The 115,343-nt window shown below is 62.4% G+C and carries 97 protein-coding genes and 1 riboswitch (2 of these 98 running past the window's edge); of the genes, 70 read left to right on the top strand and 27 right to left on the bottom strand.

Going from position 1 to position 115,343, the window contains the following annotated elements; genetic code table 11:
* The 16 genes from E4633_RS17875 to acnB form a co-directional block, all read left to right on the top strand.
* On the top strand, positions 1-868 hold the 3' portion of the coding sequence (locus E4633_RS17875) for a GspE/PulE family protein (protein ID WP_135872270.1). Its footprint begins 854 nt before the window's first position; only the last 868 of its 1,722 coding nucleotides appear in the window; the start codon falls outside the window, past its left edge; it ends in the stop codon at positions 866-868.
* 15 nt (positions 869-883) lie between these two features.
* Entirely contained in the window at positions 884-1,792 is a 909-nt protein-coding gene (gene pilM, locus E4633_RS17870) for a type IV pilus biogenesis protein PilM (RefSeq protein ID WP_246038209.1), read from the top strand.
* Position 1,793: 1 nt separating this feature from the next.
* Positions 1,794-2,360, top strand: coding sequence for a PilN domain-containing protein (locus tag E4633_RS17865; RefSeq protein WP_135872265.1), 567 nt, complete (start codon positions 1,794-1,796; stop codon positions 2,358-2,360).
* Complete coding sequence (gene pilO, locus E4633_RS17860) at positions 2,357-2,911, top strand: type 4a pilus biogenesis protein PilO (RefSeq protein WP_135872263.1); 555 nt, start codon at positions 2,357-2,359, stop codon at positions 2,909-2,911. The genes E4633_RS17865 and pilO overlap by 4 nt, the downstream gene beginning before the upstream one ends.
* Positions 2,908-3,543 carry a type II secretion system protein PulP gene (locus tag E4633_RS17855; RefSeq protein ID WP_135872261.1) on the top strand — a complete coding sequence of 212 codons (636 nt, stop codon included), beginning with the start codon at positions 2,908-2,910 and terminating at the stop codon, positions 3,541-3,543. The genes pilO and E4633_RS17855 overlap by 4 nt, the downstream gene beginning before the upstream one ends.
* Positions 3,544-3,565: 22 nt before the next feature.
* The gene (locus E4633_RS17850) at positions 3,566-6,127 is read left to right on the top strand and encodes a cohesin domain-containing protein (RefSeq protein WP_135872259.1); all 2,562 of its coding nucleotides are present in this window, start codon (positions 3,566-3,568) and stop codon (positions 6,125-6,127) included.
* Positions 6,128-6,145: 18 nt separating this feature from the next.
* Complete coding sequence (locus E4633_RS17845) at positions 6,146-6,637, top strand: type II secretion system protein (protein ID WP_135872258.1); 492 nt, start codon at positions 6,146-6,148, stop codon at positions 6,635-6,637.
* Positions 6,638-6,641: 4 nt separating this feature from the next.
* Positions 6,642-7,055, top strand: a complete 414-nt coding sequence (locus E4633_RS17840) for a prepilin-type N-terminal cleavage/methylation domain-containing protein (protein ID WP_135872256.1) — start codon at positions 6,642-6,644, stop codon at positions 7,053-7,055.
* Positions 7,056-7,073: 18 nt separating this feature from the next.
* The gene (gene ftsE, locus E4633_RS17835) at positions 7,074-7,745 is read left to right on the top strand and encodes a cell division ATP-binding protein FtsE (RefSeq protein ID WP_135872254.1); all 672 of its coding nucleotides are present in this window, start codon (positions 7,074-7,076) and stop codon (positions 7,743-7,745) included.
* Positions 7,732-8,679 (top strand): permease-like cell division protein FtsX, encoded by a 948-nt coding sequence (ftsX, locus tag E4633_RS17830; protein ID WP_135872252.1) that lies wholly within the window; start codon positions 7,732-7,734, stop codon positions 8,677-8,679. Before ftsE ends, ftsX begins: the two co-directional genes overlap by 14 nt.
* 1 nt (position 8,680) lies before the next feature.
* Entirely contained in the window at positions 8,681-9,877 is a 1,197-nt protein-coding gene (locus tag E4633_RS17825) for a murein hydrolase activator EnvC family protein (RefSeq protein ID WP_135872250.1), read from the top strand.
* Positions 9,878-9,913: 36 nt separating this feature from the next.
* The gene (locus E4633_RS17820; protein WP_135872248.1) at positions 9,914-11,248 is read left to right on the top strand and encodes a S41 family peptidase; all 1,335 of its coding nucleotides are present in this window, start codon (positions 9,914-9,916) and stop codon (positions 11,246-11,248) included.
* Positions 11,249-11,420: 172 nt separating this feature from the next.
* Positions 11,421-12,812, top strand: a complete 1,392-nt coding sequence (locus tag E4633_RS17815; RefSeq protein WP_135872247.1) for a cohesin domain-containing protein — start codon at positions 11,421-11,423, stop codon at positions 12,810-12,812.
* Between the two features lie 184 nt (positions 12,813-12,996).
* The gene (gene gabD, locus E4633_RS17810) at positions 12,997-14,454 is read left to right on the top strand and encodes an NADP-dependent succinate-semialdehyde dehydrogenase (RefSeq protein ID WP_135872245.1); all 1,458 of its coding nucleotides are present in this window, start codon (positions 12,997-12,999) and stop codon (positions 14,452-14,454) included.
* A gap of 43 nt (positions 14,455-14,497) precedes the next feature.
* Positions 14,498-15,250, top strand: a complete 753-nt coding sequence (fdhD, locus tag E4633_RS17805) for a formate dehydrogenase accessory sulfurtransferase FdhD (RefSeq protein WP_135872243.1) — start codon at positions 14,498-14,500, stop codon at positions 15,248-15,250.
* 220 nt (positions 15,251-15,470) lie between these two features.
* A complete protein-coding gene (gene acnB / locus E4633_RS17800) occupies positions 15,471-17,990 on the top strand; it encodes a bifunctional aconitate hydratase 2/2-methylisocitrate dehydratase (RefSeq protein ID WP_135872241.1) in 2,520 nt (839 codons plus the stop codon).
* A gap of 130 nt (positions 17,991-18,120) precedes the next feature.
* Here acnB and E4633_RS17795 read toward each other — a convergent pair whose 3' ends face one another.
* Positions 18,121-19,887, bottom strand: a complete 1,767-nt coding sequence (locus E4633_RS17795; RefSeq protein ID WP_135872239.1) for a M3 family oligoendopeptidase — start codon at positions 19,885-19,887, stop codon at positions 18,121-18,123.
* 247 nt (positions 19,888-20,134) lie between these two features.
* On the opposite strand from E4633_RS17795, the gene E4633_RS17790 reads away from it, so the two are divergent.
* Positions 20,135-20,554: a helix-turn-helix domain-containing protein gene (locus tag E4633_RS17790; RefSeq protein WP_246038206.1), complete on the top strand. Its 420-nt coding sequence runs from the start codon at positions 20,135-20,137 to the stop codon at positions 20,552-20,554.
* A 3-nt stretch (positions 20,555-20,557) separates the two neighbouring features.
* On the opposite strand, the gene yrfG is transcribed toward E4633_RS17790, so the two are convergent.
* Together yrfG and thrC are read right to left on the bottom strand one after the other, a co-directional pair.
* Entirely contained in the window at positions 20,558-21,253 is a 696-nt protein-coding gene (gene yrfG, locus E4633_RS17785; RefSeq protein ID WP_135872235.1) for a GMP/IMP nucleotidase, read from the bottom strand.
* A gap of 70 nt (positions 21,254-21,323) precedes the next feature.
* A complete protein-coding gene (gene thrC, locus E4633_RS17780; protein WP_135872234.1) occupies positions 21,324-22,700 on the bottom strand; it encodes a threonine synthase in 1,377 nt (458 codons plus the stop codon).
* Positions 22,701-23,106: 406 nt separating this feature from the next.
* On the opposite strand from thrC, the gene rimP reads away from it, so the two are divergent.
* The 20 genes from rimP (at position 23,107) to E4633_RS17680 (ending at position 44,121) form a co-directional block, all read left to right on the top strand.
* Positions 23,107-23,586, top strand: a complete 480-nt coding sequence (rimP, locus tag E4633_RS17775; protein ID WP_135872232.1) for a ribosome maturation factor RimP — start codon at positions 23,107-23,109, stop codon at positions 23,584-23,586.
* 40 nt (positions 23,587-23,626) lie between these two features.
* Positions 23,627-24,808 carry a transcription termination factor NusA gene (gene nusA, locus E4633_RS17770; RefSeq protein WP_135872230.1) on the top strand — a complete coding sequence of 394 codons (1,182 nt, stop codon included), beginning with the start codon at positions 23,627-23,629 and terminating at the stop codon, positions 24,806-24,808.
* A gap of 1 nt (position 24,809) precedes the next feature.
* Positions 24,810-25,403: a DUF448 domain-containing protein gene (locus E4633_RS17765; RefSeq protein ID WP_135872228.1), complete on the top strand. Its 594-nt coding sequence runs from the start codon at positions 24,810-24,812 to the stop codon at positions 25,401-25,403.
* A complete protein-coding gene (infB, locus tag E4633_RS17760) occupies positions 25,404-28,298 on the top strand; it encodes a translation initiation factor IF-2 (RefSeq protein WP_135872226.1) in 2,895 nt (964 codons plus the stop codon). It begins immediately after the preceding gene.
* 94 nt (positions 28,299-28,392) lie between these two features.
* Complete coding sequence (locus tag E4633_RS17755; RefSeq protein WP_135872224.1) at positions 28,393-28,752, top strand: ribosome-binding factor A; 360 nt, start codon at positions 28,393-28,395, stop codon at positions 28,750-28,752.
* Positions 28,733-29,701 carry a DHH family phosphoesterase gene (locus E4633_RS17750; RefSeq protein WP_135872222.1) on the top strand — a complete coding sequence of 323 codons (969 nt, stop codon included), beginning with the start codon at positions 28,733-28,735 and terminating at the stop codon, positions 29,699-29,701. Before E4633_RS17755 ends, E4633_RS17750 begins: the two co-directional genes overlap by 20 nt.
* A gap of 2 nt (positions 29,702-29,703) precedes the next feature.
* Positions 29,704-30,588, top strand: coding sequence for a tRNA pseudouridine(55) synthase TruB (truB, locus tag E4633_RS17745; protein WP_246038225.1), 885 nt, complete (start codon positions 29,704-29,706; stop codon positions 30,586-30,588).
* A gap of 139 nt (positions 30,589-30,727) precedes the next feature.
* Positions 30,728-30,994, top strand: a complete 267-nt coding sequence (gene rpsO / locus E4633_RS17740; RefSeq protein ID WP_129127510.1) for a 30S ribosomal protein S15 — start codon at positions 30,728-30,730, stop codon at positions 30,992-30,994.
* A gap of 180 nt (positions 30,995-31,174) precedes the next feature.
* Complete coding sequence (gene pnp / locus E4633_RS17735) at positions 31,175-33,265, top strand: polyribonucleotide nucleotidyltransferase (protein ID WP_135872218.1); 2,091 nt, start codon at positions 31,175-31,177, stop codon at positions 33,263-33,265.
* 53 nt (positions 33,266-33,318) lie between these two features.
* Entirely contained in the window at positions 33,319-34,575 is a 1,257-nt protein-coding gene (locus tag E4633_RS17730) for a M16 family metallopeptidase (protein WP_135872216.1), read from the top strand.
* Entirely contained in the window at positions 34,575-35,015 is a 441-nt protein-coding gene (dut, locus tag E4633_RS17725) for a dUTP diphosphatase (RefSeq protein WP_135872214.1), read from the top strand. The genes E4633_RS17730 and dut overlap by 1 nt, the downstream gene beginning before the upstream one ends.
* Positions 35,016-35,146: 131 nt before the next feature.
* A complete protein-coding gene (locus tag E4633_RS17720; protein ID WP_135872212.1) occupies positions 35,147-36,250 on the top strand; it encodes an aminopeptidase in 1,104 nt (367 codons plus the stop codon).
* A 2-nt stretch (positions 36,251-36,252) separates the two neighbouring features.
* Complete coding sequence (locus tag E4633_RS17715) at positions 36,253-36,861, top strand: L-threonylcarbamoyladenylate synthase (protein WP_135872210.1); 609 nt, start codon at positions 36,253-36,255, stop codon at positions 36,859-36,861.
* Between the two features lie 23 nt (positions 36,862-36,884).
* Positions 36,885-37,238 carry a hypothetical protein gene (locus tag E4633_RS17710; RefSeq protein ID WP_135872208.1) on the top strand — a complete coding sequence of 118 codons (354 nt, stop codon included), beginning with the start codon at positions 36,885-36,887 and terminating at the stop codon, positions 37,236-37,238.
* A gap of 112 nt (positions 37,239-37,350) precedes the next feature.
* Complete coding sequence (gene queD / locus E4633_RS17705; protein ID WP_135872206.1) at positions 37,351-37,719, top strand: 6-carboxytetrahydropterin synthase QueD; 369 nt, start codon at positions 37,351-37,353, stop codon at positions 37,717-37,719.
* Positions 37,712-38,464, top strand: a complete 753-nt coding sequence (locus E4633_RS17700) for a 7-carboxy-7-deazaguanine synthase QueE (RefSeq protein WP_135872204.1) — start codon at positions 37,712-37,714, stop codon at positions 38,462-38,464. Before queD ends, E4633_RS17700 begins: the two co-directional genes overlap by 8 nt.
* Before the next feature lie 145 nt (positions 38,465-38,609).
* Positions 38,610-39,527, top strand: a complete 918-nt coding sequence (locus E4633_RS17695; RefSeq protein WP_135872398.1) for an AAA family ATPase — start codon at positions 38,610-38,612, stop codon at positions 39,525-39,527.
* 113 nt (positions 39,528-39,640) lie between these two features.
* A complete protein-coding gene (locus E4633_RS17690) occupies positions 39,641-40,390 on the top strand; it encodes a DUF58 domain-containing protein (RefSeq protein ID WP_246038204.1) in 750 nt (249 codons plus the stop codon).
* Positions 40,377-42,263, top strand: coding sequence for a transglutaminase family protein (locus E4633_RS17685; RefSeq protein ID WP_135872200.1), 1,887 nt, complete (start codon positions 40,377-40,379; stop codon positions 42,261-42,263). The genes E4633_RS17690 and E4633_RS17685 overlap by 14 nt, the downstream gene beginning before the upstream one ends.
* A gap of 61 nt (positions 42,264-42,324) precedes the next feature.
* Entirely contained in the window at positions 42,325-44,121 is a 1,797-nt protein-coding gene (locus E4633_RS17680) for a tetratricopeptide repeat protein (RefSeq protein WP_135872198.1), read from the top strand.
* 4 nt (positions 44,122-44,125) lie between these two features.
* Here E4633_RS17680 and E4633_RS17675 read toward each other — a convergent pair whose 3' ends face one another.
* Positions 44,126-44,857: an energy transducer TonB gene (locus E4633_RS17675; RefSeq protein ID WP_135872196.1), complete on the bottom strand. Its 732-nt coding sequence runs from the start codon at positions 44,855-44,857 to the stop codon at positions 44,126-44,128.
* Positions 44,858-45,042: 185 nt separating this feature from the next.
* The gene (locus tag E4633_RS17670) at positions 45,043-47,292 is read right to left on the bottom strand and encodes an NADP-dependent malic enzyme (RefSeq protein ID WP_135872193.1); all 2,250 of its coding nucleotides are present in this window, start codon (positions 47,290-47,292) and stop codon (positions 45,043-45,045) included.
* Between the two features lie 289 nt (positions 47,293-47,581).
* Here E4633_RS17670 and E4633_RS17665 point away from each other — a divergent pair, with 289 nt between their 5' ends.
* The 3 genes from E4633_RS17665 to E4633_RS17655 all read left to right on the top strand — a co-directional run bounded on the left by E4633_RS17665 (position 47,582) and on the right by E4633_RS17655 (position 49,761).
* The gene (locus E4633_RS17665) at positions 47,582-48,058 is read left to right on the top strand and encodes an HIT family protein (RefSeq protein WP_135872191.1); all 477 of its coding nucleotides are present in this window, start codon (positions 47,582-47,584) and stop codon (positions 48,056-48,058) included.
* Positions 48,055-48,957, top strand: coding sequence for an ROK family protein (locus tag E4633_RS17660; protein WP_135872189.1), 903 nt, complete (start codon positions 48,055-48,057; stop codon positions 48,955-48,957). The genes E4633_RS17665 and E4633_RS17660 overlap by 4 nt, the downstream gene beginning before the upstream one ends.
* A gap of 105 nt (positions 48,958-49,062) precedes the next feature.
* Positions 49,063-49,761, top strand: a complete 699-nt coding sequence (locus E4633_RS17655; RefSeq protein ID WP_135872187.1) for a DsbC family protein — start codon at positions 49,063-49,065, stop codon at positions 49,759-49,761.
* Between the two features lies 1 nt (position 49,762).
* Here the strand turns inward: E4633_RS17655 and E4633_RS17650 are convergent, their stop codons facing one another.
* Both E4633_RS17650 and E4633_RS17645 read right to left on the bottom strand, forming a co-directional pair.
* Positions 49,763-51,004: an endonuclease Q family protein gene (locus tag E4633_RS17650; RefSeq protein ID WP_135872185.1), complete on the bottom strand. Its 1,242-nt coding sequence runs from the start codon at positions 51,002-51,004 to the stop codon at positions 49,763-49,765.
* A gap of 67 nt (positions 51,005-51,071) precedes the next feature.
* A complete protein-coding gene (locus tag E4633_RS17645) occupies positions 51,072-51,479 on the bottom strand; it encodes a MerR family transcriptional regulator (protein ID WP_135872182.1) in 408 nt (135 codons plus the stop codon).
* A gap of 176 nt (positions 51,480-51,655) precedes the next feature.
* Here E4633_RS17645 and E4633_RS17640 point away from each other — a divergent pair, with 176 nt between their 5' ends.
* The 7 genes from E4633_RS17640 (at position 51,656) to E4633_RS17610 (ending at position 56,855) form a co-directional block, all read left to right on the top strand.
* Positions 51,656-52,192, top strand: a complete 537-nt coding sequence (locus E4633_RS17640; protein WP_135872181.1) for a nitroreductase family protein — start codon at positions 51,656-51,658, stop codon at positions 52,190-52,192.
* A 7-nt stretch (positions 52,193-52,199) separates the two neighbouring features.
* On the top strand, positions 52,200-53,072 hold the full coding sequence (locus E4633_RS17635) for a pseudouridine synthase (protein WP_135872178.1): 873 nt from the start codon (positions 52,200-52,202) through the stop codon (positions 53,070-53,072).
* 47 nt (positions 53,073-53,119) lie between these two features.
* Positions 53,120-53,395 carry a hypothetical protein gene (locus E4633_RS17630; RefSeq protein ID WP_135872176.1) on the top strand — a complete coding sequence of 92 codons (276 nt, stop codon included), beginning with the start codon at positions 53,120-53,122 and terminating at the stop codon, positions 53,393-53,395.
* A gap of 348 nt (positions 53,396-53,743) precedes the next feature.
* Complete coding sequence (locus E4633_RS17625; RefSeq protein ID WP_135872174.1) at positions 53,744-54,664, top strand: diguanylate cyclase; 921 nt, start codon at positions 53,744-53,746, stop codon at positions 54,662-54,664.
* 93 nt (positions 54,665-54,757) lie between these two features.
* Positions 54,758-54,955, top strand: a complete 198-nt coding sequence (locus tag E4633_RS17620) for a hypothetical protein (protein WP_135872172.1) — start codon at positions 54,758-54,760, stop codon at positions 54,953-54,955.
* A gap of 199 nt (positions 54,956-55,154) precedes the next feature.
* A complete protein-coding gene (locus E4633_RS17615; protein WP_135872170.1) occupies positions 55,155-55,931 on the top strand; it encodes an electron transfer flavoprotein subunit beta/FixA family protein in 777 nt (258 codons plus the stop codon).
* A gap of 9 nt (positions 55,932-55,940) precedes the next feature.
* Entirely contained in the window at positions 55,941-56,855 is a 915-nt protein-coding gene (locus E4633_RS17610; protein ID WP_135872168.1) for an electron transfer flavoprotein subunit alpha/FixB family protein, read from the top strand.
* Positions 56,856-56,959: 104 nt separating this feature from the next.
* Here the strand turns inward: E4633_RS17610 and ligA are convergent, their stop codons facing one another.
* On the bottom strand, positions 56,960-58,966 hold the full coding sequence (gene ligA, locus E4633_RS17605) for an NAD-dependent DNA ligase LigA (protein WP_135872166.1): 2,007 nt from the start codon (positions 58,964-58,966) through the stop codon (positions 56,960-56,962).
* 726 nt (positions 58,967-59,692) lie between these two features.
* On the opposite strand from ligA, the gene E4633_RS17600 reads away from it, so the two are divergent.
* Positions 59,693-61,729 (top strand): ATP-dependent helicase, encoded by a 2,037-nt coding sequence (locus tag E4633_RS17600; RefSeq protein ID WP_135872164.1) that lies wholly within the window; start codon positions 59,693-59,695, stop codon positions 61,727-61,729.
* Between the two features lie 16 nt (positions 61,730-61,745).
* Here E4633_RS17600 and E4633_RS17595 read toward each other — a convergent pair whose 3' ends face one another.
* Entirely contained in the window at positions 61,746-62,375 is a 630-nt protein-coding gene (locus E4633_RS17595; protein ID WP_135872162.1) for a peroxiredoxin, read from the bottom strand.
* Positions 62,376-62,541: 166 nt separating this feature from the next.
* Here E4633_RS17595 and E4633_RS17590 point away from each other — a divergent pair, with 166 nt between their 5' ends.
* Positions 62,542-63,057: a peptidylprolyl isomerase gene (locus tag E4633_RS17590; RefSeq protein ID WP_135872160.1), complete on the top strand. Its 516-nt coding sequence runs from the start codon at positions 62,542-62,544 to the stop codon at positions 63,055-63,057.
* Positions 63,058-63,127: 70 nt separating this feature from the next.
* Here E4633_RS17590 and E4633_RS17585 read toward each other — a convergent pair whose 3' ends face one another.
* The gene (locus tag E4633_RS17585; RefSeq protein WP_135872158.1) at positions 63,128-63,637 is read right to left on the bottom strand and encodes a hypothetical protein; all 510 of its coding nucleotides are present in this window, start codon (positions 63,635-63,637) and stop codon (positions 63,128-63,130) included.
* A 264-nt stretch (positions 63,638-63,901) separates the two neighbouring features.
* Between E4633_RS17585 and metK the strand changes: the two genes are divergently transcribed.
* Positions 63,902-65,071, top strand: a complete 1,170-nt coding sequence (gene metK, locus E4633_RS17580) for a methionine adenosyltransferase (RefSeq protein ID WP_135872156.1) — start codon at positions 63,902-63,904, stop codon at positions 65,069-65,071.
* Between the two features lie 129 nt (positions 65,072-65,200).
* On the opposite strand, the gene E4633_RS17575 is transcribed toward metK, so the two are convergent.
* Both E4633_RS17575 and E4633_RS17570 read right to left on the bottom strand, forming a co-directional pair.
* On the bottom strand, positions 65,201-65,905 hold the full coding sequence (locus E4633_RS17575) for a response regulator transcription factor (protein ID WP_135872154.1): 705 nt from the start codon (positions 65,903-65,905) through the stop codon (positions 65,201-65,203).
* A 1-nt stretch (position 65,906) separates the two neighbouring features.
* Complete coding sequence (locus E4633_RS17570) at positions 65,907-66,866, bottom strand: sensor histidine kinase (RefSeq protein WP_135872152.1); 960 nt, start codon at positions 66,864-66,866, stop codon at positions 65,907-65,909.
* Positions 66,867-67,008: 142 nt separating this feature from the next.
* Here E4633_RS17570 and E4633_RS17565 point away from each other — a divergent pair, with 142 nt between their 5' ends.
* From E4633_RS17565 to ahcY, 3 genes are all read left to right on the top strand, one after another.
* Positions 67,009-68,100, top strand: coding sequence for an NAD(P)H-dependent flavin oxidoreductase (locus tag E4633_RS17565; RefSeq protein WP_135872150.1), 1,092 nt, complete (start codon positions 67,009-67,011; stop codon positions 68,098-68,100).
* A 399-nt stretch (positions 68,101-68,499) separates the two neighbouring features.
* A complete protein-coding gene (locus E4633_RS17560) occupies positions 68,500-69,417 on the top strand; it encodes an ArsR/SmtB family transcription factor (protein ID WP_135872148.1) in 918 nt (305 codons plus the stop codon).
* 51 nt (positions 69,418-69,468) lie between these two features.
* Positions 69,469-70,863, top strand: a complete 1,395-nt coding sequence (gene ahcY / locus E4633_RS17555; protein WP_135872146.1) for an adenosylhomocysteinase — start codon at positions 69,469-69,471, stop codon at positions 70,861-70,863.
* A gap of 425 nt (positions 70,864-71,288) precedes the next feature.
* Here ahcY and E4633_RS17550 read toward each other — a convergent pair whose 3' ends face one another.
* The 5 genes from E4633_RS17550 to E4633_RS17530 all read right to left on the bottom strand — a co-directional run bounded on the left by E4633_RS17550 (position 71,289) and on the right by E4633_RS17530 (position 76,993).
* Positions 71,289-72,530 (bottom strand): molybdopterin molybdotransferase MoeA, encoded by a 1,242-nt coding sequence (locus E4633_RS17550; protein ID WP_135872144.1) that lies wholly within the window; start codon positions 72,528-72,530, stop codon positions 71,289-71,291.
* A 112-nt stretch (positions 72,531-72,642) separates the two neighbouring features.
* Entirely contained in the window at positions 72,643-73,494 is an 852-nt protein-coding gene (locus tag E4633_RS17545) for a HesA/MoeB/ThiF family protein (RefSeq protein WP_135872142.1), read from the bottom strand.
* Between the two features lies 1 nt (position 73,495).
* Positions 73,496-73,720 carry a MoaD/ThiS family protein gene (locus E4633_RS17540; RefSeq protein WP_135872140.1) on the bottom strand — a complete coding sequence of 75 codons (225 nt, stop codon included), beginning with the start codon at positions 73,718-73,720 and terminating at the stop codon, positions 73,496-73,498.
* Between the two features lie 69 nt (positions 73,721-73,789).
* Positions 73,790-75,520, bottom strand: coding sequence for an aldehyde ferredoxin oxidoreductase family protein (locus tag E4633_RS17535; protein WP_135872138.1), 1,731 nt, complete (start codon positions 75,518-75,520; stop codon positions 73,790-73,792).
* Positions 75,521-75,561: 41 nt separating this feature from the next.
* A riboswitch (molybdenum cofactor riboswitch) is annotated at positions 75,562-75,683 on the bottom strand.
* A 146-nt stretch (positions 75,684-75,829) separates the two neighbouring features.
* Complete coding sequence (locus tag E4633_RS17530) at positions 75,830-76,993, bottom strand: iron-containing alcohol dehydrogenase (protein WP_135872136.1); 1,164 nt, start codon at positions 76,991-76,993, stop codon at positions 75,830-75,832.
* A gap of 489 nt (positions 76,994-77,482) precedes the next feature.
* Here E4633_RS17530 and moaA point away from each other — a divergent pair, with 489 nt between their 5' ends.
* From moaA to E4633_RS17495, 7 genes are all read left to right on the top strand, one after another.
* Entirely contained in the window at positions 77,483-78,463 is a 981-nt protein-coding gene (moaA, locus tag E4633_RS17525; protein WP_135872134.1) for a GTP 3',8-cyclase MoaA, read from the top strand.
* Positions 78,464-78,522: 59 nt separating this feature from the next.
* The gene (locus E4633_RS17520) at positions 78,523-78,954 is read left to right on the top strand and encodes an MOSC domain-containing protein (RefSeq protein WP_135872132.1); all 432 of its coding nucleotides are present in this window, start codon (positions 78,523-78,525) and stop codon (positions 78,952-78,954) included.
* Positions 78,955-78,997: 43 nt separating this feature from the next.
* Positions 78,998-79,177 (top strand): hypothetical protein, encoded by a 180-nt coding sequence (locus E4633_RS17515; RefSeq protein WP_135872130.1) that lies wholly within the window; start codon positions 78,998-79,000, stop codon positions 79,175-79,177.
* A 114-nt stretch (positions 79,178-79,291) separates the two neighbouring features.
* Entirely contained in the window at positions 79,292-80,104 is an 813-nt protein-coding gene (locus tag E4633_RS17510; RefSeq protein WP_135872128.1) for an electron transfer flavoprotein subunit beta/FixA family protein, read from the top strand.
* A gap of 79 nt (positions 80,105-80,183) precedes the next feature.
* Positions 80,184-81,533, top strand: coding sequence for an FAD-binding protein (locus E4633_RS17505; RefSeq protein WP_135872126.1), 1,350 nt, complete (start codon positions 80,184-80,186; stop codon positions 81,531-81,533).
* 441 nt (positions 81,534-81,974) lie between these two features.
* Positions 81,975-83,957 carry a (Fe-S)-binding protein gene (locus tag E4633_RS17500; protein WP_135872124.1) on the top strand — a complete coding sequence of 661 codons (1,983 nt, stop codon included), beginning with the start codon at positions 81,975-81,977 and terminating at the stop codon, positions 83,955-83,957.
* 176 nt (positions 83,958-84,133) lie between these two features.
* Positions 84,134-85,474, top strand: a complete 1,341-nt coding sequence (locus E4633_RS17495) for a radical SAM/SPASM family putative metalloenzyme maturase (RefSeq protein ID WP_135872122.1) — start codon at positions 84,134-84,136, stop codon at positions 85,472-85,474.
* Here the strand turns inward: E4633_RS17495 and E4633_RS17490 are convergent.
* The 5 genes from E4633_RS17490 to E4633_RS17470 form a co-directional block, all read right to left on the bottom strand.
* Positions 85,458-87,755 (bottom strand): hybrid sensor histidine kinase/response regulator, encoded by a 2,298-nt coding sequence (locus E4633_RS17490; protein ID WP_135872120.1) that lies wholly within the window; start codon positions 87,753-87,755, stop codon positions 85,458-85,460. The two genes, E4633_RS17495 and E4633_RS17490, sit on opposite strands and share 17 nt — an antisense overlap.
* A 73-nt stretch (positions 87,756-87,828) precedes the next feature.
* Positions 87,829-88,689, bottom strand: a complete 861-nt coding sequence (locus E4633_RS17485) for a substrate-binding domain-containing protein (protein ID WP_135872118.1) — start codon at positions 88,687-88,689, stop codon at positions 87,829-87,831.
* A gap of 124 nt (positions 88,690-88,813) precedes the next feature.
* On the bottom strand, positions 88,814-89,221 hold the full coding sequence (locus E4633_RS17480) for a hypothetical protein (RefSeq protein ID WP_135872396.1): 408 nt from the start codon (positions 89,219-89,221) through the stop codon (positions 88,814-88,816).
* A gap of 3 nt (positions 89,222-89,224) precedes the next feature.
* Positions 89,225-90,397 carry a vWA domain-containing protein gene (locus E4633_RS17475; RefSeq protein ID WP_135872116.1) on the bottom strand — a complete coding sequence of 391 codons (1,173 nt, stop codon included), beginning with the start codon at positions 90,395-90,397 and terminating at the stop codon, positions 89,225-89,227.
* Positions 90,398-90,400: 3 nt separating this feature from the next.
* Positions 90,401-91,462, bottom strand: coding sequence for a hypothetical protein (locus tag E4633_RS17470; RefSeq protein WP_135872114.1), 1,062 nt, complete (start codon positions 91,460-91,462; stop codon positions 90,401-90,403).
* Between the two features lie 164 nt (positions 91,463-91,626).
* Between E4633_RS17470 and E4633_RS17465 the strand changes: the two genes are divergently transcribed.
* A complete protein-coding gene (locus E4633_RS17465) occupies positions 91,627-91,968 on the top strand; it encodes a YtxH domain-containing protein (RefSeq protein WP_246038202.1) in 342 nt (113 codons plus the stop codon).
* A 35-nt stretch (positions 91,969-92,003) separates the two neighbouring features.
* A complete protein-coding gene (locus E4633_RS17460) occupies positions 92,004-92,195 on the top strand; it encodes a ferredoxin (protein ID WP_135872112.1) in 192 nt (63 codons plus the stop codon).
* Positions 92,196-92,662: 467 nt separating this feature from the next.
* Here the strand turns inward: E4633_RS17460 and E4633_RS17455 are convergent, their stop codons facing one another.
* The 4 genes from E4633_RS17455 to E4633_RS17440 all read right to left on the bottom strand — a co-directional run bounded on the left by E4633_RS17455 (position 92,663) and on the right by E4633_RS17440 (position 97,863).
* The gene (locus E4633_RS17455) at positions 92,663-93,508 is read right to left on the bottom strand and encodes a L,D-transpeptidase (protein WP_135872109.1); all 846 of its coding nucleotides are present in this window, start codon (positions 93,506-93,508) and stop codon (positions 92,663-92,665) included.
* Positions 93,509-93,604: 96 nt separating this feature from the next.
* Complete coding sequence (locus E4633_RS17450; RefSeq protein ID WP_135872107.1) at positions 93,605-94,777, bottom strand: cytochrome b/b6 domain-containing protein; 1,173 nt, start codon at positions 94,775-94,777, stop codon at positions 93,605-93,607.
* Positions 94,774-96,489, bottom strand: a complete 1,716-nt coding sequence (locus E4633_RS17445) for a nickel-dependent hydrogenase large subunit (RefSeq protein ID WP_135872105.1) — start codon at positions 96,487-96,489, stop codon at positions 94,774-94,776. Before E4633_RS17445 ends, E4633_RS17450 begins: the two co-directional genes overlap by 4 nt.
* A 192-nt stretch (positions 96,490-96,681) precedes the next feature.
* The gene (locus tag E4633_RS17440; RefSeq protein WP_135872104.1) at positions 96,682-97,863 is read right to left on the bottom strand and encodes a hydrogenase small subunit; all 1,182 of its coding nucleotides are present in this window, start codon (positions 97,861-97,863) and stop codon (positions 96,682-96,684) included.
* 290 nt (positions 97,864-98,153) lie between these two features.
* Between E4633_RS17440 and E4633_RS20440 the strand changes: the two genes are divergently transcribed.
* From E4633_RS20440 to E4633_RS17420, 5 genes are all read left to right on the top strand, one after another.
* Entirely contained in the window at positions 98,154-102,746 is a 4,593-nt protein-coding gene (locus E4633_RS20440; RefSeq protein WP_162605025.1) for a pilus assembly protein, read from the top strand.
* Between the two features lie 2 nt (positions 102,747-102,748).
* Positions 102,749-108,409 carry an MBG domain-containing protein gene (locus tag E4633_RS17435; RefSeq protein WP_162605024.1) on the top strand — a complete coding sequence of 1,887 codons (5,661 nt, stop codon included), beginning with the start codon at positions 102,749-102,751 and terminating at the stop codon, positions 108,407-108,409.
* 67 nt (positions 108,410-108,476) lie between these two features.
* Entirely contained in the window at positions 108,477-109,958 is a 1,482-nt protein-coding gene (locus tag E4633_RS17430) for a M15 family metallopeptidase (protein ID WP_135872101.1), read from the top strand.
* A gap of 345 nt (positions 109,959-110,303) precedes the next feature.
* The gene (locus E4633_RS17425) at positions 110,304-111,059 is read left to right on the top strand and encodes a substrate-binding domain-containing protein (RefSeq protein WP_135872099.1); all 756 of its coding nucleotides are present in this window, start codon (positions 110,304-110,306) and stop codon (positions 111,057-111,059) included.
* 37 nt (positions 111,060-111,096) lie between these two features.
* Entirely contained in the window at positions 111,097-113,583 is a 2,487-nt protein-coding gene (locus tag E4633_RS17420) for a methyl-accepting chemotaxis protein (protein WP_135872098.1), read from the top strand.
* A 103-nt stretch (positions 113,584-113,686) separates the two neighbouring features.
* On the opposite strand, the gene E4633_RS17415 is transcribed toward E4633_RS17420, so the two are convergent.
* Positions 113,687-113,971: a flagellar biosynthesis anti-sigma factor FlgM gene (locus tag E4633_RS17415; RefSeq protein WP_135872097.1), complete on the bottom strand. Its 285-nt coding sequence runs from the start codon at positions 113,969-113,971 to the stop codon at positions 113,687-113,689.
* A gap of 266 nt (positions 113,972-114,237) precedes the next feature.
* Between E4633_RS17415 and E4633_RS17410 the strand changes: the two genes are divergently transcribed.
* The 3 genes from E4633_RS17410 to E4633_RS17400 all read left to right on the top strand — a co-directional run.
* Positions 114,238-114,447, top strand: coding sequence for a hypothetical protein (locus tag E4633_RS17410; RefSeq protein WP_135872095.1), 210 nt, complete (start codon positions 114,238-114,240; stop codon positions 114,445-114,447).
* A 9-nt stretch (positions 114,448-114,456) separates the two neighbouring features.
* On the top strand, positions 114,457-114,825 hold the full coding sequence (locus tag E4633_RS17405) for a rhodanese-like domain-containing protein (RefSeq protein ID WP_135872094.1): 369 nt from the start codon (positions 114,457-114,459) through the stop codon (positions 114,823-114,825).
* Between the two features lie 241 nt (positions 114,826-115,066).
* Positions 115,067-115,343, top strand: partial view of an OmpA family protein gene (locus tag E4633_RS17400; RefSeq protein ID WP_135872092.1) — the 5' portion only. 1,130 nt of this gene lie beyond the right edge of the window; 277 of the gene's 1,407 nt are visible here — the first part of the coding sequence; the start codon lies at positions 115,067-115,069; the stop codon falls past the right edge of the window.

Raw genomic sequence — 115,343 nt, 5'->3', positions numbered from 1 at the left:
CATCCGTATCCTCGACAAGGAAAGCATCGCAAGCGACCTCCGGGGACTCACCCTCGAGACCCTCGGCATGGCCTCTCACGAGATCAAGCGCTTCAGAAAGATGATCAAAGAGCCCTACGGCATGGTACTCGTTACCGGCCCTACCGGCAGCGGCAAGACCACCACCCTCTACGGCGCGCTCACCGAGATCCATACCGGCCTCGAAAAGATCATCACCATCGAGGACCCGGTCGAGTATGTCCTCTCCGGCATCACGCAGATCCCGGTGAACGAGAAGAAGGGGCTCACCTTCGCCCGCGGCCTGCGCTCCGTTTTGCGCCACGACCCGGACAAGATCATGGTCGGCGAGATCCGCGACTCTGAAACGGCCCAGATCGCGGTGCAGTCCGCCCTCACCGGTCACCTCGTGTTCACCACGGTGCACGCGAACAACGTCTTCGACGTGATCGGCCGCTTCACCCACATGGGTATCGACCCCTACAACTTCGTCGCCTGTCTGAACTGCGTCATGGCGCAGCGCCTGGTGAGGAAGATCTGCCCGGCGTGCAAGAAAGCCGTGGCGCACAGCGACGAGGAACTGCGCGAGTCGGCCATCGATCCCGAGCGCACCCGCGGTCTCACCCTCTACGAGGCGCGTGGCTGCGACGAGTGCAACGGAACCGGATACCGGGGACGTTCCGCCATCGTGGAGCTGCTGGACTTAAACGACGAGATCCGTGAGCTGATCATCTCGAAGGCGCCGGCCGCCGCGCTGAAAAAGGCTGCCAAGGCAGCCGGGACCATGTTCCTGAGGGAATCCGCGGTGGCCAAGGTGCTGGCCGGGGAGACGACCCTCAAAGAGATCAACCGTGTCACCTTTGTGGAGTAGGTGCCTGATATGCTAATGTCCAGCAAAAGTCTCGGGCTTGAGCTCTCCCCTGCCGGGTTCAGCTTCGCTCTTGCGAGCGGCGGGAAACTCCCCCTCGTGGAGGCGGGGCTCTCTCTGCCGTTTGCGCCGGGGATGCTGACCCTGTCCCGCCGCGAGCCCAACATCACCGACGCCAAGGGGTTCGTGGCCCAGTTGAAAGAGGCCCACCTGCGCCTGCTCACCAGGGAGCGCGCCGTGAACGTCTCGCTCCCCGACGCCGTCGGCCGCGTGGTGCTCCTCGAACTTGAGGCGCGCTTCAGGAGCCGCGAGGAGGGGCTGGACGTGATCCGCTGGAAGCTCAAAAAGAGCCTCCCCTTCGACGTCGGCTCGGTGCAGCTTGACTACCAGATCCTGGAGGAAAAGGAGAACGGCGCGGTTTCTCTCCTGGTCTCCCTGATTTCGCGTGCGGTGGTGACCCAGTACGAGGAACTGCTTGTCGAAGCGGGGCTCGAGCCCAAGCTGATCGACTTCACCTCCTTCAACCTCTACCGCCTCTTCACCCCGCGTCTGGACCTCGCCGAAGACGGCGCCTTCGTCTCCTACTACCAGGGGACCATGACGGTGCTTATCTTCAACGGCGGCGTGCTGAACTTCTACCGCAGCAAGGACGCGGGGGGGGAAGTGCAGCACCTGTTCCGCGAGGTGAACAGCTCCTTCCTGGTTTACGGGGACCAGTTCCCCGGTCAGGCGGTCAGCGAGGTGTTCTGCATGGCGTCCCCGGGGGATGCCGAGTCCTTCCGCGCGCTCGTCGCGGAAGCGAGCAGCATGGAGCCGGTACTGCTCGACCTGGAGCGCACGGTGCGCCAGGGGGCGACCCTTGGACTGGATCGACCCGGAATGCACGCGCTGGCCGGCGCCCTCGGCGCCGCGCTTAGGAGCCTTTAACATGAGACTCACCATCAACCTCGCCACCAAGCGCTACGTCAACAAGCGCCAACTGAACGCGGTGCTGGCGGTCTGCTTGGCGGTCGTTGCGCTGCTGCTCGTTTACCTCGTGCGTGAGGTCGCAACGAACCAGGCGGAGATCAACAGGATCAAGGGACAGATGGCCACGGCGAGCCGCGGACCGGCGGGTGCTCCCCCCATACCGGCGGCGCAGATGAGCGAGCTCGATGCAAAAATCGCCTTCGCCAACACCTTGATCGATCGCAAGAGCGTGAACTGGGTGGGGCTTTTGGACAAGCTGGAGCAGGTGGTGCCTGCCGGCGTCATGGTCACCCAGGTCGACCCCTCCGCGCAAGCGGGAGAGGGGGAGAAGGAAAAGAAGGGGACGCAGGGCATCAAGGTCACCGGCATCGCCCTTAGCTTCGCAAACCTCCGCGCGCTCTTGGAGAACATGGAGCGGACCCCCGGCTTTTCCGACGTGCTTCTTTTGAACCAGGGCGAGTTGAAGGTGGGTACCTCACAGCGCGGGTACACCTTTTCCGTTTCCTGCAAGGTCAGCTACCGATGAACTTCCAGACGATACTCGACATGATAGCCGCACGGCGCAAGGCGTTCACCTTTTTGGCGTTTCTGCTGCTGATCGCCGTGGGGATCGAGGCTTACCTCGCCACCTACCAGAGGCCGGAGCTTGCCAAGCGTCAGCAGGAGTGGTTCGCCAGGCGCGACTCCCTTGCCCGTGGGGAGACCGAGGTCGACGCTACAAGGTACCAGCGCGGCATGCGCGACCTGGAGCAGTTCCGTAAGCTCCTCATACCCAAGCGCGATTTCGCGGCGGCTCTCGGCCGGATCTACGAAACCGCAAACCGCAACTCACTCTCCCTGCAAGGTATCACCTACAAACCGGGGCAATTGATCAAAGGGACGCAGGTGCTGCCGTACGTCGTCTCTTTCCAGGTGAGCGGGAAGTACGGTGCGGTCAAGAATTTCCTTGTCGACATGGCGCGCTTCCCGGAGATGGTGACCGTGGACACCATGACGATCGGGAACAATAAAGCGACTCAGGAAAAGGTCGACCTGAAGCTCCAGACTACGGTCTATCTGCTAACGGAGGGGGCATGAACCGCCAGAAACTCGCGCTTTTCCTTCTGCTGATAGCCCTGGTGGGTGCCGTGGCCTACGCTTTCCTCCGTTCTCCCAGACAACAAGAGGCCCCCGTCCTCAAAAACCGACCCGGGGTCAAGGCCACCACGATACGCAAGGAACCGGGGGCGCAGAAAACCGCGGCGGCACCTGCCGGGGGGGTCCATCTCGACCTGTTGCAAGGGAACAACGCCGTAGCAGGCGGTTACCGGCGCAACATCTTCGCCCCGCTTTTCAAGGAAGAGGAAAAGCCCGGGACGCTCAAACTCCCGCCGCCTCCGCCGCCGCCCAAGAAACTGCCACCGCCGCCTCCCCCGGCTGCCACGCCGGTGCCGCCGCCACCGCCGCCACCGCCGACCCAGGCGCAAATGGACGAGACGGAACTTGCGAAGATCGTCTTTCTCGGGTTCCTCAAGAAGGGTGGGGAACGTACCGTGTTTCTCTCCAAAGGTGGGGAAATCTTCGTGGTCAAGAAGGGGGGGCAGGTTGGCCCCAAATTCAGGGTCGCCGACCTTACCGATGACGCCATCACGATAAAGTCGGTCGATTCCGACCGGCAGATGGTGATACCGCTGGTAGAGAACAGGTCGCTCAGCACGCGCCGCAAGTAACCAGGCCTCAAGGAGCAACTGCATGCATAGACTAAGATCGATCTCAACCCTCATGCTTGTTACCGTGGCCCTCTCCGGCTGTGCCGCGGGACGCACCGCTTTCAGCAAGGCCGAGCAGCTTGAGCGCGAGGGGAACCTGGACGGCGCGCTGGTGAAGTACGCCGAGGTCGCTTCCGCACATCCCGACAACGGCGAGTACCGGGTCAAGCTCCTCAGCGTGACCGCTGCCGCAGCCAGGGTCCACTTCAAAAAAGCGGAGACCTTCTTCGAGAAGAGGAATTACGACGAGGCCGTGCGCGAGTTCCAGAGCGCCTTCGCCATGGACCCCGGTTACGTGGAGGCGAAGCTGCGCGCCGAGCAGGCGCTGAAGCTCAGGAATGCCCAGACTTATCTGCAGGAGGCGCTGGACTTCGAGAAGGAACACAAACTGCGCGACGCCATGATCTCCTTCAGGCACGTGCTGCAGTTCGACCCGGAGAACGGCCCGGCGAAGGAGGGGCTTGACCGCATCCTCCTCACCAAGAAAAGCAAGCTGGACGGGTTCGATCTGAACCTCAAGTCGACCAAGCCGATCACCCTGAAGTTCAAGGACGCAAAGCTCAAGGACATCTTCTCCATCCTGACCCAGCTCTCCGGGATCAACTTCGTCTTCGACGACGCGGTGAAAGACGTCAACATTTCGCTGCACTTGGAAAACGGGAGCTTCCAGCAGGCCATGGAGCTTTTGACCGGTTTGCAGAAGCTGGAAAAGAAGGTGCTGAACGAAAGCACCATCATCATCTACCCGAAGACCCCGGACAAACAGAAGCAGTACGAGGAGCTCTTCCTGCAGACCTTCTACCTGAACAAGCTTGACGCGAAAAAGGCGGTTAACCTCGTGCGCACCATGCTCCAGGTGAAAAAGATCTACGTGAACGAGGAGGCCAACGCCCTGGTGATCCGCGACACCCCGGAGGTGATCGAGGTGGCACGCAAGATCCTGGAGGCGAACGACGTCCCCGACGCCGAGGTGCTTCTCGAGGTTGAGGTGTTCGAGCTTTCCAAGAAGGACTCCGAGACCTTCGGCATGCTCCTTTCGCGCTACGGGACCTCGATGGGAGTCACCACCCCGAGCGGCAAGTTCTTCTCCGACACGTTGAGCACCACGGCGACCACTTCCGCCACCACCGGGACCACTACCACCGTCGCGGATACGAGCAGCCTGCTCAACCTGTTCCGGGTGAGCGGCTACAACGGCTACATCACCATCCCTAACGCCACCTTCAACTTCGGCAAGACCATGGCCAACGGCGAGACCCTGTCCAACCCGAAGATCAGGGTGAAGAACCGGGAGAAGGCGAAGTTCAACGTGGGGACCCGCGTGCCGATCACCACCACGTCCTCCACCTCCACCGGCACCAGCGTCAACGTCCAATACGTGGACGTCGGCGTCAAGGTGAACGCCGAGCCGACCATCCAGCTGAACAACGAGGTCGCCATCAAGCTGGGCCTGGAGGTCAGCTCGATCCTGCAGCGTGATACCGTCGGTACCGACCAGGCGACCACCGTGGTCACCATCGGTACGAGAAACCTCGACACGGTGCTGTCGTTGAAAGACGGGGAGACAAGCATCATCGGCGGTCTGATCCAGAAGAGCAAGACCGACAGCAAGGACAAGGTCTTCCTGCTGGGAGACATCCCGATTATCGGATCGCTCTTCTCCAATACCGACAAGTCGAACGACAAGAACGAACTGCTCCTGGCGATCACACCGCGCATCGTGCGTGGCGTATCGGTGCCGGACACCGATGTGGCGGCCTTCTGGTCCGGCCGCGAGGACGATCCTTCCACGAACAAGCCGTACCAGTCCTTCATCGAACCCGAGTTCGTGCCGCAGGACGCCGCGGCTCCGGCTCCGGCGGCCAAACCGGTCCCGGCGACGAAGCCTTCTCCTGTGCCGGCTGCGGCTTCCGCTCCTCCCGCGGTCCCGGCACCGGTTCCCGCCCAGGTCCCTTTCGATGAGCCGAACCCGGAGGACAACCCTGAGCTGCTCCAACCGGTGAACCTGGCTCCCGAAGCGCCTGCGGCTCCCGCTCCGGCTCCCGCGCCGGTCGCTCCCGCGGCTACCGCGGCAGCGGCGGCACCGGCGGCACCGGCGGCTCAAAAGACGCCCGCAGCCCCGGTAGCGGCCGCCCCGCTCGCCAAGGCGCTGCTCGCCTTCACGCTGCCTCCTTCGGTCAAGCTCAACGACCAGTTCACCGTGCAGGTGACCGTGGCGGATGTGCCGGGTCTTGAGAGAGCGGTGTTCGTCGTGAACTACGACCCGAAGGTGCTCGAGCCGGTTGCACAGTCGGAAGGCCCGCTGCTTGAGCAGACCGGGAAACCTGCTTCCTTCCAGTCCTACGCCGATAAAAAGAAAGGGGAGGTCTGGATTTCCGGCACGAAAGGGGAGGGGACTCCTGCCAACGGCGCTGTGGCCCTGCTGACCTTCAAGGCGATTGCGAAGGGGAGCACCGCTCTCTCCTTCTCCAACACGAGCTTCACCGGCAAGGCGGGAGCTGCGATCACCGTCACCCCGTTCAAGTCGGTAGTGGAGGTAAAGTAGCCCCTCGGGCTTTTCATCATGCGGAAAATCCTGGCAGACAATCGAGGGCTTAGCCTGATCGAGCTGGTGGTGACCATGGTCATCCTGACCATGCTCGCTTCGCTGATCCTCCCCTCGGCCCAGTTGGCCTCAAAGAGGACGAAGGAACTCGAGCTGAGGAGGAACCTGCGCGAGATCAGGACGGCCATCGACGAGTACAAGAAGAACTACGACAAGGTGCAGTCCGATCAAAAGACCGGGCAGGTGATCAACAAGAGCGGCTACCCCGCTACCCTGGAAGTGCTGGTCGAGGGGGACGACTTCGGCGGTCTCGTCAAGGAAAAGAAGAAGTTCCTGCGCCGGATACCGAAGGATCCCTTCTACCAGGCCCAGGAGGGGGATCCGGCCTGGGGGATGCGTTCCTACACCGACGAGCCCGACAGCAACACCTGGGGCAAGGAAGACGTCTTCGACGTGTACTCCCTGAGCCAAGGGGTCGCAATAGATGGCACGAAATACAAGGACTGGTGACCTCATGTTGAAGAGGATACTGAAGACAAAGCGTGGCTTCACGCTCATAGAGCTGATGATCGTGGTGACCATCATCGGCATCCTCGCGGCGATCGCGGCTCCCAACTACCAGTGGGGCATCATCAAGGCGCGCGAGGCGGTGCTCAGGGAGGACCTGTACACCATGCGGTCCACCATCGACCAGTACTACGCCGACCAGGGGAAATACCCGGAGTCGCTGCAGGAACTGGTCGACAACAAGAACAAGTACCTGAGGGAGGTCCCGAAGGATCCCTTCACCAGATCGAAAGAGACCTGGGTGGTGAGTGCACCCCCCGCGACGGAGACCACCGACGGCGCCGCGACGGGAGGCGTCTACGACGTGCACAGCGGGTCCACGCTTGTCGGCAGCGACGGCGTCCCGTACAACGAGTGGTAGCGAAGAGGCTTTCAGACGATGATACAGATGCACAACGTTTTCATGTCGTACCAGCCGGAATCGAGCGCGCTGGCCGATATCAACCTCAAAATCCCCAAAGGGGATTTTGTTTTTTTGACCGGGCAGTCCGGCGCCGGCAAGTCGACGCTCTTGAAGCTGGTCTACGCCGACCTCACCCCCACCCGGGGGCAGGTGCTCATCGACGGGGTCAACCTGACCAGGCTCTCGCGCTCGCAGATCCCAATGCTGCGCCGCTCCATAGGGGTGGTCTTCCAGGACTACAAGCTCCTTCCGAACCGCACCGTGCTTGAGAACGTGGCGATCACGCTCGAGGTGCTCGGGTGGGGCAAGCGCGACATCGGCAAGAAGGTGTTCCACATACTCAAGCGCATGGGGCTCGAGGACAAGGTGAACGCGACGCCGCTCAGGCTCTCCGGCGGCGAGCAGCAGCGCGTGGCGCTTGCGCGCGCCCTGGTGAACGACCCGAAGATCCTCGTTGCGGACGAGCCCACCGGTAACCTCGACGACGAGAACAAGGAAGCGATCCTCCAGATCTTCAAGGAGGCAAACAACCGTGGGACCACGGTGGTCGTGGCGACTCACGACCGTCGCGTCATCGAGAACTCCCATCGTACGGTGATCCGGCTGGACAAGGGGCGGATCGTGGAGGTGCCCGATGTCCAAGGCTAACAAGGGAGCTGTGCGCCCGAAGCTCGAACAGGAAGGCTTTTTCGGCAGACTTTCCTACTTCTCCAGCCGCGCGGTGGCGAACCTCAGGCAAAACGTCTTCGTAAGCGCGGTGACCGTCGGGACCATCGCCCTTGCGCTCCTCATCGCCTCGCTGTTTCTCCTGGTGTACGTGAACCTGGACGGGATGGCGCAGGGGTGGAGCGACAAGGTGCAGGTGACCGCCTACTTCGATCAGGAACCCGCGCCGCTTGCCGTGGCCGCGCTGAAGGGGAGGGTGCAGGCCATCCCGGGCACCGCGAAGGTGATCTTCGTGAGTCAGGCCGAAGCGGAAAAGCGGCTCAGAAGCCGCCTGAAGGGGCAGGAATCGCTCCTCGAGGGGATCACCCAGGAGGTGCTCCCTGCATCGCTTGAGATCCGCCTCGACCGGGACCACCGCGACAACGATGCGGTCGCCGCCTACGTCAGGAAACTGAAGCAGATCCAGGGGATCAGCGAGGTGCAGTACGGCGAGGAGTGGGTGCAGCGCTTCAACTCCTTCATGAACCTCTTCCGGCTCATGGGAGGGCTGCTCGGCGCCTTCTTGACCATCACCGTGCTCTTCATCGTCTCCAACACGATAAAGCTCACCATCTACGCGAGGAAGGACGAGCTGGAGCTTTTGGGCCTTGTGGGAGCGACCCGCTTCTTCATCAAGGCCCCCTTCCTGATCGAGGGGGTGCTGCAGGGGGCCGCCGGCGCGGTGATATCGCTTCTGGCGCTGCTTGCCTGCTACTACACGTTCCTGAAGAACGCCGGTGATTTTCTCGGCATTAACCCGGCCTCGGCCGGACTCTCCTTCCTCCCCGCTACGCACCTGGCCGGCATCGTCGCCGGCGGGGTCCTGCTCGGCTTTATAGGAAGCGCCACCTCGCTCAAAAGGTTCATCAACGTCTAGCATGCGCCAACTAACCGCCATAAACCTGCTCATGCTGGTTCTCGCTCTGCCGCTTTTAAGCTACGCCGGCGCGAAGGAGGACCTGCAGGACATCAAGAAGCAGATCAAGGAGAAGAACCGCCTCATCACGAAGACCCAGAAGGTGGAGACCAAGGTCTCGGGTGAGCTGGTGCAGATCCAGAAATCCCTCGCCGAGAAGCAGTCGACCCTCGTGGCGCTCGGGCGTGACCTGGCCGTGGTCGAGAAGGGGGTGGACCGCACCCTCCAGGACATCGAGAAGGAGCGTCAGGAGGCGGAGCGCAAGAAGGCCCAGATCAACCGCCGTGTCGCCGCCCTCTACAAGGGAGGGGACACCGGGAACCTGCGTGTCTTCTTCTCCTCGGAATCCTTTCCGCAGATGAGCGAAAACCTGCGCTACATGCGGAGCATCCTGCAAAACGACAAGAAGCTCTTCCAGCAGTACAACGACAACGTACAGCGGCTGAACAAGCTTAAACAGCAGCTGGAGCAGGATGCGGCGCGTAAGGAAGGGATCCGCCGCTCCATGGAAGCGAAAAAACGCGAGATAGAGCAGGAAAAGAGCCGCAAGGCGACCTACCTCGTCAAGGTGCGGCAGGACAAACAGGGGTATCTCACCTCGCTGAAGGAGCTGCAGGCCAATGCGGCGCGCCTGCAGAGCATGATCCGGAAGCTTGAAGCCAAAAGTAGAAAAGCGTATAGTGCCAAAGGTCGTTCCAAGGGTAGCGAGGGGAAACAGCCCGGGGTGACCGCCAAGGCGACGCCCGTCCCCGGTCGCGGTCTCGGGGCGCAGAAGGGGAAACTGTCATTGCCGGTACGAGGCAACATCGTGGACCGCTTCGGCAGGCACAAGCACCCCGACTTTGACTCATTCACGGTCAGCAACGGGATTTCCATCCAAGCCCCAGCCGGCAGTGCCATTCATGCGATCGATGACGGCGAGGTGATTTTCGCGAACTATTTCAAAGGGTATGGTAATATGATCATCGTCGATCATGGAGAGGGCTTCTTCAGTCTCTACGCACACGCCTCATCGATCGCGAAGAGAGTCGGCGCCAAGGTCACGAGAAACGAGGTACTTGCGAGTGTGGGTGATGTCGATTCGACGAAGGGACCCATGCTTTATTTCGAGATCCGCTACCAGGGAAAACCGGTTGACCCGTCCCCCTGGTTCAGATAAGCAGGGTATCGCAAGAGAAAAACTCAGGGAGGCAAAATGTTCAAGGGCAGCAAATTCAAGAAGACAACCCTGTTTGTCACTACCGTTGCATTGCTGACGCTGGTCATCGCGTTCGGCGTACAGCGCAGATGTGCCGCCCAAGGGGGCGGAAACGATTATCAGTCCATCGAACTGTTCACCGACGTCCTCGCCATCGTGAAGAAGAGCTACGTCGAGGAAGTAGACACCAAGAAGCTCGTCTACGGTGCCATCAACGGCATGCTGAGCTCGCTCGATCCGCACAGTTCCTTCATGCCTCCCGAGACGTACAAGGAGATGAAGATCGACACCAAGGGCGCCTTCGGCGGTCTGGGGATCGAGATCACCGTGAAGGAAGGCATCCTCACCGTCATCTCCCCGATCGAGGACACCCCCGCCTTCAAGGCCGGGATCAAGGCGGGCGACCAGATCCTCAAGATCGACGACAAGTACACGAAGGACCTGACGATAACCGACGCGGTGAAGAGGATGCGCGGCGTTAAGGGGACCAAGGTCACCCTCACAATCATGCGGGAAGGGTTCGACAAGACGAAAGAGTTCGTCCTCGAGCGCGACATCATCCAGGTGAAGAGCGTCAAGTACAAGGTGCTCGACGACGGTTACGGCTACGTGAGGATCTCTCAGTTCCAGGAGAAGACCGACGACGACCTCGAGAAGGCGCTGCAGGCGCTGCAGGCCGACAAGAAGGTGCTGAAGGGACTTGTGCTCGACCTGAGAAACGACCCCGGCGGGCTCCTGGACCAGGCGGTCCGTGTCTGCGAGCACTTCGTCCCGGAAGGGAAGCTCATCGTCTACACCGAGGGGCGCGAGAAGGATTCCCAGATGCGCTTCACCTCCAGGAAGAGCCACAAGCAGGGCGAGTACCCGATCGTGGTGCTGATCAACAGCGGCTCGGCCAGCGCTTCCGAGATCGTGGCGGGCTGCCTGCAGGACCACAAGCGTGCCGTCATCATGGGGACCCAGAGCTTCGGCAAGGGTAGCGTGCAGACCATAATCCCGCTCTCAGACAACTCGGGCTTGAGACTCACCACCGCGCGCTACTACACCCCGAGCGGCCGCTCCATCCAGGCCAAGGGGATCACCCCTGACATCGTCGCCGAGCGCATCGAGATCGCCTCCACCGGTGAGAAGCGCGAAGGGATGCACATCCGCGAGAAGGACCTCGAGAACCACTTCGAGAGCGACAAGAAGGACGCCCAGGACGAGAAGACGGCGAAGCCCGCTCCGTACAAGACCGACGAGATGATCAAGAGCGACTCGCAGGTGCTGCGTGCCCTCGACCTCTTGAAGGGGTGGGAGATCCTCAAGACCATGGGAAAACTCCCCTCCTAGAAGTAAGGAACATTCTGGAACCACAAAAAGAAGGGGTAGCATGGCGCCGCCCCTTCTTTTTTTTTGCCACAGCAAGGCGGTGTAACCGGTTCAGCCGTTTTCTTGACACCCGCCTCCGTGCTGCGTAAAGTAACCCGGGTGCGGCAGTCACCCAAAGCAGTCGAGGTCAGCCATGATGATACAGACTCTCTCGCGTGTGCTTCTTTTTCTTTCGCTCACCCTCCTTCCCGTTCCGGCTCTAGCTCTGCCCATCCTTTCCATCTCATCGCCCGGGGCTGACGGTGTCTTCGTGCTCTACGGCGCGCAGATGTCCGGTGTCGCCGGTCTCGACGTGACGGTAAGTTTCGACGCTGCGACACTCAGCAACCCTCGCGTGACCATGGGAAGCCTCGTTTCCGGGATGATGAGTGCGGCGAACGCGGGTACTCCGACCATCCGCATGGCCATCGTCGGTACCAAAGAGCTGAGCGGCAGTGGTGTCATCGCCACCATCGCATTCGATCGAACCGGGAGTTCTCCCGGAAGCATCACCCTGCTCACCGCGAGCCTCATCGATGCCGCGGGGAAGAAGGTCGCCATGGCCTCACCCATCGTCACCAATCCCCCACAGCCTTCGACGTCGGACAGTGCAAGCGGCGACGGCCAGACCGGGGGGAGCTCCGGGAATAGCGGTGGAAGCGGCGGAACAGGGACCGGAACCGGGACAGGAACCGGGACAGGAACCGGAACAGGAACCGGAACGGGGACAACCGGGACAGGAACCACCGGAGAAACGTCCGGTTCGGGTGTGGGCACGCCCAAAACGGGTGGATACGTCGGCGGTACGCTCACCATGCCGGGGCAGGATACGACAGGCCAAGAGGCCACAACGGGACCAATCACCTCTGGAGACGATTACTCCTCCGTGCAGGAGTCGCAGAGGCGGGTACGGACCAAGAAGGGACAGCCGGACAATGTTGAACCTCAGCTAGAGCCGCGCCCTTCGGACGAGCGCGGGGGGGCATCGACCGCCAACGGGAAGCCGGCCCAAGTCGCGGAGCCGGTCAAGATCGAAAGCGTGCTGGCCAAATTCAAGGACTTCAAAGGGGAACGCACTCCGGCCAACCTGACCGCGCTCTTCGCTCCGACGCAACAGGCGCAGTACACCCAGATTCCGGCGGTGGTGCTGGCGGACGGCAAGGCGACGGCCACGCTGCATGTTTATTTAAACGCGGGCGACGCGACCCCCAGGTTCAGCTTCGGCGACTGCAGCTACGTTTCCTACGGCCGTATCGAGAAAGGGTGGGAGATTCAGGCCCGCCCCGACCGCGACGCGGTGAGCGCAAGCGTCGCCGTGCTCTTTAACGGCCAGAGACAGGAATTCCCGCTGGCGGTGGCCCCTGCGGTCCGTCTTACCAAGAAAGGTCAGAAAAAGGTAACTGAAGCAGACTTCCTGCGCTTCCTGGCTGACCGCGGCACCGAGGCTGCCCCGCACTTCGACTTGAACAAGGACGGCAAACGAGACTACGTCGACGACTACATCTACACGGCGAACTACCTGGTGCAGACGGATCAAGTCAAATAGAAGCACAAGCAACAGTTGTTTTCTGTTTCAGCACTGACGACAGATGCCCTCCAGCCCATTAGCCGGAGGGCATCTGTCGTTGCAGGAGGCAAGCTGCCGGTGCGGAGGGGCTTTTCAGTTGCCGCACCGTCGACGATGTTGTATACAAAAACTGCTGCGATCATTTCACACATGGGAGGAACAGATGTTGAACCTAAAAGACGGCAGTCTTTTTCAGCAACTCTGCTTCATCAACGGTGCCTGGAGTGCGGCCGACAGCGGTGAGACCATCGACGTAACCAACCCGGCAACGGGAGAGAAGCTCGGCACCATACCGAAAATGGGAGCGGCCGAGACACGCCGCGCCATAGAAGCGGCGCAGGCCGCACTCCCCGCGTGGCGCGCGAGGACGGCTCAGGAGCGCTCCGTCATCATCAGGCGCTGGTCCGAGTTGATGCTGGAGCACCAGGAGGATCTGGCGGTACTCATGACCGCCGAGCAGGGCAAGCCGCTTGCCGAGGCCCGCGGCGAGACGGTCTACGCCGCCTCCTTCCTCGAGTGGTTCTCCGAAGAGGGGAAACGGATTTACGGCGATGTCATCCCATCGCACCAAAGCGACAAGCGCATCGTCGTCCTCAAGGAGCCGATCGGGGTCTGTGCCGCCATTACCCCCTGGAACTTCCCGTCCGCCATGATCACCCGCAAAGCCGGGCCTGCGCTTGCCGCCGGCTGCACCATGGTCGTGAAGCCGGCGACGGCGACACCTTACTCGGCTCTCGCTGTCGCCGAACTGGCACGGCGTGCGGGCGTGCCGGACGGTGTTTTTTCCGTCGTCACCGGTTCGGCGGCGGGGATCGGCGGCGAGATGACCGCGAACCCGCTGGTCAGGAAACTCACCTTCACCGGCTCGACCGAGATCGGGAAGAAGCTGATGGCCGAGTGCGCGGGGACGGTGAAAAAGGTCTCCATGGAACTGGGCGGCAACGCTCCCTTCATCGTCTTCGATGATGCCGATCTCGATGCCGCGGTGGAAGGTGCACTGATCTCCAAGTACCGCAACACCGGCCAGACCTGCGTCTGCACCAACCGCTTCCTTGTGCAGGACGGCATCTACGACCGGTTCTCCGAGAAACTCGCCGCCGCGGTTGCCGCGATGAAGGTGGGTGACGGCCTGAAGGGAGAAACCCAGCAGGGGCCGCTCATCGACATGGCTGCGGTGGAGAAGGTGGAGGAGCATATCGGCGACGCCCTCGCCAAGGGCGCGCGCGTGGTGACCGGCGGCAAACGTCACGCCCTGGGGGGCTCCTTCTTCGAACCGACCGTGCTAGCCGACGTCTCACCGGATATGCTGGTCGCGCGGGAAGAGACCTTCGGGCCGGTGGCCCCGCTGTTCCGGTTCAAGACCGAGGAGGAGGCGATCCGTGTTGCCAACGACACCGAGTTCGGCCTCGCCGCTTACTTATACAGCCGTGACATCGCGCGGGTGTGGCGGGTGGCGGAGGCGGTCGAGTACGGCATCGTCGGCATCAACACCGGCCTCATCTCCACCGCCGTGGCTCCCTTTGGCGGGGTGAAGGAGTCCGGAGTCGGTCGCGAAGGATCCAAGTACGGCATCGAGGACTTCCTCGAGGTCAAGTATCTCTGCATCGGCGGGATCAGGTAGGCGGCGCACACGACCCTGTCCGACGCAGGGAAGCAGGTAAACGATGACCGAGGTGCTCCAATACAACGACGGGAAGGTGCTGCGCGGCGCGATCGACGTCGTGCGGGAGTTCCCCCTGGTCCTCAGGGTGAATGACCGGGAACTGGTTACCCTGGTCGCTTCGCCGCACGACCTGCGCTTCCTGGTGGCGGGCTTTCTCTGGCTACAGGGGTTCGTCGCCTCGGCCGATGATTTTCTGGTCCTGAGCGTCTGCAACGACTACGGCATTGCCAACGTCCGCATCAAGGGAGAACTCCCCCATGAACTGAAGCCGGTGCTCACCTCGGGGTGCGGCACCGGTGTCACTTTTTCCCTGCCGCAGGGCAGGCAGACTCCAATCCCGCGCAGCGGTATCGCGGTCGGTGCCGTCTTCGAGCTGATGAGGCAGCTAGCCCAGACCTCGGACCGGTACAAAAGCCATGGCGGCCTCCACTCCGCCGCCATCGGGGACGTGGAAGGAAGGCTGCTTTTGCACGCCGAAGACCTCGGCAGGCACAACACCATCGACCGTCTGGCGGGGGAGGCCTTGCTTAAAGGGATTCCCCTCGAAGGCACCATCCTCGCCACCTCAGGCCGCGTCTCGACCGAGATGGCCGCGAAGGCGGCGCAGCTCGGTATCGCGGTCGTCGTATCCCGAACCTCGCCCACCGACATGGCGGTCCGTATCTGCGACGAAAGCGGCATTACGCTGATCGGCTACCTGCGCGGCGCCAAACTCACCGCATATACCCATTCCGAATATATTTTATTTTCTTAATACTTTCACTCCGCCCACCGTCAAACACCTCCGCTGATTCCAGATAAAACGCCATAGTAACAGCTCTTTTCACACGGACCTGCGCCATCTTACAGGCACTTTCAACAATTGACAAAGCAGGGTAAAAATTGTATACAGTATCCGTTCAAATGAAGTACCAGCTGAAAGAAGAGTTAACATAACTTCCGTAAATAGCTGCACATTATCTGGAGGAGGAATCATGATCGAAGCGTACCTGAAGCAAGAGGCAGAAAGAAAAGCACTCGGGATTCCTGCGAAACCGCTCGACCCTGAGCAGACCGCGGAACTTTGCAAACTGTTGGAAGCACCCCCGGCAGGCAAGGAGGAGTTCCTGCTCCACCTCCTGAAGGAAAGGGTCTCCCCGGGCGTCGACCCGGCAGCCGAAGTGAAGGCAGGCTTCCTCGCTGCCATCCTCACCGGCGCCAAGAAGTCCCCGCTGGTCTCCAAGAAGGACGCGGTTCAGATCCTGGGCACCATGCTGGGCGGCTACAACGTCTCCCCTCTGGTCGCAGCGCTGAAGGACGCGGAAGTTGCCGACGAGGCCGTTAAGGCGCTTTGCGGCACCACCCTCGTGTACGACGCCTTCGACGACGTTTTCGAGCTCTCCAAGAGCAACGCCGGCGCCAAGAAGGTCCTCGAGTCCTGGGCCGCCGCCGAGTGGTTCACCTCCAAGCCGGGCCTGCCGGAAGTTGTGAAGGTGAAGGTCTACAAGGTCGAAGGCGAGATCAACACCGACGACTTCTCCCCGGCGGGCGACGCCTGGAGCCGTCCTGACATCCCGCTGCACGCCCTCGCCATGGGCAAGACCCGCTTCGCCGACGGCAACGCCACCATCGCCAAGTTCAGGGCGGACGGGTTCCAGGTCGCTTTCGTTGGCGACGTCGTGGGTACCGGTTCCTCCCGTAAGTCCGCATGCAACAGCGTGCTGTGGCACATCGGCCAGGACATCCCGGCAGTCCCCAACAAGCGTCGCGATGGCATCATCATCGGCGGCGTCATCGCCCCGATCTTCTTCAACACCGCGCAAGATTCCGGCGCGTTCCCGATCAAGACCGACGTGACCAAGATGAAGACCGGCGACGTGATCGTGATCAACGCCAAGAAGGGCGAGGTCACCACCGAAGCCGGTGAGGTTCTCTCCACCTTCACCGTGGCCCCGAACACCCTGTTCGACGAGTTCCGCGCCGGCGGCCGTATCCCGCTGATCATCGGCCGCGCCCTCACCGACCGTGCCAGGAAAGCACTCGGCATGGCACCGACCGACGTCTTCACCCTCCCGGTCAACCCGGTTGCCAAGGCAGGCCAGGGCTACTCGCTGGCCCAGAAGATGGTCGGTAAGGCATGCGGCGTAGCCGGCGTCCTTCCGGGGACCGCTTGCGAGCCGAAGATGACCACCGTCGGTTCCCAGGACACCACCGGCCCGATGACCGCCGACGAGCTGAAAGAGCTCGCCTGCCTCAAGTTCCAGGCTCCGATGTTCATGCAGTCCTTCTGCCACACCGCGGCCTACCCGAAACCGGCCGACGTGAAGATGCACAAGACCCTGCCGCAGTTCATCATCGAGCGTGGCGGCGTGCCCCTGAAGCCGGGCGACGGCGTCATCCACTCGTGGCTCAACCGTCTCCTCGTTCCGGACACCGTCGGTACCGGCGGCGACTCCCACACCCGTTTCCCGATCGGGATTTCCTTCCCTGCAGGTTCCGGCCTGGTCGCCTTCGCAGGCGCCCTCGGCTTCATGCCGCTCGACATGCCTGAGTCCGTTCTCGTCCGCTTCAAGGGCAAGTTCAACCCCGGCATCACCCTGCGCGACGCGGTTAACGCGATCCCGTACTGGGCGATCAAGCAGGGCCTTCTCACCGTGCCCAAGAAGAACAAGGTCAACATCTTCAACGGCCGCATCCTCGAGATGGAAGGTCTTCCGGAGCTCTCCGTCGAGCAGGCCTTCGAGCTGACCGACGCCGCTGCCGAGCGTAGCGCCGCCGCCGGCTGCATCAAGCTCTCCGAGGAGTCGGTAGCTACCTACCTGCGCTCCAACGTGGCCCTCATGAAGCAGATGATCGCAGACGGCTACCAGGACGCGCAGACCCTGCAGAACAGGATCGACGCAGTCAACGAATGGCTGAAGGCTCCGAAGCTTCTCGAAGCAGACGCCAACGCCGAGTACGCAGCGGTAATCGAGATCGACCTCGCCGAGATCACCGAGCCGATCCTCGCCTGCCCGAACGATCCGGACGACGTGAAGCTCCTCTCCGACGTTGCCGGCACCCCGATCCAGGACGTGTTCCTCGGTTCCTGCATGACCAACATCGGTCACTTCCGCGCCGCAGGTGAAATCTGGAGGGGCCAGAAGTTCAACCCGAACGTCCGTACCTGGATCTGCCCGCCGACCCGCATGGATCAGGCGAAGCTCAAGGACGAGGCGTACTTCTCCGTCTACAGCGCGATGGGCGCACGCGTCGAGATCGCCGGCTGCTCGCTCTGCATGGGTAACCAGGCACGCGTGCCCGACGGGGTGAACATGTTCTCCACCTCGACCCGTAACTTCGACGACAGGATCGGCAACGGCGCCAAGGTGTTCCTCGGCTCCGCGGAGCTCGGTGCCGTCACCGTGAACATGGGCAAGCTCCCGACCCCGGCCGAGTACCTGGCCGTGTACAAGGAGAAGGTCGAGCCGAACAAGGCAACCGTGTACAAGTATCTCCAGTTCGACGAGATGTAGGAAGAGCTGGTAACAAGCAGCAAAAAGGCCCGCCGGGAAACCGGCGGGCCTTTCTATTTTTGTGGCGGCAGTCGGTCTGCCTGGGAGTCACCGCTAGTCCGACTGGTCCGACTGGCGGCGGAGCCCGACGCTACAGCAGCGCTTTCAGCTCAGCGATGAGGTCGCCTAGGAGGTCGTAGCCACCTTGCCAGAAGCTGGGGTCGCTGAAGACGATGCCTGCGGGGGCAAGTGTGTCACCTGGCGACTTGGAGCCGCCGTCGGCGAGTATCTCGCGGTAAACGGGTACGAAGCTCTCGCGCTCCTTCAGGTAGCGCTGGAACAGCGACAGCACCACCAGTTCGGCGCAGGTGTAGGAGTAGCAGTAGAAACGTGCGTGGATGAAGTGGGAGATGTAGCTCCAGCCATAGCGGTAAGGCTCGATCATCTCGACCGAATCGCCGTATAGCTTTGCATTCTCGCTCCACCAGAGGTCGCAGAGCTCGTTCGCGGTGAGAAGGCCGTCGTTACGCCTTAGGTGCATCTGCTCCTCGAACCTGGTGAGGACGTTCTGTCTGAAGGTGGTGGCGATGATGTCCTCGATCTTCGCGCACAGAAGGGACTTCTTCACCTCCACGTCGGTCTCACGCTCCAGCAACTGCCGGGTGAGGAGCATCTCGCCGAACACCGAGGCGGTCTCGGCAAGCGGCAGCGGCGGGTGGTAGTTGAGCATGGTCTGGCGCTGCGCGAGCAGGTAGTGGATGCCGTGCCCCACCTCGTGGGCGATGGTCGCCACGTCGCGCAGGTTCCCGGTGAAGTTCAAAAGCAGGTACGGCGGGAGCTCAGGTGTCATCCCCATGCAGAAGGCGCCGCCGCTCTTGCCGGGACGGGGCATGACGTCCACACGCCTGCCGGTGAAGAATGAGTCGGCAAGCTCAGCGAACTCTTCGGAGAAGCCGCGGTACGCCTCGACCGTCATGGTGCGCGCTTCCTCGAAGCTGTATTTGCGGTCGCTCTCGGTGAGGGGGGCGTAGACGTCGGTGTTTTTCAGCTTCGGCATGCCGAGCAGCCGCGCTTTCAAGCGGAAGTATTCCTGAGCCAGCGGGTAATTCTTCTCGGAGACCTGCATGAGGCTTTCGACCACCTCGTTGGGGATCTCATTGCCAAGGTTGGTCGGCTCCATCGGGTGCCGGTAGTTTCTGAGCTCCATCTCCTGGGAGTGGTCCAGCGCCACGTTGTTGAACACGGCGGAATAGAGGATGCCGTTCTCCTCGTGCTTCTTGAGGAAGGTGCCGAAGGCGCGCTCGCGCAGCCCTGCGTCCGGGTGGTGCAAAAGGGCGAGCAGTTCCTCGCCGGTCACCTCTTTGGTCTCCCCGTCCATCTCGAGGGTGTAGCGCAGCGAGGCGGAGACCTCGTCGAAGAGCCGGCAGAAGGCCTGCACACCGGTCAGGCTCTTTTGGGAAAGCAGACTCTCCTCCCGCTCGGAAAGGGTGTGCGCCTTGAACTTGCGCAGCACCTCGAGGAAGTGACGGTAGTCGTCGAGCAGACTGTCCTTGGCGAACTTTTGAAACGGCTCTTCCTCCATCTGGATGATCTCCAGATCGAAGAAGAGGAGCTCCCGTCCCATGGCATTGCCGAACTCCTCGGACTTCTGGGAGAGCCGTTTGTGCAGATCGCTCTCACTGTCGGCGGCGAAGAGCAGGTGCGCGTAGAGCTGCGGCACCGCCAGATCCTCCTGCAACTTTTCGTAGCTCTTAAGCGCCTCCAGCAACCCTTCGGCGGAGAGCTCGGCTACCTTGCCACGGTAGCGTTCCCTGAACGCTGCGACCTGCGAGGTAGCCCCCTCGAAAGCCTGGTTGAGCTCGGGTGCTGAAGGGGAAGAGTAAAGCGGGGTGGTATCCCAGCAGAGGTTGGTTGACATGGTTCCTCCTGAAGCTGATTTCCTAATGATTTCAAACGAATGCAACCGATAGTAATGCAAGGTAGCCAAGGTGTCAAGAAAGGGGGGCGGGGGCTTGGTGGGTGAATCAGCGTCCGCTGCTGCATTTACGCGCCTTGACAACCAAAAGGGGCGCGATAGAAATAGCAGCTGTTAAAAAAATATAATAATCATGCATCAGCCGCTGACAGTTCTTCCCGGTGGGGGTGGCAGGGAGCCTCCCCCGCAAGTGGTTCTTTCGTTAACCGCTAGTGCGAGGATGGACGCCATGAAAAAGCGTCAGGTGGTTCAGGATGCGGCTTATCAACCTGCACCGGGTACGGCGACAGGTTGTGACCGTTTCGGGGCAGGAAGCGGTGGTCAGTGCATCGTGTTGCAGCGGCTTTTTTCCTGCCGCAACGATGCGATGCCAACGGGCGCGGAAGCGGGGCACGGCGTGGATGTCGGGTGCAGCGTGGGGGCCATGGCCTTCGCGTCACTCACCCTACGGGAAGCGCGGGACAGGATCGAGCGGTGGATGGTGTACGACGCGATCCGCGCCTGTGCGGGAAACATGAGTAAGGCAGCGGACATGCTGGGCGTCAGTCGTCCGGCCCTTTACGATCTGGTGAAGAAGTACGGGGTGTGCAGGATCAAGACGCGCGGCTGACGGTCAGATGCGTACCGCCATGCCGCCGTCGCGCGGAATCAGTTCGCTGAAATAATGGATGGTGTGAAAGTCTTTCGACTGGAGCGGCTGCATCGTTGAGCTGAAGCGTCCGACGTAAATCAGGTAGCGGATGCCGAAGCGGCGCGCCGTCTCCAGGTTGGTCTCGCTGTCCTCTCCCAGCATGGTTCTTTCAGGATCGTACGGTATCTTCCTCTGCAGTTCCCCCCAGAAAAGCGGATCCTCCTTTGGCAGTCCCAGGTCGTGGGCCGAGATGACGCCGTCGAAGTAGCCGCCGATCGTGGTCCGGCGCAGTTTCAGGTTCAGCGTCTTACCGTGGGCGTTGGTGACCAGGTAGACCTTCTTGCCGTGCTGGCGCAGGAAGAGGAGGAACTCGGTGACGAACGGGTGCACCGCGATCAGGTGGTGCACCTCCTCCTTGAGCACAGGGATGTCGAGGCCCAGTTGCGCGGACCAGTAATCGAGGTCGGTCCAGTTGAGGGTCTTCTCCTGGGAGCGGAACATGCGGTAGAGCTTTTCTCTCGCCGCGCTCTCGTCGATGCCGTTTTTCTCGGCGTAGCGCCTGGGGACGTGCTCAAGCCAGAAGTGGTCGTCGAAGTGGCGGTCCAGCAGGGTGCCGTCCATGTCGAGGTGGACGGTGTCGATGTGGTTCCAATCTACTTGCAGGGGGGGGAGGGGCATTTCAGGGGGTCTCTTTTGTTTGTCGGACCTGTCCAACTGGTCTGGCCAGTCAGACAGGTCCGACGTCAGGCTAAGCTTTGGCTTTCACGAAGGCTTTTACCAGTTCCTTGTCCGCAGCCATGATCTCGCAGCGCGTTTCCTTGCCCTGCAGGGCGGCGAGTTGGGGCGGCAGCACGGCGGGGGCGCCGATGGCACGCTCGACGGCGTCACCGAACTTCGCCGGGTGCGCGGTGGCAAGGCATACGACGGCCGGATGCCCCTTCACGCACTCGAGGGCGGCACGCACCCCGACCGCAGTGTGCGGGTCGAGAACGTAGCCGGTCTCCTTGTTGAAGGAGGCGATCGTGTCGAGGGTCTTCGTTTCGTCCACGGTGCAGCTCAGGAATTCGCTCTGCACGCGCTGCACCTCTTCTGCGGTGAAGACGATCTTGCCGGTCTGCTGCAGCTCGGCAAAGGCGCTTCTCACGCGCTCCGGGTTTTCGTTGAAGAGGTAATAGAGGTAGCGCTCCAGGTTCGAGGCGAGCTGTATGTCCATGGAAGGGGAGACGGTCTGCACGACCTTCCCCAAAGAGTAGTCGCCGCTTTGCACGAAGCGCGAGAGGATGTTGTTCTCGTTGGTGGCAAGGAGGAGCTTTTCCACCGGTAGTCCCATGCTTTTCGCGAGGTAGCCCGCGAAGATGTCGCCGAAGTTCCCGGTCGGGACGGAGAATACCACCTTCCCCTGCTCGGGGAGCCTGCCCCAGGCGTAGAAGTAGTAGACCACCTGGGCGAGCACGCGGGCCCAGTTGATCGAGTTCACCGCGCCCAGCGCGTACTCCTTCTTGAATTCGAGGTCGTTGAACAGGGTCTTCACGATGTTCTGGCAGTCGTCGAAGGTCCCCTCTACGGCGATGTTGTGCACATTGGCGTCGAGCACGCTGGTCATCTGCAGCGCCTGGATGGGCGAGGTCTTCAGGTGCGGGTGCAGGATGAAGATGTTGATGTTCTCCTTGCCGCGCACCCCGGCGATGGCAGCACTCCCGGTGTCGCCGGAGGTGGCGCCCAGGATGTTCATCTTCTCGCCGCGCTCCTTCAAAAGGTACTCGAAGAGGTTTCCGAGCAGTTGCAGCGCCACGTCCTTGAAGGCGAGGGTGGGGCCGTGGAAGAGCTCGAGGATGTAGACGCCGTCCTTTTTCACCAGGGGGGTCGTCTCCTGGTGCTCGAAGGTTCCGTAGGAACGGTCGATGAGCGCCTTCAGGTCGGCGGCCGGGATGTCGGTGGCGAAGAGGGAGATGATATTGAAAGCGAGCTCACGGTAGGGGAGCTTCGACCACGCGGCTAGGGTGTCGCGGTCGAGCTGCGGGATGCTCTCCGGCAGAATAAGGCCGCCGTCGGTGGCAAGCCCCATCATTACTGCGTCCTTGAACCCGATGGGGGCGATGTTTCCCCTGGTGCTTATGTATTTCATGTCGGTTCTCTTTCCTTTTACAGGTTTTTGTGCCGTTTCCGGCGACGCCCATATATAACAGCTAATGGTGTAAAAGTGAAGCGATTGCTGGGTTGCTGACTGTGGTCGGGTGCACCGCGGCTGCCGTGACTTCGACGCGGCGACAGGGAGCACAGTGGAAAAAGCAGTGATGTCTTAAATTGCCCCAATGCCTCATGCGGCGGCAAAAAATCCCCTTCTTTCCGGCAGAAGAAATATGGGCGCTGAATGAGCCTGATAACATGCCTGAAAGCCCGAAAAAACGGCTCACTCTGGGAAAAAAGCGCTTGCATAAAGAAGGCTTCCATGGTAATTAATGCCGTACATGTTAATGTTCACTCAAAAGTGAGCTCCTCCGGCTCGCTTTTTTTTATGGGAAAACCTAGAGATGGCCAAGGTAGATGTAGCAGAAAGAGTCACTGAAATCGTTGCAGAGATCGGCGCACCGCTCGGTATCGGGCTGGTCGACCTCGAGTACAAGCGCGAGGGGCGCGACATGGTGCTCAGGATCTTCCTCGAGAAGGAAGGCGGGATCAACCTGGACGACTGCGCCGACGTGAGCCGCCAGCTCTCCGACATCCTGGACGTCGAGGACTTCATGCCCGAGCGTTACGACCTGGAGGTCTCCTCGCCGGGGATCTGCCGTCCGCTCAAGAAGGTCGCCGACTACGAGCGTTTCGCGGGACACCTGGTGAAGGTGAAAACCTTCGAGATGCTGGCCGACGACGCGGGGAACAAGCGCAAGACCTTCACCGGGAAGCTCCTGGGGGTCACGGACGGGGTGATCAGCATCGACCTCACCGAGGGGCAGCATGCGTCCATCCCTCTGGACAAAGTGGCCAAGGCCAACCTCGAATTCGAATTCTAAAAATTTCTATTTGTAATTATCAGCAGAAGGAGACAGTCACGTGGAAACGAGCTTTAACCTCAAGCACACGATCGACCAGATCGTAAAAGAGAAGGGTATCGATAAAAGTATTGTGGTAGAGGCGCTGGAACAGGCAGTACTGACGGCCGCCAACAAGAAATTTCGTAATACCCGTGATCTGGAGGCGCACTATAACCCCGAGATCGGCGAGGTTGAGCTGTTCGAGTTCGTTACCGTCGTGGAAGAGGTGCAGGATTCCTACCGCGAGATCGAGCTCGACGAGGCCCGCGAGGAGGATCCGGACGTCGAGATCGGCGACTCCATCGGCATGAAGATGGACGCCTCCGGCTTCTCCAGGATCGCCGCGCAGACCGCGAAACAGGTGATCATCCAGCGCGTGCGTGAGGCTGAACGCGAGACCATCTTCAACGAGTTCCAGGAGCGCCAGGGCGAGATCGTGAACGGCGTCGTGCGCCGTTTCGAGAAGGGCGACCTGATCGTCGACCTTGGCCGCGCCGAGGCACTTCTCCCGCACAAGGAGCAGGCCCCGCGCGAGGTGTACCGTCAGGGCGACCGCGTGAAGGCCCTCATCACCGAGATCCGCATGACCACCAAAGGGCCGCAGATCATGCTCTCCCGCACCCATCCCCAGATGCTCGCCAAGCTGTTCGAGGCCGAGGTTCCGGAGATCGCCGAGGGGATCGTCGAGATCAAGAGCGTCGTGCGCGAGCCGGGTGGGCGTGCCAAGATCGCCGTCTACTCCCACGATGCCGACGTCGACCCGGTCGGCGCCTGCGTCGGTATGCGCGGCTCCCGCGTGCAGAACGTGGTCTCCGAGCTGCGCGGCGAGAAGATCGACATCATCCCCTGGAGCGAGGACATCGCCCGCTTCGCCTGCAACGCCCTGGCCCCGGCCGTGGTCACCAAGGTGTACGTCGACGAGGAGGAGTACGCCATGGAGGTCATCGTGGCCGACGACCAGCTCTCGCTCGCCATCGGCAAGCGCGGCCAGAACGTGCGTCTTGCCGCCAAGCTGACCGGGTGGAAGATCGACATCAAGAGCGAGACCCGCATGGCCGAGGCCGAGCTGCAGCAGTTTGCCTCCTACGACGGCACCGAGGCCGAAGAGGTCGAAGAGGCAGAGGAAGTCGCCGAGAATGCCGAGAATGCCGAGAATGCCGAGAATGCCGAGCCCGCAGTAGAGGCGACCGAAGAGGACTAGGATGACCAAGGCCGCACCACAGAGAAGTTGCCTCGCCTGCCGTGAGACGAAGGACAAGGGCGAGCTGCTCCGCTTCGTGCTGGCCCCGGACCGTACCCTCGTACCGGACCTGCAGAACAAGCTCCCCGGGCGCGGCGCGTACACCTGCATGAAGGCTGCATGCCTGAAGCTCGCGGCCCAGAAAAAGCAGTTCGCCCGCGGCTTCAAGGGGGAGGTGCTGGGCGCCGACGCAGAGGGGCTGCTCAAACAGGTGGTCCACAAGCTCGAGGAGCGCATCGCCTCCTACATCAGCCTTGCCAACAAGGCGGGGAAGGTGGTTTCGGGTTCGGATCAGGTACAGGAAAAGCTGAAGAAGGGTGGGGCGGGACTTTTGTTCGTCGCCACCGATATCTCGCCGGATATCGGCGAGAAGTTCAGGGGGCTCGCGAAGCTGAAGGAAGTCCCCTGCATCTCCCTGTTCACCAAGGAACGCCTTGGGGAATTGCTGGGAAAGGAACTCAGAAGCGTCCTGGTTGTTATGGAAAGCGGCTTCGTGGGCTCGATTGAATTGGAAATGGAAAAGTACAGGAACTTCTTTGAGGAGGAGCGTGAGTAGATGAGCAAAACCCGCGTATATGAGTTAGCGGCACAGATGGGGATCGAAAACAAGGAGCTTATGGCAAGACTTGCCGAGGCAGGCGTGCAGGTCAAAAACCATATGGCTGTTCTTGAGGATTCGGATATCAAGGCGTTATCCGCCCCCGCGCACCCCCCCGTCAAAGAAGTTTCCCAGGAAGAGGTAAGGGTGAAGCCGACCCTGATCCGCCGTCGTGCGAAGGCGGTTGAGCCTGAGGCCCAGGCGGCAGACGAGCCGGCCGAGCCGGTCAAGGAGGAGGCACCCCAGCCGGCGCCCCCCGAGAAGGCACCGGTGGAAGAGGCGCCCAAGCGTCCGGAACCGGTCCGCGCGAGGATCATCGAGGCGGCTCCCGCTCCGAAGCCGGCAGCGGTGAAGGCCGAGGCCCCGGCTCCGGCGGTCAAGGAAGAGAAACCGGCGGCCGCAGCACCTGCCGCGCCCGCAGCACCGGAAAAGCCGGCCGTCGAGGCCCCGAAGGCGGAGGCGCCTGCTGCCCCCGCACCCGAGGCGCCGAAAGCCGAGCCCGCCAAGGTCGAAGCCCCGAAGGCTCCCGCCGCGGAAGCACCGGTTGCCGCCAAGGCGCCCGAGGCGCCCGCCGCCAAGGTGGTCGAGCCCGAGCCGGACAAGCCGACGGCAACCCGCGCGAGGATCCTCGGTCGCGTCGAGATCCCGATTCCGACCCAGCGTCCGGCCGAGCGCCGCGAGTACCAGCGCCCCGCGCAGGGCGATCGTCCGGGGCAGCGTCCCGGCATGCCGCGCGGCGTGGAGCGTCCCGGCACCGAGCGTCCGGCACCGCGTCCCGGCGCAGGTCGTCCCGGCGAGCGCCCCCCCATGGGTGCGCGCCCCGATCGTCCGGCACCCCTGGCCCCTGTCGAGCCGCCGCCGCTGCTGGACGATCGCGGTCGCAAGAGGGGAAAACCCGCCCCGGCGGGCGGCACCGATTTCGGCAAGAACGCCAAGAAGGGCGGAGCTCCCGCAGGCAAGGGTAAAAAAGAGAACTTCAAGGACCTTCTGGACAAACGCGAGCGGGTTTTCGAGCCCGGGCCGCGCTCCAAGGGTAAGAAAGGGAGGTACGCCGAGAAGGTTCAGGTCGGCAAGAAGACCGAGATCACGGTACCGAAGGCGATCAAGAGGATCATCAGGATCAGCGAGTCCATCACCGTGGGCGAGCTGGCCAAGCGCATGGGGATCAAGGCTACCGACCTGATCCGCGCCCTCATGAAGCTCGGTGTCATGGCGACCATCAACCACCCGCTCGACTTCGACACCGCGACCCTTCTGGCCACCGATTTCGGCTACGAGATCGAGAACGTGGCGCTCGACGTGGACGAACTCCTCGAGGCGGAGCCGGATGCGCCGGAAGCGATGCAGAAGCGTCCGCCGGTCGTCACCATCATGGGTCACGTCGACCACGGCAAGACCTCGCTTCTTGACGCCATCCGCCAGGCCAACGTAATTGCCGGCGAGGCCGGTGGCATCACCCAGCACATCGGCGCCTACGACGTGGAACTCAAGGGACAGAAGATCACCTTCCTCGATACCCCGGGCCACGAGGCGTTCACCGCGATGCGCGCCAGGGGCGCCAAGGTCACCGACATCGTCATCCTGGTGGTTGCTGCCGACGACGGCGTCATGCCGCAGACCCGCGAGGCGGTCAACCACTCTAAGGCTGCAGGCGTTCCGATCATCGTCGCCATCAACAAGATCGACAAGCCCGAGGCCAACCCGAGCAAGGTGAAGCAGGAACTGATGGAGTTTGGCCTGGTTTCCGAGGAATGGGGTGGCGAGACCATCTTCGTCGAGGTCTCCGCGAAGAAACACATCAACCTCGAGTCGCTGCTCGAGATGGTTCTCCTGCAGGCCGACGTCCTCGAGCTCAAGGCGAACCCGGACAAGACCGCCCGCGGCACCGTGGTCGAGGCGAAACTCGACAAGGGGCGCGGCCCGGTAGCGACCGTCCTGGTCCAGGAAGGAACCCTGAAGGCGGGCGATTACTTCGTGGCCGGCATTCACTTCGGCCGCGTGCGCGCCATGCAGAACGACCGGGGCGAGAAGGTCAACGCCGCCGGCCCGGCCATGCCGGTCGAGGTCATCGGCTTCAACGGTGTGCCTGACGCGGGCGATATCTTCGTTGCCATGAACGACGAGAAACAGGCGAAGGAGATCGCAAACCACCGCCAGATGAAGCTGCGCGAGTCCGAACTCGCCAAGCACAGCAAGCTCTCCCTGGAGCAGCTCTACGAGAAGATCCAGAAGGGCGAGGTCAAGGACCTCAACACCATCGTCAAGGGCGACGTGCAGGGCTCCGTCGAGGCGGTTGCCGAGTCCCTCAGGAAGCTCACCACGGATGCCATCCGTCTCAACGTGCTGCACGCCTCCGTCGGCGCCATCACCGAGACCGACGTCAACCTGGCCAGCGCCTCCAACGCCATCATCCTGGGCTTCAACGTCCGTCCCGAGGTCAAGGCGGCGGCACTCGCCGAGAAGGAAGGGGTCGACGTCAGGCTCTACAACATCATCTACGACGCGGTGGACGACATCAAGAAGGCGATGGAAGGCCTCCTCGAGCCGACCTTCAAGGAGAAATACCTTGGTCGCGCCGAGATCCGCGAGGTGTTCTCGGTGCCCAAGGCCGGCATGGTCGCGGGTTCCTACGTCACCGACGGCAAGATCATCAGGAACGCACAGGTACGCCTGCTGCGCGACAACGTGGTGATCTTCGAAGGCAAGCTCGGCAGCCTGCGCCGCTTCAAGGACGACGTGAAGGAAGTCGCCACCGGCTACGAGTGCGGCATGTCGCTTGAGAACTACAACGACCTCAAGATCGGCGACATCTTCGAGTGCTTCGAGATGGAGAAGGTAGCCGGCAAGCTGTAAGGAAAAACACGGGGAGAGCGGCGTCCCGCGTCCGGCATCCCGGCCCGCGGAAGGCCCTCTCCCCTTAATCGTTTCACGACAAGAGAGAAAGAACATGGTAAAGCGTTCCGACAAGGTTGCCGAAGAGATCCACAAGATCATCTCCGAGCTGCTCATAAAGGGTCTCAAGGACCCGCGCGTAGGCTTCCTCACCATCACCGGCGTGAAGGTGACCCCCGACCTCAGGCAGGCCACCGTCTACTTCACCGTGCACGGCGACGACGCCGCGAAGAAGAACAGCGAGGCGGGACTCAACTCCGCCAAAGGGTTCATCCGCAAGGAGATCGGCCAGGCGCTGAAGCTGCGTTTCACCCCCGAAATCACGTTCAAGTACGACACCTCCCTGGATTACGGCCAGCATATCGAATCGATTCTGAAGGAGATAGGGGCTAAGGATGACGGCGACAACAGCTGAGATTAAGCGGATAGTGGCGGAGATCGACCAGGCGCGGAGCTTTCTGATCACAAGCCACGAAAGTCCCGACCCCGACGCGGTCGGCTCTTCCCTGGCCCTGGCCAACTACCTGACCGCGCGCGGCAAGGACGTCACCGTCTACCTCTGCGATCCGGTCCCGGACAACTGCTCCTTCCTGCCGATGGCGGACCAGGTGTACGGCGAGATGCCGGAGCGCGACTTCGACGTCTGCTTCGTGCTCGACGTGGGCGAATTCCGCCGCGCCGGCAAGGCGGTAACCGAGAACAAGCGGGTCGGGCGTTTCATCAACGTGGACCATCATCTCGGGTGCGAGAACTTCGGCGTCTGCAACCTGATCGACCCGAAGGCGAGCGCCACCGCGGCCCTCATCTACCGGATCATCAGGGCGGCGGGGGACGAGGTGGATTATCCCACCGCGCTCTGTATCTACACCGCCATCCTTTCCGACACCGGCAGCTTCCATTACTCGAACTCCGACCCCGAGTCCTTCGCCATCGCCGGCGAGATGATCGGCAAGGGGGTGAATGCCTGGAGCGTGAATGAGAACCTGTACGAGAGCGAGCCGCTGCAGAGGATCGCGCTTCTGGCCCTCGCCCTCTCCGACCTGACCGTTTCCCCTTCCGGCGAGTACGCCTCGGTCACCGTGACGCTCGACATGTACGGCAAGACCGGCGCCACCGCCCAGGACACCGACCGTTTCATCAACTACCCCCGCTCCATCAAGGGGGTGCAGGTGGCGCTCTTCTTCCGGCAGGTCGAGGAAGGGCTCTTCAAGGTCGGCTTCAGGTCCAAGGGGAAGGTGGACGTCTCCGCGGTATCCGCCTCCTTTGGCGGCGGCGGGCACCACAACGCCGCCGGGTGCATGGTGCGCGGCACGCTCGCCGAGGTCAAGGCGCAGGTCTTCGACCGGCTGGAGCAGATGCGCTGATGCTGAACGGCTTTTTCGTGATCGACAAGCCAGCCGGTGTCACCTCCCATGACATCGTGTCGAAGGTCCGCCGTGCCATCAACCAGAAAAAGGTTGGGCACACGGGAACCCTCGATCCCTTCGCGACCGGCGTCCTGCCCGTGGCGGTGGGGGAGGGGACCAAGGCGATCCAGTTCCTCGACGAGTCCGAGAAGGAGTACCGGGCGGTGCTTAGACTCGGCATCGCCACCGATACCCAGGACCTCACCGGGGAGGTGATCGCGGAAAGGGAGTGGTCGCATCTCTCGCCTGCGGACCTTGAGGGTATCGTGCCGCAGTTTCTCGGCCTCCAGAAGCAGCTCCCGCCGATGTTCTCGGCGATTAAGCAGGGGGGCGTGCCGCTTTACAAACTGGCAAGAAAGGGTATCGAGGTGGAGCGCGAGGAGCGCGAGGTGGAGATCCACTCGCTCACCTTCGAATGGATCCGTCTCCCCGAGGCCTGCTTCACGGTGCGCTGCTCGCGCGGCACCTACGTAAGGACCCTTGCCTGCGATATCGGCGAGGCGCTCGGGTGCGGCGCGCATCTGCTGGAGTTGCGGCGCACGGAAAGCGGCCTCTTCAAAGAGGCGGACGCCATCACCATCGACGCGCTTGCCGCGGCGGCCGACCAGCAGGCGCTTATTTTGCCCCTGGACCGGGCGCTCGATCACCTGAGGCGCCTGCAGCTCACCGAGGCAGGGGGGCGCAAGGTCGGTAACGGCGTGGTGCCCGGAGATGGGGAGTTCGTCGAGGCGCCCGGCCTGCTTCAGGACGGCGAGCAGGTGCGACTCTATCTGGGTGAGCGTTTTCTGGCAGTGGCTTGCCACGACCGGCTCAAAGGGCTGCGTCTCATGCGTGTATTCAATTAGTATTCCTTCTTTACACGTACCTGCTTTTGTGGTAAGAGTTGAAGGTCTTGATCTATGCCGTGGCCTTGGGACTGCGGGAAGGCATAAAAGTACATAAATAAAAGCACTAACAATTAAGATGGGAAGGGGGTGTAACCACATGCTGCAAACGGAAAAGAAGCAGGAAATCATCACAGCTCATAAGCTGCACGATTCCGACACGGGTTCGCCGGAAGTGCAGATTGCAATTCTTTCGGAGCGTATCACCTATCTGACTGAGCACTTCAAGACTCACAAGAAGGATCATCACAGCCGTCGCGGTCTGCTGAAGATCGTCGGTCAGAGAAGGGGTCTGCTTGACTACCTGAAGAAGAAGGATGTAGAGCGCTACAAGGCGATCATCGCCAAGCTCGGCATCAGAAGGTAAAAAAAGGCAGTATACCTCAAGGGGTATATTGCCTTTCCTCTTTCATCTTGTAAGGGCCTTTGTGCCCTTTTCTTTGTTGGGGGCGTGGATAAAACCGTCCTGCGGCAGCCTTTTGCCGGCAAGACGCTTTTCTCGGCGGCCCCAACACCAACCGAAGCACCAATAATGGAGGCCGTAACAATGGTACATACCGTACAGGCGGAATGCTGTGGCAAGACAATCACCATCGAAACAGGAAAGATCGCGAAGCAGGCAAGCGGCGCGGTCATGATCAAAAGCGGCGACACCATGGTCCTCGTGACCGCCGTCGCCATGAAAACCGCCAAGGAAGGGCAGGGCTTCTTCCCGCTCACCGTCAACTACCAGGAGAAGGCGTACGCAGGCGGCCGCATCCCCGGCTCGTTCTTCAAGCGCGAGGGGCGTCCCTCCGACAGCGAGACCCTGACCTGCCGTCTCATCGACCGTCCGATCCGTCCGCTGTTCCCGGAAGGGTTCCTTAACGACACCCAGATCATGGCCACCGTCATGTCGGCGGACAAGGACCACGATCCCGGCATCCTCGCCATGATCGGCGCCTCCGCGGCACTCATGGTCTCCGACGCTCCCTTCGCCGGCCCGATCGCCGGCGTCAAGGTCGGGCGCGTGGACGGCAAGTTCATCGCGAACCCGACCGCCGAGCAGGAAGAGCAGAGCGACATGGAGATCGTGATCGCCGCCTCCAAGGACGCCATCCTGATGGTGGAAGGTAGCGCCTCCGAAGTCTCCGAGGATGATCTTCTCGAAGCGATCTTCTTCGGCAAGGAAGCGGTCCAGGGTATCCTCGCAGCACAGGAAGAGCTGGCCGCCAAGGTCGGCGTCGCGAAGCGCGACGTCCCGGCGCCGGTAGTGAACGAGGCCCTGAAAGCCCGCGTTGACGCACTCGCCAAGGAAGAGATGAAGGCCGCGGTTCGCATCAAGGCGAAGGGCGAGCGTCACGACGCCATCGACGCCATCACCGAGAAGACCGTCGCCGCTCTGGCAGCCGAGTTCGAAGGCTCCGAGAAAGAGGTCAAGGCCTTCATCGAGGACCTCGAGTACAACCTCGTGCGCGAGCACATCATCAAGGACGGCTCCAGGATCGACGGCCGCGACACCAAGACCATCCGCAACATCGCCACCGAGGTAGGCTTCCTGCCGCGCGCCCACGGTTCCGCCCTGTTCACCCGCGGCGAGACCCAGTCCATCGTGGCCGCGACGCTTGGCACCTCGGTCGACGAGCAGCGCATCGACTCGCTCTACGGCGATTCCAGGAAGAAGTTCCTCCTGCACTACAACTTCCCGCCGTACTCCGTCGGCGAGACCAGCTTCCGCCTCGCCCCGGGGCGCCGCGAAATCGGCCACGGCATGCTGGCCGAGCGCGCGCTGCAGCAGGTGCTTCCGAAGCACGACGATTTCCCCTACACCATCCGCATCGTCTCGGACATCACCGAGAGTAACGGTTCCTCCTCCATGGCCACCGTCTGCGGCGGCTCCATGTCCATGATGGACGCCGGCATCCCTATCAAGGCACCGGTCGCGGGCATCGCCATGGGCCTCATCAAGGAAGGGGACGAGTACGCCATCCTCTCCGACATCCTCGGTGACGAAGACCACCTGGGCGACATGGACTTCAAAGTGGCCGGTACCGCCGAAGGCGTCACCGCGCTGCAGATGGACATCAAGATCGGCGGCGTGACCCGCGAGATCATGGGTGCCGCACTGGCGCAGGCAAAAGCGGGCCGCGTGCACATCCTGGGTGAGATGGCCAAAACCCTCTCCACCGCGCGTGCCGACCTCTCCTCCTTCGCTCCGCGCATCACCACCATCTGGGTCAAGGTGGACAAGATCCGCGACGTCATCGGTAGCGGCGGCAAGAACATCAGGAGCGTCACCGAGGCAACCGGCGTCGCCATCGACATCGAGGACACCGGCAAGATCAACATCGCTTCCAACAACAAGGAAGCCTGCGACCTCGCCATCAAGATGATCAGGAACCTCACCGCCGAGGCCGAGGAAGGCAAGCTCTACATGGGCACCGTCAAGAAGATCATGGAGTTCGGCGCATTCGTCGAGATCTTCCCGGGCACCGACGGCCTGGTGCACGTCTCCGAGCTCGACACCGAGCGCGTGAAGAACGTGAGCGACATCCTCAAAGAAGGGGACAAGGTGCTGGTGAAGTGCATCGGCATCGACAAACAGGGCAAGATCAAGCTCTCCCGTAAAGAGGCTCTGGGCCAGACCTTCACCGAATAACATCTCTCATGTGAGAGCTGGCAATTTTCGGCTTTCCCGGTATAGTTCTAGCCATGATTAAAAAGACCACCCTAAATAACGGGATACGCGTCATTACCGAGCGTATCCCGTACGCAAACTCCGTCTCCATAGGAATCTGGGTCGCCAACGGCTCCCGCCACGAACGGCGGGAGTCGAACGGCGTCGCCCACTTCATCGAGCATCTCCTCTTTAAAGGCACCGAACGCCGCTCCTCATTGGACATCGCCCGCGAGATCGACTCGGTGGGTGGCGTCCTGAACGCCTTCACCAGCCGCGAGTACGTCTGCTATTACGCCAAGGTACTGGATAAGTTCCTCCCGCGTGCCGTCGACCTTTTGACCGACATCTTCCTTCATTCCGTCTTCGACGACGAAGAGATCGAAAAAGAGCGCCGCGTGGTGCTCCAGGAGATCAACATGATGGAGGACACCCCGGACGACCTGATCCACGACCTCTTCCACCAGCACTTCTGGAAGGGGCACCCGCTGGGGATGTCGATCCTGGGCGATGCCGAAAGCGTCACCGGGCTTTCACGCGATGCCATCATCGCCTACAAGGACAAGATGTACCGTGCCGACGACATCATCGTCACCGCGGCCGGTAACGTCAACCACGACAAGCTCACCGTGCTCCTCGAGGAATTCTTGAACGGCGTCGAGCCGGGGCACGGCCGGAGCGAGTCCGTCCCGCCGGTGTACGAGCGCCGGATCGAGCTGGTCGAGAAGGACCTGGAGCAGATCCACGTCTGCCTTGGCCTCAAGGGGGTGCAGCAAAGCCACCCGCAGCGCTACGACGCCTTCATCATGAACGCCATCCTTGGCGGCTCCATGAGTTCGCGCCTTTTCCAGGAGGTGCGCGAGAAGAGCGGTCTTGCCTACTCGGTCTACTCCTACATCGCCTCCCATGCCGATGCCGGTTCGCTCGTGGTGTACGCCGGTGCGAGCCCGGAGAACGCAAAGGAGCTTCTCGAGATCATGCTGCGCGAGATCGGCCGTTTCAAACGCGAGCCGGTCCCCATGGAGCAGCTCGAGGGGGCGCGCGAGCAGTTGAAGGGCAACCTGCTCCTGTCGCTGGAATCGAGCGACAACCGCATGTCGCGCCTCGCGAAAAACGAGATCTACTTCGGTACGCCGCTGCCGCTGTCCGAGATAATGGAAGGGTTCGACCGCGTCACCTCCGAGAGCATCCAGGAGCTCGCACAAGAGATACTGGACAACTCCGCGCTGACTCTGGTCATGCTGGGCCGGGTCGGTTCTCCCACCTTTACCGACTCCGATATCAACGTCTGATGAAAACCATACCCATCCGGATAAAGCGCCTGCGGTCGACCTCGCTTCCCTCTTACATGACCGAGCAGGCGGCGGGTGTCGATCTGCATGCCGCGCTCGACGAGGAGTTCGTGCTGCATCCGGGCGAGCGCGCCCTGGTGCCGACAGGAATAGCCATCGAGATCCCGCCTGGCATCGAGGCGCAGGTGAGGCCCAGAAGCGGCCTGGCGCTCAGGCACGGCATCGCGCTGGTGAACTCGCCCGGCACCATCGACGCGGACTACCGCGGCGAGATCGGCGTCATCGTGATCAACCACGGCAGCGAGCCGTTCGCCATCAAGCACGGCGAACGCATCGCGCAGATGGTCTTCGCCCGTTGCGAGCGCGCCGAGTTCATCGAGGTTGACGAACTGGGCGAGACCGCCCGCGGCGCAGGCGGGTTCGGGCATACGGGCAGGTAGCACCCTCTGCATCGCCGGAGAGGGCGAATGATTATTCGCCCCTACAATCGGCCGTAACATAATTAATAGTGCCGGCCTTTCCTGCCGGTTGTCGCGTCACCCATTCTTAAACCACCTACGGGGGCACGCTTATGAAAGATCCTCGCGTCAGACAATTCGCAGAAGTGCTGGTCAACTACTCGGGTCGCGTACAACCGGGCGACGTGGTGCTCATCTCCTGCGCCGGACTGGAAGGTATGCCGCTCGTGAAGGAGCTCTACGCCCTCTGCCTCGAAAAAGGGGCGAAGTACGTCGAGTACGAGTTCAGCGTCCCCGAGATCGGGCGCCACTTCTACAACCTGGCCAGCGCCGACCAACTCTCCTACTTTCCGCAGCACAAGCTCGACTTCATGAAACAGGTCGACGTCTACTTCGGTCTCTCCGCCGCCGACAATTCCATGGTGAACGCCAAGGCGAACCAGGCCAGCATGATCGCCTGGTCCAAGGTGGTGCGTCCCATCATCGACCAGCGCGTCAAAGGGACCCGCTGGGTGGTGACGCGCTACCCGACCCACGGTGCGGCCCAGGAAGCGCGCATGAGCCTCGAGGAGTACGAGGATTACCTCTTCGCCGCCTGCTGCATGGACTGGGAGGAGGAGTCGAGGAAACAGGACGCGCTGAAGGCCTGCGTCGATGCCGCCGACCGGGTGCACATCAAGGCCGCCGACACCGATCTCACCTTCAGCATCAAGGGGCTTCCCGGGATCAAGTGCGACGGGCGGCTGAACATCCCGGACGGCGAGGTGTTCACCGCGCCGGTACGCGATTCGGTGGAAGGGTACATCACCTACAACTGCCCGACCGTCTACCAGGGGAAGGAGTTCAACAACGTCCGCCTCGAGTTCGAGAAGGGGCGCGTCGTAAGAGCGACCGCTCCCGGCATGGACGCGGAACTGAACCGCATCCTCGACACCGACGAGGGGGCGCGCTACGTGGGCGAGTTCGCCATCGGCGTGAACCCGAACATCCGGGTGCCGATGCGCAACATCCTCTTCGACGAAAAGATCTTCGGCTCGATTCACTTCACCCCCGGCCAGGCCTACGACGAGTGCGACAACGGCAACCGCTCCGCGGTGCACTGGGACATGGTGAAGATCCTCGTCGGCGACGGCGAGCTTTGGTTCGACGATATCCTGATCCAGAAGGACGGCCGTTTCGTGCACGAGCCGCTTCTGGGACTGAATCCCGAGGAATAGCCATGCTGCTCGAGATCAACCCTGACAACCCCCAGCCGCGCCTCATCGCCAAGGTCGTCGAGATCCTGAAAAACGGCGGCGTCGTCGCTTATCCGACCGACACGACCTACGGCATCGGCTGCAGCATCTTCAGCAAGAAGGGGATCGAGCGGATCTACCAGATCAAGCAGCGCGACAAGAAGAAACCCTTTTCCTTCATCTGCTCCGATATGGCTGAAATCTCCCGTTACGCGCGCGTTTCGAACTACGCCTTCAAACAGCTGCGTCGTCTGCTCCCAGGGGCGTACACCTTCGTCCTCGAGGCGAACTCGGTGGTTCCCGATCTCGTACAGACCAAGCAGAGGACGGTAGGCATCCGCATGCCGGACAACGCGATCTGCCTCGCCATCGTGAAGGAGCTCGGCGCACCCATCGTTACCACGAGCGCCAACCTCTCCGGCGAGGACCCGATCGGCAACCCGTGGGAGGTCGAGCACGAGCTGGGGAAACAGCTCGACCTGGTGGTGGACGGCGGCGATCTCACCGCCGACGTAAGCTCCGTTGTCAGCCTGATCGGCGATCGCCCCGAAGTGCTCCGCAAAGGGGTGGGCGACGTGAGCTGGTGCGAATAGCTCCGATTCCCTGAGGTTCAACGATGCGTAAAACTACGGTGCGTCGCGGCATAAAAGCGATCAACGCGGGCGTCATCGCCCTGATCGCAGCCACCTTCTTCCATGGCGAGATCTCCGCCCTCCTCATGCTGGGCATCGCCGGCGAGGCTCGTCTTACCTTCTTCGGTTTCTTCATGGCCGGGATGCTTGGTGGCTTCGGCGTCCTGGTCGCCGCCCTCGGGCTCGTGCAAGGGAGCGCGGCAGAGTCCCGGACCCGCCTGCTCCCAAGCTTCATGCTCCTTTTCTCGCTGGTCGTCCTCTTCTTCGTCCTCACCTACACCTGGATCACCACACCGGCTCCGCCACCCCTCCAGCGTGGCGAAAGCATAACCATATAGACCAACCCTGATTCAGGACTGATTCCGGCTGAGGAAGGCTTTTCTTAGCCTGTTTTTCTTTCCCGTTCATGATATATTGCAACCGATGAAAATAATTAAAAGGGAGGGTGGCATGTTTCGTCTCACCATTCACACTGCGTTTGCCGCAGCCCACAACCTGATCAACTACCAGGGGGACTGCGAGAACCTGCACGGCCACAACTGGAAGGTGGAGGTCTCCATCACCACCGACGAACTCGACAAGGCCGGTCTCGGCATCGATTTCAAGATCCTCAAGAAGGAAACCAACAACCTTTTGAAGACGCTCGATCACAAGTACCTGAACGAGCTCGCACCGTTTTCCGAGATCTCCCCGTCATCCGAGAACATCGCCCGCTACCTGTACCATGAGCTGACCAAGATCTTCGGGTCGGACAAGGTGAAGGTCGAGATGGTCACGGTCTGGGAATCGGACTTTGCCGCTGCGAGCTACTATGAGTAAGCTGCAGGCCCCCCTGGTAGAATGCTTCTCCTCCATTCAGGGGGAGGGGGTGCTGGTAGGCCTGCGCCAGGTCTTTCTCCGTTTTGCCGGCTGCAACCTGAACTGCAGCTTCTGCGACACCCCGGGGATGTCCGCCGTTCCGCAGGAGTGCCTCCTGGAGCTCACCCCCGGGCGGCGCGACTTTCAGCAGCTGCCGAACCCGGTCACGCTGGAGCGGGTCGCGACACTTCTCGAGAGCTGGGGTGCCGCCTGGCCTGGCATCCACCACTCGATCAGCATCACCGGCGGTGAGCCGCTCCTTTACGGCGCCCTTCTGGATGAGTGGCTTCCAGAGCTGAGAAAGCTACTCCCCATCTACCTGGAGACCAACGGGACGCTTCCCGAGGCCCTGGCACCGCTCATCCCGCACCTGGACAGCATCGGCATGGACATCAAGCTCCCTTCCGCCTCCGGGTGCCCGGAGCTGTGGGACCAGCACCATGCCTTCCTGGAACTGGCGGCGATGAAGGAGGTCTTCGTCAAGATCGTCGTCGACCAGAGCACCGAGGAGTGGGAGATCCGTCGCTCCTGCGCCATGATCGGTGCGGTGGACCCTGCCATACCGCTCATCCTGCAGCCGTTGACGCGGGAGGACGGAACCATCGGCATCACCGCGCAGCGGGCTCTCGAGCTCCAGGAACTCTGCACCTCCCTGAAGGAGGTCCGCGTCATCCCGCAGACCCACAAGTTCATGGGGCAGCTTTAGTTCTCTTGCTCGGCCGGCAGATACGGAATCGAATGGGGGCGCCTTTCCGGGCGCCCCTTTCCTTTTTACGGCCCGGCCGATATAATGAGTGGCTGTTGCTTCCCAGGAGGTTCCCGCTTTGCCCAAACCAGCCAAAGTAGACGAGATGAACGCGGTACTCGAAGAGCTCTCCAGCCAGCACCTGAAGGGGAAGGTGAGGGCGCTCCGCCTGAGCCTAATGGCCCTTTTGACCGGCGGCCACATCCTCCTCGAGGATATCCCCGGGCTTGGCAAGACCACCATGGCGCTCGCCTTCGCCAGCGCGCTGGGCCTTTCCTTCGGGCGCGTCCAGTGCACCAGTGACCTCCTCCCCTCCGACATCACCGGCCTCTCCGTCTTCGACCGCACAGAGGGGCGCTTCAACTTCATCAAGGGGCCGATCTTCAACAACATCGTCCTCATCGACGAGGTGAACCGCGCCATGCCTAAGACCCAGAGCGCCCTGCTCGAGGCGATGGAGGAGCGGCGCGTAACCGTCGAGGGGGTGACCTACCAGCTCCCCGAGCCGTTCATGGTGCTCGCCACCCAGAACCCGGTCGAGCAGGTGGGGACCTATCCCCTCCCTGAATCGCAGATGGACCGCTTCCTGATCAGGACCGGCATCGGCTATCCTCCGGAGGAGGTCGAGAAGGGGATCCTCAGGCAGGGGAGCATCAGGGACGAGATCCTCCACATCCCCCCCCTCTTGCAGCACGAAGACCTCGTCGAGGCGATCCGCACCGTGAGGGAGCAGGTTTACGTGGGCGAGAAGGTGACCGACTACATCTACGCCATCATCAAGGCAACCCGGACCCATCCGCTCGTCCAGACCGGGCTTTCCACCCGCGGCGGCATCGGCATGGTGGACGTCGCCAAGGCCGCAGCCTACCTGCACGGCCGGGACTTCGTGGCACCCGAGGACGTCCGTGACGTGGTGCATGCGGTCTGTCCGCACCGCCTCATCTTCCGCCCGGAGCACGAAGGGGTGGACAAGGAGCACGTATTAAACGCGATACTGAAAGAAATACCCCTCCCTCTCACATAAGGCTCACCAAGGGGGGTGGGCTCTACGTCGCCTCCACGCTGCTGCTCGGCGTCTCCGCGGTCAACACCGGCAACAACCTTCTCTTCCTGATCGTCGCCGCGATGCTCTCCTTCATGGCGGTAACCGGGGTGCTGGGGTGGCTGAACATCCGCGGCATCGTCCTCAGCGTGCGGCTGCCGGACGAGGTCTATGCCGGCACCGAAACGCTCCTGCCGGTCGTTGCGGAAAACGGCAAGCGCTTCCTCCCGTCCTTCCTGATCAGGGTGACCCTGATGGGGAATTCCACGAGCTTCACCCTCCTTGAACGCAAGCGTCCGCAGAACGCGGCGCTCCTTCTCTCGTTTCGCGAGCGCGGTCCCCTTAAACTTCCAGACGCCACGGTGAGCTCACCGTTCCCGGTCAACTTCTTCGTGCGCGCCACGGCGGTTCATCTGCCGGTTGAGGGAACCGTCTTCCCGGCACCGCGCCCCATGCTAGTACCGGCAGCGGGGGGGAAGCCCGACGCGGGGGAGGCGGTTTCCGCGGCAGCGTCCGGCTACGACGGCGAGCTAGCCAAGATCTCCGACTACCGCGGCGGCGAACCGCTGAAGCTCATCCACTGGCGCCTCTCCGCGAAGCACGAGGTGTTCAAGGTGAAGGAACTCACGGCGACCGCGGCGGAGCCGCTCTTCATCGACCTCGACGCGGTGCCGGGTCGCGACCTGGAAGAGCGCCTCTCCTACGGCACTTTCCTCGTGAACCGGCTGGCGCGGTCGGGGCGGCCGGTCGGACTCAAGCTCGGGGAGCGCGTCGTCCCACCGGGCACCACCCGGTCACATCGGCTCAAACTGCTCACGGAGCTTGCCCTATATGGTAAGGGTTGATCTTTTTCTCAGCGGGCTGACCGCCTGCATCGCGCTTATCGGGTACCTCCCCCTGCTCGCGCACCTGGGCCTCTTCGCACGGGTTTTCTTCCCCGCCGCGCTGCTTGCCGGGGTGTACCTGTATTACAGCGGACGCGCGCTGCCGGGGCGGGTGCTCACCCCGTTCTCGATACTCCTCTTTGTCTACCTAGCCTCCGGTTTCAGTGTCAGCCGGCTCGTCCCGGTCACCGCCGACCTCCTCGTCGTCTTCCTCGGGGTGAGGCTACTCGGAGAGCGCAGCGGACGCCATTACCTGCAGGCGTTCGCGCTCTCCCTCTTCTGCCTCGCCGCTTCCTCGCTCTTCGAGATGTCGGCGCTCTTTCTCGTCTACCTCTTTGCCCTGCTTCTCCTTCTTGCCGTGGCGCTGGTGCTCCTCACCTTCCATGCCCAGGACGAGGCGATCCTTCTCACCCGGCACGAAGCGAAGAAGGTGGTGACGGTGGCGCTTCTCATGCCGGTGGTCGCGCTGCCGCTGCTTCTTTTCTTCTTCTTCATCCTCCCGAGGACGCAGTACCCGCTCTGGAACTTCCTTAAGACTCCGGCGGAGAAGCGGATCGGTTTCTCAGATACGGTGAAGCCGGGGAGCGCCCCCGCGGTCAGCGCGGTGAAGGGGGTGGTGCTGCGGGCCCTCTCGCCAAAAGTCCCGGAAGAGAAGCTTTACTGGCGCGGCGTGGTGCTGAACTCCTTCAAAAACGACGCCTGGGTCAGGAAGGGTGTGCCAGGGGAAATCGACAGCGTCCCGGCCGGTGAGCGGGTGACGCAGGAGATCTACCCCGAGCGGTCACAAAGCGCCTATCTCCCCGCGCTGAACGTCGGGCGCGCCGTCTCGGGGCTGCGCAACGATGCCTCGACCGACGGCGTGTTCGTCGCGAGGCGCCCCCTGGACCAGAAGGTGAAGTACGTGGCCGAGTCGGCGCTGAGCGACGTAATCCGGGTGCGGGGGCTGGACCGTGCCTTCTACCTCGAGCTTCCCGGCAACATATCGCAGAGGATGAGGGCCAAAGGGCGGGAGGTGGCGCAAAAAGGGGGCAGTACCGTTCAGCGGATGCGGCTTCTGGAGAACTTCTTCAGGGGGCAGCGGCTCACCTACGCCAACAGCGGCATGGCCGTCGGTGCTGACCCGCTGGATTCCTTCCTTTTCGACAAGAAGCGGGGCAACTGCGAGTATTTCGCCTCGAGCTATGCGATACTGCTGCGCCTGGCCGGGGTCCCGTCACGTCTCGTGGGTGGTTACCGCGGCGGGATCTACAACGACATCGGGGGGTACTACCTCGTCACCGAGGATATGGCGCACGTCTGGGTCGAGGCGTACGAGGATGGGGTGGGGTGGCGCTTCGTCGACCCGAGCGCGTGGGCGCTGGGGGCGGTGCGCGGCACGCAGGCCGCAGGATTCGCCAAATACGTGGATATGGCCGGGTTCTACTGGGACAAGGCGGTGGTCACCTACGACCTGGAAAAACAGATCGCCTTGGTGCGCGAGGCGGGGAGCAGGGTGCGCAATCTGCACCTTCCCGAGAAAAGTGGCAAAGGGCTCCTCATCGTCATGCTCGTCGCAGTGCCGCTCGCCCTCGTGGCGATCTGGATCCGGCGCCGTCCACCGAGCGTTGAGGCCCGCCTCTTGCGGCGCATGCTCCGCGTGGCGGGCAGACGTCATCCGGGGGAGATGGGGGAGGGGGAGGGGCTCTTCGAACTTGCCGCACGTCTTGACGATCCGCACCTGACGAGGTTCGCCTCCATATACGGAAGTGCCGTGTACCGCGACCGGTCCCTGAGCCGGGAAGAGGTGGCGCAACTGGAAGAAATCATCTGGCTTGCATCCCAGCATCTTCCTTGACACAACGGGCACTTTGCTTTAGTTTTAGGTTTCCAATTTTCAGGCGGTAAGAGGCGTTAACTTGGCTTCCAAAAAAGACAAAATTCTGGAGAGCGCACAAAAGTTCGTGCTCAAGGGGCAGATCGACAAGGCGATCAAGGACTACCAGCAGGTGGTCGCCATGGAGCCCAACGATATCAGGTATCGGCAGCGCCTGGCCGAGCTCCTGGTGCGCGACAACCGCAAGGAAGAGGCGATCCAGCAGTACGAAGATATCGGCAAACATTACGCCGACAACTGCTACTACCTGAAGGCGATCGCCATCTACAAGCAGATCCAGCGACTCACTCCCGGCAACATTCCAACCGCACTCAATATCGCCTGGCTGAATCATCAGCAGGGGCTCATCGGCAACGCCTTGGCCGAATACAGTCAGGTTGCCGCCCAATACGAGAAAGAAAACCTACCTAAGGAGGCGCTCAAGGTAGTTGAGAAGATGCTGGAGGTAGATCACGAGCATGCCGCCACCCGTCTCAAGTATGCCGAGCTCCTTCATGTCACCGGCGCCCATGAACAGTCCCGGCAGGCTTATCAGGATCTGGCCGCCGCGCTCAGCGCGAAGGGACTGCGCGACGAGGCCGCTTCGGTTTCGGCACGCCTCACCGAGCTCTTCCCGGAGCATCAGCAAACGCCACCGGCAGGCATCACCGCCGAACCGCTGGAGGCGTCTCTGCCGACGGATCCGTTCGGGGGAGGAGAGAGTATCGCAGCTGCCGCGGCACAGCCTGCCGCAGCGTGGCAAATCCAGGAGCCGGCCGACGAGCCGGAGCTTCCCGAATGGGAGAGTGCGGAGACCGAGCTCCCCGATCCCTTTGCGCCGGCGTCGGCCGTGCCTGAGGAGGTTGTTCCCGCCCCCGTCGAGGCGCCGTCCCCATGGGAGGCTGCGCCTGCACCCGAGGCTGCCGCAACGGAGAGCGCCTGGGAGGAGGAGATCGAGCTCGATCTGGGCGATGACCTCTTCGAAGCGCCCGAGGAAGCCGCCCCGGCGGCGCCACCGGTCTTAAGCGTCCCCGAACCCGAGCGGGTTGAAGAGCCTGAGGCTGCGGTAACCGAGCTCGAGCTTCCCATGGAATTATCCATGGAACTCGACTTCGAGGAGGTGGCGGAGTCGGTCGAGGAGCCGGAAGAGGAAGTGCAAGCCGCGGTCGAACTCGATTTCGAAGAGGAAGAGTCGCTGGAGCTCACCTTGCCGCAGGAAGCCTCCCCCTTCGGGGACTTCGAGTGGGAGAGTGAACCGGAAGAGTTGGCGGAGGTGGAGCCGTTGCACCCGGAAGAGGCCGAGCTGGCTGAGGCTGAACCGTTCGAGGCGCAGTGGCTCGAGGAACCGGAAGCCGTCTCTTTGGAGTCGGTCGAGTCGCATGGGTGGGAGGAGATCTATCCCGAGGCGGCCGCAGGCGACGGTACCGAGATTGACCTCATGGAGCTGGAAAGTCACTACGACCTGGGGATCGGCTACAAGGAGATGGGGATGTACGCGGGGGCCATCAAGGAACTGGAGATCGCCGCCGCGAACCCGCAGCGCCGTTTCGCCTGCCTGACCCTGCAGGCCATCTGTTACCGGCAAAAAGGAGAGCCGGACCGCGCGGAGGATCTGTTGCGGCGCGGCCTTGCGCTGAGCGTGATCTCAAGGGACGAGCGCATCGCCCTCAGCTACGAGCTGGCGGTGCTTTTCGAGGGGACCGGCAGGACCGAGGAGGCGATCGAGTTCTACCGCGAGGTGGTGCGGGGCAACCCCGCCTACCAGGACGCCTCGGACCGGCTTTTCGCCCTCTCCGGCGAGGAGTCTCTCGACATCATCGATCTGGAACTGGAAGAGTAGCAAGCTACCAGGACATCAGGTTTAGTGGCGGGACTAGCCGGATCGGCGCCATGAATACGTCTGCGGTGTAGCTTTCGGGGACCGGCGGGAGCGGGCCAGCGCTTTCCAGCATCTTCTGCACCGCCCGGTCGTACACGATGTTGCCGGAACTGATCATGATGTTGCTGCCGAGGATCCGACCGCTCCTGTCAATCATCAGGTTCACCACGATCGTCTTCACCTTGTCGTCCTTCTGCTCCAGCCACCACTTCTCGTTGACCCCCTGCAGGACGTTCTGGTAGTACTCCTTGATGTCGGGACGCAGAGAATCGCCGTCGCTGAGCGCCTTGAAAAACCCCTTGGTAAGCCCCATCCCGAACGAGCTTTTCGTCTCCTCCACCGCGGCCTGCGCAGGGGTGGGAGGAACGGGGGATGCCACCTGCTGTGCCGCCTGCGGAAGCTCACGTGCGGGGGGCGTTTCCGGAAGCGGTTCGGCTTCTTCGTCCGATTTCATCGGCTGCGGTGTCGGTTCGGGCTGCGGTTTTACCGCCGGTGCGGCGGGCGCGGGGATGGATTTCAGATCGACGTAGGTGACGGCGGGGCGAGGCGGTGCTCCGCCACCACCACTGGGAAGACCCACGAGGACGACGGCCAGGACCGTGTGCAGAAACAGCGATGCGGCCAGCCCGAGGACGAACTGCTTGTTCGGCCTTAGCGTGTACTCCTCTTCCTCGAGCGGATCCAGTGCATCTTCCATGGTGACGGCACGTCCTTCTCCCCCGGCAGGGGGAATTTTTGCGTTTAGCGTCCGTCATGTATAGCAAATTAGCCGCATCACTGGCAACCAAAGAAAGTCGTTTACGTCAAAGCCATTACTGAAGAACCAAAGCAAAAGGGACCCCGAAAGGTCCCTTTTGACGTTCTAGTTGAATTTCCCGCAGACTACATGCTCTGCGCGTCCACAACGGCGATGGCGGCCATGTTGACGATGGTTGCGACGTCGTCCCCTCTTTGCAGCACGTGCACCGGTTTCTTCATCCCCATGAGGAGCGGCCCGATCGCCTCGGCGCCTCCCAGGCGGTGCAGGAGCTTGTAGCAGATGTTCCCCGAATTCAGGTCGGGGAAGATGAGGATGTTGGCTGCTCCCGTGAGGGTCGTGAAGGTGTAGTTGGACAAAAGCTCCGGCGTCACCGCGGTGTCCGCCTGCATCTCCCCGTCGATCTCGAGCTCCGGGTCGCGCTCCTTCACGATCTCCACGGCGCGCTTCACCTTTTGGGTGAGGGCGTGGTGCACCGAGCCGAAGTTGGCGAAGGAGAGCATGGCGATGCGCGGCACGATGTCGAGAAGCCTCACCTTCTCGGCGGCGAGAAGCGCCGTCTCGGCCAGTTCCTCGGCGGTCGGCTCGATCTCAACCGTGGTGTCGGCCATGAAATAGATCCCCTTCTTGAAGACCATCATGTACATGCCGTGCACCCCGGAGAGTTGCGGCTGCCTCCCGATCACCTCCAGCGCCGGCCTGATGGTGTCCGGGTAGTGGGTGTCGATGCCCCCTAAAAGGGCGTCGGCGTCCCCCATGTGCACCATCATGGAACCGAAGTGGTTGCGCGACTTGCGGCGCACGATGCGCTGCGCCTCGGAAAGGGTGATCCCCTTTCTTTGCCTCAGGCGGTAAAGCTCCTGCGCGTAGGTCTCGGTGAGCTCGCTCTCCTCCGGGTCGACGATGGGGACGGAGAGCTCCAGCCCGAGTTCCGCGATCTTCGCCTCCACCTTCTTCCGGTTCCCGATCAGGATCGGTTTCGCGATACCCTCCTCGACGAGGTGGTGGGCGGCCTTCAGGATCTTCTCGTGGTCTCCCTCGGGGAAGACGATCCTCCTGGGGTCGCACTTCGCCTTGTTGATGATGGCGCGCATGGTCTCCTTGGCGCGCCCCTGCAGGGTCTCCAGCCACTCGACGTAACGGTCCATGTCCTCGATCGGGGTGCGCGCGACGCCGCTCTCCATGGCGGCTCTTGCGACGGCCGGGGCGACGCGCAGCAGCGCCCTCGGATCGAAGGGCTTCGGGATGATGTAGTTGCGCCCGAAGGAGAAGCTCTCGTTGCCGTAGGCGCGGCAGACCGAGTCGGGACACTCCTCACGGGCCAGCGCGGCGAGGGCCTCGACCGCCGCCTTCTTCATCTCCTCGTTAATGGTGCTCGCGCGCACGTCGAGGGCGCCGCGAAAGATGAACGGGAAGCCTAAGACGTTGTTCACCTGGTTCGGATAATCGCTTCTGCCGGTGGCCATGATGACGTCGGAGCGGACCGAGAGCGCCTCCTCCGGGGTGATCTCCGGGTCCGGGTTCGCCATCGCCATGATGATCGGGTCCTTCGCCATGCCGCGTACCATCTGCGGGGTGACCGCCCCCTTGGCGGAGACGCCGATGAAGACGTCGGCCCCGAGCATCGCCTCCTCCAGGGTGCGCAGTTCGGTGTCGAGCGCGAGACGCTCCTTGTAAGGGTTCATCCCCTCGCTTCTCCCCCTGTAGATCACCCCTTTGGTGTCGCACATGCAGAGATTTCCCGGGGCGGCCCCGAGGGAGAGGGCGAGGTTCGCGCAGGCTATGCCGGCGGCTCCGGCGCCGTTCACCACGATGCGCACCTCCCCGATCCTCTTACCCACGAGATGCAGTGCGTTGATGAGCGCCGCGGAGCAGATGATCGCGGTGCCGTGCTGATCGTCGTGGAAGACCGGGATGTTCATGGTCTTCTTTAGTTCCTCCTCGATGTAGAAGCACTCCGGCGCCTTGATGTCCTCGAGGTTGATGCCGCCGAAGGTGGGCTCCAGGAGCTGCACCACCTTGATCACGTCGTCGGGATGCTCGCTCTTCACCTCCAGGTCGAAGACGTCCACGTCGGCGAAACGCTTGAAGAGTACCCCTTTTCCCTCCATGACCGGTTTGCCCGCCAGCGCCCCGATGTTGCCGAGGCCTAGCACCGCGGTGCCGTTTGAGACCACCGCCACCAGGTTCCCCTTGGCGGTGTAGAGGTAGGCGTCCGACGGGCGTTCCTGGATCGCGAGACAGGGTTCGGCGACCCCGGGGGTGTATGCGAGTGAGAGGTCCAGCGAGGTGAGACAGGGCTTTGAGGAAACGACTTCGATCTTGCCCCTGCGGCCCGCGGCATGGTATTGCAGTGCGTCATTCTTCTTCGTCATGGTATCCTCCTCGGTCAGTATGGTGAGGGTGATCTTTTTAGACTGGAGAAAGCTGCGTAAGCGCTGGTTCTTTAACAGGAGATGCAGTGACGGAAATGGATGTTGTGGTGGGGTCGCGAAATTATAGCATGACACGTCCGGTCCACAATGACCGTGCAGGAAACGAGAATCAGTGCCGGACCTCCTCAAGTTTCAGCTCGTCTTCTTGCAATGTCATGGCGGGGTTGTAAATTGAGAGAGTTTGGTTATAATCAGCCGGCTTTTGACAGGACATCCGGCAGGAGGAGTCATGGACAGGCTTTTTGCGCCATGGAGGGTTGAGTACCTGACGCAGCCGCCGGCGTCGGGCTGCATTTTCTGCGCGCAGGGAGACGACAGGGAGCTCCTGATCGTGCATCGCACCCCGCTTGGTCGCGTGATGCTGAACCGCTACCCATACAGCAACGGCCACCTGCTGGTATCGCTCAACCGGCACACGGCGGAGCTGAACGACCTGACGGGCGAAGAGATGCAGGAGCTCCTGACGACCGTGGCGCTTTGCAAGGATGTGCTGATCAAGGCGAGCAAGCCGGACGGCTTCAACATCGGGCTGAACCTCGGCAAGGCCGCCGGGGCCGGTGTCGAGGACCACCTGCACATGCACGTGGTGCCTCGCTGGAACGGCGACAGCAATTTCATGTCCGTGCTCGCCGACGTCCGGGTGCTCCCGGAGTCGCTCTGGGCAACCTACGACCGGCTGAAGCCGTTTTTCGAGGAGGCGCGTTGAAGCAAAAAGGGTGCATCGGCATCGACATCGGGGGGACCAACCTGCGCCTGGCGCTGGTCGACCAGGAGGGACGCGTGCTCGCGAGGAGCGAAGAGGCGACCCTTCCCGCGGCCGGGCTTCCTTTCCTCCTCTCGAGGCTCGAGTTCGCACTCGAAGGGCTCAGGGAGACGGCCCGCTCGGCGGGGATGGAGGTAGTCGCGGTAGGCGCAGGAGTGCCTGGACTCGTAGGTAGGGACGGCGTGGTGCGCGCCAGCGTCAACATACCAGCGCTCGAGGAGGTGCGGCTCGGGGAGGAGATCGAGAAAGCGGTGGGGCTGCCGGTGCTCCTCGTGAACGATGCCAATGCCTGCGCTGTGGGCGAGCACCGCTTCGGTGCGGGGCGCGGCTGCTCTTCGCTCCTCGTCGTCACCCTCGGGACCGGCATCGGCGCCGGACTCATCCTGGACGGAAGGCTCTGGGTTGGAGCCGACGGCGCCGCGGGGGAGCTTGGACACGTCCCGGTTGAGCCGCTCGGGCGCCCCTGCGGCTGCGGCGCGCGTGGCTGTCTCGAACAGTACGCCTCGGCGACCGCCATATCCGGCGGTAGCGGTGACGCGGAAGCGGTCGCCGCGATGGCAAGGGGAGGGGATGCCGGGTCACTCACCCTCTTCGCGGAGGCAGGACGCTATCTCGGCATCGCGGTCGCGGGGGTGGTGAACCTCTTGAACCTCGAGGCGGTGATCCTGGCGGGGGGCGTTTCGGGAAGCTTCGAACTTTTGGAGCCTTCCCTGCGTCGGGAGCTTTCCGCCCGCAGTATTGCCGTCCCCGGCGCCCGCGTCCGCATCCTCAAAGGGAGTCTCGGCAACGACGCCGGCGTCCTTGGTGCCGCGGCCCTGGCCTGCAGCTCACTCCCTCTGTAGTTCCCGCAGACTTCTCTCATTATTCAGACTACCTTTCGATAAAGATATGCTATAGTTGCCGCTGCCCCGCAGGCCGGGGAACACAAAAGACCCATGGAGGCGCTCATGTCGTTGCATAAAAGCTTCATTGCAGCAGTACTTTCCCTTCTCCTTTTGACTGCAGCCACCGCATCGTTCGCCGCAACCCCGGAGGAGTCCTTCCGCAGCGCGTTCCCGCAGGTAGCCTTCGACAGCATGACTCCGACCGAGATCCCGGGACTGTACGAGGTGATCACCGGCCAGAACATCTTCTACTACTACCCTGACAAGCAACTGGTGCTGACCGGCGAGATCGTGAACAAGGACCTGAAGAGCCTGACCGCCGAGCGCAAGGGGCAGCTCGCCGCGAAGCTCGTGAAGGACCTTCCGCTGGACAAGGCGTTGAAGATCGGCGACGGCAAGAAGGTGGTGATCGAGTTCACCGACCCGGACTGCCCGTATTGCAGGAAGGGCGCCGAGTACTTCACCAAGCGCAGCGACGTGACCCAGTACATCTTCTTCGCGCCGCTTGCCCACCCGGGCGCCATCACCAAGATCGAGTACATCCTCTCCGCCGAGAACAAGACCCAGGCCTACGACGCGATGATGCTCGGGCAGGAAATCCCCGCGTCGGCCAAGCCCGCGTCGGCGGAGATCAAGAAGCTGGCGCAGGAGCACATGACGCTCGCCAGGAAGGTGGGGATCAGCGGGACGCCGACCTTCTTCGTCAACGGACAGATGGTGGTGGGGGCGGACACGAAGAAGCTGGACGAGTTCCTCAAGTAACTTAAGGCTCGGGCGTGACCGAGACGGTGCCGAACCTGCCGTCGTAGCCCGGATCGATCTCGACCTCGCCCCGCCGCATCCTGCCGATCGCGGCAGCGAGCGGCGCCGCCGAGGCGGCGATCTCCTCAAGCGGTGCCTCAAGAAGCACGTGAAACTCGTTTCCCAACCGGCCCAGGAGCTCGAAGTAGAGCTTCTGGGCTTTTTTGCTGCCGCTTCCCACGTGAAGCGTCGCGGCGATCAGGTCGATGAGGGGGATGACGGAGCAGAAGGGGGGCGCCCCGGCAGGTCTCGTCCCGGAGGGGCGGTCTGCAACTGACTCCAGTCGGTGCAGCACCCCAACGGTCACCTTGCCGCCGCATGCCGGGCAGCGGTAACCGTTGGCGACCGTTTCCGAGGGGGCAAGGCGTACGCCGCAGCACCTGTGGCCGTCGGCGTGGTACTTCCCCTGCTCAGGGAAAAATTCGATGGTCCCGGCCAACCCCTCGCCCGAGCTGATGGCGCGGTAGATCCCCTGGTAGGAAGGGGCTGTGTCGAAGATGGTCGCTTCGCGCCCGAGTTTCGATGCGGAATGGGCGTCCGAGTTTGAGACGAGTGTGATGCCGTCGAGCGCCGAGACGCGCCAGTTCATGGCGGGGTCGGAGGAAAGTCCGGTCTCGATGGCGAAGACGTGCGGGGCGAGCTCCTCGAAGCACTCCTCCAGCGTGTTGAAGCCGGAAAAGGCGCCGAATACGGAGAAGTGGGGGGTCCAGGCGTGGGCCGGGATGAGGAGCGCCTCGGGGGAGGCCTCGAGCAGCATGGCGAGCAGGTCCTTCGCGTCGAGCTTCAGTATCGGCCTGCCGTCCGAGGTGATGCTTCCGACCCTGGCGAGCCTCTCGTTCAGCCTGCGCACCGCGTCAAGGTCCGGAAGGAGCACCAGGCAGTGCACTTTCCTGGTGCGGCCGTTTTTACGGTAGATGCAGCTGATCTCGCCGCTGGGCAGGAAGGAAACCGGCGCGAGGCAGCGCTCCGGCACGACGGGGGCGCCGCAAAGGTCGTGGGTCTCCCGGAGCCGGAAGAGCCCGTTGCCGTCCGGGACGAGTTCGCGCTCGAGCTCCTCGAGCCACAAGGGATGGGTGCAGTCGCCGGTGCCGATGACCCGGATACCCTTCAACTGCCCCCAGCGCCAGAGGCTCTCGAGGCCTAAGTCGCGGCTCGTGGCTATGGAATAGCGCGAATGGATGTGCAGGTCCGCGATGAATCTCATCTGTGTCCCGGTGGGTGGTCCGCCTTCGGGCGCGGCGGGCGGGGGATGCGGGGGGCTGGTGTATGGCTCAGCCGCCCGTCTCGTTGCCGAATTTCTTGACCATGTGCTGGCGGTAGCTCGAGATGTCGCTGCGCAGTGAGGCGAGCTTCGCCATCTTCTCGTCGATCTTCTCGATATGCTCGTCCAGAATCTCCACCAGGCGCGGCACCATGCGCTCGGTCTGCTTCGCCTCGCCGTACGCCGCGTAGAGCTCCTGCATTTCCCTGATGGTGAGGCCCAGTTCCTTCAGCTTGATGATGAACTTGATCCGGCGCACGTAATAAGGGGTGAAACCGCGGGTTGCGCCGTCGCTTCTGGGAACGCTCTCGATGATGCCTACTTCTTCCCAGTAGCGGATGGTCCTGGTGGTGAGCCCCAGCGCAGAGGCGATTTCCCCGATAGAGGTGATTTCCTCGCCGTCCGTCAATATGTCCATGGAGTCCTCGTGGTGTTAAATTCCAAGCTAATCTAGAACATGGCGTTCTGGGTGTCAATCGCTTTCCGGCCGGACAGGTGCGGAAAAGTATGCGATACGTCATACAAAATGCGCGGTTTACAAAACGACGTTTTTGGGATATGTAGTCCAAAAACCGGCAAAAGGAGGCCATTGTCATGGATGTTTTTCAGGCCATAACCGGGCGGCGCAGCATCCGAAAGTTCAAAGCGACGCCGGTCGAACCAGGCAAAATAAAACAGGTCCTTAACTTGGCGCGTCTGGCGCCTTCCTGGAAGAACCTGCAGTGCTGGCGTTTCCTGGTGCTGACCGAGCCTGAGCGCATCGGGCGCCTGTTCGAAGCCTTCCCGGACGACAACCCGGGTAAAAAAGCGATAGCATCGGCGCCGTGCATCGTCGTGGTCTGTGCCGATCCGAACGAGAGCGGCGTCGAAAACGGCATCGAGTACTACATAGCCGACGCGGCGCTTGCCTTCGACCATCTCTGCCTCGCTGCCTACGGGCTCGGACTTGGTACCTGCTGGATGGGGTGGTACGACGAGGAACGCATCAAGGATGCACTCGGCATTCCCGCAGGGATCAAGGTGGTGGGGCTCACGCCGCTTGGGTATCCCGACCAGTCCCCCAATCCCCGCCCGCGCAAGGAACTGGCGGAGGTGGCCTTCAGCGAGGAGTGGGGGAACAGCCGGTGGTGAGCGGACGATGATTTCCGCATTCGCCGCCAAGGTTACCATGCCGAGGGTCGAGCAGCCGCACCGGACCGTGCTCGCCTTCCTGCTGCAACGTTTCCCGAAGATCCCGCCGGAGGTGTGGGAGCGACGCGTCGCCGAAGGGAAGGTGCTCTCCGAGGACGGTACGCCGATCACCCCCGAGACCCCCTACGCGCCGCAGAAGCGGGTCTTCTATTTCAGGGAGATCGAGAACGAGCCGGTCATCCCTTTCACCGAAGAGATCCTCTTTCAAAACGAGGAACTGCTGGTGGCGTGCAAGCCCCATTTCATCCCCGTTACGCCGGTAGGGGCCTACCTCGAGCAGAGCCTCCTGCACAGGCTGCGCAGACGGACCGGGATCGATCACATCGTGCCGCTGCACCGCATCGACCGCGAGACCGCCGGCCTCGTCCTCTTCTCCGTGAACCCCGCGACCCGCGGCCTTTACAGCGGGCTTTTCCGGCAGGGGCAGATCGAAAAGAGCTACCTCGCCCTTTCCGAGGGGAGGGTGCCGGGCGAAAAGTGGCACGTGGAGAGCAGGCTCGTACCGGGTGACCCTTGGTACACCATGATGGTCGCGCCGGGAGAGGCGAACGCCCGCTCGCAGATAACGCGCATCGATGAAAGAGGAGGCGTGTCGCTCTTCTCGCTCGTCCCGCACACGGGTAAGACGCACCAGTTGCGGGTGCACATGAATAGCCTCGGGATGCCGATCATGTACGACAGGCTTTACCCGCAGCTGCGGCCCAGGCAGTGCGACGATTTCGAAAAGCCGCTTCAGCTCCTGGCGCACACGCTCCGATTCAAGGACCCGGTGACCGGGAAACTCATGGAGTTTCGGTCGAATCGGGAGCTTTTGTGGTAATCTTGAACGGTCTGCAGCTGGAGAAGTCCGGCACACGGAGGTGCAAGATGGCCAAGAACGTGCTTTTGATGGTCGATTACGGCGTCAACAACAGCATTCACGTCAGCCTCTTCAAGATCCATCTGAAAGAGGCGGGATGGCGCGAGGGGTTCCTCGAGGGGGCCTTTGAAAAGAGCATGGACCTTCCCGATGCAATGATAGAGAAGGTGGTGCAGGAGGAGTTCGACAGCGCGGCCAACCAGGCTGCCTTCAAGAAGACTTATTGCGAGCTGTTCGTCACCGAGGATGAGCTGAAGTTCTCTTGGGACTGGAACACCCCTTAGCCGCGTTACAAGTATTAAATATCTGGACAAGATCTACGAGGATTGGTTAATATCCCACCTATGAAAAAACCCGCAGCAATATTCATCATTTTGTTCACTCTGGCAGTGGTAGGTTTTGGAACATGGCAACTCTTTAAAGGGAATTTTGAGGCGGCTTTCTCTTCCGTTCCATTCCTGCTGATCATCTACTTTTTTATTAAACCTTACCGTAGCACTTGACGATAAGCGTCACATCCTTTTTGAGACTCATGATGCTTTCCCGCAGTCTGTTGTGACTGCTGTGAACGCTCCGGTTTCACATTGGCATCGATTACCGGCTACTCTTGTGTAATGTCGATGGGAGAAATCATGTCCAATTGTGTGCTCGTTATCGATGACTCCACCGCCATACGGGAACAGGTGGTGCGCACCCTGAAAGATGTCGGCCTTTTCGAGCAGTACCGGGAAGCGCGGGACGGCCTGGAAGGGTTCAAGACGCTGATCGAATCCAAGGCCGACCTCGTCATCTGCGACGTCGACATGCCGCGCATGGACGGCTACAAGTTCCTGCAACTGGTGGCGTCGCGCCCCGACCTGCAGGGGCTTCCCATCATCATGCTGACCGGCATGATGGACTTCAACTCGAAGATCAGGGGGCTCGAACAGGGGGCAAGCGACTACCTCACCAAGCCGTTTGATCCCGGCGAGCTCGTGGCGCGCGTCAGGGTGCAACTTAAGATCAAGTCCCTGCAGGACGATCTGAGGAAGGCCAACGAGCAGTTGAAGCGCCTGACCAACATCGATCATCTCACCAACCTCTTCAACAGGCGTTACCTGGCCGAGATAATGGACGGTGAGTTCATCAGGGCCAGACGTAACCACGAAAATCTCTCCCTCGTCATTTTCGATATCGATTACTTCAAGAGCGTGAACGACACCTACGGGCACCAAAACGGCGATGTAGTCCTCTCTGCCGTCGCGGGTATCGCGCAGCAGCAGATGCGCGCCTACGACAGCGCTGCGCGTTACGGCGGCGAAGAATTCGTGCTGGTGCTTCCCGGTACCGCGCTCGAGGGGGGCGTCATCGTTGCCGAGCGCCTGCGTCAGGCCGTGCTTGAATCCTCCTTCCCTCCCCCCATGGAAGATCTCACCCTCACCATCAGCGCCGGGGTCGCCACCTACCCGGGCCCGTCCGTTGAGAACATCGACTCGCTGTTTCGCCGCGCCGACGAGGCGCTGTATCGGGCGAAGCAGAGCGGTAGAAACCGCGTCGATATGATGCCGACCTGAAAAAATTAGATTTGTTTAAGAAATTAACTTGAAAATATTCTAATTTAATTGTAAACGTACCTTCTGCTCGACACCGAACCAGGAGGACGTTCCATGGACAGTTTTGACGAAGCCTACGCCAGGTACCTGAAGTTGCTGGCGAAGCTCGATCGTACCGACGATGTCGCGGAAAAGAACCAGCTCTTTCGCCAGCTAACGCACCTGCTGTGTGAGCTGGAGCAGAATCTGAAAGCCGTAAAGGCTAAGCAGGGCGATTGGTCCAGGCGGGAAGAGCTCGCCTACTGGATCTAGTTTTTTCGCCATCCTTTTCCGTCAGACCTCCCCTCAACACATCCCCCCGTTGTCAGGTCCTTCGCGTCTGCCGCTCCCGCGTAATTCATTAAGATGTTTGACACATTTCGTTACTCCTATATCCTATAATTAAAGCTCCTGACGGTGCGCCGACCCGCGGCGCGCACCGTTCTTTCAATCCCAGCTGGAGGAGGTTGCCATGAAGATACTGGTATGCATAAAGCAGGTGCCGGATATGGAGTCCCGGTTCAAACCTGATGCTTCGGGCGTATGGTACGCCGAGACGGACCTTGCCTTTAGAGTGAACGAGTACGACGAGTACGCCATCGAGCAGGCCGTGCTGCTCAAGGAGCAACTGGGCGGCGAGCCTGAGGTTACCGTGCTCTCAATAGGTGCGGACCGGGTGGTCGAGGCGATCAAGAAGGGGCTCTCGATGGGCGGGGACCGCGGTGTTCACGTGCAAGATGCAGCGGCACACCTGAAGGATTCCTGGCAGGTGGCGTCGATAATCGCCGCCTATGCCGCCGGGGAAGGGTTCGACCTCATCCTCACCGGGTTGCAGTCACAAGATCGAGGTTCCGCCCAGGTCGGCGTTACCGTTGCGGAGCTGCTCGACTATGCCTGCGCCACCACCGTGGTCGGCTTTGAGTATGCCGATGGCACCGTCACGGTGAAGCGCGAGCTGGAAGGAGGGGTGAAGGGGACGGTGCGCCTGAAGACGCCGGCCGTGGTGACCTGCCAATTGGGGCTGAACCAGCCGCGCTACCCGACACTGCCAAATATCATGAAGGCGAAGAAGAAAGAGGTCCGCGTCATCCCCGTAGCCGAGTTGCTGCATCAGGAACAAAGGGTGGCTCAGGTCGAATTCCGGGCTCCGGCCAGGAAGGGAAGCGCCATGGTGCTGGAAGGGGAGCTCACCGACCAGGTCGACCGTCTCATCGGGATACTGAAGGACAAGACAGCGGTGCTGCGCTAGGGGGATGCCATGAAACTCTTACTGATCGGTGAATGCCGTGAAGGCAAGTTGTTGGAATACAGCTACGAGCTCTTCGGGTTCGCGTCGCAGGCGGGAGCCGAAACCGCAATGCTCATCGTCGGCGGGGAGGGGGGGCTTCCCGGGTACGGTGGTACCGTCTACTTAGCCGATGCCGGCAAGTACGGCGAGTACAACCCGGACCTGCACAAGCGTCTGGTGCAGGCGGTAGTCGAGCGGGAGCGGCCGGACTACGTGGTGTTCATGCACACCTCCTACGGCTGGGATCTGGCGCCGAGGGTCGCGGCCCTGTTAAAGGTGCCGCAGGTTTCCGAGGTGGTTGCGCTGGCGGAAGGGGGTAGCTTCGAGCGGCCCTGCCTGAGCCAGAAGATGCGTCAGGTGGTGAAGCCCAAAGGAACGCCCGTGGTGCTCACCCTGCAGGGTGGAGCGTTTCCCGCGCTGGTGCCGGGAGGGACGCCGCAGGTGCAGCCGGTCGACGCGGCGGGGGATGGGAGGCTCGAGTTTCTGGGCTATGAAGCGGCGGCGCGCAAGGGGGTGGACCTGACGAAGGCTGAAGTGATCGTCAGCGTAGGGCGCGGTGTCGGCAAGAAGGAGAACATACCGGTCATCGCCGAGCTTGCCAGGGTGCTCGGAGGTGAAGTCGGGGCGAGCCGCCCCGTCGTGGATAGCGGCTGGATGGATGCAGGGAGCCAGGTCGGGGTGACCGGGCAGACGGTGAGTCCCAAGCTGTACGTGGCGTGCGGCATCAGCGGGGCGATTCAGCACTTGGCGGGGATGAAGAAATCGGGGTTCATCGTGGCCATCAACAAGGACAAGGACGCCCCCATAGCCGGGGTTGCCGACGTGCTGGTCGTGGCCGACGTGATGCAGTTCGTCCCAGCGCTGACCGCGAAGCTGGCGAAGTAGCGCAGCGGCCGGCGGGCTCTTAGAACCGCAAGGAACACCGCTGACACAAAAAAGGCGCGGCAGCCATCGGCTGCCGCGCCTTCTCTTAACAAAGCCTGCGACGCCTACCGCATCAGCTCCAAAAACTCCTCTTCACTCAAAACGCTCACGCCCAACTGCCGCGCCTTCTCGAGCTTGCTCCCGGCGTCGGCGCCGGCCACCACATAGTCGGTCTTCTTGGAAACCGACCCGGCGGCATGGGCTCCTTCCTGCTCCACCATCTTCTTGGCCTCGTCCCTGGTGAACTTCTCCAAGGCGCCGGTGAAGACGAAGGTCTTACCGGTGAACCGGCCGCCAACCCGCTTCTCCTCGACCTTGGGACTCACCCCGGCCTCCTTGAGGCGCTCGATCACCTTCAGGTTCTCCTCACTCTTGAAGAAATCGGCGATGCTCGCGGCCACCTGCGGGCCTACCTCGCGGATGCTGGTCAGCTCTTCTTCGCCGGCCTTGGCAAGGTTGTCGATACTGCCGAAGGCCCCGGCCAAAAGCTTCGCGGTGTGCTCCCCCACGTGCCTTATGCCGAGCGCGAAGATGAGCCTGGAGAGCTCACGCTCCTTGCTCGCCTCGATGGCATTCAACAGGTTCTCGGCAAGCTTCTTCCCCATCCGCTCGAACTGCATGAAATCCTCTTCCTTGAGCGCATAGATGTCGGCCACGTCCCTGATCAGCTTCAGACTCAGCAACTGTTCGATGAACTTGTCCCCGAGCCCCTCGATGTCCATGGCGCGCCGCGAGGCGAAATGCTTCACCCGCTCGAGCAACTGCGCCGGGCAGGCGAAGGCGACGCAGCGCACGGCGACCTCGTCGGGAATACGGACCACTTCGCCGCCGCACACCGGGCAATGTGCCGGGACCTCCGGCTTCACCGCACCTTCGGGGCGCTTGTCCAGCTGTACCTGCACCACGGCTGGGATGACGTCGCCTGCACGCTCGACGATGACGGTGTCACCTTCCCGGATGTCCTTCCGCTCGAGTTCCTCCCAGTTATGCAAGGTGGCCCGGGAGACCATGACGCCGGAGACGTTCACCGGCTTCAAAAACGCAACAGGGGTGATGACACCGGTACGCCCGACGGAATGGAAGATCTTCTCGATTACCGTCGTTGCCTGCCGGGGTGGGAACTTCCAGGCGATTGCCCAGCGCGGCGAACGGCTCTTTTCCCCAAGCTCGCGCTGCATGGTGAAAGAGTCCACCTTCACCACGACGCCGTCGATCTCGTAAGGTAGATCGTCACGCTTCTCCATCATCTCCTGATAGTAGGCGAGCATCGCCCCTATACCCCTCACCACGCTGGTGAGCGGATTCACAGGGATGCGCCATTTCGGGATGGTCTCAAGGAAATTGCTCTGCGAGGTGAAGTCGGCACCGGCAATCTCCCCCGGTGCATAGCAGAAGATGCTAAGCGGGCGCTTGGCGGTGATGCGGGAGTCGAGCTGGCGCAGGGACCCGGCGGCCGCGTTCCTCGGGTTTGCGAAGGGAGGCTCTCCCGCCTCCTCGCGTTCCTGGTTGAACTTGCGGAAGGGGGCCAAGGGCAGGTACACCTCGCCGCGCACGGTCAGAAGCTCAGGGGGGTCGTCCGTCTCCAGGCGCAGCGGCACGTCCTTGATCGTCTTCAGGTTCTGCGTCACGTCCTCACCTACGACGCCATCGCCGCGGGTCGAGCCGATTTCCAGAAGCCCCTGCCGGTACACGAGTTCCACGGCGACACCGTCCATCTTCGGCTCGCAGACGTAAGCGATCTCAGCGTCCCCGGAAAGACCTAGGAAGCGCTTGACCCGGTCGTCGAAGTCGATCATGTCCTGCTCGGTGAAGGCGTTTTCCAGCGAGAGCATGGGGAGGGTGTGGCGCACTTGGGAAAACTTGGCGAGCGGTCTGCCTCCTACACGCTTCGTGGGTGAATCGGGGAGGGCGAGCTCCGGGAACTCGTTTTCCAGCGCGAGCAGTTCGCGAAACAGCGCGTCGTACTCCGCGTCGGTGATTTCCGGCATGTCCTGCTCGTAGTAAAGTCGGTTGTGGCGCTCGATCTCTTTTGCGAGCCAAACGATGCGCTCCCCTGCGGCTTGTGCTTCCATTTTCTCGGACCTCGATGGCTTTTGTCGTGAACGCTGCTTTATAGCACACCCTTTGAGATATTTAAACGGGAGATGGTTTGCAGCGCGTCATCAAAGATAAGCGCGACGGCCTCGTTGTTAAGCTCGCGGCTGTCGCGCGGGAGGTTCACCAGACGACACTTAAGCTGAGTGGCATCAGGTGTAAGCCCGGTGGCCCCGCCTGGCTCGTTGTCCGGGACCACACTTCTTTAATCTGACACCTTGAAATAGCAAATGCACCTCTTACTTTGTTAATATAAGCCTCTATATTAACAAGTGAGACCGGCTCATTAAGGCATGGCGCCCATTTCCCGTCATGGCATGGCCAATTTGGATGAGGAGAGCGCCCCGCTGTGGTAAAAATGACACGCACTCGTCGCTTGCCGGGACGTAAATTAGCAAATGCTGGTCTTACTTTGTTTCACTGCACCCATACATTAACAAACGCACCCCTGCTTTTGCTTAAAGCAGGCCTTACATTAACAAACTGCGCCCTACTTTTTCTTGAAGCTGACCACACATCAATAAAAGCGCCCCTGCTTTTCTCTAAAGCGACCTCTGCATTACCAAAATGCACGCCTTACCTTCCTTCCCGGTCGTGTGCAGAGGGTTAAGCATGAGGTGGTGGAGGAAACGCGATACCGCCTTGCATTGCCCTGCCGCATCTGGTAACAATACGGCGGCTTTTTTCATCTCGCAGAGGATTACATGCTCGACCTTTCACGTCTAAATCCCGAACAGCTTGCCGCGGTAAAGCAAACCGAAGGGGCACTCCTGGTTCTTGCCGGTGCCGGTTCCGGTAAGACAGGCGTCATCACATATCGCATCGCGCACCTTATCCTGAACCTGAAGGTGCCGGCGGACCGCATCCTCGCCGTTACCTTCACCAACAAGGCTGCCAAGGAGATGAAGGAGCGCGTGGAGCATCTCGTGGGGCGTCGTGATTCGAAGGGGATCGTCCTCTCGACCTTCCACTCCCTGGGGGTGCGCGTGCTCAAGCGAGACATCGAACGCTTGGGGTACAAGAAGAACTTCTCCATCTACTCCACCTCCGATCAGGTGGGGCTCGTGCGTCAGATCGTTCGCGAGGTGAACACGGACAGCAAAAAGTACGATCCGGAAAGCATCATCTGGCGCATCTCCGGAGCGAAGAACAAGCTGATCCCCCCCGACCGCTTCACGCCGAACCCGCTGGACGACGTGGACATGATGGCCGCTCTGGTCTATCCCCGCTACCAGTCCGCGCTGAAGGCGTTCAACGCCATCGACTTCGACGATATCATCATGCTCACCGCCGAGCTTTTACAGCACCACCCGCCTGTGTTGAAGCACTGGCAGGAGCGCTTCAGCTACCTCATGGTGGACGAGTACCAGGACACGAACTCCTCCCAGTACCTCCTGGTGAACCTCCTGGCCGCAGGCAGCGGCAACCTCTGCGTCGTCGGAGATGACGACCAGTCCATCTACGGCTGGCGCGGCGCCGACGTCGGGAACATCCTCGACTTCGAGAAGGACTTCAAGGGGTGTCGCACCATAAAGCTTGAGCAGAACTACCGCTCCACCGGCAACATCCTCGATGCCGCCAATAGCGTGATCGGCAACAACAAGATAAGAAAGGCGAAGCGCCTCTGGACCGCCTCGGGGCAGGGGCCGCTCATCGACCTCTGCATCGTGCAGGATGACGAGGAGGAGGCGACCAGCGTGGTCGAGCGCATCCAACTGGAGCGCTTCAAGAAGGACGTCCCGTACAGCGACTTCGCCATCCTGTACCGCACCAACGCGCAGAGCCGCGCCTTCGAGGAGCAACTCCGTTTCGAGGACATTCCCTACGTCCTCGTGGGGGGCACCCAGTTCTTCGAGCGGAAGGAGGTCAAGGACTCCCTTTCCTACCTGAAGGTGATCGCGAACCCCCTGGACGAGGTGGCTCTTCTGCGCATCGTCAACTTCCCCAGGCGCGGTATCGGCGACAGCACGGTGATCCGCATCAACCAGTGGTCGCTCGAAAAGGAGATCCCTCTTTTCGAGGCGTTCAGCCGTGTCGCCGAGATAGAGGGGGTCGCCGACAACATCAAAGAGAAGGTGCATGCGTTCCACCAGACCCTGCTTGACGCCGCGGAGTCGTTCAAGGAGGAGGGGGGGCTCGCGGAGAGAGGGAAGATCCTCTTCGAGAAGCTGAAGATCGAGGAGGAGATCTTCCGCACCATAGACGATCAGAAGGCCGCGCGCCGGAAGGTGGAGAACGTCGAGCAGATCATCAACTCCATGGCCGCGTACGAGGAGCGGGTGCCGCAGGCGACGCTTGGGGGGTTCATCGAGAAGGTCTCCCTCATGGACGAGGACCGTTTCTCAGGCAAGGACAAGAAGGATCACGGCAAGGACGCGGTGACCCTCATGTCGTTGCACTCAAGCAAGGGGCTCGAGTTCCCCTTCGTGTTCCTGGTCGGGATGGAGGACGAGATCCTGCCGCACAAGCGGGCCATCTACGAGGACGATACCATCGACGAGGAGCGCCGCCTGTGCTACGTCGGCATCACGCGGGCGAGGCAGCAGCTCGTGATGACGCGGACGCTGTACCGTAAGAAGTACGGGAAGCTCGAGGAGCGGGTCCCCTCCAGATTCCTGGAGGAGATCCCGTCGAATGTCCTGAACGTGCAGCAAAGCGGGGTGGCGCGCGAGGTCACGCCGGAAGAGGCGGAAAAGAGCGCGGAGGATTTCTTTGCCAAGATGAAGGCGATGATGGGGTAGGGGCGAATATTCGCCCTTACGGTTTGCCGAGGGTCTTTTGTCCGGGCTTCCAGCCGAGCGGGCAGAGCGAGCCGGTCTGCAGCGCCTCGAGAACGCGCATGGTCTCCTCGATGCTTCTCCCCACGTCGAGGTTGTGCACGACTTGGTACTGGAGCACCCCTTCCGGGTCGATGATGTACAGCGCGCGCAGGGCGACGCCGTCTTTCTCGTCGAGGCAGCCGTACTTCTGGGCGACTTCCTTCTTGATGTCTGAGAGCAGGGGATAGCGCAGGTTACCCAGGTCGCCGCGCTGGACCCAGGCGAGGTGGGAGTACTTGCTGTCCGTGGAAGCGCCCAGCACGACGGTGTTCAACTGCTCGAAGCCGGCGAGCGCGTCGTTGAACCCCTTGATCTCTGTCGGGCAGACAAAGGTGAAGTCCATCGGGTAGAAGAAGAGGACGACCCATTTGCCGCGGAACTCGTCGAGGGAGACCTGCCGGAACTCCTTGCCCTGCGTGGTGCTGACCCAGGCGTCGAGCTTGAAGCCGGGGGCCGGATCACCTACCTTGGCGGTCTGCTGGAGGTCATCCGCGCCTATCGCAGAAGGAGCGGATACGGAGAGGGAGAGGGCCAGTGCGGCTAACAACGTAACGGTGGAAAGTTTCATCTGTCGCTCCTGTGCCTGACGCTATCTGCTTTACTGTTTACGTTTTCCGGTATAATTCAACGACGATACATCATACCCTAGCTCTGTATGAGCAACCAACAAAAACTTTTCACCCAGTGCTTAGTATGGTATTGGTGTGGCAAACCAAACACAAAGGAGCATCATAATGACTGAAGAAAAAAATCCCGTGGTCATCATGGAAACCTCGATGGGTACCGTTAAGATCGAACTCTTCAAAGATAAGGCCCCCATCTCCGTCCGTAACTTCCTCTCCTATGTCAAAGACGCATACTACGACGGCACCGTTTTCCACCGCGTCATCAAGAACTTCATGGTGCAGGGTGGCGGCCTGGACGAGAGCATGCAGCCGAAGAAGACCAAGTTTGCCATCAAGAACGAGGCGACAAACGGCCTTAAGAACGTGCGCGGTACCCTCGCCATGGCCCGTACCTCGGTCGTCGACTCCGCCACCTCCCAGTTCTTCATCAACGTAGTGGACAACGCGTTCCTGGACCACGCCGGCAAGACCCCGGACCGTTTCGGCTACGCCGTCTTCGGGCAGGTGATCGAAGGGATGGAAGTTATGGACGCGATCCGCGACGTGAAGACCACCACGAAGTCCGGTCATCAGGACGTTCCGGTAGAACCTGTCGTCATCAATTCGGTGCGTTTGGCCGAGTAGGAAAAGATAGAGAAGCCGCCCCGGCAGGGGCGGTGGTTTTTGATGAGCGGCTGGCGGATGCGTCAGCCGCTCATTGCGTTTGAAGGGTAAGGCGGGACGTGATGTCGGAGATTGCGGCACCGCTCGCATTGCGGGCCGAGAAGGCGTCGAGGGTGAAGGATTCCGCTGTCGGGATGGTCCCGGCTGCCGTGGTGTAGGTAAGGGTGACCAGGGGGCCGACGGTCATGCCGACGGGATTGACGATGTTGACGGAGAGCACGGGCCCGGAGGACGTCGAGGAAGGGGTCACCACGGCGGCGCCGACGTAGCTTCCTCCGATGGCCGGGGCCACGACCCCGTCCGTGACGGCACCGCCGGCATCGGTCGGCACAGAGACCCCGGCGGGAAGGCGCAAGGTGAACTGGGCGGCGTAGAGTACGGCATCGGCGACCGGTCCCTGCGTTGTGACGAGGACGTGCACCGTCCCGCTAGCCGGTTCCGGGATGTGCACGTTGCCGTCGTTGCCGGAAATTTGATCCGACCGGGAGCCACCACATGCTTCGATTAACAGGCACATCAGCATCACCGCAAGCAATTTCATAATTCCTCCCTCAAAGCCTTTCCAGTTCAACTCTTTGCGCTCAAGGTGCAATGCCCCCCGTACTGTTTCGCAACGCTAGAAGATTGTAACGGAAGTTTTATTGGTATCAACTAATGTTTGAGCGGTAGGTGAGTCGGCAGCAGTACCCCGGTAAAATGTGTTGAAATTTGCTGTACTTAATCGTTGACAAAGGAAAATGGCGCCTATACAATTCGTCAGCTTTGCCTATACCTAGCTGCACACTTTTTCTGGGGGTCTCACCTTATGGAAATGAAGGACTTCATCTTTACCTCTGAATCTGTCTCTGAAGGGCATCCTGACAAGGTTGCCGACCAGATATCCGACGCCATCCTCGACGCCATCCTGACTCAGGACCCCAAGGCGCGTGTTGCGTGTGAGACGCTGGTCACCACCGGTATGGCCGTGATCGCCGGCGAGATCACCACCAACGCCGTCATCGACTATCCGAAGATCGCGCGTGAAACGATCCGCGAAATCGGCTACCACGATTCCGCCATGGGCTTCGACTGGGAAACCTGCGCGGTGCTGACCTCTATAGATAAGCAGTCCCCGGACATCGCCCAGGGCGTCACCGAAGGGGAGGGGATGTTCAAGGAGCAGGGCGCGGGCGACCAGGGCCTCATGTTCGGCTTTGCCTGCAACGAGACCCCGGAACTGATGCCGATGTCGATCCTGCTGGCCCACAAGCTCGTGGCCAGGCTTGCCGACGTCAGGAAGGCCGGCGTGCTCGACTTCCTTCGTCCGGACTCCAAGTCCCAGGTTTCCATTAAGTACATCGACGACAAGCCGGTGCACGTTGACACCGTCGTCATCTCGTCGCAGCACACCCCCGAGGTGTCCTACGAGATGATCAAGGAAGGGATCATAGAGGAAGTCGTCAAGAAGATCATCCCGGCCCACCTGATGGATGAGAACACCAAGTTCCTCATCAACCCGACCGGCCGTTTCGTCATCGGCGGACCGATGGGTGACTGCGGTCTCACCGGTCGCAAGATCATCGTCGACAGCTACGGCGGGCACGGTGCCCACGGCGGCGGTGCCTTCTCCGGCAAGGACCCCTCCAAGGTGGACCGTTCCGCGGCCTACATGGGGCGTTATGTCGCCAAGAACCTGGTCGCCTCCGGCATCTGCGAGCGTTGCGAAGTGCAGGTAGCCTACGCCATCGGCGTCGCCGAGCCGGTCTCCGTCATGGTTGACTGCAACGGCACCGGTAAGATCCCGAGCAAGCGCATCTCCGAGATCGTGCGCGAGGTGTTCGACCTGCGTCCGCGCGCCATCATCGAGCAGCTCGACCTTTTGCGTCCGATCTACAAGAAGACCGCCGCCTACGGCCACTTCGGCCGCGAGCTTCCCGAGTTCACCTGGGAGCGCACCGACAAGGCCGCGATCATCAGGGAGAAAGCGGGGCTCTAGGAACAGGTTCTACGTTCTAGGTTCTACGTTCTACGTTCAAAGCAAAAGGCCTTCCGAGTTCGGAGGGCCTTTTTGCGTAGCTGCTTTGTTTTTCGATGTTCACGTAGAACGTAGAACCTAGAACGGCTTCTAAGGCTTTTTGCTGAACCTGTACCCCACGCCGCGCACGGTCTGGAAAAAGACGGGGCGGGAGGGCTCGGGCTCGAAGTACTTCCTGAGCCGCACGATAAAGTTGTCCAGCGTGCGCGTCTCGGCATCGGTGGCGTAACCCCAGACGCTCTCCAGAATCTCTCCACGCGGGATGGCCTCTCCTTCGCGATGGAAGAAAAGCGACAGCATGCGCACCTCGAGGTCGGTCAGGTCGATCTCTCCCTGCCGCGTCCTCGCCCTGTAGGAGAGCAGAAAGACCTCGTTGTCGCCGAAGCTGTACCCTTCCTCGACCGGCTCGGGGCGGTACCACGCGCTGCGCCGGAGCATGCCGGATACCCTGAGCAGAAACTCCTTCAGGTTGAACGGCTTGATCAGATAGTCGTCGGCCCCGGCGGCAAGCCCGGAGATGCGGTCGCTCTCGGCGGAGCGCGCCGTCAGCATCAGAACCGGGACGCGCGAGTCGAGCCCCCGTATCTTCTCGCAGACCTCGAACCCTCCGATCCCGGGGAGCATGACGTCCAGGATGATAAGGTCGAACTTCTCCATCCGTACCTTCTCCAGTGCCTCCTCGCCGCTCTCCACGTGGCTCACCAGGTACCCTTCCTGTTCCAGGTTGAAGGTGATGCCGCGCGCAAGGTGCATCTCGTCCTCGACTAGCAGTATGTGCGGTTTCTCGCCGGACATCCTATCCTCGCTGCTGCCTGCCCTGAAGCGGCAGGGTGATGTGGAAGGTGCAGCCTTTACCGGGCCCGGGGCTCTCGACCGAGATCTTGCCGCCGTGCGCGTTCACCACGCTTCTCACGATGTAGAGCCCTAGACCGGTTCCCCTGATGTTCTCACCCGGGGTGCGCACCCGGTAGAACATATCGAAAATCTTCTCCAGTTCGTCGTTACCCAGCCCCTTGCCGTTGTCCTGGAAGTCGAGCACGCACTGCCTGCCGCTTGCGCTGCGCTTCAAGGAGACGCGGATTTCCGGCGATACCGGTGAGTAGAGGAGAGCGTTCTCGAAGAGGTTTCTGAGCGCCATCTCCATCCCTTCAGCGTCGATGGTCGCGGTGATGTTCGGCTCGACCTCCACGGTCAGCTTGCCCCCCTCCGGGAGGTCGCCGTTTTTGCTTTCCAGATAGCTGGTGACGAACCCGGAGAAGTCGATCTGCTTCGCCTTTTCGCCCAACTGGCGGAACTCGATCCTCGTCGCCATGAGGAGGTTGCTGATCAGGATGTTCAGGCGCTCGGTATCGGAGAGCATGGTGTCGAGGAAGCCGTCGAGCTTCTCCTTGGGGAGCTCCCTCATCTTCACCGTCTCCAGGTGCAACTGGATCGAGGCAAGAGGGGACTTAAGCTCGTGGGTCAACTGGGATATGTAGCTGCGCTGCTGCAGATAGAGGTTCGCCTGCCGCCGCCAATAGAGGAAGATGACATAGACCCCGGCCAGGATGGCAACCGCCATCAACAGCCCCTCGACCAGAACGATCCACTCAACCCCTTTAGTTACTAGTTCGGGCTTGTAGCGCAGGGCAAGTGCTTTGAACTCCTTGTTCCTTCCGATGAACCAGTAGACCCAGGAGACGACCATCACCACCCAGATCAGCTGGATCCCTATCAGTGCAATCAACGGGTTGGAGAGTTTCCGGTTCATTTTCATGCCACACAGGTAGCATCGCTGCCTCGTTTTTGCAAGGGGTATCTGAGAGTACTGGGGCGTTTGTTTTTACACTAGTATTACAAAAGCCGTCGGCGTTCTCTGATAATGTGTTTACGTCGCAGTCTGATACTCAGGAGGAGTTATGTTCAAGCCGTTGCGCATTGGTAAACACGAGGCACGATACCCGCTTATCCAGGGCGGCATGGGGGTAAGAATTTCAGCGGGCTCGCTGGCCGGTCACGTCGCGAAGTGCGGTGGTGTGGGCCTGGTGGCGTCCCCCGGGATCACCCTGAATAGCGAGTTTTTCGACGGCAAAAACTACCTCAAGAGCAACGCGCAGGCGCTGAAGGACGAGATCCGCAAGGCCTACGAGATCGCCCCGGATGGCATCATCGGCGTCAACGTGATGGTCGCCCTCACCGATTACGAGGAACTCGTGGTGGCTTCGGTCGAGGCGGGGGCGAAGGTGCTCGTCTGCGGCGCCGGCCTTCCCTTGACCCTCCCCGGGCTCACCGCGCACGCGCCCGACGTCGCCCTCATCCCCATCGTATCCTCGGTACGTGCAGCGCAACTGATCGCCAAGAAATGGGACAAGTCCTACAACCGTCTTCCCGATGCCGTCGTGGTCGAGGACCCTGACACCGCCGGTGGGCACCTGGGCGAGAAGATGGAGAATATCGGGACGGGCGAATACGACCAGTACGAAACCGTGCGCGGCGTGAAGGAATTTTTCCGCTCCGAGTACGGGCTTGATATACCCATCATCGCTGCAGGCGGCATCTGGGACCGCGCCGACGTCGAGCACGCCCTGGCCGAAGGGGCCGACGGCGTTCAGATGGCGAGCCGCTTCGTGACCACCGTCGAGTGCGACGCCGAGGATGCTTTCAAGCAGGCCTACCTCGATTGCAAGAAGGAAGACATCGGCCTCATCATGAGTCCGGCCGGTCTCCCGGGACGCGCCATTCTCAGCAACCAGCAGGGGATCTTCGACTACGACCGCGACCACTCCTCGGTCTGCTCGTACGGCTGTCTCAAGAAATGCTCCTACAGGGAGAGCGGCGAGCGCTTCTGCATCGTGAAATCCCTTGATCGCGCCCAGCGCGGCGAGGTCGATTCGGGTCTCGTCTTCTGCGGCACCAACGCCTGGAAGGCGAACCGCATCGAGACGGTACAGGAGATCTTCGACGAGATTTTCGGCGCGCAAGGCGTCGTCGCCGAGGACAAGGCCGCCTGATCCAGTAAATACGCACCAAACGCAGGAGCGCACCTTGCGCCGGGCGCCTTTAAAGGCCGGCAAAGGTGCCGCTTCTGCGCAGGAATCACCAGATCCCCCAGTGGCTTCGTGCCGCTGGGGGATCTTTCGCTTTTCCCGGTCCCTCACCCCTCGGGCCTTCGCCCACCGTAGGGCTTCGGTCCGCAGGTGGGAGAGGGTGACCGAAGGCCGGGTGAGGGCATTGTCACGAAGTGAGGGGATTGCATCTGCCGATGCCCTCACCCCGGCCCTCTCCCGGAGGGAGAGGGAGGATGGTCATGCATAAGGAGGAAATAATATGTCTTCCGTCTTGTCGGCAGCGGCGTACTGTGCTATATCAAGAAAACTTGATTTATAAGAATAGCGAGAGTTGATATAGACATGCTGGAACTTTTCAAGGCACTGGCGGACCCTTGCCGCCTCCGGCTGGTCGGCGTGCTCCTTAATGCGGAGCTCACCGTTCAGGAGCTCACCCAGATCATGGGGATGGGGCAGTCGCGCATCTCGCGGCACCTGAAGATCCTGGCCGAGGCCGGTGTCCTTGCGGTGAAGCGCCAGGGAACCTGGAGCTACTACCGCGCCGGTGACGCCAACCCGTTTTTCTGCGCCATCCGGCCGGAGTTCGAACGCGAACTCGAGCAGCTTCCCGAGCGCCGTGAGGATCTGGCTGCCGTGGCGCAGGCCCTGGAGGCACGCCGCAAGCGGAGCCAGGAGTTTTTCGACCGGCACGCGGCCCAGTGGGACCAGCTCTCGCGCACGCTCCTGCCGGTGCCCGAATACCAGGAAAGCCTCCTGGACAAGGTGCCTGAGGCGGCGGTGCTTTTGGAGATAGGCGTCGGTACCGGAGTGCTCCTCGCGGAGCTTGCGCGTCGGGCGGGGCGGGTGATCGGTGTCGACCACTCGCCCGCGATGCTTGAAGAGGCGCGTCGCAGGCTCGCAAAGGTTGGGGTGCAGGGGGCCGAACTGAGGCTTGGTGACATGAACCACCTGCCGCTTGCCGACGGAGGGGCGGGTTGCGTGGTAGCCAACATGGTGCTGCATCATGCCCCCCGGCCGGAAACGGTGCTCGCCGAGATCGCGCGCGTGCTGGCGCCGCAGGGAACGCTGCTTGTCGCCGACCTCGCGCGTCACGAACAGGAATGGGCCAGGGAGCAATTGGCAGACCAGTGGCTCGGCTTCGAGGATGGTGAGTTGAAGGGGTGGCTTAAGGGAGCGGGATTTTCAGGTATCACCATTGATCGCGTGTCGTCAGGAAACGGTGCTGAAGACGTGTTGCTGGTGCAGGCGGTAAAGGCGTGAAAGACACGAAGTTTTAGCGGGTCACAGAAAGACCATCGAAAGGAGAACAACGTGAAACAGGATTACATCGTAAAGGATATGTCGCTGGCCGATTGGGGCCGCAAGGAGATGATCATCGCGGAAACCGAAATGCCGGGTCTCATGGCGATTCGCGAGGAGTACGCGGCGGCCCAGCCGCTCAAGGGGGCGCGCATCGCGGGCTCGCTGCACATGACCATCCAGACCGCCATGCTCATCGAGACCCTCACCGCGCTCGGCGCCGAGGTCCGTTGGGCTTCCTGCAACATCTTCTCGACCCAGGATCACGCCGCGGCAGCCATCGCCGCTGCCGGCATCCCGGTCTTCGCGACCAAGGGTGAGAGCCTCACCGAGTACTGGGACTACACCCACAAGATCTTCGAGTGGCACGACGGCGGTGCGCCCAACATGATCCTCGACGACGGCGGCGACGCGACCCTCTTGCTGCACCTTGGCAGCGACGCGGAAAAGGACCCGACGGTCCTCGACAAGCCGACCTGCGAGGAGGAAGAGGTGCTCTTCGCGGCCATCAAGAAGCGTCTCTCCGAGAAGCCGGGGTGGTACGCGAAGACCGCGGCCTGCATCAAGGGTGTTACCGAGGAGACCACCACCGGCGTGCACCGTCTCTACCAGATGTTCGAGAAAGGGAAGCTGAAGTTCCCGGCCATCAACGTGAACGACTCGGTGACCAAGTCGAAGTTCGACAACATCTACGGCTGCCGCGAGTCCCTCATGGACGGCATCAAGCGCGCCACCGACGTCATGGTGGCGGGCAAGGTTGCGGTCATCTGCGGCTACGGCGACGTGGGCAAGGGATGCGCCCAGGCGATGCGCGGGCTGCAGGCCCAGGTATGGGTGACCGAGGTCGACCCGATCTGCGCCCTGCAGGCGGCCATGGAAGGGTACAAGGTGGTCACCATGGAGTGGGCGGCCGACAAGGCGGACATCTTTGTCACCACCACCGGCAACATCGACGTCATCACCCACGACCACATAAAGGCGATGAAGCACAACGCCATCGTCTGCAACATCGGTCACTTCGACAACGAGATCGAGGTGGCGAAGCTCAAGCAGTACAAGTGGGAGAACATCAAGCCGCAGGTCGACCACGTTATCTTCCCGGACGGCAAGCGCATCATCCTGCTCGCGGAAGGTCGCCTGGTGAACCTCGGCTGCGCCACCGGTCACCCCTCGTACGTGATGTCATCTTCCTTCGCGAACCAGACGCTCGCGCAGATGGAGCTCTTCTGCAACCCGGGCAAGTACCCGGTGGGCGTATATATCCTGCCGAAGGAGCTGGACGAGAAGGTGGCGCGTCTGCAGCTGAAGACCCTGGGTGCGATGCTGACCGAGCTGTCCGACGCACAGGCGGCGTACATCGGCGTGAAGAAGGAAGGTCCGTACAAGTCGGAGCACTACAGGTATTAAACCGAGAGGACGTTCTACGTTCAACGTTCTACGTTCTATGTTAACTGACTGACTGCTAACCTCTCCCGGGGCATCTTTGCTCCGGGGGAGGGGGGCGAATGATCATTCGCCCCTACAGAGGCGGCACAGAAACACACAAGACAAAAAAAGAGGGCGCTCGGTTTTACCGGCGCCCTTTCTTATCCTTCCTGCTCGCTTTCTTCTTTTTTCTTCTTCCCCTGACCAGGGGTGCATGCCGGCGACATTCAGGTCGCAATCCCCATCCGGGGCAGGATGAAACGCTGCAGCGCCACCCAGACGACCACAATACCTACCAGAATCAGCAACTCGTTCATATTTCACCTCCCAAAACGATACGATGCACTATATCGCATATTCGGGAAGAAAAATATACCAAATTAATTATTATTATTACCCTTTCAGCTTCAGTGCAGGTAGCCGACGGCCGCCTCGCACTCGCTGACCAAGTCCACCTCCCGCAGCAGGGCAAGATCCACTTCGCTGCCGGCCGGGATGAAGGTTGCGTCGCAGGGGAGGGCGGCGAGCGCGTCGCACCTGGTCATGGTGCTGAGGATCGCCGTGTGCTGCTCTCCGGCACAGTAGGCGACGTGCCTGCCGTGACGCTTCTTCACCGTCACCCGGATGAAGTGCAGCTTACCGGGTTTCTTGTGGGCGTCCTCGGCGAGAATTCCCTTCACGAACGGGGGGACCACCTTGCGGTGCCCCATCATCTTCAAGAGGGCGGGCTTCACCAAAAGCTCGAAGGTTACCATGGTGGAGACCGGGTTGCCTGGAAGCGAGAAGATCGGCTTTCCCTGCCAGGTCGAGAAGGCGGTGGGACCGCCGGGCTTCATGCCGATCTTCCAGAAAAGCTCCTCGGCCCCAAGTCCGGCGGCGACCTCGCGCACCAGATCCCGGTCCCCGGCGGAAACGCCGGCCGAGGTGATCAGGGCGTCGCAGCATAGCGCCTGCAGCATCTTCTCCCGGTGGCTTTCCACGTTGTCGCGTGCGATACCGACCAGCACCGGTTCGGCCCCCGCCTCGCGCACCGCCGCGGCCAGCGACAGTGCATTGGAGTTGATCACCTTGCCGGAAACCGGGCGCTCGCCCAGTTCGATCAGTTCATCTCCGGTGGAAAGTATGGCGATCCGTGCCTTGCGGTACACCGGCACCAGCGCCTGTCCCATCGCGGCTAGCATGCCGACCTCGGCCGGACGAATCCCGGTTCCTTCGGCGAGGACCGGCGCGCCTGCGCCCACGTCGCCGCCTCTCACGCGCACATGCTGCCGGGGGAGCACCTTGTGGCTGATCACCACATGGTCTCCGTCCACTTCCGCTTCCTCGATGGGTACTACGGCGTTGCAGCCGGGGGGGATGGGAGCTCCGGTCATGATGCGCACCGCGCATCCGGGCTCGACCATGGCGGCGACGTCGCCCCCGGCGGGTAGAAAGCCGGTGATGTTCAGGCGGGTGGGGGCTGAGGTGCAATCCGCGGCGTGCACGGCGAAGCCGTCCATGGCGGAGTTGTCGTAAAGCGGCAGGTCCCAGGGGGCGATGATGTCTCGGCTCACCAGACGCCCGAAGGCGTCCATCAGCGGAACTGTTTCCTCTCCAAGGGGCTTCACGTGGGCCAGTATGATGCCGCGCGCTTCTTCAAAGCTTGGCATGGTGCACCTCCTCGGTGCTGTCTGGCGCCGTCGTGGCGCCGGTAGTTAATTGCAGCCACGATCTTTGTGGCCAAGCCCCTACCCTTGCGGGAGGGGGAGGTTCTTTGTTTCTTTACGCCGCGTTCACCAGCTTCACCGGGACCTCGGCGTACGATATCTCGTGCATTTCCATTTCCAGGAGGTCGATGGATAGCTTGCGGTTTCTCAATGGCTCTCCCTTGCCGAGCAGGACCTTGCAGACCTCGGCGACCTCGAGGCTCGCCACCACGGCCGGCGTGAAGGAGGGGTTGCCGAGCTGCTGCTCGATCCCCTTGCCGGCCACCCAATGCCGGTAGATGTTCTGCACCGTGGTCTCTCCGGGGAACTGTGTGGCCACGTGCCCGTACCACCCGCCGATGGCGCCGTGCACCATGGGAATTCCGGCCAGTGTGCATACCTCGGCCAGCTGCAGGCGGTAGGGGATGCTGTCCAGGGCGTCGACCGCGATGCTTACCCCTGCAAGGAGTTCGAAGCCGTTGGTCAGGCAGAAGGCGTCCTCGATGGGGGTCACCGTGACGGCCGGATTCACCTGGGCAAGCCGTTCCGCCGCGACCGCCACCTTCGGCTGGCCAAGGGACGCCGGCGTTGAGAGGATCTGCCGGTTCAGGTTGTGCTCCTCGAAGATGTCCGGGTCGATGGCGACGATCTGACCGACGCCGAGACGCGCCAACTCTTCGAGGACGTAGCCGCCCAGGCCGCCGCAGCCGATCACGGCGACGCGGCTTTGGAACAGGCGCAACTGGTCTTCGACACCGATCATGCTCCTGTTGCGCTGGTAGCGGGCCGGAAGGATGCCGTTTTGCAGGGCGAGCCACTCCACCGCGGCGTGGCTTATGTCGAAGAGTTTCGCGGTGGTGTCCTGGGCGCGCCAGGAAAGCAGGCCGTCCTTGGTCTGTTCCTTCAAAAAGACGAGGGCGTTATGCATGTCAGCCTCCTCCGACCAGGGGAAAGAGCGAAAGGGTGTCGCCGTGGGCGAGCTTGCTGTCCAGTTCGCCGTGTCGGCCGTTCAGCATCACGATGCCGATCTCCTCTTCGGTGAGACCCAAAGAGAGCACCACGGCCCGCACCTCGGTTCCTTCGGCGAGTTCCTGTTCGGCCACCTTGAACCTGCCGTTTCTGAAAGTGGCGAAAAGTTTGAGAGTTATCTGCATGAGGCACCTGATCGTGGTTCAAACGGAAAAACCCGGCGTGACCTTCGTCACGCCGGGCGTTGGCTGCTTCTAGAAGTTCCAGAACTCGTCGAGTTCCTCGTCGGTGAAGTCCCACACCGCGTTGTGCGGCGCTACCGGCTCGTTCTTGAAGAAGTCCGGGAGGCGGTCATGGACGTTGGAGAGACCGGCTTTCTGGTTGAACTCGCGCTCGGTCTTCAGGACGTACTTGCCCAGGTTGGTGACGTCGTCGCCGGTGAGGGCGATGCCGAAACGGGCGTTGATCATGTCGATCAGGGCCGGGAGGCACTCCGGGATGTCCAGCGCCGGGAAGGCGACGAAGATGCACATACCGGTCGAGTCGACCGCGGCGGTCGCGATCTGCAGGTTGCGGGAGAGCTCGACCTGGCCGTCCTTCTTGAGCGGGTCGACGTAGCCGCCTACGTTCAGGATGTTGGTGGCGATGGTGTAACCGGAGGTGTGGTCGGCGCCCATGGTGGAGGTGGCGTAGGTGACGCCGATCCCCTTGACGGAGCGCGGATCGTAGGCCGGGATCGCCTGGTTCTTGACGACCGGTACGCGGGTCACGCCGTAGGTGCGGCCCACGGAGCCTGCGCCGCCGCCAAGGATGCGGCCGAGGGCGGTCCCCTTGCCGATCTCGTCGGTCAAAAGACGCAGCATCTCTTTGGAGTCGCCCCAGTTGAGGATGCCGGCTTCCATGGCTACGCCGAACATGACGGCGGTCTCAATGGAGTCGATCCCGATGTCGTCCATCAGGTTGTCGGCGCGGGCGATGTCGTCCAGGTTGTCGATGCAGCAGTCGGCACCCAGGCCCCAGATGGTCTCGTACTCGAAGCCGGAGGTGACGTACTTCCCATCCTTGTCGTGGTAGACCTGCGAGCACTGGATGATGCAGCCGGCGTGGCAGCCGTGCTTGGGCTTGCCGCCGCGCGCTACGATGGTGTCGTACATGGTCTCACCGGAGATCTTGTCGTGATCCTTGAACTGGCCGGTGGTGAAGTTTCTCGTCGGGAGACCGCCGGCCTCGTTCAGGATGTTCACGAGGACGTTGGTGCCGTAGGTCGGCAGACCCTCGCCGGAGACCGGGTGCTCGAGAATGGCCTTGGAGAACGTCCTGGCGGCGATCTTGAATTTCTCGGGGTCGGCGATCTTCACGCCCGGGGCGCCTTCGCCGTCGATGGAGATGAACTTGATCTGCTTGGAGCCCATGACTGCGCCCAGGCCGCCACGGCCGTGGCTGCGGATCTTGCTGTCCGGGTCCTTGACGGAGATGTTGGCGGCGGTCATCTTCAGCTCACCGGCCGGGCCGATGGTGAGGACGCCGGTCTTCTTGCCCAGACGCGCCTCGACTGCGTCGATGACGGCGAAGTTGCCAAGGCCCAGCAGTTCCTTCTCTTCGCTGATGGTGACGCCGTTCACGCCGACGGCCAGGTTATACCAGGCGTCACCCTTCGGGGCGCCTTCGATGATGAGGGCCTTGATGCCGAGTTTCGCCAGCATCTGTGCCGCGGTGCCGCCGGCGTTGGACTCCTTGATGCCGCCGGTGAGCGGGCTCTTGGCGCCTGCGGAGAGGCGGCCGGAGTTGGCTGCCGGGGTGCCGGTCAGAAGGCCGGGTGCGAACACCAGCTTGTTCTCGGCGGAAAGCGCGTGGCAGGTCGGCGGTACTTCGGCGGAGACGATGGTGGAGGTGAGGCTGCGGCCGCCGAGGCCTGCCCAGGCTGCCGGAACTTCTTCGATCTTGGTGGTGAGGTCGGTCATGTTGACGCGAAAAATCTTATCCATGCTTTTCAAGCTCCCTAATTTAAATTGTTCTACCGGCTGCTTGACGTCAGCCGGGACTCCTTTCCAAGAGGGAGGCTGCACCGTTTCCAGGGCAACCCGTTGGCCTGGAGCCATGAGGGGAGGTCCCTTTTAGGCTCGACACGGCTCGGAGATTTTTGATGCCAGACTGACCCGACACCGCTTACGCATCTGTTGGGTGGTGTGGTATAGCCCCTTCCCCCGGAGGGGGGAGGTCGGGAGGGGGGGAGCCAGGAAATCCCCCCTCCCTAACCCTCCCCCTCCGGGGGCGGGGATCATGCTGCAGCGTTATTACATTGCATCCTTGAAGATCTGGATGACCTGCTCAAGGGTCGCTTTGCGCGGGTTGGTGAACTGGCAAGCGTCCTTTTTTGCGTTTTCCGCCATGATCGAGAGGTCCTCTTCCTTCACGTTGAGGGCCTTGAGGCCGGTCGGGATGCCGATGGAAGCGGAGAGGCTGCGGATCCTGTCGATCGCCTTCTGGCCGGCTTCGGTCACGGAGAGGCCGTCGACGTTCTCGCCCAGTGCTTTTGCGACGTCGGCGAAACGCTCGGGGCAGGCGATCAGGTTGTACTGGCTGACGGCCGGCAGCAGGATGGCGTTGCAGACGCCGTGCGGCAGGTTGTAGAAGCCGCCCAGCTGGTGCGCCATGGAGTGAACGTAGCCAAGCGAAGCGTTGTTGAACGCCATGCCGGCCAGGTACTCGGCGTAAGCCATCTTGTCGCGTGCCTCGAGGTCTTCGCCGTTGGCGACAGCCTTGGAGAGGTACTTGGCGATCAGTTCGATGGCCTTGATGGCGCATGCGTCGGTGATCGGGGTGGCGATGGTGGAGACGTATGCCTCAACCGCGTGGGTGAGGGCGTCCATGCCGGTAGCAGCGGTCAGAGCGGCCGGCTTGCCGACCATGAGCAGCGGGTCGTTGATGGCGATGTTCGGAGTGCAGCGCCAGTCGACGATGGCCATCTTTACGTGGGTGTCGGTGTTGGTGATGATGCAGAAGCGGGTCATTTCGGAAGCGGTGCCGGCGGTGGTGTTGATGGCGACGAATGCCGGCATCGGCTTGGTGGACTTGTTGATGCCTTCGAAGTCGCGGATGTTGCCGCCGTTGCCGATGACGAGGCCAACGCCCTTGGCACAGTCATGGGAGGAACCGCCGCCCAGGGAGATGATCGCGTCGCAACCGTTTTCCTGGTACACCTTCACGCCGTCGTGAACGTTGATGTCGGTCGGATTCGGCTCGGCGCCGTCGAAGATGATGGCCTTTACGCCGGTGGCTTCCACCTGCTCCTTGATCTTGTCGGCAACGCCCATAGCCGAAAGACCTTTGTCGGTTACGATGAGGGCCTTGGATGCGCCCAGTGCCTTCACCTGCTCACCGGTTTCCTTAGCGGAACCGATACCCATCAGCGAAACCGTCGGAATGAAGAAGCCGTAAGTCTGTTCTCCTAATGCCATTTTTCTTTCCCCCTGTTGTTTTTCCGGGCTATTTGCACCGGGTTTGATTATTTTAAGATTCGTGCGGTGTTGCATACACTTTCCTAAAACGGTTTTCTACGCTTTCGCAAGGGGCGTACCAGAATTCACTGTAAACGCAATTTTTTGCCAGACCGAACAATTTTCATAGGATACCGTATACTTAACGAATCCTTTGTTTACATTAACCTGCACTAGCCCAAAGGTTGCGTTCTGAAATCGAACAGTTGCGACGTTCCATAATGGAGCGTTTGCGCTTTTGTGGAACGTCCGTTTTGATCGCTAAACCGATGATCCCCGCCGTGCCCGCCTGTTGAATTCAAAATCCCAAAAATTGGTTCGTTTGTTGTGTATTCACCATCTTACTTACCGCCTCATTAGTGCCGGGCGCGCCTTTTTGCGCCGAAGTGGAACAGTTGGTACCGATATTGCCTTGTATACGGCGAGGCGTGTTTCACAGGGGGATGCGGCATGGCACTGATCGATACCTACGGCAGGCGGATCAACTACTTGAGACTCTCGGTCACCGACCGTTGCAACATGCGCTGCAGCTATTGCATGCCGGCGCAGGGGGTGGCGAAGCTCGGGCATAAAGAGATGCTGAGCTACGAGGAGCTTTACCGGGCGGCCGCTGCCTGCGTCGCGCAGGGGATAGAGAAGATAAGGGTGACCGGCGGGGAGCCGCTGGTCAGAAGAGGCATCGTCGATTTTCTCGGTCGCCTCTCGTCAATCCCGGGACTCAAGGAACTGGTGGTCACCACGAACGGGCTCCTCCTCGACGAACTCGCCCAGCCGCTCAGGCAGGCAGGTGTCGCCAGGCTCAACATAAGCCTAGATTCGCTGAGGGCGGAGACCTTTGCCAGGATCACCCGTGGTGCCGATCTGTACCGGGTTCTCTCGGGGATTGCTGCGGCGCAGGAGGCGGGCTTCGGGCCCTTGAAGATCAACATGGTGGTGATGCGCGGGGTGAACGACCAGGAGATCCTGGACTTCGCCGCCCTTACCCTGGACCACCCGTTCACGGTGCGTTTCATAGAGTACATGCCGACCCTGCAGGACGAGAGCTGGGGCGCCCAGAGCATGCCCGGGAGCGAGATCCTCGCACGCATCGCCGAGCGCTACCCGTTGCTGCCGCTGGTGAACTCCGAGATGGCGGGGCCGGCGAGGAATTACAAGATACAGGGTGCCGCGGGCGCCATCGGGATCATCACCCCGGTGTCGGGGCACTTCTGCGAGAGCTGCAACCGGATCAGGATCACGGCGACCGGCCGGGTACGTGGCTGTCTCTTTTCGGATCAGGGAATGGACCTGAAGCCGCTTCTGGCTTCCGACGATCCAGGTCCGCTGCACGAGGCGTTGAGCCGCATCGTGACGCAGAAGCCGGGACGGCATCATATCGCCGAGGAAGGGGCCGAGCAGGCCGTGGTCAACATGTCGAGGATAGGCGGTTAGCAGACGGAGACCGGGGCTCGTGGAAGATGGGTCCGGGACCGGCGAAAACGGAGGAGACTATGAGCGCGTCTGTAGTGGCGGTCAGCGTAAGCGAGAATAAGGGCGAGAGGAAGAAGCCGGGGCCGGCGGTCCACCTGAGGGAAAACTACGGCATCATCGGCGACGCGCACGCGGGGGACTGGCACCGCCAGGTGAGCCTTTTAGCCGAGGAGAGCATCGACAAGATGATCGCGATGGGGCTTGCCGTCGGACCGGGCGACTTCGCGGAGAACATCACCACGCGCGGCATCGAACTGGTGACTCTGCCGGTGGGGACACGGATCGGCATCGGGCCGGTGGTGCTGGAGGTCTCCCAGATAGGGAAGGTCTGCCACACCCGGTGCGCCATCTACTACCAGGCGGGCGATTGCGTCATGCCGAAAGAGGGGATCTTCGCCACCGTGGTGAGCGGCGGTGTGGTGCGCCCCGAGGACAAGATCGAGCTGCTGTAACAGGCGGCATATTCAAATCAGCAGGCAAAGAAGGGGAGAAGTCATGAAGGAAAGAAGTCAGAAGAAGGTGAACATCATCTCGATACGCATGAGCGACGACGAGCGGGACGCCATCCAGAGGCTCATGGACAAAAGGGGGAAAAAGGCTTCCTTCATCATGCGCGAGGCGTTCGCACTTTTCAGGGAGCAGTGGGAGGTTTCGAGGGGTGAGGCGACCCACTAGGTGGTGCCACTAAAACCTTGATGGACTCGGTGGACGCTCTGGACCTTGGACCTTGTGGACCCGGTGGCCTGTGACAACGGGTTTGAACAGAGTTGGTAAAAGAAAGGATCTTCAATGTACGTGGTGGCTTGCATTAAACAAGTGCCGGATACGACTCAGGTGCAGATCGATCCGGTTACTAATACGCTGGTGCGCGATGGTATCCCTTTCATCGTAAATCCTTACGATACCCACGCCCTGGAGGAAAGCCTCCGCATGAAGGCGCGCTACGGGTTCAAGGCGGCGGCGCTCTCGATGGGACCGCCTAACGCGGAGGCGACCCTCAGAAAGGCGCTGGCTCTCGGCGTGGACGAAGCGATCCTCTGCTCGGACCGCGCCTTCGGCGGCGCGGATACGCTCTCCACCAGCAAAGTGCTGGCGGAGGCCATCAGGAAACTGGCCCAGGATGACGAGGTTGGGCTGGTCTTCTGCGGCAAGCAGACTATCGATGGCGATACGGCGCAGGTCGGCCCGGGCATCGCCATTCGCCTCGGCTTCTCGCAACTCACGCTCGTTGACCGCATCGAACACCTGGACTTCCTTTCCAGAAAAATCCGCGTGCGCCGCAAACTCGAGGGGCGCTACGAGATCGTTGAGGCGAAGCTGCCGGCCATGATCACGGTGGTGCGCGAACTGAACCGCCCGCGCTACCCGACAGTCCCGATGCGGCTGAAGGCAGCTAAAAGCGAGGTGAAGGTCTGGAGCAACAACGAGCTGATGCTCGACCCCAACGGCATAGGCCTTAAGGGTTCGCCTACCTGGGTGAGCAGGATCTTCTCGCCGCAGCGTGCGGCGGGCGAGATGATCGGCGACGGTTTGAACGACCCCACTGGGACCGCCAAGCTCCTCTTGGAGAAGCTGGTGGCCAGGGACATGCTGGCGGTGTAGGTGTCGCTGGAATCTTGTGGACTGAATGAACCCGGTGTACCCGGTGGACCTCATGGACGTGACTAGGAGTGGGTAAAAGATGGCTGAAGCTAAAAACAAACTGAAAAAGCCGCGGGGGAAGGTTCGGCTCATAGAGGGGAAGTGCATCGCCTGCGGCGCGCGTTGCCAGAGCAGTTGTCCGGTGGACGGCATTCAGATGAGCGAGGCGGGAGAACCGCAAATCGAACTCTCGAAGTGCATCGGCTGCCTCAAGTGCGTGAAGGCCTGCCCGGGCTCGGCCCTGGAGATCTTCTACTCGAAGGAGGACCTGGAGATCCTGGCACAGCTCGCCGGTCAGCAGGACCTCGCCGAGGATGAGGCCGACCCGGAGGAGCTGGCACGCCGCGAACTGGTGGCGGCTTACCGCGGCGTATGGGTCTTCATCGAACAGACGGAAGGGGAGGCGGCCCGCGTTTCGTGGGAGCTCCTCGGCAAGGGGAAGGAACTGGCGGCGAAGCTCGGGGTTGGGCTCTCGGCGGTGGTGCTTGGCGACAAGGTCGAGCACCTCTGCTATGAGGCCTTCAGCTACGGCGCCGACCAGGCGTACCTCATGGATCAGACGGTCTTCGCCAACTACCGCACCTATCCGTACCTGGACGCTCTTTGCCACCTGATCGACAAGTTCAAGCCGGAGATCGTGCTCATGGGCGCGACCGGGATGGGGCGCGACCTCGCCGGGGCCGTCGCCACCCGCGTCAAGACCGGCCTCACCGCGGACTGCACCGGGCTCGACATCGACGCGAAGCGCAACCTCATGCAGACCCGCCCGGCCTTCGGCGGCAACATCATGGCGACCATCATGTGCGACCGTTTCCGTCCCCAGATGGCGACGGTACGCTCGCACGTCATGCCCATGCCGGCGCAGGAGGCGGGACGCAAGGGTAAGATCATCCATGTCTCCCTTCCCATCAACGAGGCGGACGTCTTCACCAAGGTGCTCGAGGTGATCCGTGACAAGAAGGCGGGCGAGGTGGATATCGCCGGCGCCGAGTTCATCGTCTCCGGTGGGCGCGGCCTGATGGCGAAGGAGAACTTCGCCATGCTGCAGGAGCTTGCCGACGAGCTCGGGGGCGTCGTGGGCGCCTCGCGTAGTGCGGTGGACGCGGGGTGGATGCCGCCGGACCGCCAGGTGGGGCAGACCGGCAAGACGGTACGCCCGAAGATCTACATCGCCTGCGGCATCTCCGGCGCGATTCAGCACCTGGTGGGGATGCAGGATTCCGACCTCGTCATCGCCATCAACCGCGACAAGGAGGCCCCCATCTTTGAGGTGGCGAGCTACGGCATCGTGGGCGACCTGTTCCAGGTGGTCCCGGCGATCACCGCGGCGCTGCGGGAGATGAAGGCGGCCTCGAGCGGCATTGAGGTCAAGGACGTCAAGGCGGCGTAAGGGGCGCTTCTTCCCGTCACGGACATCTTGCAAAAACTCTCCCTCGCCCTCTGGGAGAGGGTAGGGGTGAGGGCGCCGCTTACGGTGGTAATGCGTCGACGTGGGGTTGAGGCACCGCCCTCACCCTGGCCCTCTCCCGCCTCCGGGCTGAAGCCCTACGGTGGGCGAAGGCCCGGAGGGCGAGGGGAAGTGGACCTTTGGCCTGTATGAGCACGTTGCCAAGCCGTCCAGCCCCCGCCTGCTGACCGTAGCCCTACGGTGGGCGAAGGCCCGAAATGGTAGGGGCATGGAGGGGGCGCGTGGCGGTTGGAACAGGTTCGACCCGGCTTCCCCCCTCCCGGCCTCCCCCCTCCAGGGGGAGGTGCACTGCTCTGTTAAGTCACCGCTGCGGGCTTGAGCGGGTTAACCGGATTTCGAAAAAACAACTACAAGGATACGTTCATGCAACCTAATCCTGTCATCTTCACACCGCTTCTGGCGGCGGCTTGCGCCATCTTCGCCTGGAGCTGCTATCGCCGCTTCAGCCTGGTCGCCGTCGGCGCGGCCGAAGACCGTCTCTCCAGTTTCCCCGAGAGGCTCAAGGGGATGTTCCTCTTCGCCTTCCTGCAGAAGAGGGTGGTGAGCCGCCCCTTCGGCATCAACCACGTCTTCATCTTCTGGTCGTTCCTGGTACTCGCGGTAGCCAACACGGAATTCCTGCTCGCGGGCGTGTTCCCGGCGGCGAAACTTTCCAGCCTTCTCCCCGCGGCGCTCTACCTGCCGCTCGTCTTCGCTTTCGACCTGCTCTCGCTCTGCGCCCTCGCCGCGGTAGTCATCGCCCTGGTGCGAAGAGCGGTGGCGCCTCCCTACGAAGGGGCCCGCACCGGCGAGGCCTTCGGCATCCTCTCCATGATCGGGACGCTCATGCTCGCCTACTTCGGCCTGCACGCGGCGGAGATCGCCATGGGGCAGGAACAGGCGGCGCAGGCGATGCCGGTTTCCTCGGCGCTGGCAGCCATGCTGGCGGGGGAGGGGAGCGAGACCCTGAAGAGCGTCGCGCAGCTCTCCTGGTGGCTGCACGCGGCAGTGCTGCTCTTCTTCATGAACTACCTTCCCTACAGCAAGCACATGCACATCCTGGCCGCCATCCCGAACTGTTTCTTCAAGGAGCTGGAGACGCCGAACACCCAGCCGCGCGAGGAGTTCGAGGAGGGGAACGTTTTCGGCACCGGGAGCATCGACCGCTTCACCTGGAAGGACCTCTTCGACTCCTTCTCCTGCACCGAGTGCGGGCGCTGCGAGAAATCCTGTCCTGCTGCCAATACCGGCAAACCGCTCAACCCGCGCCTCGTCATGCACGACATCAAGGTGAACCTCCTTGCCAACGGCGATCTCTTAAAGCGCGGCGGCGAGCCGACCGTGCCGATGATCGGCGAGGGCGAGGGATGCATCAAGCCGGACGCGCTCTGGTCCTGCACGAGCTGTGGCGCCTGTCTTGCCGCCTGCCCGGTCTTTATCGAGCAGATGCCGAAGATCACCAAGATGCGCAGGCACCTGGTGCAGATGGAGGCGGATTTCCCGGAAGAACTTCTGAACCTCTTCGAGAACATGGAGCAGCGCTCCAACCCCTGGGGGATCGCACCGGGCGAGCGCGGCAAGTGGGCGGGCGGGCGCGACGTGCAGCTCTTCGAGGCGGGAAAGACCGAGTATCTATACTTCGTCGGCTGTGCGGGGTCATTCGACTCGCGCAGCAAGCAGGTGACGCTCGCCATGACGCAGATCTTCGAGGCGGCCGGGGTTTCCTACGGCATCCTCGGCAAGGATGAGAAGTGCTGCGGCGACAGCCTGCGCCGCCTGGGGAATGAGTACCTCTTCGACAGGATGGCCAAGGAGAACGTGGCGCTTTTCCAGGAGAAGGGGGTGAAGAAGATCGTCACCCAGTGTCCGCACTGCTTCACCACGCTCAAAAACGACTACAAACAGTACGGCCTCGAGCTCGAGGTGATTCCGCACGCCGAGTTCATCGAATCGCTCATCGCGCAGGGTAAGCTGAAGCTGGATCACCACGCGAAGAAGGGTGGCAACATCGTCTTCCACGATTCCTGCTATTTAGGTCGGCATAACGGCGTCTACGAGGCGCCCCGTACCGTCATCGCCCACGCCACGGGGAGCGCCCCCACTGAGATGGAGCGCAGCCGCGAGAATTCCTTCTGCTGCGGCGCGGGCGGCGGGCGCATGTGGATGGAGGAACACCTGGGTGAGCGCATCAACCTGAACCGGGTGACCGAGGCGCTCTCCGGCGACCCCGGCACCATCTGCACCACCTGCCCCTACTGCATGACCATGATGGAGGACGGCCTGAAGGATCGCTCCACGGGCGGCACCAAAGTGAAGGACATCGCCGAGCTGGTGGCGGAAGGGCTGAAAGGCCCGGCGAAAGGTTAGCGCGGCATAAAGATAGCGGCGGCCGGAGAGGGTGGGACCATTCCTCGCCTCGGCGGCTCCGAGAACTCTTCGCTTTCCGGGAAGGACCGGGTGGGACGTCTTGACGCGGGCGGCACCTCCCCCCCCGGTTCCTTTCCCGGATGGCGAGGGGCAACACGATTTTTGAGGAACGCAAGATGAACAACAACGCGGCGGCACTGTCTGAATTCATGCCGGACAACGAGCCGGCCTTCCTGGAATACCCCTCGAAGCTCTTCGTCGAGACCACCAGCCGCTGCAACCTGAACTGCGTCATGTGCATGAAGCAGAACGCGGACGGCAGCCGGGTCGAGGACGGCGACCTCGACGTCGCCACCTTCAGCCAGCTGGAGCCTGCTCTTCCGAACCTGGAGGCGCTGGTCTTGAACGGCGTCGGCGAGCCGCTCATCAACACCCGCCTGGAGCACTTCATCACGCGGGCTAAAAAGCTCATGCCGGTCGGGAGCTGGGTCGGCTTCCAGAGTAACGGCCTTTTGCTGTCGCACCTGCGCGCCGTGTCGCTCCTGGAGGCGGGGGTGGACCGCATCTGCCTCTCCATGGACGGCGTCGATGCCGATACCTTCAGCTCCATCCGTTCCGGCAGCCAGCTGGTCGACCTGGAGCACGCGCTGAACGCGCTGGGGGCGGCAAAGGTAGCCTGCCGGCGGCCCGACATGGAAATCGGCGTCGAGTTCGTCGTGATGCGCGACAACCTGCGCCAGCTCCCGGCGGCTCTTTCCTGGGCCTCCGAGTTCGGCGTCAGCTTTGCGCTCGTGTCGCACCTGCACCCCTTCGACGAGCCGCACCTCTCCCAGTGCAGCTACGACCTCTCAAGCGACGAGTCCATCTCGCTCTTCCAGAGCTGGATGAGCAAGGCAGAGCTTAAGGGGATCGACATCCGGCGCTACTTCGAGGTGCTTTGGAATTACAAGAAGACCGAGGAGGAGCGCACCATCATCGAGTACGTGGCGGCGATGAAATCGGACGCGCAGCAGCGCGGGGTGACGCTCGACCTCAAACGCCTCTTCTCCCTGGACACCGCGCGCATCCACGAAAGCCAGGAGATCTTTGAGGAGGCGGCGCAGGTGGCGCGCAGGACCGGGATCGAGCTGAAGCTTCCCGAGGTGGCGAGGCGGGAGAGCCGCGTCTGCAGCTTCATCGAGAAAGGGAGCGCCTTCATCTCCTGGGACGGCGGCATGCATCCCTGCTACCACCTCTGGCACCACTGCCGCTCCTTCGCGAACGGCTGGCTCCACCCTGTGCAGCCCTGGAGTTTCGGCAACGTGAAGGACAAGGGGGTGCTGGGGATCTGGAACAGCCCTCCCTTCCGCCGCTACCGCGAGAACGTGCTGCGCCACGACTACCCATCCTGCGCCGAGTGCAACACCTCTCCCTGCGACCTGATGCAGGCCGACCGTTTCGACGTCGACTGCTACGTGAACTCCGAGCCCTGCGGCAGCTGCCTCTGGAGCTCCGGCGTTTTCAGGTGCCTGGACTGACCCCCTTGAGCACCTCCCTGAGCGCGGAGAGCCGGTACGGTTTCTGAATGAACCCTGCAGGCTCACTCCCCGCGAACTTCTGCTTCACCTCGATCTCGCTGAAGCCGCTGGAGATGACGACTTTCACCTCGGGATCGATCTTCTTCAACTCGACCAGGCACTGGTCGCCGCTCATGTGTGGCATGGTCAGGTCCAGAATGACGAACCGGATGCCGGGGGTCGTCCTGTACACCTCGAGGGCTTCTCGGCCGTCGCGCGCGGTGACCGTCGCGAAGCCGAGCTCCCTCAGCATCTGGGTGCCTATATCCAGCACCACTTCCTCATCGTCGACAAGGAGCGCCTTTCCGGCCCCTTCCCAAGCGGCCTCCTCGGGGATAGAGGGCTTTTCGCTCACCGTCTGCAGCGTGCTTGCCGGGATGAGCACCTTTATCGTGGTCCCCTTTTCCGGCTCGCTGTAAACCACGATCGCCCCCTTGTGTCCCCTCACGATCCCCAGCACGGCCGCCATCCCCAGGCCGCGGCCGGTGAACTTCGTGGTGAAAAAGGGATCGAACAGCCTCCCCACGGTCTCCTTGTCCATGCCGCAGCCGGTATCCGCTATTTCGAACCAGACATAAAGCCCCTCCGGCAGCTCCTCGTTCTGCCAGACGTTCTTCAGATAACTGTGATCGCAGATCATGCTGCCGGTATTGACCGAGATGGTCCCGCTGTTCTCTCCAAGGGCCTCGGAAGCGTTGATGATCAGGTTCATGATGACCTGGCGTATCTGGGTCGCGTCGCCTTCGATGCACGGGAGCTGATCGGCGAGATGAAAGTTCAGCAAGGCCTTTTTGGAGATGGAGACCTTGAGCATGTGCAGCATCTCTTGTAGCAGCCGGTTCAGGTCGACCGCTTCGATGACGAATTTGCCTTTGCCGGAATAGGCGAGCATCTGTGCCGCCAGGTCTGCGGCGCGGGCGGAGGCCTGCTCTATGTTTTGCAGGTTCCCAATGGCGGGCGACTCCTTGTTGATCCGCATCAGGGCGAGTTCCGCGTTCCCCATGATGGCCATGAGGATGTTGTTGAAGTCGTGGGCGATGCCCCCGGCAAGGACGCCTAGGCTCTCCAGCTTCTGCGAGTGCAGGAGCTGTTTTTCGAGCTGCTTCTGCTCAGCCTCGAGACGCCTGCGCGCCGTGATGTCGCGGACCAGCAGGATGAACCCGGTACACGGCGTTCCCATCGCGGTGACGGAAAGCTCGAACCACATCTCTCCCTGCGGCATGTCGAGGGAATAAACCGCGCCCCGGTGCGAGCCGGTCCTGCCCGCTTCGGCGAGGGCTGCCGTGATGACACGCGCCGGCTCTTCCGGCAGGACGTCCGGGAACTTCTTTCCCATGAACAGGGTCGGCGGCACGTAGGGCTCGTTCTGCGAGGAGGAGTGAAATTCCACGATGATCCCGTCCAGGTCGGTCCGGAACATTAAATCGGGCATCGAGTTGAGGATCGCCTCCTGCGCTTCCTGCGCGAAACGCACGTTTGCCTCGGCCTGCTTGAGCTCTGCGATGTCTCCTTCCAGGCGCTCCGCCATCATGTTGAAACTCCTGCAGACCGTGTCGATCTCCCCCACCGACGCGCAGGTTACCCGCGCGGCCATGCTCCCGGCCGCCAGTTCATCGGCGACCCGGGCCAGCTCGCTCACCGGGCGGAGCACCAGCCGGTTCGCGACTGCATTCAGGACGATGGAGAAGGTGAGCGACATGAAGAGCATGCCCACCAGGATTATCTCGGTTTGGCGCACCAACTGCGCATGGACGTTCTGCCGGCTGAGCCCGATGCGGACCGCGCCCTGAGTGGAGGCATCGACGCTGATCCTTTGCAGTAGCTCGATTACGTCGCCGTCCTTTTTCAGGCGGTCCACGACGGTACTGACGGACGCATCGGAGGGGAGATTTTCCAGGATGTGTTTCACCTGCGGATGGGAGCGATTCAGGCTGGCGAAGGCTGTCGTCTGCGGGATACCATCGGCGTCCTCGATGATGGTGTAGATGATCTCGTCATCGTGCACCTCCGAGACCAGGGCATCCAACTGCAGGGTATCCTTCAGGATCAGCGCATCGGTGCAGACCGAGGAAATGTAACTCGCGAAGGCCTTTCCCTTGTTTTCGAGGGTGAGCTCCAGCTTGTTTCTTTGCGCGACGAACAGGGTCACCGCTACGGCAACGGAGAATACGAGGACGATGCTGAAGGAGAGGAGGAAAAACCTTCGCTGCAGGCTTGGATGTCTGATCTGCCAGGTGCCCATTAATACCTGCCTTCGCGTAGCGTCGGCTGGTGCGCCGACGTCCCGGTGGAAGTTGTACGGTCAGCAGCGAGGCCTACTTGATGTTCTTTTTAAGCCATTTTTCCATCTCACGAACCGAGTCATAGTCGGCATCTTTCGGGACTATGAACCGGTCCACCTTTATACCTGCGAGGATCTCCCTGCCTTCGGGGTCCTCGTGCATGGTCAGGAAGATGTTCCTGATGCGCGCTTTAAGCACAGGATCGAGGTCGCCGCGGACGACTATGGGAGGGATGCCGTAGCGTGGCGACTTGGCGATGATCTTCGTCTGGCTTGTGAAACGGGGATTCTTGCTGGCGGCGTAGTTGTAGATCAGGCTGTCCACACTCGCCCCGGCGACGATCTTTTTTGCCACCGCTTCGATCGCCTTGTCATGCGTTCTCGTGTAGATGATCTTGCTGAAGAACTTCTCCGGAGGGAGATTGAAGCTTTTGCCGATCATGTAGGTCGGGGCGAGCTTACCGGTATTGGATTTGGGATCGGTGAACGCGAAACTCTTTCCCTTAAGTCCCGCGAGGTTCCTGATCTTGCTGCTGCGATGGGTGATGATGTAGGCGTAGTAGAAGGGTTCTCCGTAGGACTGGGGCGCTACCAGCAACTCGACGCCGAACTTCTCCTTGTCCGTGACGTACGGTCCGGAGCAGACGAAGGCGAGCTTAAGCTCCCCGCTTTCCAGGAGCCGGTCGGTCTCCTCGTAAGTGCGCTTTTGCACCATCTCGACCGGCCGCCCCAGTTTCTTTCCAACGTAGTCGATGATCTGGTCGTAATACTTGACCGTCTCCTGGGGAGAAATCATCGCGGCGACGCCGAACTTCAAAGGTTCGGCGCAAAAGGCTTTAACATCGGCAAGACAGAGAGTGGAGATGACAGCGAAGGCAATCGCAAGTGCTTTCATTACGTCTCTCCCAACTTCGACCTTGGTTTGGCTCGTCCCGGATGAACATGGAGGTGAAAGATAAGGCATAGGTCCCACGCTGAGACAGTCTAACATGACAATCATGTTAATCAATGGGGCTTTATTACAGGTCACCTGTCATTTCTTGAAGCAGATAGAGCTTGGGGTTCACCTTGTGGACGCATTCAACCACCTCACGCAGCATCTCTTCATCCAGTCCGCACTCTTCGTCGATGCCTTGGAAATAGGGGTAACCCTTCGGGAGTGGCGTGAGGGCGCCGTCGCGCAAGAGCATCACGTCGACCAGGTCGTTCACCCTCCCTTCCGCCTCCCACGGATCGCGGTAGTTGAACTGGCGCGCCACCACGTGCAGCCCCATCCCGTTCTCGAAGATGGCCTTCACCTCGAAGGAGAATTCGCGCGGCGCGCTGTAGTTCTCGCTGCGTCCCGAGCGCACCATCACCTGGGCGCCTGCCTCCCTCAATATCTCTCCAACCGATTCGGCGGTCATCGGCTTGAAGTTCTCTTCCATCATTTAAACCTCCAGTCTCATTTCGATGCCCCAGGGGGCCGGTTTCTCCCCCTCGGCGGTGAGTACCCACAGGGTCGGCAGTTCCATCTGCTCCGGGACGGGGCCTATGCCGTCGGTGAGGTAGATCACCGCGGCGGGGAGGGGATGCATGGTCTTCGCGTACTCGAAAACGGGTCTTAAGTCGGTGAACCCGCCGCCGTCGTAGCGCTCCGGGACGAACGCACTCCCCTTGAACGCCTCGACGCGCTGGATGCGGCTGTTCGCGTAGAGGACGGTGATCGCGGCGTCGCGTCCCCGGGCTATCTGCAAAAGCTCGCGGGCGAACGCCTCGCGCAGCTCGACGATGTCGGTCGAATCGCTCACGTCGATGGCGACCAGCAGGTTCAGGCGGCGCCGCTTCTTCGTCCCCGGGGTGTCGTGCTCGAAGCGCCTGTGTTCGCGCATCCAGGTGCTCGTCTTGCCGATCCTTCCGGCGGTGGCGACGAACTGCCTGAGCACCTGGCGCCAAGGGATGGGGGAGGGGCGCAGGAGGGCGTCCACCACGGCACGCAATTCGGCGGGCGCCTCCCCGTCGCTGCCGCGCAGGCTCTCGCGCGTCACGGCGCGCAGCATCTCCTCGGCAAGTGGCAGCGGCGTGCTGTCGGCGTCGCTCCAGACGGCGTGGTCGTCGACGGTAGCGGCTGCGTCGGGGTCCTTCCCCGCGCCGCTCGCCCCCTGGACGTCCTCTGCCTCGTCGCCGAAGCCGCTGCCGGAGAGGTTGCCGATGTCGAAAGGGCGCACGAGTTTCGCGTAGTACTCCTCCGCGGCTAGCCCGTCCGGGAGATCGAACTGGGTCGGGTAGATCGCCCCTTCTGGGAGTCCCGGGGTGTCCGGGTTGATGGCGAGATCGCAGCAGAGGTCCCAGTCGTGGGCGTTCTTACCTTTTCCACGCAGCATGTGCAGGTGCAAAAGGTGCTTTACGAGGTGCTCCAAAAGCGCCTGCTGCTCGGATGCGGCGAGAAGGTCGAAGGGACCGGGATCGACGGCCAGGGTAGGGGTGCCGTTTCTGATGGTGACGCCGGCGGCCTTTCCCTTGAGCGGCATCTCCTCGCGGCGCAGGTTCAAAAGGAAGTGGCCGTAGAAAGGGCGCTCCTTTAAAAGGCGCACCACGGCGTTTTGCAGGGTGCCGGGGGACACTTCCTACCCCGCCTGGGCGCTGATGGCCTGCATGGCCTCGAAGATGACGGCGTCGTGCTTGTCCTTCACGAGAAGCAGGGCGACCTCCGGGATCTTCAGGAGCGACTTCACGAAGCCAAAGCGTAGGTCGCGCGGCAGCACGGCGATGAAAGCGATCAGGTTCTCCTCCTGTTCCTCGCTGAGGCTTGGGGAGACCTGGAGCAGGGCGGTCAGGTCGTTGATGGTCGCGGCCTGGACGTCGTCGCGCTGCGCCTCGGCCCGTTCGGCCACCTCCGCCCAGGCGTTCAGGATCTCCTCCGCGGTGACTGGCCTACCCTTGCGGTCCGAGAGCCAGCGCATGAAGGCGATGGCCGCCTCCTTCCCGACGATCCCGGAACAGACTTCCATCTCAAGCTCGGCGGGGAAGCGGCAGTTCTTCTTGAGAACGCTCACCATCTCCCAGGCGCGCTCGCTCGGCTCCACCTGCATCTCCATCGGCATCCCCTGTTTAGCGAGGAAGCCGTGGTTGCCGGCGAGAAACTGGCGCACTTCGCCAGCGAGCTCCCGCTTCTGCGCGTAGCGCGCCCAGCACTGGTAGTCGGTCTCCACGAAGAGCATCACCATGCGGTCGATGAGCGCGCGGTCGAGGGTCGCCACCTGGTAGCTCCCGTCGGGCGGGTTGATGCTGACCACGACCTTGTGGCGGCGGGAGAGGGTGTGGGTGTGGATGGCGCGCAGCATCCCCTCCGCCGGGGGCTCCACGAACTGGAAGATCGCCTGCAGGGTGTCCTCCTGCTGGGCCCGGTTCAGCTCGTCGCAGTGGATCACCGTTTCAGGCGCGTCCTCGGCGGGAAGCCAGGAGGGGCGCGACCAGTGCATCACGTCGCCGTTTCTGAAGGGGATGCCGACGAGATCGCCCACCTCCATCTGTCCAAGGCGCAGCGACACGTACTGTCGGTCGAGCTCGCGGCAGGCCTGGATGATGCCAGCGCTCTTGCCGACGCCGCGATGCCCGACGACGCACGGGGTCAGGTCGGTCTTGGAGAGAATTTCTTTTACAACCGTCTTCATCTGTTCAATATTCATGGCAGCCTGAACCTTTCCTGCTCTTGAAGTTGAGACAAACCGATATCTTACACAGATTCATGAGAAGGTGGAAGAGGTTAAATTGGATTTTGAATTGGACGGAAATAATTTAGTTGCTAGTATTACCGCTGTCGTTCAAACCCAAAGGGACGGAGGAGCACGGTATGGGACACAAGGAGTGCGAAGGAGAGGGGATGGCGAGTCTGGTGATCGGCGGCCTGATCGGCGCCGGACTTGCACTATTGCTCGCCCCTCAGACCGGCAAAAAGACGCGGAAGTACCTGGCCTCGCTGGCGGAGGATATGAGCGAGAAGGCCAACGACACGGTGAGCGAGTTCGCCGAAACGGTTTCCGACTTCGTGGAGAAGGCGACGGACCGCGCCGCCGAGTTCGTGAAGGAGAAGGATACCCTCACCAAGGAGTCGAAGAAGATGCTTCTCGCCGCGCTTGAGAAGGCGCAGGAGAAACTGGAAGAACAGAGAAAGAGGCTTGAGGATAGCATCTAACGAGCAGCACACATCAAACTACTGGAGGTACAGTCATGGCAAAAGAACCCTGGGTCGATCAAGACGTCTGCATCAGCTGCGGGCTTTGCACGGACAACGTGCCGGAAGTGTTCCGCTTTGCCGACAACGGCAAGGCCGAGGCATACGATCCGGCCGGCGCTTCCGAGGACGTCATTCAGCGCGATGCCGTCGACGTTTGCCCGGTTAGCTGCATCCACTGGCGGTGACGTTCTGCAGGTGGCACTGGCGCTGTGAAAGGCGCCCGTGCCGGTTGCGGTGGGTGCAGGAAAGGATCAAGAAGGAATGCTCAGTTTAAAAGGCCGAGCGAAAAGGCCGCCACCCAACCGGGAGGCGGCCTTTTTATTGCTCGCCATCTGCGTCCCCTTCACAGGGGTCTCCAGAGAGTTTCAGGTATCCGGAGTGCTGCCGCCCACGAAGCGCTTTGCGAGCCCTGACGTCCTCCCCTTTGCGAAGGGGGGACAGGGGGGATTTGCCTTGGTCAGACGATACAAACTTTTTCTAGTTCATCGATCACCTGTGATCGTTCGTCCAGGAGGAGCGCAACTCTTTGGTTTCATTGAATCGGCAGAAGCTGAGGGCAAAAAGCAAATCCCCCCCGTCCCCCCTTCGCAAAGGGGGGAGCGCGAGGGCACGTGCGGCGCTTTGTACGCAAGATGTTTCATGACGCGAGCCGCTACTTCTTCGGCGTGTGCGGCGGGCGGCCGGTGATCACCACCAGCGGGCCGCTTTTTACCTTGTGGAATTTCCCGGGGTCGCTGCGCTGATCGACAGCCCAAACGTACAGGGCCTTGGCGTCCTCGAGGAAGGGGCGGGTGAGCTCGTGGTAGTTCTTTCCGTTCACCTTGCGGTCGTGTTTCCGGTAGTAGTCGTACTGCATCTCCTCGTCGTAGAGCCCGATGCAGCCGTGGGAGGCGGGGTAGCCGGGGAGGTCGCGGCCGTGGATCCAGTAGGAGGGTTCCTCGTCCTTGCTCTTGTCCACCCAGAACCTGAGCCCGTAGTGCATGGGGTAGGGGCGGCCGATCTCCTCCACTGGGTACAGGTTCGACTGGTGGCGGCGGTCCGCGGCGTCGACGCGGAAGGTGCCGTTGGGAACCATCATCCCCTCGATGCCGAGGGCGATGGGGGAGGAGAAGCGGAGTTTCCCGTACTCGTAGACGCCCAGGAACATCTCGGTCTGATCCACCAGGATGCACTTTGGCTCCTTGGCGGCTGCGGGATAGGTGAGCGGCATGGGGTTGAAGTTCTTCACCTGCGCTAGGTTCTTCGGGACCTTTATCGAGACTCCGCCTAAGAAGTGGCGCCGGTCCATCCGGTTGAAGCGGAGCACGTCGCGCCACGAAGCACCGAAAAGCCCCTGCGGCGTATCCTTCCAGGTGAGCTTCCGGCAGCTCCACGGTATGCGGGAGTCGCTCGGGTAGCTGATCTCGCAAAGAGATTTCACCTTCTGCGCTGCCGGTGCCGCTGCTGCCGTCATGAGGAAAATGGAGACCAGAAGTATCGTCCGAAAAAGGGTAGCCATAGGTCCTCCGCAAACGAGAACCGCCAGAGCATCCGCCCCGGCGGTTTTTTTCGCGGTCCAATTGTCCATCGTCAATTGCCCATTGTCAATTGGACCTTAAGCATCCTCGAAGTGGGTTCCCTTGCGGCACCAGCGCCCGCCGCTCACGATGGAGGAGAGGGCACCCTCGCGCTCCACGGTGTCGGCGCGCACCGATAGGTAGACGTGGATAGGGATGAAGGCAAGGAAGATCCACATGACGAACTGATGCACCAGGCGGACGTACTGCACGCCGACCAGGTCGTCGAACATGACGAAGTAGCGAAAGACGATGTTCCCCGGGTCGTAGAGGGCGTAAAGGGCGAAGCCGGTGAAAAGCGCCAGGAGCCCAACCCCGAAGATGGCGGTGTAGGCCACCTGCTGCAGCGGGTTATGGCCGATGTAGTGGGGAGGTCGGTCGAAGCGGCAGAAAAGGTAGTTGAGCGCCACCTGCACAAGGTTCTTCAGGTCGCGCACGCGCACCGGGAAAAGGGCGTACCAGCGCTGGAACTGGTTTGAGGCGAGGAAGAGACCGGCGATGCGCAGGATGGCGGCACACAGAAGGAGCCAGCCTGCAACGAAGTGCACGAGCCTTAGCCAGCTTAAGTAGTTGGTGAAACCCTCCGCCCCGCCGTAGACGAGGCGGCCGCTTCCCATCAAAAGTCCGGTCGCGGAGAGGACCAGGATGAGAAAGACGGAAAACCAGTGCAGCACGCGCAGTTGCCAGTCCCACACCGGGACGTAGCGGAATTCGGCGGGCTCTTCGATGCGCCTACTCTTGCGCCGGGTGGCGCGCACCGGAATGTACCCCAGGAACTCCCAGCGTTCCGACCCGTCCGGAGCGACGCTCCCCCTGCCGACGCCGAGGGCGCGGAAGCCGTGGGTCATGCGCATCTCCGCCTGCATCTCAGCGCGGTAGCGCGTCGCCTCGTCCGGGTGGCAGAGGTAAAGGATGCTGTCCACCTCGCCGCGGGCGATGAGCGCCTCCTCGCCGCTATCGACGCGGCGCACCCGCGCGACGCTCCTGGCAAGTCTCGGCTCCAGCGGGGTGAAGGCGAGCTGCTCGTAGTGGCGCAGGTCCTCCTTCTTCGAAGCCGCGCTCAAAAGGGCTAAGTCGACCGGATCGTCGGTCCCGAAAGGGGCGCCAAGCGCCGCGGCGATAAGGAGTTCCCGTCTCTTCCTCCCGCTAAACGGTACCGGGTCCTCGAGCTCGATCCGTATCTCTGATTCAGGTATGTCGTAGAGACTCATCGCACCTTCACCTCCACCCCGCCCCCACCGGGCACGAGCACGTGCACCGCACAGGAGATGCACGGGTCAAAGGAATGGATGGTGCGCAGCACCTCGAGTGGGCGTTTCGCGTCCAGAAGCGGATGCTTCCCGCCGCCGGCCAGCGCCTCCTCGTAGGGGCCGCGCTGCCCGCCCGGGTCGCGGCCGGAGCTGTTCCAGGTACTCGGCACCACCGCCTGGTAGCGCGCGATGCGACCGTTTTCGATCTCGATCCAGTGCGAAAGGGTGCCGCGCGCCGCCTCCATGAACCCCATCCCCTGTGCCTGTTTGGGCCAGCTTGAGGGCTCCCAGCGCTCCTTGTTGAAGGTGGCCGTGTCGCCGGACTTGATCCTTTCGTTCAACTGGGCGAACCACTGATCCATACGCCGGGCGAGGATGACCGACTCGAGCGCCCGGCAGTATGTGCGCCCTAAAGTCGAGTTGAGCGCCTCGATGCCGGCGTGGAGTTTTCCGAGCCCCTCTTTCGCGAGCTGCACCGTCTCGGCGTGCCCCTGCGCCACGGCCACCATGATCCGGGCGTTCGGGCCTACCTGCACGGCGCGGCCGTCGTAACGCGGCGCCTTGCACCAGGTGTACTTAGGGTGGTCGGAGAGCTGCTTGAATGGGGGCTTCGGACCGGTGTAGCGCGGCTCGGTGCGTCCCTGCCACGGGTGAAGCCCCTGCCGGTCCCCCTCGGGCTGGCTGTACCAGGCGGAGGAGACGAACTCGGCGACCCTTTTGGACTCGAAGGGGTGGGCCGTGCCGTAGTTGCCGTCCATGAGAAGGGCGGCGGGGAAGACCCCTCCCGCCGGGGCGCCCGAACAGGACCAGGCGCTCTCACCGGTCGCCATGAGGTTCGGGGAGGAGGCGCCGATGGCCGCGTAGTCCGGGTAGAAGGAGGCGATAGCGAGGACGTCGGGGTAGTAGACCTCGAGGACGAAGCGCTTCGCCTGGTCGATCATCCCCGCCATCTCGTCGAGGCGCACCTGGTTCACCGTGATCTGGTTGTTTAGGTTGATCGAGCAGCCCATCCCCCCCACCAGGTAGTTCGGGTGCGGGTTCTTCCCGGCGAAGATGGTGTGCAGGCGGATGATGTCGCGCTGCCAGGAGAGCGCCTCCAGGTAGTGGGCGAGTGCCATGAGATTCGCCTCGGGGGGGAGACGGTAGGCGGGGTGTCCCCAGTAGCCGCCGGAGAAGATGCCGAGGCCGCCTTCCGCTGAAGCCGCCACGCGCTTTTGCACCTCGGCGTACCAAGTGGCGGAGTTGTTGGGCCAGGGGGAGACGGAGGCGGCCAGGCGCGAGGTGGCGGCGGGATCGGCCTTCAGCGCGCTCATGACGTCGACCCAGTCGAGGGCGTGCAGGTGGTAGAAGTGCATCACGTGGTCCTGCAGCGTCGCCATGCCGGAGACGAGGTCGCGGATCAGCTCCGCGCACGGGGGGATCTTGCACTTGGTGGCGTCCTCGACGGCGCGGATCGAGGCGATGGCGTGCACCCCGGTACATACGCCGCAGATGCGCTGCGCGAAGGCCCAGGCGTCGCGGGGGTCGCGCCCCTGAAGCACCCGCTCGATGCCGCGAAACTGGGTGGCGCAGGCCCAGGCGTCACCTATCCTTCCGTTGTCAGCTTCCAGCTCGATGCGCAGGTGCCCCTCGATTCGGGTGATCGGGTCGATGACGATTCTCTCGCTTGCCATTTCACTTCTCCTTTGACCTCAAAATCTCCAAACCAAAGGCTTCAACCCCAAAGGCTTTAACCTCAAAGGCTTCAACGCAAAGACGCAAAGCCGCAAAGGCGCAAAGGCGCAAAGAAAAGCTTTTTGGGGGAAACCAAAACGTTCCTTTGCTTTAAGGTTCTCTTTGCGTCTCCGCGCCTTGGCGTCTTTGCGTTAAGTCTTTTTGTCCTGGTCCTCCCGCTTTTCCGTGTCGCCCAGGACCGCGAGGGGGAGCGTCTCGGGCCGCGCCTTTTTCGTGCGTTTTTTCGCGATCACCGTGGCGGCGGAGTGGACGGCGACGCCACCCACCGAGGCGGCGACGGCGGCGATACCTATGGTGTTGGCGGTCGCCTCCACGCCGAGGCCTGGAACCATGAAGCCGGGGAGCCTGTCGTAGAAGGGAGTCATGCGGTCGTAGAAGTGGCGTTCGGTGCAGCCAAGACAGGGGTGCCCGGCCTTGATCGGGAAGCTCTGCCCCATGTTCCACTCCACCGTGGCGCAGGGGGCGAAGGTCGCCGGCCCCTTGCAGCCGAGGCGGTACAGGCAGTGCCCCTGGCGGGCGTTCTCGTCGTCGAAGCTGTCGGCGAACTGGCCGGCGTCGAAGCTCGCCCGGCGCGGGCACTTGTCGTGGATGCGCTGGCCGTAGGCGAAGAGTGGGCGGCCGTTGCCGTCCAGGGGCGGTGTGTGACCGTAGGCGAGGTAATAGGTGAGGGTGGCGGTGATGGTTTCCGCGATGGGGGGACAGCCGCTGATGTTGACGACGGGACGGTCGGTGATGACGTCGGAGACACCGACGGCGCCGGTCAAGTTGGGGGAGGCGGCCTGCACGCAACCGTACTCGGCACACGCGCCGACCGCGATGACGGCGCTCGCCTTTTGCGCCGCGCGCTTCAGGACGTTCAGGGCGGAGTCGCCGCCGATGGTACAGTAGACGCCGTCATCGTTGAGCGGCACCGAGCCGTTCACGAGCAAAAGATGCGGCCTTCCCTCGGCTTCCTTCAATACCTCCTCCGCGGCGGTGCCGGAGGGGGCCATCAGAAGCTCGTTGTAGTCGAGGGAGATCTGCTCCAGGATCAATCGGTCGATTGGGCTGCTGCCGGAGCGGAGCAGGCTCTCGACGCATCCGGTGCACTCCTGGAGCTGGAGGTAGATGACGCTTGGGCGCTTCGCCCCGGAGAGCCTTTCGGCCACGTCCTTTGCGAAGGCCCGCCCCCCTCCGGGAAGGGACGCCGCGCCGAAGAGCACCGCCATCCTGCCGCAAAAAGAGAGAAAATCCCTCCGCGTCACCCCGCGCCGGGCCAGGTAATCCCTGAACCCTTCGCCGCCTGGCCAACCGTCATCCATGGACTCGTTCATCTTCTCCGCCTCCGTTTCCCTGCCCCGGGGAGGGAAAGGTCGTTTGATTGAGAACTGCACGGCCATTGGGAAGGTCACCGGATCTTTCCAATGAATTTAAAGAAAAGATTAACTCTGAAGGGGGCGATGTCAAATTAGACCGAGGGCGCTTTTGAGACGTGGAACCCATCGATTCGATAGGAGACTTTATTTTCGAGAAGCCGACGCTATACTCTTCTGATTGAAATTTTCTAATGTTTCTGCCGTGCGAGCATCGCCGCGAAATCACTTTAATGGGAGAGGTGGCCGAGATGAACAAGGGTGCAGCGCCGCGGACCGCGCGTTACGCGGTGGTCGTTATGCTGGTCTCCGTTCTACTGCTTGTTGTTGCAACGGCGCGCGCGGCAGATCCCGCGGCCGCCATGCAGGCGTACTGCAGCGTGCCGCCCTTGCCGGGGCTCGGGGTGAGGCCGAACCTCCTTCTCATGCTGGACAACTCCGCCAGCATGTACGACCTCGCCTATACCGATCCGACGCTTTTCTGTTTCGACGACACCTTCGATCCGGCCGGTTCCTATCCCGGCTACTTCGACGAAAACAAGGTGTACCGTTACGTCACCTCGGGGGAGTACTTCACCGCGACCACCGACAGCATCGCGGCGAGCAGCTGCAACCAGGCCGGCACCGATTTCCTCTGCGTCAACATAAAGTCGAAGAAGGTCGACACCTTCCTCGCCACCGGCAGGTTTCTGAACTGGCTCGCCATGAGCAAACTCGACCTCGAAAAGCTTGCCTTGACCGGCGGGAAGTACGACCCGGGGACCGGCATGATGCAGGCGGAGTCGCGCGGCTGCGTGGGTAAGCGCTTCGTCAAGATGGTGTACAAAAACGGCGTCCCCCTCCCGGTCACCTTCGGGGTGCGGGCTCCGATCCCAAGCGAGTGGGGCTATGTCTCCCAGGCGAGCCACGGTGGGGCCACCCGCATCGACATCTATCCTGGCGTGTACAGGAAGGCGCAATGCCTGGACGCGGTGAAAAAATGGCAGGATAACGCCCCCATACCCGACCTCTCAAGCGCGGCGGGGCTCTGCATGGGGGACCTGTATGACGCAAACCGCATACCGACTCCGGGCAAGATCTTCACCGAGACCCTGAGCCTTTGTTATTCGGCGGGTACCGACTTCAGCGTGGAACAGACCTCCGATATCGTGAACGACTGCATCCGGCGCTACAAGATCATTCACATGCCGTTCCAGATCGTGAGGAACACCGGCGAGGACATCTGCGCGATGAGGGTTTACCACACCCCGCGCTATTACGACGAATTCCTGCACACCACGGGTTATCTCGGCGAGTGTGCCCAGGGGGCGGGCTTCAGCATCAACCAGCCCTGCGGCCTGAACTCGATCAAGGACTACTGCAGGGAACTGGCGGACCCGTGGCTCAGCGATCCTTCCGCGAACGCAAACCGGGCCGCGACCGACGCCGCACTTCCCTCCTTCATCCTCGACGCCGGCATCACCAACCTCGGCACCCCGGCTGCAAGCGTCGTGGCGCGTGTAGTTGCCGGTGCGGCGCCATCTGGGCTCGTCCAGCAGTTCGCAAGCGAGATCAACTTCGGCGCCATAAGCTTCAACGACGACGGCGCCCGTTCCGAGTGCGATCAGGGGGGCGCGATCCGCTGCGTGAGCCGCTGCAGCGGCGATGCCGTCCCGCAGAGGGAATGCGGCATCGCCACGGACTGCGATGCCAAGGGGCCCTGTCTCCCGGCCGCCAAAAACGACGGAGGCAGCATCATCTCCTACATCAACTACTCGCCGGTCGGGGACCACGGCTCCGGGCTCATCGCGGCCATCGACGCCATCAGGGGGACCTCATGGACCCCGCTGGCGGAGACCCTCTACGAGAGCATCGGTTATTTCTCCAACAACGTCGCCTACCGCTTCCAGACCGGAGATTTCGATGCCGCGAAGCCCCCTTCCATGTACAGCTGCCAGCGCAACAACGTCCTTATCGTTACCGACGGGATGTCCACCGCGGACCGTGCCCCGGCGCTGAACGCTTTCGTCGCCGATGCGGTTTCCAGGTGGTCCGGTGCCGACGGCCTACCGGCCGGTAAGACCACCACGGCAGAGACCCAGGTTTCGGCTGCCCCCCCTTACCAGGGAAGCTACAACCTCGACGAGGTCGCCTGGGTCGCCCGGCACCGAAACATCTTCGACCTAAACCAGCCGGCGGCCCGGCCCAAGGAGTACATCACCACCCACGTGGTCTACACCGGCCCTCCCTGTGGCGACGCTACAGGCGGTTACAACCCGGACGGAAGCTGCGTCACCACCGACGAGGGAGTCCCGGAGAGGATGATGCAGCTCACGGCCCAAAACGGTGGGGGGAGCATGAAGAGTGTCAAGGACCTCCCCGCCCTTCAGGGGGCGCTGAAGGGGATCTTCCTGCAGGTTATCGGCGGTTCCAGCGTGGGCGCTGGCTCGTCGCTTCTCTCCACCGGTGACGGCAACGGCGCGCTTTACCTCCAGCCCAGGTTCTTCCCCAACAAGAGTTACGACGGAGGGGGGAGCGCCGCGGCATGGACCGGGGAGTTGCAAAGCCTTTGGTACTACATCGATCCCCTGGTCGGCACGAGCGGCGCCGCAAACAGCATCCGTGAAGACACCGACAGGGACAGGACCCTCGACCTGAAGCAGGACCGGGTGGTCCGTTTCGAGGTGCCGACCCCGCTTGGCGAGGACCGGGCCACGCTTCTCACCGATCGTGATGGCGACGGCAATGTCGACGTACCGCAGCCCGCGGGGTATCCGCTGAGCGTGGTGCCGGAGGCGGTGCAGAGTCTTTGGCGTGCGGGGCGCCAGCTCTGGGCGCGGGCTCCTCTTGAGCGCACCCTTTACACCCAGACCGACGGGGCGACGCTCACCCCCTTTCTCGACACCTCGCTCGATGCCTCGCGCCAACTCCTGCAGGCCAAGGACCGGGCGGAGGCGGATCAGATCGTCGCCTTCGTGAAGGGGGTGGACGACGCAGACGGGAAAAATGGTGAGCCGACCAGGCAAAGAAATCTGCAGGCTTACGGCACCGCGGAGAAAAAGATCTGGAAGCTGGGGGACATCATCTCGTCCGCGCCGGTAGTGCAGTCGGCGGTGCCGCTTGGAAGCTACCATCTCCCCGCGCCGCGCGGATATGGGGACTCCTCCTATGGGGATTTCATCGACGCGGACGGTGCGTACGGGAAGCGGGGGACGGTCTACGTCGGTGCGAACGACGGGATGCTGCACGCCTTCAGGCTGGGCTCGCTCAAGGTGCGTCCCGATAGCGGCACTTGGCCGGTAACCCGCAAGGCCGAGCTACTAGGGAATACCGATGTGGCAGAGGGCAAGGTTTTAGGGGATGAGGAATGGGGCTTCATCCCGAAGAGTGCGCTTCCCTACCTCAGGTACCTGAAGGAGCCGCTCTACCCGCACCTGTACTACGTGGACGGCACGAGCACCCTCGTCGACGCGAGCATAGGCGATCCGGCGACCTGCAGCCGCGGCGACTACTGGAACTGTCCCAAGGCCGGGAGCAACTGGCGCACCGTCCTTGTTGGCGGGATGGGGCTTGGCGGGGCGAGCCGCCCCTACGGCACCGACTGCGCCGATGTCGGTAGCTTAGCCACCTGCGTCAAGGCCCCGGCCGCCGGTGTCGGCGGGCTTTCGTCATACTTTGCCCTGGACGTTACCGACCAGAGCATAGCAGGGGGCACCCCGCGGCTTTTGTGGGAGTTCTCGCATCAGGACTTGGGCTTTGCCACCTCCGGCGCGGCCATCCTGCGCGTGAAGTCGCGCAGCGTCGAGGGGACCGTGGAGATCCACGACCCGGACCGCAACGGGCGCTGGTTCGCCGTTTTCGCCTCGGGCCCCACGGGTGCAGTCGACCGGGGGACGCGCCAGTTCACCGCCACCTCGGACCAGAATCTGAAGCTCTTCGTGGTCGACCTGAACGCTCTTCCCCCTTTCGTCCAGGGGCGCAACTACTGGGTGATCGACACGGGGATTCCGTATGCCTTCGGCGGCAGCATGGCCGGTGCGGGAATCGATTCGGACAGGTGGAATGGCGGTGACAGGTTAAAGGGGCAGTACGAGGACGAGGCGTTCTACGTCGGGTACACCAGGCGGGATGGCGTGGGGTGGACCGGCGGGGTCTTGAGGCTCTCCACCGGCGAGGACCCGAACCCCGCGAACTGGAAGACGAGTCGGGTGATCGACGGCGTCGGACCGGTCACCGGGGCGGTGGCGAAGCTCCAGGACCGGCAGTACAAGCGGCTTTGGCTCTACTTCGGCACCGGCCGGCACTTCTACAACCAAGACGAACCGCAGTCGGCACGCGCGCTCTTCGGCGTGCTCGAGCCTTGCTACAGCAGCGGTGACAACGCGCTCAAGATCAACGATGCCTGTGCCGCGACCTCCGTCACCCGCGCGGCCCTGACCGAGGTGACCGATGCCGCGAAGGTCGTCCCCCCGGGACAGTCGCAGGGGAGCTACCGGGGGTGGTGGATCGCGCTCGACGGGGCCTCCGCGGGGCTTGGGAGCGAGCGCGCCATAGATGCTCCGATTTCCGTCACAAGCGGCGCGGTGTTTTTCCCCACCTTCAAGCCCCCCCTCGACCCGTGCGGCGAAGGGGTCTCCTACCTATGGGGTGTGCACTACAGCACCGGAGGGGCGGCGAGCTCCCTCCTGGGGCAGGCGGTGCTCCCGCTCTCCAACGGCTCCGCCGTCGGCGTCGACCTCTCCGGCTTCACCGACCGCGCCGGGCGCCGCAGCGCGCCCCTTCCCGGCAAGGCGGTGAAGCCGCGCCTGGTGACCAACAGCGGTCTGAGACCGCTCAAGAGGATCATCCACATGCAGGAGCGCTAGGTATGAGACGAGCCGCCGCGGCAATGCGAACCAAGGCCATCGGGGTGATGCTCCAGGCCCTTCTCTTTTTCCTCGTCCATCCCGCGGTCGGGCACGCCATGAACCCCTATCTGGATGGTTTCAACGTCTACCATGGAGGTACCGTCGCCATCGACGGCTCGGTGCACGCCGTAGCGGTGCAGGGCGCCGACGGCAAGATCGTCGTAGGCGGTGACTTTACCCTGACCGGCGGCACCCCGGAAGTGACCCTTCGTAACATCGCGCGTCTAAACCCGGACGGGACCCTCGACAGCTCCTTCACCCCTCCCGTTCTGGACGGCCCGGTGCACGCCGTGGCGTTGCAGCCCGACCCCGTCCTCCCGGCGGGGCCGGAGCTCGTGCTGATCGGCGGCGCCTTCACCAGCGCGGGCGGGGTGCCGAGAAGGGGGCTCGCACGCCTTTCCGGGGGAAACGGCGCCTTAGACGCCTTCGCCCCGGTGACCGCCGCCGGTCCCGTCACGGTGCACGCCATCACCCTCCTACCATCGAAAACGAGCATCCTAGTCGGCGGTGTCTTCGCCGCTATCAAGGACGGGGTGCCGACCCGGAACCTGGCCGGGCTCTCGGCGGCTGGTGTCACGAGCGGGGAGCTAGACTGGCGTTACACCGGCGGGCTTGGCGACGACGCCGGTAACGCGGCGGTCTACGCCATCGCGCTGCAGGACGAGTCGGTCGTGGTCGGCGGGGAGTTCGTCACCCCCGGTTCGGCCAACATGGCGCGCTTCACCTCCCTGGGGTTGTACGACGGCACCTTCATCCCTCCCGCGCCGGGGGGCGTGGTGCGGGCGCTGGCGGTGCAGGTGGACGGCAAGGTCGTCCTGGGCGGGGATTTCTCCGGCGGAGCGCTCGCGCGCGCCTACCTGGCGCGGCTTCTGCCGGACGGCACCCCCGACGGTTTCGACGCCGCACTTGACACGGCACCGGGGTCCCTGGTCTCCGCCATCGCGCTGCAGCCCGACGGCAGGATCGTGGGGGGCGGGCGCTTCACCGTCGGGCCGCTCGGGGACAAACGCGTGAACCTGGCCCGCTTCAACATCGATCAGACGCTGGATCCCGCCCCTTTCCCGGCGCCCGACGCGGCGGTCCTCGCCCTGGTGCGGCAGGGGGACGGCAAGCTGGTGGCGGGGGGGGAGTTCACCGCCGCAGGCGGCGTCCCCCGCACCTCCCTGGCCCGCTTCTACCAGACCGGCGTGCTCGACGACGACATTCCACAGATCGTGCGGGACGATGACATGGCGTTGAAGATGGTGCTGAGGGTGGCACCGCGCCCCGACGGCCGCACCTTCATCGCAGGCTCGTTCGAGAACGTCCTGGGCGAAGCGGTCTCCTACAGCGCGGGGCTCACCCCTAAGTGGTCCTTCGACTACGGTTTTGGCCCCATCGAGCTCACCAGGCGCATCTTGAGCGTCGCCACCATTCCCGACCGGGGGCTCCTGCTCGGTGGCGATTTCACCTTCATCAACGGAGAGCTGCAGCAAAGCCTCATGCTCGTCGACGATGCGGGAGCGTCGGTTCCCGCCTTCAACGCCAAGGTGCAATCTTATATGAGCGAGGCATTCGGGGCGGAGGTCACCTCGATCGTGCAGCCGGCAAGAGGGCCGCTCGGCGAGAAGGGGATGTTCTACACCGGTGGGGACTCGTCGTTGTCAGGTTCCCGCTGGCAATACCTGGCACGTTACCTGGAAACCGGCGAGCGCGACGAGCGTTTCGTCCCCGCTTCTGAAGTGGACTCGTACGTGAACGCCCTTGCCATGCAGCGCGATGATCTACTCATCGTCGGTACCTTGGCGGGAAAGGTCATGAGGCTTCTCCCCTCCGGCAACCTGGACCCCGCATGGCACGGCGGTACGCCACTGCAGTTTGCCGGAGAGCTCCACGCCCTGGCCGTGCTTGCCGACGGCAGGAACCTGGTCGCCGGCGACCTTCAGTACCCGGGTTTCATCACGAATCCGGCCACCGGAGAAACCAGGGAGGTCAAGAGAAACATCGTGCTGCTTGATAGTGACGGCGCCGTGGACGAGAGCTTCGTCGTGGCGACGCGCTCCTCCGACCCCTTCTACGCCCCCACCATCCTCGGTACCGTCGTGCAAACAGACGGGGGCATCATCATCTTCGGGGTCTTCGACCAGGTTCAGGACGGCTTCGGGACGCTGCTTGCCCGGCACTACGTGGCGCGTATCCTGCCGGACGGACGTCTCGACACGGACTTTGACCTGGGGCTCGCCAGGCCGCTGTCGTCACCGCAGTTAGAGGTGAGCGTGGTAGCCCTGCAGCCGGACGGCAAGATCATTCTCGGCGGCAACTTCGACAACTTCGGGGCGAGGAGCAAGCTTGCCCGCGTCTACGGCGGCTGGAGTCCCGAGGATCTCTCGGTCGCTGCGGACGGCACCTCCATCATCTGGCGCCGCTCGGGGCGATCGGCGGAACTGTGGCGGGCCTGGTTTGAGTACTCCGCCGACGGGGTGCAATGGGATTTCCTCGGGCACGCCGAAAGGACCGCAGGTGGATGGCGGCTTCAGGGGCTCGACCCGGAACGGATGGGGGCCAACGTGAACCGCTATGTCCGTGCCAGGGGCTTTACCGCGGGGTACGCGGGGAGCGCCGGGGCACTCGCGGACTCGGTCCGGCTCTACCACCTGAAGCAGACGAAGATCAAGGTGACGGTCACCGCCCGCGACGCAGCGAAGACCTACGGCGATGCCGACCCGCCACTTGTCTACAGCTTCACGCCGGAGCTGAAGGCGGGGGATGGCTTCACCGGCTCCATCTCACGCACGGCAGGTGAGGACGTCGGCAGCTACCCCATCACCCAGGGGACCCTTGCCCTTGGAAGCGGATACGAACTGGTCTTCGTCGGGGCGCAACTGACCATTGGGCAGAGGGGGCTCCTCATCAAAGCGGACGACCTCACGAAGGCGGCCGGATCGGAAAACCCGACGCTTACCGCCGGCTTCAACGGTTTCGCCCCCGGGGACAGCGCAGCCTCGCTCGGAGGTCTCCCCGCGTTCAGCACCGCCGTCGATGCCGCCACCCCGAAGGGGAGCTACCCGATCCGCGTCTCTTTGGGGAGCATCACCTGCGCCGACTACCGCTACAGCTTCGTGGACGGCACGCTCACGGTAATCGGGAAGCCCCAGCAGATAACCCTGCCCCCCCCGGCACCCAGGACCTGGGGCGACCCCGATTTTGCCGCCGGTGGGAGCGCGAGCAGCGGGCTGCCGGTCAGCTACGCGAGCTCAAACACGTCGGTGGCCACCGTCGTGAACGGCGAGATCCGCATCGGCGCGGCGGGAAGCACCGTGATCACCGCCTCGCAGCCGGGCAACGGCTACTGGGATCCCGCGGCTCCCGTCTCGGTCACCTGTACGGTCCTCAAGGCCCCGCTTCTTATCAGGGCTGAAAATAAGACCAAAGTTGCCGGCTCTCCAACTCCTGAGCTTACCGCCGTTTTCTCAGGGCTTGCTCCTTTGGACACTCCGGCAAGCCTGGGCGGCCCCCCTCTGCTTGCCACCACCGTTGACGCATCCACTCCAAAGGGGACCTATCCCATCACGGCCGGACTCGGGGGGATCACGAGCGCGAACTACGCGTACAGCTTTGCCGACGGCACGTTCACCGTGACCGGCAAGACCCAGAGCATTACCCCACCCGTGCCGGTGACGATGACCTACGGCGATCCTCCCCGCGCTGCAGGGGGGAGCTCAAGCAGCGGGTTGCCGCTTGTCTATGTGAGCTCTGACCCGACGGTGGCCACCGTTGTGGACGGCGAGATCCACCCAGGTACAGCCGGAAGCTCCGTGATCACCATCTTGCAGCCCGGCGATGACTTCTGGGATCCCGCGGTTCCTGTCACGGTCCCGTGTACCGTTCTCAAGGCGCGGCTGACGGTCGTGGCCGAGGACAAGTCGCGTGCCTACCTCACCCCCAACCCCGAGCTCACCGTGCTCTACCGCGGGTTCGTCAAGGGGGAGGGTAGCTCCGTCCTCTCCGGCGCTCCGACTCTGTCTACCACTGCCACCATGGCGAGCCCGGTCGGGAGTTATCCCATCCTGACAGGCGTGGGGACGCTACAGGCGGCCAACTACAGCATCGCGGCGGTGGACGGGATGCTGAACGTGTTCAGGTCCTGTCAGGACATAACCTTCCCCGCCATCCCCGAGCGGACCTTCGGGGATCCCCCCTTCGAGATCGTGGCCTCGGCCTGTTCCGGATTGCCGCTCACCTTCCGCAGTTCCGATCTGGGGGTCGCGCGCATTGTTGGCAACGTGGTGACCATCACCGGGGCGGGGAGCGCGGTGATAACGGCCAGCCAGGCGGGAAGCGGGGACCTCGAGACGGCGCCGGAGAAGTCGCAGACCTTCATCGTGCACCGAAGCGGACAGCAGGTGACCTTCAGCTCACCGGCCCAGAAGGTGGTGGGGGATCCCCCCTTCGAACTGGAGGGGAGCGCCACGAGCGGTCTTTCCGTCAGCTACCAGAGCTCCGACACCACGGTCGCCACGGTTGCGGGGAGCACGGTGACCGTCGTCGGAGCGGGGACCACCGTGCTCAGCGCGCTCCAGCCCGGCAACGGCAATTACCTTGCCGCGGCGCCGGTGTCGAGGGCGCTCACCGTCGCAGCCGAAGGGACCCCGCCGGAGCTCTCCCTATCCACGCTGAGCTCGGGGGGCTTCACCTCCAACCCGGTCCTTAACCTCCTGGGGCGGGCTTCCGACGCCTCGGGGATCGCGAGCCTCACCGTGCAGGGGATCGACCGGACCGCCGACGCCTCCCTTTTCAGCTCGGCCGTGGTCCTCTCCGAGGGGGCGAACAGCGTCAGCGTCGCCGCCCGTGACCGTTCCGGCAATCTGGCCACGCATACCTTCAGCATCACCCTGGACCCGCTCGCCCCTAAGCTTGAAGTCACCGCCCCGGCCGACAACAGCGTCACCGAGGCCAGTTCCCTGGCGGTTCTGGGCACCGTTCCGGCCGGTAGCACGCTCGCCATGACCGTGAACGGGGAGGGGGCGCAACTTCTCGCCGTCACCGACGGCGCCTTCTCGGCGACCGCGGCGCTTTTGCCCGGGGTCAACACGCTCGAATTCACCGCCGAGCGGGACGGGAGAAGCTCCCGTGTCAAGCGCAGCGTCACGTCCGCCGCCAATGGCCCCTCCGTCGCCATCACGTGGCCGCCGCAGGATATGAGGACCGAGGCGGCGTCGGTGGTGCTCAGGGGGAGTTGCAGCACCATCGCGGACGGTGGCCTCACCCTCGCCGTGGACGGGACTACCGCGCCGCTGGAGCTATCAGCAGGGCTCTTCGAGCGTGAGATACTCCTGCGCCCGGGCGAGAACCAGGTGACCGTCGAGGCGCGGGGTGCGGCGGGGGGAGTGAGCGTCGCGCAGCGCAACCTGATAAGGGTGGAGCGCATCGCCGGTGACCTAGACGGCGACGGTAGGGTGGACCTGGGTGACGCGGCACGCCTGCTCAGGGTTTCGCTGGGGGCGGAAGAGGCTTCCGCCGAGGTCATGGCCCACGGCGACCTTGCGCCACTGGTGGACGGGGTCCCCAAACCGGACGGCATGATCGACGTGGGGGATGTCCTCGTGCTCTTGCGCAGAATCGTCGGTCTCGCTTTTTTCTAGGATTTTTCTTGCCTTCGGCGCTCCGAAATCGTATAGACGTCGCTAACGTCTAGAAAAGGAGCGGCTCATGAAACAAAGTTGGTGGTCCATCGCTGCCGGTTGCATCCTCGCGGTCCTGAGTATTGCCGGGTGCGGCCCGCAGATGGAGCTTCCCCGGCATATCGGCGCGAGCCTCAACGGTATCGCCTCCACAACCGACAGCGGGCAGCTCCTTTACGTGGACCCCGGGACGCCCGGGCGCCCGCAGGCGTTTCTGTACCCGGTGCAGCACACCCTGACCGGATGGGAGCAGGCCCTCCCGCAGGTCCCGGTGAACCTCGGTAGAAACGGGGTGGCTCCCCCATTTGAAAAGCGCGAGGGGGATGGCCGCACCCCTTCAGGCATCTTCCCGCTCACCCGCGCCTTCGGCTCGGTACCCGCCGTCAGCTGGCGCTTCCCGTTCCGGCAGGTCGACGCGCAGGACCTCTGGGTCGACGACGCACAGTCCCCCGACTACAACCGCTGGGTGGTGCGTGGCGCCACGAATGCCTCCTCCTTCGAGGAGCTTCTACGCCCCGATCCCCTCTACCGCTACGCGATAGCCGTCGACTACAACAGCGAACCCGTGGTGCGTGGGATGGGGAGCGCCATCTTCATCCACGTCGAGCGCGCGCCCGGCGCCGGCACCGCCGGATGCGTTTCGATGCCTGAGGCGGACCTGGTGCAGGTGATGCAGTGGCTTGATCCGGAAAAAAGGCCGCAGGTGGTGATCGGCACCCCCTCGGCCGTCGCGGTCGCGGCCGACGGGGTGAAAAGCGTGCTCCCCGCCGATCTCCCCCCAGTTTTAAAGCTGCGGCTCTCGGAGGGGGCGCGCCTTCTGGCGCTCAGGCAGGGAAGCGGCTTCTTCGCGGCCGCGGTCACCCTCCCGCCGGAGGTCTCGGCACGCATGCAGGAAAAAGGGGCCTGGCGTCCGGAGTGTCCGGTTCCCCTGCAGGAGCTGGCCTACCTGGTCACCTCGTTCTGGGGTTTCGACGGCGCGCGGCATTACGGTGAGCTCGTGGTGCACCAGGCGCTTGCCGCCTTTTTCATGGACGCGCTGCAGCACGGCTACAACGGCCGGTTCCCGATCGAGCGGATGGAGCTCATCGACGCCTTCGACGCCGACGATTTCCGTTCCATGGCCGCCAACAACAGCTCCGCCTTCAACTGCCGGGAGGTCCCGGGAAAGGCCGGCGTCTTCTCGCGGCACAGCTACGGCGCTGCGCTCGACATAAACCCGCTGCAGAACCCCTATCTCATGCTGGAAGAGGCGGGAAGGGAAAAGGGCGCCCGGGTCGACGGGGGCGCCGCGGCGCTCGAGTTCTGCCTCGGCAACCCCGCCCTCTGCCGCGTTCTTCCCGCCGCCTCGGCTCCCTACCTCGCCCGCAATGAGCGCCTGCCTGGCATGTTGCAGCCGGCAGACCCGCTTCTAGCCGCGTTCAAAGAGCGCGGCTTCACCTGGGGTGGAGGCTGGCGTTTCCCCGACTACCAGCACATCGAGTTCGATCCCGCCAAGCTCCCCCTGCCTTAACCAACGCATATTGATCGGATTAGCAACCCTGCCGCGCTGTTTCCGCCGGTATCCCTCTCCCTTCGGGAGAGGGTGCCCGGAGGGCGAGTGAGGGCGTTGCCGCAAAGTTAGGTGTTGCATCTGCCAATGTCCTCACACCGGGCCTCTCTTCCGCCTGCGGGCCGAAGCCCGGCGGCGGTTGAAGCTAGCAGGCTGTCCAGGATGACTGAGTCAGTCCCCTGGGTCGCGCATCCCGCCGCACCACCATTCCGCACAATTTCTTCTGTATACCGATATTGTCGATTTTTTTACTAAGGTTTTCCCGGCTATCTGTCGATACACCGAAAAAAATCCCGGAGGTACTTAATGAAAACTATGCTTAAGGCGATGGTGTGCGGTTTGGTGGTGCTGGCTGCGGCGGCAGCCTACGGGGAGGATATCAAGGTAGGGGGAGGTGGCGCCTCCATGGCCGCAGTCTTCGCCCCGGTTAAGGCCCCCTTCGAGAAGGCGACGGGCGACACCCTGCTGGTGCTGCAGTCCACCCCGAAGGACGGTCTTGTCGACCTCCTGAACGGCAAACTCGACATCGCGGCCGGCGCGGTTCCGCTCGAGTCGATGGTCAGCGGTGCCGAGAAGGACGGGGTCAAGGTGGATCGTGCCCGCCTCATGGTGACCCAGGTTGCGTTGAACCGTACCGTGATCTTCGTTCATCCCTCCAACAAGGTGGCGCAGCTCTCCAAGGAACAGCTGAAGGGGATCTTCACCGGGAAAATCAGCAACTGGAAAGAGGTCGGCGGCGACGACAAGGACATCATCGTCGTCTGGGGCAAGGCGACTCCCGGTCAGAACGCCCAGTTCAAAAAGGAGATCCTGGACGGCGCCGAGGTCGCCAAGGACATCCTCGACACCACTAATTACGTCAAGATCAAGGAGAGCGTGGCGGCGACCCCCGAGGCGGTCGGCATCGACCCGCACGGCCTCGCCGACGCGACGGTCAAGGTGGTGGAGAGCCCAGCCCTCACCATGCCGATCATCGCGATCACCAACGGCCAGCCCTCACCCAGGGCGCAGAAGGTTCTCGACTACATCAAGGGCGACGGACAAAACTACGTGAAGAAATAGTCGCTCAGGCCTTCAGACAGAGAAACGGTAACTTTACATGACGATAAAGACGAAGCTTATCAGCAACGCCCTGCTCACTCTCGCCGGTATCGCCATCATCGGCTGGGTGAGCCTGCTGGGGATGAAATTCGTTCAGGGAAAGCTCTTCATCCTGACCGAGCGCTCCACCCCGTTTCAGCTAAAGACCATTGAGATGCAGCGCTCGCTGCAGGAGCACACGGCAAATCTCGCCGAGGTGGCCTTCGCCGTGGACGTGAATGCCCTGGCCGCCGCCCGCAGCGCAAGTGAGCGGACCCTCTCCGATCTGCACAAGGTGAGCGGTGAACTGGCGATCCTCAAGGGTGGGGAGGGGGGAGACGGCGCCAGCGGCGAAGTTGAGCGGCTGCAAAGCCTCACCTCCGAGATGCTCACCACCACCCAGGCGCGGCTCAAGGCCGAGGAGGGGGCGCGCCAGGCCGACCTCGCGATGAAGCGGGAACTCCAGGAGATCACGCGGAAGCTGTCCGAGCTTGACGTCACCATCCAGAAGCGTCAGAAGACCTCGGCCCGGCAGCTTTCGGCCTCCAGCGGTTCGGCAAGCGATATCACCCAAAAACTCATGAGCCTCACCACGGCGCGGGACTACCTGAAGGACGCGAACTACGCCCTCTCCGAGCTCCTGAAGGCCAACGGTAAAAAGGGGGTGATCATCGCACGCGGCAAACTCGACGCGGCGTTGAACGAGTTCGGCAAGAACCGCCTGGTCGTGGCCGGGGATGCCGGTGTCAAGGTCCCTGCCGAAATGGCGGCAGAGGCGCGCCGGCTCGTCAACGGGCCCCAGGGGCTTTTGGACCTGAAGGGAGCCGTGCTCTCCAAAGGGGGGGAGCCCTCACCCGAGTACGAGCAGATGGCGCAGAACGTATCGGCCAAGCTCTCGGGCGCGGTGATCGAGATCGAGCAGTCGGTTACCCTGGCGACCGGCAAGTACCAGCAGGAAAGTCGCAGCCACGATGACTCGCTGAAAGGATCGAACCTGGCGGGGGACATCCTTGCCCTGAACGGCACCCTCCTCTCGTTAGGGCTCGACATCAAGAGCGACATCAGGGAGCTCTTCGCCGCGCGGACAAATGAGGAGATTGCCCAGGTCACCGGGGAGCTCCAGGCGAGGTTCGCGGCCGCCGAGGGGATCGAGAAGCGCATGGCGGCGCAGCTTGGGAGCCGCAGTCCCGAGCTCGGCGTCCTGCGCGGCGTGCAGGCGAACCTTGCCGGCATCAAGGGGCAGCTCCTCTCCAAAGAGGGCGTTGTGGCGAAGCTGCAGCAGGTGGTCCAGGTGCGCAGCCAGGCGGGTGCCCTGAACAAAAAGCTTAAGGAGCTGGTGGCACAGCAAAATGAGCGTGGCAAAGACGGGGTGACGGCGGCCCAGACCGAACAGGAGAAGGCGGTCGCCTCGGTGAACCGCGTGGTGCAAGGTTTCGTGTTGGTGGTGGCACTTCTGGGGGGCGCGATGATCGTCTTCAGCCTGGTGACCGGCATCCTTCTGACCCGTTCCATCACCACGCCGATACGGGAACTCACCGTACTTGCCGAGGGGTTCGGCAGCGGCGATTTCAGCGGCAAGCTCGACGCCGGGCGCAAGGACGAGTTCGGAGCCCTGGCGCTGCACTTCAACCAGACCTCCGCGAAACTTGGCGAGATCACCGGGGCGCTTGCCGGCTCCATCGGCAGGCTTGCCGATCACTCCCGGCATCTCTCCATCACGGCCGAGGAACTGGCGCAGGGAGCCCGAGAGCAGGCCATCGCGACGGAGCAGTCGGCGGACGCGGTAGGCCAGATATCGCAGAGCATCAACGAGGTGGCGGGAAGCGCCGCCCAGGCGTCCGAGGCGTCCCAGCAGGTGCTCACGACCGCGCAAGAGGGGGGCGAGATCGTCGCGGGGACCGCACAGGGTATGGAGCAGATCGCGAGCTCGGTGCGTGAGGCGGCGGCCCTCGTGCACAACCTCGGTGAGCGTTCGGAACAGGTCGGCTCCATCGTCGACATCATCAACGACATCGCCGACCAGACCTCGCTTCTGGCGCTGAACGCCTCCATCGAGGCGGCTCGGGCGGGGGAGATGGGGCAGGGGTTCGCCGTGGTGGCGGACGAGGTGCGCAAGCTCGCCACGCGCACCACCGAGGCGACCACGGAGATCGCCGCCATGATCCGGGAGATCCAGGACGGAACCTCGCGCACCGTGCGCGCCATGCGCGCCGGCAACGAGAACGTCACGGAGGGTGTGCGCCGCGCCGGCGAGGCGAGCCGCTCGCTCAAGGAGATCCTGGCCGCCTCGAACCGTGGTGCCGAGATGGCGGAGCGGATCGCGGCCGCGGCCGAGCAGCAATCAACCGCCATGGTGGAGATATCCGCCAACGTCGATGGCATGGCCGACATCACCAGGAGGTCGGAGCACTCCACCGATGAGGTGAGGCGCGCTTCGTCGGAACTGCGGCAGATCGCTGAGGAACTTTCCGGTATGGCAGGCTGGTTTCGCTGCAAGGCGGCTTAACGGGAAGGGCGTCGGGCGCCGCCCGACGCCCGGTGGTAGAAACAGTTCGGCGCGTCACTTTCGTGGCGCGCCGTTTTTTATTCGTGGTTGAGAGGGGGGGCGATCAGAGGCCTGCGCCATCGGTAAGCATCTTCTGCGCCACCATGCGCGTGTCCACCCGGTAACTCCCCGCGTCGAGCTGCGCCTTGATCGCCGCTACGCGCCGGGCCTGATCCCGGTCCAACTCCTGTGTCGAGATACCCGCCAGGGACGACGAGAGCTCCACCACGTCTTCCTGCTTGGCCGATTGAGGTTGCTGCCGTTTGGCAGGGGGGCGCAGCGGGGTTTCCATTCTCCCTTCCACGGGGAGGGCCGACTTCGCCTGATCTATCTTCGAGGTAACGTCCATTTTTTCCTCTTCGTTGAACTCGGTTGGGAACGTTGCATCTGTTTGAATGGTAAACGTTTCCGACACCGAAGCCCAGTGAGTTTTCTTTCATGGCGCAGCCGTTAACCTGCCCGTTCCACCTCTCTCCACCGCGGTCCGCAGCGTCCATCCTTATCAAAAAAAGAAATATTGGTTTATTGACATTAAAATTCGCTCAGTTATTTTTGTGTGGTGCCTGTGGGGCGCCGCGGGCAAGCGGCGAAAAAACGGTGTCAAAGGAGGAGGTTATGGCTAGCGCGCAACTGCAGACGCAGACCCAGGCCCCGGCGAACGCGCCGGTCACGGTGGTGAAACAGCATTCCTTCGGAACCTTCGCCATCAGCGTCACCCTCTTCATCATCCTGGCCATTGGCCTCTTCGTCTACCTGGTCCTAAGGCGCCAGGTCCCGCCGAAGCACGTGGACCAGAAGGCGGGGGACGAAGGAGAGGACAACTAGGAGGACGCCATGCAAAGGGAACTTGCCGTGTCGGTGGACTGGCTTTGGGAGCGGATCAAGGAAGGCGAGCCGCTCTTTTTTATCGAGCTGCATCACCCGGGGGATGTCGAGCTTTCGGTGCATAAGGTGCGCGGCGCGCTCGTGGCCAATTTCGACGATGTGCTGCGGCACCTTCCGGAGCTGCCGCGCGACCGACTCGTCGTCATCTGCGCCACGGTCCCGGGGGATGAGCCCGCCCTTGAGCTTGCCTTGCGGCTGAAGGAGGCGGGGATCGAGGCGCGCGCCCTCACCGGGGGGGTGCTGGAGTACCTTAAGGCCGGGCTCCCCGCGGAGGAGCGCCTCGCCGCTCGGGAGATGACCCGCAACCGAGGGGTGTAGCCGTTACCGGCGCTCTCTTGAGCCGCGCACCCCTAAAGCCTTGCAGGAGTTGACAGGGGGGCGAAGGACGTTATATTGGTATGCGTTAATTTTTCCGGCGCTCCCGAAGGCGCCGGCTGTAACATCGGGTAGCGATCAATCCACGCCGGCGAGGGCCGGGCTAGGGGCGCTCGCCGCGGGCGGGGCCTAAAAATTGGCAGGAGGCCTGTACCAGCGGGTGCTCCTCAACAAGGAGGCTGCGATGAAAAGAGTCACCAGCTTTATCTGCATGATGGTCCTGGCCGTGATGGCGTTTGCCGGTACGGCGCAGGCAGGGGAACGGGCGGGGGCATTCAGCATCTCCCCCTTCGTCGGCGGGTACGTTTTTGACGACGACGACCAGTCATGGCTCAAGGAACACCGCCTCATGGGCGGCCTGCGGCTTGGCTATGACTGGACCGACCACTTCAGCACCGAGCTCGTGGGGAGCTACATGAAGGGGCAGTACGCCAGCGTCGACCGGCACTTCGGGATCTACT

Origin of the sequence: Geomonas terrae, from assembly GCF_004791675.1 — a bacterium.
Lineage (GTDB): Bacteria > Desulfobacterota > Desulfuromonadia > Geobacterales > Geobacteraceae > Geomonas > Geomonas edaphica.
The sequence above is the reverse complement of the archived record's forward strand: the minus strand, read 5'-3'. Positions and strand labels throughout refer to the sequence as shown.

Bases quoted from the DNA above. Each gene is read 5' to 3' on its own strand.
- pilM (WP_246038209.1), top strand. From the start codon at position 884: ATGTCCAGCAAAAGTCTCGGGCTTGAGCTCTCCCCTGCCGGGTTCAGC.
- E4633_RS17865 (WP_135872265.1), top strand. From the start codon at position 1,794: ATGAGACTCACCATCAACCTCGCCACCAAGCGCTACGTCAACAAGCGC.
- pilO (WP_135872263.1), top strand. From the start codon at position 2,357: ATGAACTTCCAGACGATACTCGACATGATAGCCGCACGGCGCAAGGCG.
- E4633_RS17855 (WP_135872261.1), top strand. From the start codon at position 2,908: ATGAACCGCCAGAAACTCGCGCTTTTCCTTCTGCTGATAGCCCTGGTG.
- E4633_RS17850 (WP_135872259.1), top strand. From the start codon at position 3,566: ATGCATAGACTAAGATCGATCTCAACCCTCATGCTTGTTACCGTGGCC.
- E4633_RS17845 (WP_135872258.1), top strand. From the start codon at position 6,146: ATGCGGAAAATCCTGGCAGACAATCGAGGGCTTAGCCTGATCGAGCTG.
- E4633_RS17840 (WP_135872256.1), top strand. From the start codon at position 6,642: ATGTTGAAGAGGATACTGAAGACAAAGCGTGGCTTCACGCTCATAGAG.
- ftsE (WP_135872254.1), top strand. From the start codon at position 7,074: ATGATACAGATGCACAACGTTTTCATGTCGTACCAGCCGGAATCGAGC.
- ftsX (WP_135872252.1), top strand. From the start codon at position 7,732: ATGTCCAAGGCTAACAAGGGAGCTGTGCGCCCGAAGCTCGAACAGGAA.
- E4633_RS17825 (WP_135872250.1), top strand. From the start codon at position 8,681: ATGCGCCAACTAACCGCCATAAACCTGCTCATGCTGGTTCTCGCTCTG.
- E4633_RS17820 (WP_135872248.1), top strand. From the start codon at position 9,914: ATGTTCAAGGGCAGCAAATTCAAGAAGACAACCCTGTTTGTCACTACC.
- E4633_RS17815 (WP_135872247.1), top strand. From the start codon at position 11,421: ATGATGATACAGACTCTCTCGCGTGTGCTTCTTTTTCTTTCGCTCACC.
- gabD (WP_135872245.1), top strand. From the start codon at position 12,997: ATGTTGAACCTAAAAGACGGCAGTCTTTTTCAGCAACTCTGCTTCATC.
- fdhD (WP_135872243.1), top strand. From the start codon at position 14,498: ATGACCGAGGTGCTCCAATACAACGACGGGAAGGTGCTGCGCGGCGCG.
- acnB (WP_135872241.1), top strand. From the start codon at position 15,471: ATGATCGAAGCGTACCTGAAGCAAGAGGCAGAAAGAAAAGCACTCGGG.
- E4633_RS17795 (WP_135872239.1), bottom strand. From the start codon at position 19,887: ATGTCAACCAACCTCTGCTGGGATACCACCCCGCTTTACTCTTCCCCT.
- yrfG (WP_135872235.1), bottom strand. From the start codon at position 21,253: ATGCCCCTCCCCCCCCTGCAAGTAGATTGGAACCACATCGACACCGTC.
- thrC (WP_135872234.1), bottom strand. From the start codon at position 22,700: ATGAAATACATAAGCACCAGGGGAAACATCGCCCCCATCGGGTTCAAG.
- rimP (WP_135872232.1), top strand. From the start codon at position 23,107: ATGGCCAAGGTAGATGTAGCAGAAAGAGTCACTGAAATCGTTGCAGAG.
- E4633_RS17765 (WP_135872228.1), top strand. From the start codon at position 24,810: ATGACCAAGGCCGCACCACAGAGAAGTTGCCTCGCCTGCCGTGAGACG.
- infB (WP_135872226.1), top strand. From the start codon at position 25,404: ATGAGCAAAACCCGCGTATATGAGTTAGCGGCACAGATGGGGATCGAA.
- E4633_RS17755 (WP_135872224.1), top strand. From the start codon at position 28,393: ATGGTAAAGCGTTCCGACAAGGTTGCCGAAGAGATCCACAAGATCATC.
- E4633_RS17750 (WP_135872222.1), top strand. From the start codon at position 28,733: ATGACGGCGACAACAGCTGAGATTAAGCGGATAGTGGCGGAGATCGAC.
- rpsO (WP_129127510.1), top strand. From the start codon at position 30,728: ATGCTGCAAACGGAAAAGAAGCAGGAAATCATCACAGCTCATAAGCTG.
- pnp (WP_135872218.1), top strand. From the start codon at position 31,175: ATGGTACATACCGTACAGGCGGAATGCTGTGGCAAGACAATCACCATC.
- E4633_RS17730 (WP_135872216.1), top strand. From the start codon at position 33,319: ATGATTAAAAAGACCACCCTAAATAACGGGATACGCGTCATTACCGAG.
- dut (WP_135872214.1), top strand. From the start codon at position 34,575: ATGAAAACCATACCCATCCGGATAAAGCGCCTGCGGTCGACCTCGCTT.
- E4633_RS17720 (WP_135872212.1), top strand. From the start codon at position 35,147: ATGAAAGATCCTCGCGTCAGACAATTCGCAGAAGTGCTGGTCAACTAC.
- E4633_RS17715 (WP_135872210.1), top strand. From the start codon at position 36,253: ATGCTGCTCGAGATCAACCCTGACAACCCCCAGCCGCGCCTCATCGCC.
- E4633_RS17710 (WP_135872208.1), top strand. From the start codon at position 36,885: ATGCGTAAAACTACGGTGCGTCGCGGCATAAAAGCGATCAACGCGGGC.
- queD (WP_135872206.1), top strand. From the start codon at position 37,351: ATGTTTCGTCTCACCATTCACACTGCGTTTGCCGCAGCCCACAACCTG.
- E4633_RS17700 (WP_135872204.1), top strand. From the start codon at position 37,712: ATGAGTAAGCTGCAGGCCCCCCTGGTAGAATGCTTCTCCTCCATTCAG.
- E4633_RS17695 (WP_135872398.1), top strand. From the start codon at position 38,610: ATGAACGCGGTACTCGAAGAGCTCTCCAGCCAGCACCTGAAGGGGAAG.
- E4633_RS17690 (WP_246038204.1), top strand. From the start codon at position 39,641: ATGGCGGTAACCGGGGTGCTGGGGTGGCTGAACATCCGCGGCATCGTC.
- E4633_RS17685 (WP_135872200.1), top strand. From the start codon at position 40,377: ATGGTAAGGGTTGATCTTTTTCTCAGCGGGCTGACCGCCTGCATCGCG.
- E4633_RS17675 (WP_135872196.1), bottom strand. From the start codon at position 44,857: ATGGAAGATGCACTGGATCCGCTCGAGGAAGAGGAGTACACGCTAAGG.
- E4633_RS17670 (WP_135872193.1), bottom strand. From the start codon at position 47,292: ATGACGAAGAAGAATGACGCACTGCAATACCATGCCGCGGGCCGCAGG.
- E4633_RS17665 (WP_135872191.1), top strand. From the start codon at position 47,582: ATGGACAGGCTTTTTGCGCCATGGAGGGTTGAGTACCTGACGCAGCCG.
- E4633_RS17655 (WP_135872187.1), top strand. From the start codon at position 49,063: ATGTCGTTGCATAAAAGCTTCATTGCAGCAGTACTTTCCCTTCTCCTT.
- E4633_RS17650 (WP_135872185.1), bottom strand. From the start codon at position 51,004: ATGAGATTCATCGCGGACCTGCACATCCATTCGCGCTATTCCATAGCC.
- E4633_RS17645 (WP_135872182.1), bottom strand. From the start codon at position 51,479: ATGGACATATTGACGGACGGCGAGGAAATCACCTCTATCGGGGAAATC.
- E4633_RS17640 (WP_135872181.1), top strand. From the start codon at position 51,656: ATGGATGTTTTTCAGGCCATAACCGGGCGGCGCAGCATCCGAAAGTTC.
- E4633_RS17635 (WP_135872178.1), top strand. From the start codon at position 52,200: ATGATTTCCGCATTCGCCGCCAAGGTTACCATGCCGAGGGTCGAGCAG.
- E4633_RS17630 (WP_135872176.1), top strand. From the start codon at position 53,120: ATGGCCAAGAACGTGCTTTTGATGGTCGATTACGGCGTCAACAACAGC.
- E4633_RS17625 (WP_135872174.1), top strand. From the start codon at position 53,744: ATGTCCAATTGTGTGCTCGTTATCGATGACTCCACCGCCATACGGGAA.
- E4633_RS17620 (WP_135872172.1), top strand. From the start codon at position 54,758: ATGGACAGTTTTGACGAAGCCTACGCCAGGTACCTGAAGTTGCTGGCG.
- E4633_RS17615 (WP_135872170.1), top strand. From the start codon at position 55,155: ATGAAGATACTGGTATGCATAAAGCAGGTGCCGGATATGGAGTCCCGG.
- E4633_RS17610 (WP_135872168.1), top strand. From the start codon at position 55,941: ATGAAACTCTTACTGATCGGTGAATGCCGTGAAGGCAAGTTGTTGGAA.
- ligA (WP_135872166.1), bottom strand. From the start codon at position 58,966: ATGGAAGCACAAGCCGCAGGGGAGCGCATCGTTTGGCTCGCAAAAGAG.
- E4633_RS17600 (WP_135872164.1), top strand. From the start codon at position 59,693: ATGCTCGACCTTTCACGTCTAAATCCCGAACAGCTTGCCGCGGTAAAG.
- E4633_RS17595 (WP_135872162.1), bottom strand. From the start codon at position 62,375: ATGAAACTTTCCACCGTTACGTTGTTAGCCGCACTGGCCCTCTCCCTC.
- E4633_RS17590 (WP_135872160.1), top strand. From the start codon at position 62,542: ATGACTGAAGAAAAAAATCCCGTGGTCATCATGGAAACCTCGATGGGT.
- E4633_RS17585 (WP_135872158.1), bottom strand. From the start codon at position 63,637: ATGAAATTGCTTGCGGTGATGCTGATGTGCCTGTTAATCGAAGCATGT.
- metK (WP_135872156.1), top strand. From the start codon at position 63,902: ATGGAAATGAAGGACTTCATCTTTACCTCTGAATCTGTCTCTGAAGGG.
- E4633_RS17575 (WP_135872154.1), bottom strand. From the start codon at position 65,905: ATGTCCGGCGAGAAACCGCACATACTGCTAGTCGAGGACGAGATGCAC.
- E4633_RS17570 (WP_135872152.1), bottom strand. From the start codon at position 66,866: ATGAAAATGAACCGGAAACTCTCCAACCCGTTGATTGCACTGATAGGG.
- E4633_RS17565 (WP_135872150.1), top strand. From the start codon at position 67,009: ATGTTCAAGCCGTTGCGCATTGGTAAACACGAGGCACGATACCCGCTT.
- E4633_RS17560 (WP_135872148.1), top strand. From the start codon at position 68,500: ATGCTGGAACTTTTCAAGGCACTGGCGGACCCTTGCCGCCTCCGGCTG.
- E4633_RS17550 (WP_135872144.1), bottom strand. From the start codon at position 72,530: ATGCCAAGCTTTGAAGAAGCGCGCGGCATCATACTGGCCCACGTGAAG.
- E4633_RS17545 (WP_135872142.1), bottom strand. From the start codon at position 73,494: ATGCATAACGCCCTCGTCTTTTTGAAGGAACAGACCAAGGACGGCCTG.
- E4633_RS17540 (WP_135872140.1), bottom strand. From the start codon at position 73,720: ATGCAGATAACTCTCAAACTTTTCGCCACTTTCAGAAACGGCAGGTTC.
- E4633_RS17535 (WP_135872138.1), bottom strand. From the start codon at position 75,520: ATGGATAAGATTTTTCGCGTCAACATGACCGACCTCACCACCAAGATC.
- E4633_RS17530 (WP_135872136.1), bottom strand. From the start codon at position 76,993: ATGGCATTAGGAGAACAGACTTACGGCTTCTTCATTCCGACGGTTTCG.
- moaA (WP_135872134.1), top strand. From the start codon at position 77,483: ATGGCACTGATCGATACCTACGGCAGGCGGATCAACTACTTGAGACTC.
- E4633_RS17520 (WP_135872132.1), top strand. From the start codon at position 78,523: ATGAGCGCGTCTGTAGTGGCGGTCAGCGTAAGCGAGAATAAGGGCGAG.
- E4633_RS17515 (WP_135872130.1), top strand. From the start codon at position 78,998: ATGAAGGAAAGAAGTCAGAAGAAGGTGAACATCATCTCGATACGCATG.
- E4633_RS17510 (WP_135872128.1), top strand. From the start codon at position 79,292: ATGTACGTGGTGGCTTGCATTAAACAAGTGCCGGATACGACTCAGGTG.
- E4633_RS17505 (WP_135872126.1), top strand. From the start codon at position 80,184: ATGGCTGAAGCTAAAAACAAACTGAAAAAGCCGCGGGGGAAGGTTCGG.
- E4633_RS17500 (WP_135872124.1), top strand. From the start codon at position 81,975: ATGCAACCTAATCCTGTCATCTTCACACCGCTTCTGGCGGCGGCTTGC.
- E4633_RS17495 (WP_135872122.1), top strand. From the start codon at position 84,134: ATGAACAACAACGCGGCGGCACTGTCTGAATTCATGCCGGACAACGAG.
- E4633_RS17490 (WP_135872120.1), bottom strand. From the start codon at position 87,755: ATGGGCACCTGGCAGATCAGACATCCAAGCCTGCAGCGAAGGTTTTTC.
- E4633_RS17485 (WP_135872118.1), bottom strand. From the start codon at position 88,689: ATGAAAGCACTTGCGATTGCCTTCGCTGTCATCTCCACTCTCTGTCTT.
- E4633_RS17480 (WP_135872396.1), bottom strand. From the start codon at position 89,221: ATGGAAGAGAACTTCAAGCCGATGACCGCCGAATCGGTTGGAGAGATA.
- E4633_RS17470 (WP_135872114.1), bottom strand. From the start codon at position 91,462: ATGAATATTGAACAGATGAAGACGGTTGTAAAAGAAATTCTCTCCAAG.
- E4633_RS17465 (WP_246038202.1), top strand. From the start codon at position 91,627: ATGGGACACAAGGAGTGCGAAGGAGAGGGGATGGCGAGTCTGGTGATC.
- E4633_RS17460 (WP_135872112.1), top strand. From the start codon at position 92,004: ATGGCAAAAGAACCCTGGGTCGATCAAGACGTCTGCATCAGCTGCGGG.
- E4633_RS17455 (WP_135872109.1), bottom strand. From the start codon at position 93,508: ATGGCTACCCTTTTTCGGACGATACTTCTGGTCTCCATTTTCCTCATG.
- E4633_RS17450 (WP_135872107.1), bottom strand. From the start codon at position 94,777: ATGAGTCTCTACGACATACCTGAATCAGAGATACGGATCGAGCTCGAG.
- E4633_RS17445 (WP_135872105.1), bottom strand. From the start codon at position 96,489: ATGGCAAGCGAGAGAATCGTCATCGACCCGATCACCCGAATCGAGGGG.
- E4633_RS17440 (WP_135872104.1), bottom strand. From the start codon at position 97,863: ATGAACGAGTCCATGGATGACGGTTGGCCAGGCGGCGAAGGGTTCAGG.
- E4633_RS20440 (WP_162605025.1), top strand. From the start codon at position 98,154: ATGAACAAGGGTGCAGCGCCGCGGACCGCGCGTTACGCGGTGGTCGTT.
- E4633_RS17435 (WP_162605024.1), top strand. From the start codon at position 102,749: ATGAGACGAGCCGCCGCGGCAATGCGAACCAAGGCCATCGGGGTGATG.
- E4633_RS17430 (WP_135872101.1), top strand. From the start codon at position 108,477: ATGAAACAAAGTTGGTGGTCCATCGCTGCCGGTTGCATCCTCGCGGTC.
- E4633_RS17425 (WP_135872099.1), top strand. From the start codon at position 110,304: ATGAAAACTATGCTTAAGGCGATGGTGTGCGGTTTGGTGGTGCTGGCT.
- E4633_RS17420 (WP_135872098.1), top strand. From the start codon at position 111,097: ATGACGATAAAGACGAAGCTTATCAGCAACGCCCTGCTCACTCTCGCC.
- E4633_RS17415 (WP_135872097.1), bottom strand. From the start codon at position 113,971: ATGGACGTTACCTCGAAGATAGATCAGGCGAAGTCGGCCCTCCCCGTG.
- E4633_RS17410 (WP_135872095.1), top strand. From the start codon at position 114,238: ATGGCTAGCGCGCAACTGCAGACGCAGACCCAGGCCCCGGCGAACGCG.
- E4633_RS17405 (WP_135872094.1), top strand. From the start codon at position 114,457: ATGCAAAGGGAACTTGCCGTGTCGGTGGACTGGCTTTGGGAGCGGATC.